We start from the raw sequence: 113,487 nt of genomic DNA, 5'->3' as shown, positions 1-113,487 counted from the left end.
GCCGCATCCGGCGCCGCACACTGAACAGCGTCAGACAGGCGAGGAGCGCGAGGAGCAGGGCGCCGACCCCGAAGTCCAGCCGGAGCGCCTTGGCGATCACCCGGTGCAGCGACTCGGTGGAGGTGGCGAGCAGGACGGTCGTGCCGTCGTCGAGGCGGGCCGCCGTGACCCGGTGCGGGGCGCCGGACACGTCGACGTCGTGGGGTTCGTCGTCGGCGACGAGAGCCGCCGGGTCGTCGACGGCGGCTGCGAGCGCCCGCTGGCCGGCCGTGGGCGCGAAACCGGCGACGGTCAGCGGCTCGCCCCGGGCGTCCAGGGCGGTGAAGACGGCGCCCTGGACGAGGGAGCCGGCGTCCTCGGCGGCGGGCTCGGCGGACGCCTTGCGGCTGATGGCCAACAGTGCGCTCAGCGCGTCCACCTGTTCCATGCTGACCTGCGCCCGGCCGATCGAGTCGCGGGTCGTCATCAGCTCCGTGTCGACGCTGTCCAGCAGGTACAGTCGCATGCCCAGCGCGCTGACCGTGGTCGCCGCGGTGATCGCCACGGCCAGCAGCACCACGTTGGCGAGGGTGAGCTTGGCGCGCAGGGAGTAGTGGCCGCGCCCCTGCCGACGCCTGCCGGGGAGCCGCCGGAGGAGTGTCATGCCAGCCCGTATCCGACGCCCCGCCGGGTGGTGATCAGCGGCGGGCCGAGGGCGTCGAGCTTGCGGCGCAGATAGCTGATGTAGGTCTCGACGACGGTCGACTCGGCCGGCGCGTGCTCGTACTGCCAGACATGGCGCAGGAGTTGCTCCTTCGGCACGATCCGTCCGCCGTTGCGCACCAGGAACCGCAGCAGCGCGTACTCGGTCGGCGTCAGCTCCACCGTGCGGCCCGCCCGCTGCACCGAGTACGTCGTCTCGTCCAGCTCCAGGTCGCCGTAGCGCAGGGGCGGGCGCTGGGGGAGGACGTCGGCACGCCGGGTGCGGCGCAGCACGGCCGTGACGCGGGCGACCACCTCGTCGATGTGGAACGGCTTGGTGATGTAGTCGTCGCCGAAGCCGAGCGCGCCCACGATCTCGGCGGGCGAGTCCCGCGCCGTGAGGAAGACCAGCGCCAGCTCGGGCCGCCGGGCGCGCAGTTCACGGCCGAGGCCCCGGCCGTCGCCGTCCGGCAGCATCACGTCCAGCAGGGCGGCGTCGGGCCGGGTGCGCTCGGCGAGCGCGAGCGCCTCCCGGACCGTGCCGGCCGTCATCACCTCGAAGCGGTGGTAGCGCAGGGCGATGGCGAGGACGTCCGCGATGCTCGGCTCGTCCTCGACGACGAGCACGGTGGCCGCCGTCCCGTCCGGCCCCGCCCCGGCGTGGCCCACGGCCTCGTCGACTCCCTCGTGTCGGGTCATGTCCTCAGTATCCGCACAGGAGTTCCGCCCGGGGACGGCTTCCCCTTTGGAGTTCCTTGAGAGTCATGGGCGGGCCATGTCGCCCTGGCCGCCCGGCGGTCGAAGGTGTTCCCAGGACCTGGGGGACCAATCGACCGCCGCAGAAGGAGAGTTGATCGTGGCGACACTGGCACGGTGGTGCTATCGGCACCGACTGGTGGTCCTGTTGCTGTGGGTGGGGACGGTCTTCGGCGTCGGCTTCGCCGGCTCGGCCGCGGGCACCGACTACGCGAACGTCTTCTCGCTCCCGGACACGGACTCCAAGCGCGCGTACGACCTGATGGACAGGGCCTTCCCGGAACGCGCGGGCGACGTGGACACGGTGGTGTGGAAGGTCGACGAAGGATCGGTGCGGGACGCGTCCGTACGGTCCCGGATCGAGCCCGCGCTCGAACGGATCGGGCGGATGGAGGGCGTCGGGGAGGTCACCGGCCCGTACGACGAGGGCGGCGGCGCGGGCGGAGGATCGGGCGTCAGCCGGGACGGGACGATCGCCTACGCCCAGGTGACCTTCACCGAGCAGGCGAACTCCGTGCCCAGGGCGCTGATCGACGACGTCATCGAGACGGCGCAGGACGCCGAACGGGACGGACTCCGGGTGGAACTGGGCGGTCAGGCGATCGCCCGGGCGCAGGAGGCCACCCAGGGCACGTCCGAGGCGGTCGGCATCCTCGCGGCGGCCGTCGTCCTCTTCCTGGCCTTCGGCTCGCTCTTCGCGATGCTGCTGCCGATCGTCGTGGCGATCGCGGGCGTCGGCACCGGCATGATGGCCACGGCCCTGCTCAGCCACACCACGAACATCCCGGACGTGGCCCCGCTGCTCGGCTCGCTCATCGGCCTCGGCGTCGGCATCGACTACGCCCTCTTCATCGTCACCCGGCACCGGCGCGGCATCCTGCGCGGCATGAAACCGGAGGAGGCGGCCGTGACCGCCCTCAACACCTCCGGCCGCGCGGTGCTGTTCGCGGGCGGCACCGTGTGCATCGCCCTCGCGGGCATGCTGGTGATGAACCTCCGCTTCCTCGACGGCGTCGTCATCGCGACCTCGCTGACCGTGGTGCTGAGCGTGCTCGCGGCGGTCACCCTGCTGCCGTCCCTCCTCGGGGTGCTGGGCCCGCGCGTCCTCAGCCGCCGCCAGCGGCGCCGGCTCGCGGTCGCGGGGCCCGAGCCGGAGGTGACGAGCGGTCTCGCCGCCCGCTGGTCGGCGTACGTCGAGCGGCGCCCGCGCTCGACCGCCGTGCTCGCCCTCGTGGTGATGCTGGTCCTAGCCGTGCCGGTCCTCTCGATCCGGCTCGGCACCTCCGACCAGGGCAACCACCGTGACACGACGACCACCCGGCAGGCCTACGACCTCCTGGCGGAGGGCTTCGGCCCCGGCTTCAACGGCCCCCTCCAGGTGGTCGTGGACGGGACGGACGCCCAGGGCCTCGTCTCGCGCATCGAGTCCACGCCGGGTGTGGCACAGGTGGCCGCCGTACCGCCCGCGAACGGGGTCACCGTGATCCAGGTGGTCCCTACGACCTCGCCCCAGGACGAGCGGACCGACCGCCTCATCGACCGGCTGCGGCAGGACGTGATCCCGGAGTCCGGGGCCGAGGCCCATGTCGGCGGGGTGACGGCGGTGTCGAAGGACTTCGCGTCGGTCACGGGCGACCGGCTTCCCTACTTCATCGCGACGATCATCGCCTTGGGCTTCCTGCTGCTGATGGTCGCGTTCCGCTCCCTGGTGGTGCCGCTGACGGCCGCGCTGATGAACCTCGTCGCGGCGGCCGCGTCCTTCGGGGTCCTGGTGGCCATCTTCCAGTGGGGGTGGGGCACGGAGCTGCTCGGCGTCGGCAAGGAGGGCCCGATCGCCGCGTTCCTGCCGGTCATCATGCTCTCCCTGCTCTTCGGGCTGTCGATGGACTACCAGGTGTTCCTGGTGAGCCGGATGCACGAGGAGTGGGTCCACACCCGGGACAACGCCCGCGCCGTGCGGGTCGGCCTCGCCGAGACCAGCCGGGTCATCAACTGCGCGGCCCTGATCATGATCTGCGTCTTCAGCGCGTTCGTGCTCAGCGGCGAACTGGAGGCCGCGATGGCCGGCATCGGTCTCGCCGCCGCCGTCGCCCTGGATGCGTTCGTCCTGCGTACGGCGCTCGTACCGGCCGCGATGCATCTGCTGGGGAAGGCGAACTGGTGGCTGCCGGCGGGGCTGGAGAAGCGGTTGCCGCATCTGGCGGTGGAGCCGAGGGAGGAGCCGGCGGCCGTCGAGCCGACGACCGGGTCGGAGGGCGGCGGCCCGGCCTCCGTGGTCCACGGCTTCATCCGCACGGCGGACGGCGAGCCGGTGGGCGACGCGGAGGTGACCCTGCTGACCCGGGGCGGACGCCGACTGGACCGGGTGACGTCGCTGGCGGACGGTTCGTACATCGTCGCGGTGCCGGGCCCGGGCACGTACCTCCTCGCGGCGACATCCCCGGCGCACACGTCCCGCGCACGACAGGTGGACGTCGGGGAGGGCCCGCTGGTGTACGACGTGGAGCTGGCGGGGGTGACGGAGGGGGAGGTGGACGCGGTCAGCTGACCTTCGTCTGCCCGGCCTTGAGGATCAGGTCGACGTCCAGGGTGACTTCGGCGCCGATCGACCTGGGCAGCGTGACGGTTTCGCCGGGGGCGTGGATACGGTGGGTCTGGTACTCGCCCCCGGTCGGCTCGGTGAGCACGTGCACGCGCTGGTGCTGGCGGTTGGTGATGACGTACACCGGGATCTTCGCTTGGGCGTAGGCGCCGACCTTGCCACGAAGGTCGTTCTCGTCGTTCTGGAGGTGACCTCCAGAACGAGACGGAATGCGATCGGGTCGTAGCAGTTGTTCTCGATGAGATGGTCGTCGATGTCGGCGTCGACGACCGCGAGATCCGGGATCGCATAGTCTTCGGCTCCGTTCGGCAGCCAGACACCCACACCCTCGAGTACCTCGGTTTCGCCGCCGGCGAGGCCCGCGGCGATGAAGGGGGTCCGCAACCTGGACAACGCACGGGCGTGGCCGACGTTGGGGGGGCGGCGTCACAACGATCGTGCCTCGGATGATCTCGACGCGGTACCCCGGGAGCCGGTCCACGATCCGGTTCGCCTCCGCGATCAGCGGACGGTTGCCGTGGGGCCGCTCGACGGATGCTGCGGACATCGCGTGCCTCCTGTGGGCTGGGGTCGAGGCCGTCATCGTAGGCAGGGGCGAGGCCAGAGGTCCCGTTCGACCCCGTTCATCCGAAAGTGATCACCCGAGTTTCCCGGTGGCCCCCGGATCCGGCAGCACCTTCGTCATCCCCGGAAGGAAGTCCGTGAACAGTTCGTGGACCTCGTGGACGAGGGGGCGCAGGACCCGGAAGCGGGCCAGGGACACCCCTCTGGTCGTCAGCCGGGCCCCTCGCTCCGCGAGACGGTAGCTGCGTTCGCGGCCCTCCGTGCGGTCGAAGACCCAGTAGAGGACGAGACCCATCTGGGAGAGCCACATCAACTCGGGCAGGACCTCCCGGAGTTCCTCGGGGACCTTCGCCTTCGAACCGGCGAGGACCTCGCGGTGGATGGCGATCGACTCCTCGCGCGCCCCCGCCGACTCCGGGGAGAAGGGGCTGAGGGGACTGTCCGGGTCGGCCGCGTTCTTGAAGAACTGCGCCGCGAACTCGTGGTACGGCTCCGCCACGTCCAGCCAGGTCGTCAGGACCCCGGCGATCCGGGCCTGGAGGTCCGTCTCCCGCTCCAGCACCGGCCGCACCGCCGCGAAGTGCTCCGCGCCGATCCGGTCGTAGAACCCCTGGATCAGGTGCTCCTTGCCGGCGAAGTAGTAGTACGCGTTGCCGACGGAGACCCCGGCCTCCTTGGCGATCGCCCGCATCGTCGTCTTGTCGTACCCGCGCTCCTGGAAGAGCCGCAGCGCGGTCTCCAGGATGAGCGCGCGGGTCTGCTCGGACTTGGCGGAGCCGCCCCTGGGGCCGCCGGGTGCCCCGTCGTCCCTGGCGGCGGCCGGCGGCTCCGCCGCCGGGGGCTCGGAGCCGGGCTCTGCACTGGGTTCGTCGTTCACTGCGGGCACGGGCAGAGCCTAACCAGTCGGGCACGTACCGCTGTCGCAGCCGCCGGGGGAGACCCCGGACGAGGTGCCGGGCCGCGGCTTCGGCGCGGTGTACGTCCACCCCTGCCGGGGGTCGTACGCCCAGCCGTCCGCGGTGGAGTAGATGCTTCCGCCCCACTGCTGCCCGCCGCCCGCCCCGCCCACCGGGCGCGTACCGCTCCCGTACTCGACGCCCCGCCACTTCGCGGCGGCGAGCACCGCGCCCCGGGCGAGCCGTGCCCCGGCGGGGGCGCTCAGCCGGTGGGCGAGCGGCCGGTGTTCGCGCAGTGCCCACAGGCACACGATCCAGGCGGCGGAGCCCCGGTACACCTGCCCGGCGTCCCCGACGACGGTGATTTCCGCCAGGGTCGCCCCGTGGTCGAGTGATGGGAAGCGCCGCCGGGCCTCGTCGGACCACGCCGGGACGAAGTCGAGCGGCACCAGCTGCCGCTGCCTGCCCAGCCATCCCCGTACGAAGACGCACAGGGTGCACCGGGCGTCGTAGAGCACGGTGAGCCCGCGGACCGGGACGCGCTCGGCGCCCCGGTCGGCGGTGGCCGCGATCGCCGCCATCGAGGTCACGCCCCGGCCGGCGGGACCGAGGGCGCCCCCGGCGTGGTCCAGCCCTGCGGAGCGACCGGCGGTACCAGCTCCCGCTCCATGGCGCCCCGCCGCCGGAACTTGTTCAGCACGAACACGTTGCCCAGGTGCAGCGCCCCCAGCACCAGCAGCACCACGCCGAGCTTCGCCGACACCGCCTCGAACACCTCGCGCGGGCTGTCGATGGCGCCGTCCGTGTTCAGGTACAGGGCCACGAAGCCCAGGTTCACCAGATAGAACCCGACCACCAGCAGGTGGTTCACCGCGTCCGCGAGCTTCTCGTTCCCCCGCAGCACATCCCCGAGGAAGATCCGCCCGTTCCGGCTCAGCGTCCTCGCCACCCAGACGGTCAGACCCACGCTGACCAGCAGATAGATGACGTACGCGACGACCGTGAGGTCCATGCCCCCACCCCTTCAGGCTCTCTTGAACACGTTCAAAACGTGCTGTCGATGAGACAGTAGCCCTGTTTTTGAACATGTTCAAGCAGAGTTCGGGGCGTGGGAGTGCGCCGGGGAGGAGTCAGGAGGTGCGGGCCAGCTCCGGCCGCTTGAGGTAGTCCGTGAGGCCGATGACGTTCCCCCAGGGGTCGGCGAACTCCACGGTCCAGCCGGTGGCGACGGAGAACGGCGGCGCGATCGGCTGGATGCCCGCAGCCGCGAGGACGCGGGCCGCGGCCCTGGCGTCCCGCACCTCCAGCCACACCCGGGTCGCCGCCCACCCCGGCGGCCGGTGCCGCGGCGCGGCCTCCAGCCGGAGCAGCAGCCCGGGGGTTTCCTTGCCCACCTTCAGCTGGGCGATCCCCACCTCCTCAAGGTGGAACGCCACATCGAAACCGGCTCGCCCGTAGAAGGCGACGGCTTCGCCGAGGTCGCCGACCGGGAGGAGGATGTTGTCGAAACCGAGCAGCTCGTACGACCCATTGTCTGACATGTCGTCAGATTAGAGCTTCGGCCGGCTTGCTGGCGGGAGCGACGGCACTCGCGTGGCAGGTGGTCGACTCCGGTCGCGGCGCCGGCGGCATCTCGATGTGGAGGTTGATTTGGCCAGAGAGGTACTGACCGCATGTTTGCAGCCACTGCCGGCATCCGAGGGGGTGCGTCAAGCACTTGCAGAGGTCATGGCTCCCTTTGATCGTAACGGCTTGGGCGAAGACCTCCCTTCCGGTGAATGGGACGCTTGGTCATCGGGTGCCGCGCACCGGGAGTTCTTTGTCAGGTCTGGATGTGAGAGGGATCAGCGACTGATTCGGGATTTCGATCCACCACGTCAGATCGACTACCAGCTCCCGATGGGTCGTTGTTCGGGAGGCCCGTTGGGCTTGTTGGACATCCAGATGCAGCGGTCCCGGTCGGCTGTATCGGCTCGTGCCCTGTGGAGGAAGTGGGAAGAGTTCTCCGCGGGCTTCCCTGCGGCGCGCAGCTTGGCGGATCTGATCGCCGAAGATCCGAGTGCAACGGTTCGTCATGCCGGATCCGCATGGCGCGAGTATGCGGCTCAACCGCTGGTGCGTGTGATTCTGGGTGAACCTGAACTTCGTTCCCGTTTCGGAGACCAGGCGGTAGGGGATTTCGGTGTGGGCGTCGCCCGCTTTGTGCGGGTGAAGGTCCATGAAGCCTTGGCGCGTGACGCTTTGCTGACTCTCGACGGAGAGTGGATCTCCAGGGAATCCATGCCGCACGAGCAATACATCGAATTCTTCAACTCGTACGTGGACGGCCTGTCCCCGGACACCGTGGTCGTCAACATCACCTACCACTCGTGATTGCGGGGAAGGCCGTCCTGCGGCCCGCGTTCGTAGAGACCGCCGACGTGCTGGGGCGTTGACCTCCTGCGCGTCCGGGCCCGAAGGCCGGTGACCCCCTTTCAGGGCCGCTACCTACGGGACAACCCGTGCATAACGGGGCACCCGTTCACCGGGACGGGCGGCCCACTCGGGAGCCGTGGCTTCGAGGCCGGGGACAGCGGAGTCGGGTCCGTGATCCCCTCCGTCAGGCCGCGCAGCCCCCCACCCGCCGCGTGCTCAGCGCGATGTCGTCCATCCGTACGTCGTACGAGGACGGGCTGGGGTCGGCCTGGTACAGCTGCCAGCCCAGCTTCAGCTTGTCGAACGTCGGGAAGACGAAGTCGTCCGTCGTGCCGCCGTGCTGCTTCGTGGAGACGGTCAGGTCGGGCTGCTCGACGCCGTCGAGGTAGACGGTGACGCGGTTGTCCGTGGCGTCGAGGTGGAACTCCGCGCAGGTCCACGCCCCGTCGGCGGCCGGCGCGGACGTGCGCCAGTTCGTCCAGTCGCCGGTGGGGCCGAGGTCGGAGCCGACGCCGTAGAAGTTGCCGTTGTCGGTGGGGGCGTACTGGCCGCCGAGCGGCCGGACCAGGGTGGGGGAGTCGGAACCGGACGCCTCCGCGAGGGTCCAGTGGGCCCAGTCGGGTGCCGTCGGGAACCGGTCCACGCGCAGCCGAACCCGGGCCCAGAAGCTGTTGCCGGGCGGAGCCAGGTCGGGGAAGACGACGAAGGCCCGGCCGTTGCCCTCGGTGCGGAGACGGAGTTCACGGCCGCGCCCGTCGGCGGCGCGCTCGACGGTCAGTGAGCCGTTCGCGGCGTCGGTGGTCCAGCCCCGTCCCCCGGTGACCGGGCCGAGGGGGAGCCGGTTGAAGTTCTCCTTCACGAAGGTCCCGCCGTACACGTCGTGCGGGGCGGGGGTCGCCGAGGCAGTGGGGGGTGTCGCGATCAGCATCGCGGCCACGGCCGACAACGCGGCGGCGGCTTTCCTCAGGGAGTTCATGGGGGCAGTCTCTGATCAACAGCCCCATCCGTCACACCAGTTGGACACAATCCAGCCAGGAGACCCCCCTCCACACGGCTGACCTCTACTCCGGGAACGTCGGCTCCAGGCTCAGCTCCGTCACGGTCTCGGTCGTGATCCCGGATGCGCTCGCCCGGAAGAACAGGCTCGTCCGGCGGTTCACACTCCCGGCGAGGAGGTCCTTGTCCCCGTCGCCGTCGAGGTCGCGCAGGCGGAGGGCGGAGCCGAACATCTCGTACCGTTCAGGGTTGCCCGGTACTCCCGCCGTGGCCCGGCTGAACCACTGGGAGCCCGCGCCGGTCAGGCCCTTCCTGCCGCCGCGCAGGATGTGGATGCCACCCGCGTCCTTCGTGGAGCCGACCTCCTCCCCGGAGACTCCGACCGCGAGGCCCGGGTGGCCGTCGCGGTTCGTGTCGCCGACGGAGAGGCCGTACCCGAAGCCGTCCCTCTTCGACGCGGCCGTGGCGATGCCGGAAGCGGCCTGGGTGAGGCGGTAGTTGGTGGCCGGTCCGGACTTGCCGCCGCGCACGACGACCACCGAGCCCGCACCCTTGTTGTACGAGGTGTCGCCGACCGCCAGATCCCCGTAGCCGTCCTTGTCGAAGTCCGCGATCACGCCGGTCGGGTCGTAGTCCGGCTCCTCGTTGTTGATCGAGACCAGCTTGCCGCTCCACCTGACCGTCTTGCCGCCGCGCAGCAACCAGGCGTCCTGAGTCATCTTGTCCTTGCGGTAGCCCTGGCCGAGGGCATACAGATCGGTGGCCCTGTCCTTGGTGACCTTCCCCGCGACCAGCCCGGTCGGTTCGAAGGTGCGGGTGTGGTCCGAGCGGGTGTGCTTCGTGACCTTGCCCGTTCTGCCGGACCGGGTGAAGCCACCCCGGTAGATGTGGATGGTGTCGAGGCCGTCGGCGACAGCCAGGTCCGCCTTGCCGTCACCGTCGAAGTCACCGGTCTCCAGCTCGTTGCCGAAGCTGCGGTGGGACTTGGCCTTGAGGGGGGAGCCTCGTCACCTTGGTGCCGAGACCGGACTTGCCGCCCCACATGATGGTGACCGCGCCCGCGCTGGCCTTCCCGCTCACCTTCTCGCTGCGGTCGGCGACCGCCAGATCCGCGTAGCCGTCACGATTGAGGTCGGCGGCGGCGAGATCCTCACCGAAGCCGTCGCCGTAGCCGCCCGCTTCACCGGACTTGCCCGGCACACCGGGGCTGTTCTGCGTGAACGTCCTGGTCTTGGTCCCGGGGCCGGTCGCAGCCCCATAGGTCACCGTGAACGAGCCATGGTCGGTGGTCGCGTAGTCCCGGTACCCGTCACCGTTGAAGTCGTCGGCGTACTTGGCGGGGGTGGCGCTCGCGCTGCCCGTCGAGAGGGCGAGCAGTCCGCCGGTCAGCGACACGGCCGCGGCCGTCGCGAGAACCAGGCGGGTGTTCCTGCGTGTGAACATGCGTCTCCTGCGGTGCGCGCGGGGGCTCGTCGGCCGGCCCGCGCTGGTCTGGGACGCCGAGAGGGCAGAGCCGGGGGTGGTGCCAACGACATTGACTCGCGGTACAGCTGAGTCATCGTCATGCGCAAGGCGCTGCCGAACAGGCGTACAGAAGAGACACACGTCGAGGTGCAAGGGTTGTGCGGGAACCGTGGGGAACATCGTGTGCCGGGCTACGCCACGACCACCCGGGTTCCGTTGAAGTTCGCGACGATCTCCAACTCCCCGCCCAAGGCCTCCACGTAAGCCGCGACTGTTCCCACCTCGGCGGACTCGGTCCTGCCGCGTTCGATGGCGGACACCCGTTCCTGTCGTACGTGCATACGGTCGGCCACCTCGCGCTGGGTGAGGCCGAGTTGTCTGCGCATCTCGGCCAGCCGGTGGGCACGTGCTTCGGCGACCATACGCCGGGCACCCGCCGTGATGTCGTCCAAGTCCTCGGTGTCGAAGACCTCTTCCTTGACCTCGTCCCATGAGTGAAAGCCGGTCATCGCTCTGTCTCCTCGTGACGTCGCCGGGCCAGGTGGTCCAGCCACTCGGTATAGCGTTCCTCGGCCAGGGGGATCGAGTGGCGGTACCACGCCGTCCATCGCCCCGCCTTGTCACCGGCCACCAGGAGCACCGCGCTGCGCCCGGGATCGAAGGCGAAGAGGATCCTGATCTCCGTGTCACCGGACGAACCGGGTCTGAGCTCTTTGAGGTGATGCAGGGCTGAGCCCTTGATCCGGTCCACCAGAGGGCGTCCGAGCTCCGGGCCCTCCTCCACGAGAGCCTGGATCGCCTGGCCCGCCAGGCGTGCCGTGGTGCGGTCGTCTTTGCGCAGTGCGTGCAGCCAATCGCGCACCTCTCCGGTCATTTCAAGATGTCAGGCCATCAACGATCACCATGTAGTACGTGTACATACTAGTACCCTGGTGTACTAGATACCATCCGAGGGTGACAGTCCGGCGTAGATCACTCGATGGAGTGACCGTTCTTCAGTAGGCCCCGCTCCCTCTCAAAAGCCGCGCGCCTCGAACCCGTTCGTCCGGGGGTCGGCCACGCGCTCGTGTCGCCCCACGACCAGTTCCTGTCGATCGCGCGGAAATCGGCCTCCCCGGCGCGGACGGGAACCGACCCCCGTCGAGCGACTGTCTCCCCTACGGGGCGGACCGCATGCTCGCCGTCATCCTCGGCAAGCCGATGCCGCTCGCCCAGAGCACGGAGATCACGGACCCGACGATCCTCAGCCAACTGTGACCGCGAGGTAACAACTTCTCTCCGGGGCCTCCTCTCCTGCAATATGACGGACAGCCCATATTCAGCCGCTCAAGCAATCGACGCAGGAGTCAGTACCGTGACCGAGCAGCCCCAGCAGCCCGCTCAGCCCCCGCAGCCGCCCCAGCCCGGCTACGGGTACCCGAACCAGGCTCCTGGCCAGGCACCGGGCGCCAACCCCTACGGCGCCCCGCAGGGCGGCCACCCGCAGGACGCGTACAAGCAGCCGGGCGCCGCTCCGGGCTACGGCTACCCCCAGCAGGGCGCCCAGCCGGGCTACGGCTACCAGGCGCCCCCGGTCGGCGGCGCGTACACGGGCGACCCCAACGCCCCGTACGGGTACGACCCGTACGGCCGCCCGTACTCCGACAAGTCGAAGATCGTCGCCGGCATCCTCTCGCTGTTCCTCGGCTCCTTCGGCGTCGGCCGCTTCTACATCGGCCACGTCGGCCTGGGCCTCGCCCAGCTGTTCACCTGCGGCGGCCTCGGCATCTGGGCGCTGGTCGACGGCATCATCCTGCTGACGAGCAGCAACACCACGGACTCCAACGGGCGGGTCCTGCGTGGCTGAGCGCGGCCCCGCCGTGCTGCGACACCCGGCGGCGGCCCCCCTCGCGGTGGCCGCCGCCGGGCTGGCGGGCGCCGCCTACCTGTACGGCACCAACCCGCACGAGCCCGGCCATCTGCTGCCCCAGTGCCCGTTCCGCTATGTCACGGGGCTGCTCTGCCCCGCCTGCGGGGGCACCCGCATGGTGTACGACCTGATGCACGGCCAGTTCGCCGCCGCCTGGCACGACAACCGCGTACTGCTGCTCGCCGCGCCCTTCGCGCTCGTCCTGCTCGGCCGCTGGTTCGTCGAGGGGCTGCGCGGACGCCGCTGGCGTCCCGGACTGCGGCCCCGCACCCAGGCGTTGATCCTGGGCATCGCGGTGACCTGGACGGTCGTCCGCAATATGCGCTGAACGGCGGGGGTGGCTGCGCCAAATCCCCCTGCCTTCCCGCCGTGAGTCGCCGTAAATCCCTTACGCCCGCTTTATGTCGCGCAGTTGTCGCAACTTGGCCGGAACCGGATCACGGAATCGGAACGATCGGCTGTTTCCCCTCCCGTCCGTCCCATGAGTCTCACTACGCTGCAACGGCGACAGGGGGGATGACGGGGGATTACGTCGTGCTCGATCGTCGGCCGGCGTTCGCCGTGCCCGATCGCTGCCGGTTTTTGCCGCGCCCTCCCTCCTGGACTCTCCCCGGAGCAATCCGCTTCGGCCTTTTCAGTCAGTACATCCAGGAGTTACTTCCATGACCGTCCCCACCCCTGACGCTCCCTACGGCTACGACCCGAAGGGCCGTGCGTACTCCGACAAGTCGAAGATCGTCGCCGGCGTTCTGCAGCTCTTCCTCGGCACGCTCGGCATCGGCCGCTTCTACGTCGGTTCCGTGGGCGTGGGTGTCGCCCAGCTGCTCACCTGCGGTGGTCTGGGCTTCTGGTCCCTGATCGACGGCATCCTGTTCCTCACCAGCAACGACCGCACCGACGCGCAGGGCCGCGTCCTGCGCGGCTGACACCGCGCCCGGGCCCCCCGGGCCCGGTGAGGTACGGCGACAACGCTGAGGGCCCCGCTCCGATCCCGGAGCGGGGCCCTCAGCGTTGTACGGCCGGGAGAGGCCGGGGAGTCCTAGAAGCGGCGCGTGATCAGCGCCCGCTTCACCTCCTGGATCGCCTTGGTGACCTCGATACCGCGCGGGCAGGCGTCCGTGCAGTTGAACGTCGTGCGGCAGCGCCACACGCCGTCCTTGTCGTTCAGGATCTCCAGCCGCTGCTCGCCGGCCTCGTCACGCGAGTCGAAGATGAAGCGGTGGGCGTTGACGATCGCGGCCGGACCGAAGTACTGGCCGTCGTTCCAGAACACCGGGCACGAGGACGTGCAGGCGGCGCACAGGATGCACTTCGTCGTGTCGTCGAACCGCTCGCGGTCCTCCGCCGACTGAAGCCGCTCACGCGTGGGCTCGTTGGTGTCCTTCGTGATCAGGAAGGGCATCACGTCCCGGTACGCCTGGAAGAACGGCTCCATGTCCACGACCAGGTCCTTGAGGACCGTGAGGCCCTTGATGGGCTCGACCGTGATCGGCTTCTCGGGGTTGATGTCCTTGATCAGCGTCTTGCAGGCAAGACGGTTCTTGCCGTTGATCCGCATGGCGTCGGAACCGCAGATGCCGTGCGCGCAGGAGCGGCGGAAGGTCAGCGTTCCGTCCAGGTCCCACTTGATCTTGTGCAGACCGTCGAGGACCCGCTCCTTGGGGTCGATCTCCAGCTGGAAGTCTTCCCACACCGCCTCGGCCGCGACCTCGGGGTTGAAGCGGCGGATGCGGAAGGTGACGGTGATGTACGGGGACGCGGCGGAGTCGGCCTCGACCTTGTCCAGAACAGGGGTAGCCATCAGTACTTACGCTCCATCGGCTGGTAGCGGGTCTGGACGACCGGCTTGTAGTCGAGGCGGACGGTCTCGGAGCCGTCGTCGCCGACCTCGCGGTACGCCATGGTGTGACGCATGAAGTTGACGTCGTCGCGGTTCGGGTAGTCCTCGCGGTAGTGACCGCCGCGGGACTCCTTGCGGGCGAGCGCGGAGACGGCCATGACCTCGGCCAGGTCGAGCAGGTTGCCCAGCTCGATGGCCTCCAGCAGGTCGGTGTTGAACCGCTTGCCCTTGTCCTGGATCGCCACGTTCTTGTAGCGCTCGCGCAGCTCGGCGATCTTCTCGACGGCCGTCTTGATCGTCTGCTCGGTGCGGAACACCATGACGTTCGCGTCCATGGTCTCCTGCAGCTCACGGCGCAGGTCCGCCACGCGCTCGTTGCCCGTGGAGGAGCGCAGCCGCTCGATCTGCTCGACGACCAGGGACTCCGGGCTCTCCGGCAGGTCGACGAAGTCGGCCTTCTGCGCGTACTCGGCGGCCGCGATGCCCGCCCGGCGCCCGAACACGTTGATGTCGAGCAGCGAGTTGGTGCCGAGGCGGTTGGCGCCGTGCACGGAGACACAGGCGACCTCACCGGCGGCGTACAGACCCGGTACGACCGTCGTGTTGTCCGCCAGGACCTCGCCCTCGACGTTGGTCGGGATGCCGCCCATGGCGTAGTGCGCGGTCGGCTGGATCGGGATCGGGTCCGTGTAGGGCTCGATGCCGAGGTACGTCCGGGCGAACTCGGTGATGTCCGGGAGCTTGGCGTCCAGCTGCTCCGGCGGGAGGTGCGTCAGGTCCAGGTAGACGTGGTCGCCCTCGGGACCGCAGCCGCGGCCCTCGCGGATCTCCGTGTAGATGGAGCGGGAGACGACGTCACGGGAGGCGAGGTCCTTCATGACCGGCGCGTACTTCTCCATGAAGCGCTCGCCGTCCTTGTTGCGGAGGATGCCGCCCTCACCGCGGGCGCCCTCCGTCAGCAGGATGCCCATGCGCCAGATGCCGGTCGGGTGGAACTGGAAGAACTCCATGTCCTCCAGCGGCAGCCCCCGGCGGTACACGGCCGCCTGGCCGTCACCGGTGAGGGTGTGCGCGTTGGACGTCACCTTGAAGAACTTGCCGCAGCCGCCGGACGCGTAGATCACGGACTTCGCCTGGAAGATGTGGATCTCGCCGGTCGCCAGCTCGTAGGCCACGACACCGGCGGACTTCTTGACGCCGTCGACCTCGGTGATCAGCTGGTCCAGGACGTAGAACTCGTTGAAGAACTCCACGCCGTGCTTGACGCAGTTCTGGTACAGCGTCTGGAGGATCATGTGGCCGGTGCGGTCGGCCGCGTAGCAGGACCGGCGGACCGGCGCCTCGCCGTGGTTGCGGCTGTGACCGCCGAACCGGCGCTGGTCGATGGTGCCGTTCGGGGTGCGGTTGAACGGCAGGCCCATCTTCTCCAGGTCGAGGACGGAGTCGATGGCCTCCTTCGCCAGGATCTCGGCGGCGTCCTGGTCGACCAGGTAGTCACCGCCCTTGACCGTGTCGAAGGTGTGCCACTCCCAGTTGTCCTCCTCCACGTTGGCGAGCGCGGCGGCCATGCCGCCCTGCGCGGCGCCCGTGTGGGAGCGGGTCGGGTACAGCTTGGTCAGCACGGCGGTGCGGCTGCGCTTCGTCGACTCGATCGCGGCGCGCATACCGGCGCCGCCGGCGCCGACGATGACGGTGTCGTACTTGTGGATCTTCATGATCGGTTGCCTCAGCCCCGTGCCTAGCGGATGTTCGGGTCGAAGGTGAAGATCACCAGCGTGCCCAGCAGGATGGTGAACACCGTGGCGGTGTACAGCAGGCCCTTCAGCCACAGCCGCGTGCTCGCACGCTCGGCGTAGTCGTTGATGACCGTGCGCAGGCCGTTGGCGCCGTGCAGCATCGCGAGCCACAGCATCAGCAGGTCCCAGACCTGCCAGAACGGGGACGCCCAGCGGCCCGCGACGAACGCGAAGCCGATCTTGGAGACGCCGCCGTCCAGGACGAGCTGGATGAGCAGGTGGCCGATGACCAGGACGACCAGGACGATGCCGGACAGCCGCATGAACAGCCACGCGGCCATCTCGAAGTTGCCGCGGGTCGACTTCGGGGTCTTCTTGGTGCGCTTGCGGGGCGGCTCGATGAGCGGCGCCGGGTTCTCCGGGCTGTAGCCCGACAGGGTGCCCGAGCCCTCGACGGGGCCGATACCGGAGGCGGTGGTCTCAGTGGTGGACATGGCTGTCAGCTCCCCCACAGTTCACGGACGGCGTGACCGAGGACGGGGTACAGGGCCCCGATCATCAGCACGGCCCAGATGCCGAGGACGATCCACAGCATCTTCTTCTGGTGACGCGGGCCGTTCGACCAGAAGTCGACGGCGATCACCCGAAGGCCGTTGAGCGCGTGGAAGAGGATGGCGGCGACGAGGCCGTACTCCAGCAGCGCGACGATCGGCGTCTTGTACGTGGCCACGACCTTGTCGTAGGCCTCGGGGGAGACACGGACGAGAGCGGTGTCCAGCACGTGTACGAACAGGAAGAAGAAGATGAGGACGCCGGTGACTCGATGAGCCACCCAGGACCACATTCCTTCCCGGCCGCGGTACAGCGTTCCAGCCGGCACGGAAGAACCCTCCGGGAGCGGGATTGGGGCCGGCCGGCTTGTCTGTCGGTCTGACCCGGCCGGGTACGGTCCACCGGCCCTGGCCATCGTAGCCACGTGTGCGTGCGGCGCTTAAGCCGGGTGTGGCGGTGTGATCAAACTGGCATCGAGAGCTGCACGTAAGGGTGAGTATCGGGCGGCATCCGGGGTGGGAGTGCCCGTCGGCCGCCGGGCCCGGGTTCGTTGTGGCAGGTCGCGCCCCGTGGCGCGGCCGCACGGGTCACGGTCCCGCGCCCCTGAGGAACCCGATCAGCCGTTGTCGGGCGAGGCGCCGGAGTTCCTCTGCCACCACCACCCGCTCCTCCTCCGGATCGTTCGCCAAACGTGACCGGATGCCCTCCAGGGCGCGGTCCAGGAGCTCCACCGGAGGGGTGCCGTCCAGGCAGAGGACGAAGACGTGGCCGAAGCGGGCCTCGTAGGCCGCGTGGGCGGCGCTCAGAGCCGTGTGGGCCACGTCGTACGTGTCCGAGGGCAGGACGGGGAGGGATTCGCCGGCGAGGGCCTCGGCCAGGTCGGTCGCCGTCAGGTCGTACGCGGCCTCGTCGGAGGCGGCGAGCAGGGCGTCCAGGTTCGGGTAGGGGCGGTGGTCGGTGAGCCGGTGGGCCCAGCGGGCGCTGCGCAGACAGGTGAGGAGGGACTGCCGCAGGGTGTCCTCGGGGGCGTGGTTGAACCGCTCCAGGGCCGAGAGGCCGGGGGTGCGCGCCTGCTCCGGAAGGGTGACCTGACCGGGGAGGTGAGGGAGACGGTGCGGAGGCAGCGGGGTTCCTCGGCGGTGCGTAGGGGCCGGCGGGGCGGTGTGTGCGAGATGTGCCACCACGTTATCGAGGCGGGTCATGGGCTGTCCGTTCGATGCCCGAAATTCACCCGGTCGGGCAAGTTTCGGAAACTGTGGTGGACTGGTGGGACGGTGGGACGTCGTAGGTTCGTGGGGGAGGTGCGGGGGAGCGGACGGCAGAGAGGTGTGGGAGATGTGGCGGATGCGGACCGGGGCCGGGAGCGCGTCGTGAGCCGTGGCCGACGCCGGGCTCCCCGCAGGAGGACGGCGATGACGTCGAAAGGGTTGCTCCTGGGTTCCGGGGTCGCCCTTGCGGGTGGCGCGGTCGCTGTCGCGGTGACCGTGTGGCCGGGCGGCGACACCCGGGCGGCCGGCGGCTCGCAGTCGCAGGAGCGGTCGTCCGTGAGCGCCCCGACGGAGTCGCCCTCGCCGTCCCCCTCGACCTCGTACGCCCTGTCGCAGAAGCCGCGCACCGTTCCGGCGGTACGGCAGCACGAGGCCGCCCGCGGGCCGGGCTGGCGCCCCTCCGGCGGCGGCCGGGTCGTCGTCCGCGACGGGGCGCTGGCCGACGAGGGCCGGCTGACCGCCGGGGAGCTGGGCCTGACGTACGCGGGGGAGGCGAAGCCCCGCGAGGGCGACGTGGAACTGGCGCTCAACGGTTCGGGGAAGTCCGCCTCGGAGGCGTACACGCTGACGGTGAAGGACCGGCGGGTGCGGATCGCCGCGCCGGCCGAGGCCGGTGTCTTCTACGGGACCCGCACCCTGAAGCAGACGGTGCGCGGCGGCGGCACGGCGCCGGAGGGCGTCGTCAAGGACGAGCCGGCCAAGCCGCAGCGCGGTTTCATGCTCGACATCGCGCGCAAGCACTTCACGGCCGGCTGGATCGAGGACCGCGTCCGGGAGCTGGGCGACCTCAAGTACAACCAGCTCGGCCTGCACTTCTCCGACGACCAGGGCTTCCGGATCGAGTCCTCGACCCATCCCGAGGTGGTGTCGGAACAGCACCTCACCAAGGCGCAGGTGCGCAAGATCGTGGCCCTCGCCGAGAGCCGGCACATCGAGGTCGTCCCCGAGATCGACTCGCCCGGCCATTTGGGGGCCGTGATCGCCGGGAACCCTGGGTTGCAGCTGGTCAACGCGCAGGGCGTGGCCGCGAGCGGAGCGGTCGACATCTCCAAGCCGGCCGCCGCGAAGATCGTCGACGAACTCCTGAACGAGTACGCCGGCCTGTTCCCCGGCGCGCAGTGGCACCTCGGCGCCGACGAGTACCGGGCGCTGATGGCGTCGGACCCGGAGGCGTCCTATCCGCAGCTGGCGGCGGCCGCGCGGGCGAAGTACGGCGCGGGCGCGACCGTCGCCGACCTGGCGACCGGCTGGCTCAACGACCGGGCCGCGGTGATGCGCGGCCACGACCGGACGGTCCGGGCGTGGAACGACGGGTTCTTCCGGGGCGGCCGCGTCCAGGCGGACAAGCGGATCCAGGTCGCCTACTGGACGGGCAAGGAGATCGGGGCGCGGCCGCCGGTCGAGTACCTCGGCGCCGGGCGGCAGGTCGTCAACTACAACGACGAGTACCTCTACTACGTGCTCGGTGAGCCGAACCAGTTCGTCTATCCGACGGGGCAGCGCATCTACGAGTCGTGGACCCCGCGGGTGCTGCGCGGCACGACCGCTGTGCCCGCGCAGTACGACAAGCAGATCCTCGGCGGTGTCTTCGCGGTCTGGTGCGACCTCGCGAACCGGCAGACCGAGGCGCAGGTGGCGGCCGGTGTGCGGATGCCGCTGCGGGCGCTGTCCCAGAAGCTGTGGGACCCGGCGAAGCCGGCGCTGTCGTGGACGGAGTTCCGGGCGCTGGCGGAAAAAGTGAGCTGAGCGCGCCGCGCCGCGCCGGGGCGGGAGTTGGAGCTCGGCGCCGGGGCGGGAAAGGAGTGGACGGACGGGGCCGGTGAACCGTATGTTCCGCGTGTTCTGATCGCCGAGCGCGAGGGTCTGGGGAGGACCGCGCCCGGTTCCTTCACCTGCTCGCGCTCACCCGGATGCAGGACGACAAGGCGCGGAGCGGGCCACGCGCACCGGAGCCCGTCTCGGTTTGAGGTCGTCTTCGGGCAACCGTGCGGATTGCCCGATTCCGGGGGCGAACCGCCCGGCGGCTGTGGTGTATTCCCGGCATGGGGTACTGGGGGTACTACGTCGTGGGCCGCAGCGAGCGGCCGCTCGCCGAGCTGGACGCGCTGGCCGGGGCGCAGGGGATGACACTGCGCACCGCGGCGGCCGACGGGTGGCAGGTCTGGGCCTACCCGAGAGGTGCCGGCGGCGACGGTGCGGCGGGCGGCGACGGTGTCGGTGACGTCGGGAACATGAACGCGCTGGCCCGGGAGACGGGCGCGCCCGCGCTGTTCGGCTTCGTCATGGACAGCGACTGCGTCGTGGTGGAGGCGGCCGGGCCGGAGAGCGGGGCGTGGACGACGTGTCTGGCGCGGACCGCCATGGCCGACTACCTCGGGGACGGCGGTCAAGGGCTCACCGTCGACGACTACTTCCTCGAACCCCGTGACGCCGCCGGGCGGGCCGTGGCCTGGGCGGCGGAGGCGGGACGGGTCGTGGACGAGGAGATCCTGGCCGAAGTGCTGGCCACGGAACCTGGACCGGTGGACCCTCTGGCTGAAAATATCCTGTTCAGGTTGCTCGACCGGCTTGGGATCGTACCGCTGTGACAATCCCGGGCCGTTGCACGCAGTAAGGGGAAGTGCGGGTTCCGTTAGTGGCGTTGGGGGAACGCCCGGAAGTTCTCGGATTACGGGGCCCTGTCGAGCGATGACGAGCAGGATCGAGGGAGGCGTGATGAGCCTGGTGGAGCTGATCGCCCAGGCCGACGAACGCGGTCTGGCGGCAAGCGGGTTGGCTTGTTTGGACCGTTGCGTACCGCTTCTCGGCGGCGACGACGAGGTCCTGCGCCCGCTGTGGGCCGGGCTGGTGGACGACGGGGACGGCTGGGGCGAACGGGTCGCGAAGATACGGGGTGAGCTGGACACCGGCGACGGGGGCGGTGACCAGGGGGAGGACGTCGTCGTGCTCGCCCGTCGGATGCTCGACGCGGTGCCCGACGAGCGGTCCGGGGAGGGGCTGCGTGAGTGGGCCGAGGTGTGCTCCGTCGCCGCGCTGCGCATCCACCAGCTGCTCGATCCGCTGGACCGTGGGGGCGCGGAGGCCGTGGACGCGTGCCGGGAGGGGCACACCGACGGCGCTTCGCATCTCGTCGCCGCCGAACTCCGGCGCCAGGTCGTCGTCCTCGAACTGATCGCGGGGCACGGCGCGGGGGCCGTCCGGCAGGTGCTCGACGTCTCCACGGAGGGACGACGGATACTGCAAGCGGTCGTGTCGCGGCGGGCGCGGGGAGTGCGGGGCTGAGGGCGCGGCACGGCCGAGGAGGCGGTGCGGCCGAGGAGGCCGTGGGGCCGAGGGCGGCCCGTACCTCGTAAACCGCGCTTTGCGAGCGGGTCCTGTGGGTGTCCTGGGGGCGGTTGTGGGGGTACTGCGCCGGTGCCGTCGAAGGGGACCGGACCGTGTGACGCGAGGGGCGGGGCGAGCGCTTGTACGGGTGTGAGCGCACAGCAGACATTCGGTTCGGTCGGTTCGGTCGGTCAGTTCGGTTGGGGTGACGGCCCCGCACAGCGGTCGGGGAGTGCGGCCAAGCCCGTGCGGTGGGCGGCCGACGCGGTGGCGGTGATGCGGGAAGGGGCGCGGGTGCGCCTCGACTACTCGGCGCAGAGCCTGTGGCGGGTGGACCGGATGATCGAGGAGATCCGGCAGGAGGAAGCGCCGTACGCCGCCGTGGAGGGTGTCCTTCGGGGGTTCGGCGCGTACGGCGGTGAGGTCGTCGTGCGGTGGGCCGGCGGTGAGTGGGTCGAGGCCGGGGGCGGGTACTGGGTCCGCACCTGGGACGGCCGTCACTGGGACCCCTTCGAGGAGGCCCGCCGCTGCTACACGGGTGAGGGTTCCCTGCGGCTGCTGTGCCGCGACGCGATGCGCTCCGCGTAGGAGGCCCGTGCGCTCAGCAGCTCGGGGGCGCGGGTTCTTCGGCGGGTGCGGGTGGGTTGTGGTTTCTCGCGCAGTTCCCCGCGCCCCTGAAGGGTCGGGCCTGCGGGCCCGCCCTTCATCCCGGAAAGCACGGGGCGCAGCCCCGGCCGCAACAGGCGCCCGAACTCACGGCGTCAGGCGTTGCCCCAGCCGCGCCCCCGTCGCCGTGCCCAGTTGCGTCACGCCGTAGTACGCCGACTTCGGCGTGGTCGGCGTGCCGCCCGGGGACGGCACGTGCAGGATCGTGCCGTTCCCCGCGTCCTCGCCCTCCGCGCCGACGACGAGATCGGCGTGACCGTCACCCGTGAAGTCCGTCAGGGAGACCGCGGAGCCCAGCTTGTCGTCCTTCTCCGTGGAGCCGGCGACGTCGGGCGAGTCCTGGGAGAGGGCGAGGGAGCCGCTGCCGGTCAGCCCCGAGGACGTGCCCCTCAGCAGCCACACCGAGCCCGCGTTCGCGCGGTTCGTCCCGGCACGGGTGATGTCCTCGTTGGGTGCGCCGGTCAGGACATCGGCGTAGCCGTCCGCGTTCACGTCCCCTGCCGACACCGAGGCGCCGAACCCGTCGGACGTCTCCGACGCGCCCTCCACGTCGGCCGTGCCCTGGTGGACGGTCCGCACGCCGGTCGTGGTGGGGCCGTTGGCCGAGCCGGGGACCACCGTCACCTGGCCGCCCGCGCTGCCGCCCGACTCACCGGTGTACGGCTGGCCGACGACGATGTCGTCGTAGCCGTTGCCGTCGACGTCGCCCGCGGCGACGGCACGGCCGCCCTTCACCGTCAGGGTCGCCGCCTTGGTGAGCCCCAGCGACCGCGAGCCCTTGAACCAGGTCACCCTGCCGGTTCCGGAGGCGTCCCGGTAGTTGAGGACCACATCCGCGTACCCGTCGCGGTTGAAGTCGCCGCTCGCGGCGTCCGCGTACGCCAACGAGCCCGTCGCCGTGGTGAGATCACCGGCGACCTCGTGGCCGTCGTTGAACCGGGCGGCCCAGTTGCCGCCCGTACCGGTGGCGGCCGTGAACACGTCCGCCCGGCCGTCGGCGTTGAAGTCGCCGACCGCGACGGTGGCGCCGAACCGCGCCCCCTTCGGCTCGTAGTCGTCGCCGAGGGCCATCGTGTCGGCGTCGGCGGTGAAGGACGGCCCGTAGAGGATCGTCACCGCGCCCCGGTCCGCGTGTCCGGTGGTGTCGTCCTCGCCGGGCGCGCCGACCGCGAGGTCCGCGTAGCCGTCGCCGTTGACGTCGCCCCACGCGGTGGCCGCGCCCCACTGGTCGCCGGACTCGGCGGCACCGGGGACGCCCGCGCTCGACTGGTCCAGGCGGAGCCTGGCGGCGGCGACCGGGCCACCGGTCCCGCCCGGCACGAGGGTGAGCACACCGCTGCCGGTCCCCGGCGTGGCGGCGACCAGGTCGCTGACGCCGTCGCCCGTGTAGTCGGCGGTCGGGACCGCCGAGTTGCGGGCGGGGGAGGCGGCGTAGCGGCGGATCTCGGGAAGCTCCGCGTAGAGGTTCGCGCCGGGGGAGGCGGTCGACGCCGCGTCCTTCCCTCCGGAGATCACGTCCAGTTCGGCCGGCTCGCCCTGCCCGTACACGCCGCCGTCCTCGGACGCGGTGAGCGTGACCTCGCCGGTCGGATCGCCCCCGTACTGGCCCAGCTTCCAGGCCGCGAGCCGGGCCACCGACTCCACTGCGGCCCGGGTCGGAAGGGAGCCGTCGTAGTCGCCGAGGACCGCCACGCCCGTCGAGGCGCCGTCGAAGCCGGGGGTGTGCGCGCCGCGCACCGGCAGGTCGGCGCCGCCCGCGCGGCCCTCGTGGATCCGGCCGCACTTGGCGACGACGAAGTTGTACCGGAGGTCGCCGAGGCCGGCCTCGACGTCGTACGCCATGAGCGCGCGGACCAGCGCCGGGGAGTCGGCGCAGCTGTAGGCGTCGGTGCCGCCCGTGTGGTGCACGAACACCGCGCCGACCTTGTCGTTGTACTGCGGCGAGCCTGCCACCGTCGACTCGTTCGCACCCCATCGGGCGCGGCCGACGATCGGGGGACGGGTGACGGTGGAGGGGACGGCCACGGGCGGATCGTCGGTGACGAACGCCGCGTTGCGCATGCCGTCCGCGCCCGCCGCACCCGCCGCCGCGGCCGTGTGCCCGGCCGTGCCGTCCGCCGTCCCCGGGTCCACGAGGTCGACCCTGAGCCCCTTCGGGGGCTGTGCCGCCGGCGATCCGCCGGCCGTGACGACACGGGCCTCGACGCCGTCGCTGGGGCCGACCCACAGCGGCTCGGAGGCGCCGCGGGCGCCTCGGGGGCCGGCGACGGACGGGCGCAGGCCGTGCCAGCCGCTCCACTCGCCGGTCACGGCGTCACGCGTGCGTACCTGGGCCGTGCCGTCCAGCCGGGTGGCGGCATCGGTCCAGGAGACACCGAGGAGGGAGAAGGGAGCGGTGCGGGTGGGGGCCAGGGCGGGGCCACCGCCATCGCCGGCGGTGAGCGCCAAGTCGTGCACCCCGACGGGACCTTGGGCCCGCGCGGCGGACGGCGCCGTGCCGTCCTGGGGCCCCACCACGGCGTACGACACCACGCTCGCGCCGCCCGCGACGGCCGCGCCGAGTGTCAGCCACGCCCTCCGCTTCGCACTCATCGGTCGGTACGCACGGCCCTTACGGCGAATCAAATGCCCCACCCCTACACGAAAAACGCAAAGACACCACCCGGCACGAGGGCGGCCTTCTATTCAGAGCACAAGCGGCCGAGAACATCACCATTGCGCGGCATGCGTGTGACTCAAGTCATGCAGACGGGAGTTGCTCCCCCTTAAGAGTGATCCACGACGGTTCCGTCCGGGGCTCTGTGACACTTCCGCGGGGCCGGACGCAGATGAGCGTGGGGCCCGCCGACGATCCCGAGGGGTCGGGAAGGGCCCCGGACCGCGATCTCGTACTGACTAGGACAGCTCTTGGGCCAGGGAGGCGAACCTCGCCGCGTGCAGGCGTTCGACGGGGAACTGGGCGTGGCCGTCGCGCGGGCACAGGAGGGCGACGAGGCCGCGTTCGCCGTGGCGTACCGGCTGGTGCAGCCGGGGCTGCTCGGCTATCTGCGCGGCATCGTGGGGGACGACGCGGAGGACGTCGCCTCGGACGCCTGGCTGGAGATCGCACGCGACCTCGGGCGGTTCAAGGGCGACGGGGTCGGGTTCCGCGGCTGGACCGCCACCATCGCCCGGCACCGGGCCCTCGACCATCTGCGGCGGCAGAAGGTCAGGCCCCGGGCGACCGCGCTCGAGAACGACCTGCTGGACCTGCCCGGCGTCCACGACACGCACGACCAGGCGCTGGAGTCGCTCTCCACCGAGAAGGCGCTCGCCCTCGTCGCCCGGCTGCCCCGCGACCAGGCCGAGGCCGTGCTGCTGCGGGTGGTGGTCGGCCTCGACGGCCCCGCCGCCGCCCGCGTCCTCGGCAAACGCCCCGGCGCCGTCCGCACCGCCACCCACCGGGGGCTGAAGCGGCTGGCCCAGCTGCTCCGCGCCGAGGGTGTGACGGAAGAGGGCGCCCGGACGCTGGGGGAGTCGGGATGAACGGCAGCGGCGGCAGCCGCCGCGGCCACGACAGCGATGGGCGGCACGGCGACAGCGAAGGGCGCGAGATGCCGTCGGGCAGGGCGGAGTCGGACATGGGCGAACGACGCGACGACAGGGCGGGCCGGGACGGCCACCACGCCCTGGACGGCGCCCCGGCTTCCGGCGCCCGCGGTCCCGCCGACCTCTCCGACACCGGCCTCACCGCCGCCGACGCCCTGCCCCTCGACCTCCTCGCCGTCGCGGTGCGTGGTCGCGCCGAGGCGGACAGCGCGGGAGAGGCGCGCGCACTGGAGGCGTTCCGGGCGGCGCGGGAGCAGGGGCCGCGTACGGGGCGCACGCGGCGGCGGGACGACTGGCGCCCGAACCCGCGGCGCCGGGTGCAGCTCTCCGTCCGCACCACCCTGGCCGTGCTGCTGTCCAGCCTCACCCTCGGCGGTGTCGCCTTCGCGGCGATAGGTTCCGCCACCCGCGACGGCGACGGCGGCGGGCCGGAGAGCGAGCCGCGGAACGGCCGTACGGGGGCCGCGCACAGCGCCCCCGCGGCGCCGGGCCCCTCCGTGACCCCGGGCGCCGATCCGTCGACGGTCGACCGGCCCGCCGGCGCCCAGGACACCGAGGCCCACTGTCGCGCGTACGAGGAGAAGGCCGACGGGCGGGGCCGGGCTCTGGACGCCACCGCCTGGCGGCGGCTGACCGACGCGGCCGGCGGCACGGCCGAGGTCGCCGCGTACTGCGCCGCCCAGCTCGCCGGGGCCGAGGGCGGCGGGGCCGCCGCGGACCGGGAAGAGCGGGCCGGTGACCCCGCCGGGAAGCCGGACGCGACAGGGCGGCCCGCCGGGTCCGAGGCCGGGCGGAAGCCCGGCGACGCGGGCGAACCGGCCGCGGCCGCCACCGGGAAGCCGGACCGGGCGGAAGAGCCGGCCACGCCGGGCACCTCGGACAGGGCGGACCGGCAGGACCAGGCGGACGAGCCGACGGACGGGAAGACCCCCGGCCCGGTGGACGGGGCGGACAAGGGCTCCGGAACGAAGTAAGGCCGGTGTGCTCGCGAGACCCCCGTACTCGCAAGGCACCCGGCCGACTCCGCCGATGGCAACGGCCGGGGCCGCCACCCCCCACAGGAGAGGCCCCGACCGTCGCGCGGCACGGGCCGCGCGGCGACCCGTACTACCTACAGCGCCGCACCCCGGATTTGTGTCACACCTCGCCGGATCACGAGTTAGTTGCATGTTCTACGGACATGGACGGGTAGCGGTTTCAGGCCGTAACGTGCCATTCGCGCCGGATCGCGGAGGACGACCACAGCTCTGACCACCGGTGAGGTTGAGACCGCAACCGATAATCGAGAACCACGACGGTGAGAACCCGGGCCGCGAGAGCGGCGCCGGCCTAGGCGCAAAAAGGGGCGCGGTGCTGGGGGACGACGCGGAGCTGACCGCCGCGGTGCTTGCGGCACAGGACGGGGACGAGACCGCGTTCCGGACTGTGTACCGCGCCGTGCATCCACGGCTGCTCGGATACGTACGGACGCTCGTCGGCGATCCGGACGCGGAGGACGTCACCTCCGAGGCGTGGCTCCAGATAGCCCGCGATCTGGAGCGGTTCACCGGTGACGCCGACCGGTTCCGCGGCTGGGCCGCACGGATCGCCCGCAACCGCGCGCTGGACCACATACGCATGCGTGGCCGCCGCCCCGCGATAGGGGGCGACGAGACCGAGCTGACCAGCCGGGCGGCCGAGTCCGACACGGCGGGCGAGGCGATGGAGGCACTCGCCACCGACCGCACGCTGTCCCTCATAGCCCGGCTGCCGCAGGACCAGGCGGAGGCCGTGGTGCTGCGGGTGGTGGTCGGCCTCGACGCCAAGACCGCCGCCGAGACACTGGGCAAGCGCGCGGGCGCCGTACGGACGGCCGCGCACCGGGGCCTGAAGCGCCTCGCGGAGCTGATCGGGGAGAATCCGGAGGCGGCCGCGGAGGCCGATCCGGAATCCGGCGACTCACTGGACGCCGTGCCCCCACCGAGAGAACCGCGTACCCGCGCGGCCACGTCCGCCGGTGTGACGCATACGCGTTCGCGGACGCAGAAGGACATGTGATGGCCGACGAGCAGTACAAGTGGCTGAACCGCGATATGGCGGAGCGGCTGCTGCGCGGCGAGCCGCTCGAAGCCGTCGACCCCGACACCCGCGCCCGGGCCGACCGGCTCGCCGAGACACTCGGCGCACTGGCCGCCGAAGTCACCCCGACGGCCACGCCGAGCGCCGAACTGCCGGGCGAGGAAGCCGCGTTGGCGGCCTTCCGCGCCGCCCGAACCGCTCGCACGGGGCAGCGGGACGAGGCCGCCGGGGCACGGGGCAGCCGTACCCACACACCGACGGCGGTCGCCGACGCCGGGCTCGTACGACTCGGGCGCCCCGCCCCGGACGGCCGGCGGGCCCGCTGGGGCCGGCCCGCGCGCTTCGGGCTGGTCGCGTCGCTGGCGGGCGGGATGCTCGGCGGCGCCGTGCTGGCGGCGGGCAGCGGTGTCCTGGTCGGCTCCCTCGTGGACGACGAACCGGAACCCACCGTCTCCGTGTCCTCGCCCGCCCAGTCGCCGGACCGGCCGCTGATGTCGCCGTCGCCGCGCGAGGCCGCGCCGGAGGGCGGCACGGGCGGCGGGGCGCAGGGCGAACCCACACCGCGGGGCGGCGGCTCGGGGGAGAACACCCCCGAGGGCGGGGATGCCGGCGGTACGGCCGAGGACGGCGCCGGGCGGAACCGGGGCGGCCTCACCCCCGAGTGGTGGAACAGCGTCCTCTCCGCGTGCCGCGACGTCCGCGACGGCAAGGACCTGGCCGACGACCGCCGGCGCAGCCTGGAGGACGCGTCCGGCGGCAAGGGCGAAGGCCGGCTGAGGAAGTACTGCGACGGCGTACTCACGGGCGGCGGGAACCCCGGCGACACGAACCGCAAGGGCCGGGGCACCGGTGGCACCTCGGGAACCGCCGGTTCCTCCGGCGCGGGGTCGAAGACCGGCTCCGGGCTCGACCCCGACGAGGACGACGACTCCGACCGCGGCCGGGGCAGCGGGCAGGGCAACGGCAACGGCAAGAGCCATGGCCGGGGCAAGGGCAACGGCAACGGCAAGAAGACCGGCGGCAAGGGCAACGGCCACCACAAGGGCGGCAAGGGCGGCAAGGCCAAGGGCGGCAACAGCCACCGGGGGCAGGGCGGGGCGGTCGAGATGATCGCCGTCGACCTGAGCACGAGCCCGGCCGGTGGGCCCTCCTACCCTGCCTGACCTGCGGTTTCCATCCCGCCCAGAAATTCCTTCCCGTAACGGGTAACACTTTCGGCCGCCCCGCCGCAGTAATGAGTGAGCCGACTGGTCATCGGCCGTCGCATAGAGCCGGGGTTCCCCCCGTACCTACGGCTCGTGCACCCAGGCGCGGGCGGGACACGTTCCCCCGGTCCCGCCCGCGCCCCAATCCCCCGTGTTCACCCCGTAGTCCCAGTGACGCCTCCGGCGCTCTCCCGCTATGCGCCCTGTGACGCACATCACTCGTCGCCACTGTCCCGGTCGTCCTTCTCCTCCCCGGCTCCGCGCCCGCCCCGCCGACGACGGCCCGTCACCAGTGGACGACCACCTTGTCGCCGTTCCTGACCTGTGCGAACAGCCGGGCGATCGCAGCCTCGTCCCGGACGTTCACACAGCCGTGGGAGGCGCCGCTGTAGCCGCGGGCCGCGAAGTCGGACGAGTAGTGCACGGCCTGGCCCCCGCTGAAGAACATCGCGTACGGCATCGCCGTGTCGTACAGGGTCGACCAGTGGTCGCGGGACTTGAAGTAGACGCTGAAGACGCCCTCGCGGGTGGGCGTGTACTGCGAGCCGAACCGCACCTCGACCGTCGTCAGCGTCCTGCCGTCCACCATCCAGCGCAGGGTGCGGCTCGTCTTGCTGATGCACAGCACCCGGCCCGTGAGGCACCGGGGGTCCGGCTCCGCCGCGGGCTGGCCCCCGAACGCGTACAGCTCCCACTTGCCCGGCTCCCGCGTCATCCGCACCAGCCGTGCCCAGGTGGCGGTGTCCGTCCGCCCCGTCCGCGGCAGCCCCCGCTTGCCCTGGAAGCCCTTCACGGCCTGGACGGTCAGCTCGTCGTACGTCCCCGTCGGTCCGACGTGCAGCCAGGCGACCTGCCGGAGACGGGCCTGGAGTTCGCGCACCTCGAACCCCTCGTCGCCACGGGACCACAGGACCTTGGGCGGAACCGCGGGGGCCGTTCCGCCGCCGCGTCCCTTGCCGCCCGCCTCCCCGCCCTTCTCGTCGCCGCCGCCCTTCTCGTCGCCGCCGCCCTTCTCGTCGCCGTCGTCCGCCGAGGGGCCGCCGCCCGGCGCGGCCGTCGAGTCGACGCGGACCGGCTGCCGTGGGCCGCCGTCGACCTCCACCACCTGGCCCGTGCAGCCGCCGGCCACCACGATCGCCGCGAGCACGGCCACAGATCTCCGTATGTCCTTCGTGCGCATCCGGCTCCCCGTCGTCTCATGGCCGCGGTCTCGTGGCAGCGCGGTCCCGGCCGTCCGCCGGCCAGGTCTGTCCGAAAGGCTGCCCGGGCGTGACCCGCCGCGAACAACGGGGCATGGTTGTGAGCAAGGTCCCAGCAGGTGCCCCTCCACCGGGCGCACGGCCGCCGCTACAGTCCGTCGCGAGGGTCGTCTGTACTAGCGAGTAACCAGCGAGTAACAAGCAACGCGGAGGCACACACCATGGCGCGCGAGTCGGAGTCCGGACTGCCCATCGAGCCGGTCTACGGACCGGAGGCCCTTGAGGGCTGGGATCCGGCGGACAAGCTGGGTGAGCCGGGCAAGTACCCCTTCACCCGTGGTGTGTACCCGTCCATGTACACGGGCCGGCCGTGGACGATGCGGCAGTACGCCGGTTTCGGCACGGCGGTGGAGTCCAACGCCCGCTACAAGCAGCTCATCGCCAACGGCACGATGGGCCTCTCGGTCGCGTTCGACCTGCCGACCCAGATGGGCCACGACTCCGACGCCCCGATCGCGCACGGCGAGGTCGGCAAGGTCGGCGTGGCGATCGACTCCATCGACGACATGCGGGTGCTGTTCGGCGGTATCCCGCTGGACAAGGTCTCCACGTCGATGACGATCAACGCCCCCGCCGCGCTGCTGCTCCTGCTGTACCAACTCGTCGCGGAGGAGCAGGGGGTCGGCGCCGACCAGCTGACCGGCACGATCCAGAACGACGTGCTGAAGGAGTACATCGCGCGCGGCACGTACATCTTCCCGCCCAAGCCCTCGCTGCGGCTGATCGCGGACATCTTCAAGTACTGCAAGGCCGAGATCCCCAAGTGGAACACCATCTCGATCTCCGGCTACCACATGGCCGAGGCGGGCGCCTCCCCCGCGCAGGAGATCGCGTTCACCCTCGCCGACGGCATCGAGTACGTGCGCACGGCCGTCGCGGCCGGCATGGACGTCGACGACTTCGCGCCCCGCCTCTCCTTCTTCTTCGTGGCCCGCACGACGATCCTGGAGGAGGTCGCCAAGTTCCGTGCCGCGCGCCGGATCTGGGCGCGGGTGATGCGCGAGGAGTTCGGCGCGAAGAACCCCAAGTCGCTGATGCTGCGCTTCCACACGCAGACCGCGGGCGTCCAGCTGACCGCCCAGCAGCCCGAGGTGAACCTCGTGCGGGTGGCCGTCCAGGGCCTCGCGGCGGTGCTGGGCGGTACGCAGTCGCTCCACACCAACTCCTTCGACGAGGCGATCGCCCTGCCCACCGACAAGTCGGCCCGCCTGGCCCTGCGCACCCAGCAGGTGCTGGCCTACGAGACCGACGTCACGGCGACGGTCGACCCCTTCGCCGGCTCCTACGTCATCGAGAAGATGACCGACGACGTCGAGGCCGCCGCCGTCGAGCTGATGCGGAAGGTCGAGGACCTCGGCGGCGCGGTCTCCGCGATCGAGCACGGCTTCCAGAAGAACGAGATCGAGCGCAGCGCCTACCGGATCGCCCAGGAGACCGACTCCGGCGAACGCGTCGTCGTCGGCGTCAACCGCTTCCAGCTCGACGAGGAAGAGCCCTACGAGCCCCTCCGCGTCGACCCGGCCATCGAGGCCCAGCAGGCGCAGCGCCTCGCGAAGCTGCGCGCCGAGCGGGACCAGGCGGCCGTCGACACCGCCCTCACCGACCTCAAGAAGGCCGCCGAGGGCACCGACAACGTCCTCTACCCGATGCGGGAGGCGCTGAAGGCCCGTGCCACGGTCGGCGAGGTCTGCAACGCGCTCCGCGAGGTGTGGGGGACGTACGTGCCGTCGGACGCCTTCTGACGGGGGCGGTGGCCCTCCGGACACCGGGGCGGGTTGTCGTACCTCCGTGCCACAATGCGGCCCATGTTCGGAGTCGTCGACCTTCCCACCTATCTGGCGGGCCTCGTCCTGATCGTCCTGCTGCCCGGCCCCAACTCCCTGTACGTGCTGTCCGTCGCCGCCCGGCGGGGGATACGGACGGGGTACCGGGCCGCGGCGGGCGTGTGGTGCGGGGACACCGTGCTGATGACCCTGTCGGCGGCGGGGGTGGCCTCGCTGCTGCAGGCCAACGCCGTGCTGTTCGGGATCGTGAAGTACGCGGGCGCCGGATATCTGACATGGCTCGCGGTCGGCATGCTGCGGGCCGCGTGGGGCATGTGGCGCAGCCGCCGGCAGACGGTGGCCGAGGCGGCGGGCGGGCAGGACGTGGAGGGGGAACGGCCTTTCCGGCGGGCACTGGTCATCAGCCTGCTCAACCCGAAGGCGATCCTCTTCTTCGTCGCCTTCTTCGTGCAGTTCGTGTCGGAGTCCAACCCGCTCATGGGGTTCTTGACCCTGGCCGTACTCGCCCAGTTGGCAAGCGTGTTGTACCTGTCTGCGCTCATCTTCGGTGGGTCTCGTCTAGCTGCTGCGTTCCGTCGTCGAAGGACACTCAGCGCGGGGGCCACCTCGGCGGCCGGGGCGCTCTTCCTGGGGTTCGCCGTCAAGCTGTCTCTGGCAAGCGTGTAGGGGGCTGCATGTCTCACCTTGACGATGCTGCGGCCATGCTCGCCCGCATGAGCCTCCAGGAGCAGCGCGAGGCGCTAGGAGCCCTCGGCCTGCCTGAACGGCTCCCGAAGGAGTCTCAGGAGCCCTCCAAGGTCACCCCGTTCTCTGCCCTTGTCAGCACCCCCGGCAGGCGGAAGCGGCAGCCGGTCACCGTGAGGGCCGTGCGTAGCCCCGAGGCGTCCTGACTCTCGGTTTACCCGTGCGTACCGCTACGGGGGCAGCCCTCGTACCCGCAGGAGTACTAGGCGGCTACCTGCCCGGTGTAAAGCCCATAGGCGTGCTCGGCCGAGGCGTAAGAAATCTCGCGCCACGGCCAGGACTCCGGTTCCTCTCCGCCGAGAAACCAAGCCTTCTGTTCGAGAGTGAGTTCAATCGGCTCTGTAGGGTCCGTGGGGGGCCGATCTCCAGCCGAGTGACCCGCCGGGGCCGTGTCCGCCGTAGCGGCCTTCGTGATGCCGCTCTCGGGCTTCCTGCGCTTGCGCGCTTCGGGTCCGGCCTTGACGGCTGCCAGCACCTCGGCCGGGGCAGTCAGGCAGTAGACGACGGTATCGGCGCCCGAGCGGGCACCAGTGTCGGCGAGATAGCCGTACTCGACTAGCTTGCGGCGGTGCGGGTGCACCTTCGTCGCGTTGGACAGGCCGACCATTTCTGCAATGGTCGCCATTTCGCCCGCCCAGCCGACGTAGCCGTCGGGGCGGACCAGGAAGACGCCGGTGCCGTACGCCTCGGAGGCCGGTATGCGGACCCGTCGCACGGCCCGCAGCTCCGGGAGGTCGGCGGCCTTGGTGCCGACCGTGAGCAGCGTCCAGTGCGGGCCGTGGAAGACGTCGAAGAGACGTACGCCGCCGCGCCGTCCGTCGGGCGCGCGGTCCCCGGCGCGGAGCGCGTCCGGGGGCAGGTTCTCGCGGGTGTCGACGCTGAGGGAGGAGCCCCGGTAGCCGAGGTCGAGCTGGCGGGTGGCGCGGCCCCGGCGCTCCTCGCCCCGGTGGACCCGCGTGGACAGGCCGAGCACGGCCGCGGCCACCGGGCGCCGCTCCTCCTCGTAGGTGTCCAGCAGCGTCACGTCCGACATGAGGCCCCCGGAAGAGCGGGAAACCCGCTTGCCTTGAGGGGGCGCAGCCCCCGAAAGGGGCGCGGGGAACCGCGCGACCAGCCACGCTCGGCCCCCAGTTCATCCACGCCCGAACCCTCCCCCACCTATGAACCCCGACCTCCAGGACCCCCTACCTCCCCGACCTCCCCGGCCTCCTCCTCGTCCGTGCCTTCCGGATGGCCCTCGTCACCACCGGCGGCAGCAGGTCCACGGCCAGCCGGCGGGCCCCGCCGGGGGCCGGGCGGGGCCGGGGCCCGGAGGCGATGGCGGCCGCCGGTTCGGTCGGCTCGGGGGCCGTCCAGTGGCGGGACCTGGGGAAGGCCGGGGCCTTCATGCCTTTGGATTTGAGGCGGATGATGCGGTGCCCGGCGGCCCGCTGGTTGCTGAGGTGGCAGTCGTCGCGCCCGGCGACCATCCCCAGCAGGGCCTCCTGGAGCGGCTCGGGGTCGTCCCAGGTGCCGTAGAGCTTCTGGGTGCTCAGGCAGACGGGGTTGAGGCCCCGGTTGAGCACGGCCTCCCACGCGGCGATCGACACACCGGGCGTGTGCTCGGAGCGGAAGTCGTCGAGGACGACGACGCCGCCGGGGAGCAGGATGTCGCGGGCGGCGGTGATGTCGCCCTGCACGTGCTCGTAGAGGTGCGACGCGTCGATGTGCACGAAACGGCACGAGCGTGGCTCGACCTCACCGGGGACGATCGAGCTGGGGCCTTGTAGGACGCGGGGCAACGCGTCGTGGAAGGCGAGGTAGTTCGCCTCGAAGGCCCGCCGGGTCAGTGTGCTGCGGTACGACTTGGTGGCTTCCGCCGCGTTGGCGTCGTCGGGGGCGTCGCTCTCGAAGAGGTCGCAGACCGTGTAGGACTCGCCCTCCTGGAGGTGTCGGCCGAGGAAGATGGCGCTCTTGCCCATGTAGACGCCGACCTCCAGGAGGTCGCCCCGCACACCGGCGGCCTCCTGCCGGTCGAGGAACCAGTTGAAGAGGAGCTGGTCGAGCACCGGGAACCAGCCGGGTACGTCGTCGAGTTCACGGGGCGGCCGGATCGTGCCTTGTTCAGAGGTCATGTGAGAGGTCATGAGGACGGAAGACTCTCTTGCGTCGACGAGGCGAACAGGCGAACGGGCCAGGAACCTATGAGAAGCCCCCGACCCGGTCAAGGATGCTGCGGAGCCTCTCCGCGGAGGCCGTTTCGAACCGCTGACCTGGGTGAACACTGGGACAATTTCGGGTTCAACGACGGCGTCCCTGAAGTGACGCGCGCAGCCGCGGCTGCAGCGGCCGTTCGACCGCGTGGTGCAGCAGCCACGCGAGCAGCAGCATCAGCGCCACGGTCAGCGCGAGTGTCAGGGAGGACGGCAGACCCAGGCCCCGGTGCAGCGCCTGCACCAGCGGCCAGCCCAGGTGCTCGTGGACCAGGTAGAAGGGGTAGGTCAGCGCCCCGGCGGTGGCCAGCCAGGGCCGGTTCACCCGGTCGAGGAAGCCCAGCGCCACCGCGCCGACGGCGACGAAGCCGAGGGTGACGGCGAGGACGATGGCCGGTTGCGGGCGGTACGAGAAGAACGCGTCGTTCGGCGCGTGCCACATGTCCCGGACCGTGTGGTACTGGCTCAGCAGCAGACTGAAGACCACGATCAGCCAGGCGACGGTGTCCCGCCGGTCCCGGTGCACCAGGTAGAGACCGATGCCGCCGATGAACAGTGACGCGTACTCCGGCATCAGCACCAGCTGCAGGAACGGTTCCCTTGATGCTTCGGCCAAGGTCGCCGCCAGGGTCCAGCCGCCGCAGAACCAGATGACCCGCCTCCGGGTCACCCCGGGCAGGACGACGCACAGCGCGAACAGGACGTAGAAGCGGACCTCCGCCCACAGCGTCCAGCACACCCCGAGGACGCGGTCCGCGCCGAGCGGCATCTGCAGCATGGTCAGGTTGACCAGGAACTCGCTGGCCGACACCCGCGCGAACGCCACGCCCGGCAGGGCGAGGACCGCCGCGACGAGGACGACCGCCGCCCAGTACGCCGGCAGCAGCCTGGCCGCGCGGGACGCGAGGAACGACTGGACCGAACGCCCCCAGCCGCTGGCGCAGATGACGAATCCGCTGATCACGAAGAAGGCCTGCACACCCGCCCAGCCGTACGCGAACCAGCCGTGCGCGGTCGGGAACTGCACGGCGGGCGAGGCCCCCCACGCCTTCCCGATCTCCCCGTCGCGGCCCCCGTAGTGGTAGGCCGCGACCGAGAGGGCGGCGAGAAGCCGCAGCCCGTCGAGGGCGTACAGCCGGGGCGCGGGGCGACTCGTGCCGCGCGCCCCCGAAGTCCCCGGCGCCGAGGCGGGGGTGGTGCGTGGGGTGGTGCCCGCCTCCGGTGAGAGCGTCGGAAGCGTCGTGCTCTTCGCGGTCACGCCGCGCTCACCCCAGGGTCGCCCGCTTCAGGGACCGGGCCCGGCGCGCGACTCTTCGTACGGTCGCGTTGCGCGGGATGAACGCGAGCTGGACCGGGATACCGCCGGGCAGTCCCAGCGAGGTGAGCCGGCGCCGCTTGAAGTAGCGCGGGGTGTGCGTGCTCAGATGCTTCGCCAGATACGACGCGGCCTCCGTGCGCAGCGACGGGTAGATCTTGGACTGCATGGCGTACCCCACCGCCCGGACCAGCCGGTTGAGGTCGGCCACGCTCATGCCCGGCTGCTGCGAGGCCACCGCCGCCCGGTCGCCCAGCTCCGGCAGCAGCGCGTCCACGACGGTGACCGGCACCCGGTTGCTGTTCTCGTACGGCGCGAGCCGCTCCAGCAGGGTCCCCGTGCCGACGCGGGCCACCGGCAGCTCGTACAGCGCGGAGGCGGTGAGCAGGGCAGTGGAGAAGCAGCCGACCACCAGCGCCGGACGCATCCGCTGGTAGAGCACCTCGGCGAGGACCGGCGTGTCGAGCACCGTGAGGTCGGCGCCGAGCCGCTCGGCCTCCTTCTCCAGCCCGTGCGACCAGCGCGCCGGGGCGCTGGGGTGCGGCTTGAACACCACCCGGGTGTGCCCGAGGGCCACCGCTCCCTTCAGCATCCGTACGTGGAGGTCCTCCTCCTCCTCGGCGGTGAGGATGCCGAGCGCGGAGAGGTACTGGCCGAGCAGCAGCGCCGGCTCCTCGACGGCGGGCAGCGCGTCACCGGTGTCGACCAGCTCGGCGAGGACCTTCACGAAGGCGTCCGTCGGCACGATCTCCGCCGGGACGCCGAACTCGGTGAGCAGCAGCGGCTCCAGGCCCGGCACCAGGTCCAGGTGGAGCAGCCGGTCGATACGGGTGCCGACCAGCGGGTCGAGCTTGTTGCGGGTGGGGCCGTAGCTCATCAGGCCGTCGGCGTACACGGTGACGGGCGCGCCGGTGAAGATCTGGGTGAACCCGAGTGCCGGGTGCACCTGGATGGACTCCACCGCCAGCTCGACGTCGTCGTCGCCGAGGCCCCACAGCAGCCGCAGATGCCGTTCCCACAGGGGCACGTCGTCCATGCGCGGGGACCAGCCGCCGGGGTGGAAGGGGGAGATGGTCTCGTTCCAGGAGATGACGTCGTCGAAGCGGGTCCGGAGCCGCTCGAAGCCGGGCATCCCGTCCAGGGCGGGGGCCGTCTCCGGCGTCGCCGCGTTGTTGGAGATGAGCAGGACGCGCCGGTCGGCCGGGCGGAAGCACTCGGTGTCCAGGGCGGCGGCCAGGGTGGCCGTGCCGTACAGCGTGGACGCCATGAAGATCTGCGTGGTCACGCGGCGACCCCCGCCGGGGCGGGACGGCGGCGCAGCCGGCGCAGTCGCGTGGCGCGCTGGATGTCCATGGAGTCGAGCGCCTCGTCCAGCACGTCCTGCGGCATTCGGCGCAACGCGACCGCGCTCATCGACTTGAGTTTCCGTGCCACCGCCGGCTCGAACCTTTCGATGGATCCCAAATGGTGGGAGATGATCGCGCAGTATGTGCGCACGGCTTTGGGGAGAAGTCTGTCCGCGTCCCGGTCTTCCGCTGTTTCCGCGATGACCTGGTCGAATGCGCGAATGAAATCGAGTTGGCGCACATCACCGATCTGGGTCAGCGAAGAGGCCACTCCACGCCGGTAGAAGACGCCCAGCAGGCCCACCGTCGCAAAGGATTCCGCCTCCCGGTGCAGCTTCCAGATCCAGGGCCGGTCCTCCGCCGTACGCAGCCCGTGGGTGAAGTGCAGCACCCCCCGCTCGACCAGCCTGCGGTGGTAGACGCCCGCCCAGGCGTACGCGTAGTCGACCGACGTGGAGCGGTCGGCCGGCAGGATCGCGTCGCGCGGGTTCATCACCACGCCCCGCCGCCCGATGGGCATCCGGTGGACCGAACGGGCCCGCGCGGTGCACTGGACATGGTCCGTGCGTACGAAGTCACAACCCAACTCCTCTATCGCGGAGACGAGTTGCGGGTAGTAGCCGGGGGCGAGCCAGTCGTCCCCGTCCAGGAACGTCAGGTACTCGCCACGGGCCTTGTCGATACCCGTGTTGCGCGCGGTCGCCAGTCCTCCGTTCTGCTCGTGTCGGACGTACACGGCGCCCGGCAGCTCACGCTCCGCGCGCGTGAGAATGTCCGGTGTCTCGTCGCGCGAACAGTCGTCGACGAGAATGAATTCGAAGTCCTCACGCGCGTTGGCTCTGAGGCTCTTCAGGGTGTCGGGCGCATATTGCTGCACGTTGTAGAACGGCACGATGACGGAGAGCTTGACCACCCCTGTGACGTTAGGCGGCCCTCCGGCATTCGTCTTGACCACGCGCTTGATGCCAGGTGAACGACGCGTGGCGGTACCGTGAACCAGGCGCATTTCCCGGTGTTCCGCGGCCCGATTCGCCATTCGTCGACGCGCTGTTAACCCTTTGTTGCATTTGGGTTGGGCCGATCAACGAAATCCCTTCCTAGCGTCTTCGACGTGCCAGCAAGTGCTACGAACAGCCTGCGAGTCGCCGTCCTCGCCGATTCCGACACCCGGTGGAAATGGGGCGCGCTCACCGCGAACCGCCTCGCCCCGGAGCGCGCGGACATCCGCCTGGACGGCTTCCTCCTGCGCGGCCGCGCCACCCCGACCGCCCGTCAGCTCGAGGAGGTCGGGGTCCGCCCCGACTCCCTGCGCGAGGTGACGGGCGTCGAGTTCCTGCGCGCCCTGGGCACGCCGGAGGCGGCCGAGTCCTACGACGTCATCGTGCTCGCCCTCGTGGGCGGCGGCGTCCAGGCGATGCTGCACGGTCTGAGGCACGCCTGGGGAGCCCGGAGCAGGCGGCCCGTGGTCGTCACCGGCTATGTCGGTGTCGTCTACGAGAAGCTCGCCGACGGTCTGCTGCTGCGGCACGGCGCGGACATCGTCCTCGCCAACTCCCGCCAGGACGCCGACCGTTTCCGGGCCGTGTACGAGGGGGTCGGCGCCGACGCCTCCTCGGTCACCGAAGTCGCCCTGCCCTTCCTCGGCGGCAAGCCGTACGAGGGCGCGGACGCCCCCTCCGCGGAGGAAGGGCGCAGGCCCTACACGGTCGTCTTCGCCGTCCAGCCGTCCGTCCCGGACAACCGCAGGGACCGTACGTACCTGCTGGACCGGCTCATCCGGCACGCCCGGCTGCACCCGGACCGCGAGGTCCTGCTGAAGCTGCGCTCAAAGCCGGGCGAGCACACCACGCACATCGAGGAGCTGCCCTACCAGAAGCTGGCGCAGAAGATCGATCTGCCGCCCAACTTCCGCCTGGTCTACGGGCACATGGGCGAGGTCCTCGACACCACCGACCTGCTCGTCACCATCAGCTCCACGGCCGCACTGGAGTCGCTGCACCGCCGTATCCCCACCGTGGTCCTCACCGACCTCGGGATCCGCGAGGCGCTCGGCAACCACCACTTCGTGGGCTCCGGATGCCTGGCCTCCTGGGACCAGCTGGACGCCGGGCACCAGCCGGCGCCCGACCCCGAGTGGGTGGCCCGGCAGGGCGTCGCCGCCGGGAGCACCCCCTCCGGGGGAGGCTCGTACGCCAGCGCCTTCGACGCCGCCCGCGACCGCATCGCCAAGCTGGTCGCCGCCGAACTCCCGCCCCTCACGCCGTACTACACCCCCGTCACCGCGCCCGGCTATCTGCCCGGCATCCTCGCCCGCCACCACCTCGGCCCCGACGGCAGCCCGCTGCCGGGGGCGCCCGCCGCCGACCGGCAGGCGGGGCCCGTACGGCAGATCGTGCGCCGGGCGGCGCGCGGCGCCTACCGGCACGGGGTGCAGCGCGTCGCACCCGTCATCCGGCGGATGGGGGAGCTGTGAGCCGCCACCCGTCGCCCTCGCAAGGAGCCCTGCCGATGCCCCACCCGGAAGCGGACCGAACGACCTCCGCACGCCGCGTCCTCGCCGTGATCCCCGCCCGCGGCGGCTCCAAGGGCGTCCCCGCGAAGAACCTCGCCCCCGTCGGCGGCGTGCCCCTGGTGGCCCGCGCGGTCCGCGAGTGCAGGGCCGCCATGCTGGTGACCGACGTCGTCGTCTCCACCGACGACCACGCCATCGCCGCCGCCGCCCGCGAGTCCGGCGCCGAGGTCGTCCTGCGCCCCGCCGCCATCGCCGGCGACACCGCCACCTCCGAGGCCGCCGTCCTGCACGCCCTCGACGCCCACGAGGCGCTGCACGGCGCCGCCGTCGACGTCGTCCTCCTCGTCCAGTGCACCAGCCCGTTCATCCTCCGCGAGGACATCGACGGCGTGGCCCGCGCCGTCGTCGAGCACGGCGCCGACACGGCGCTGACGGTCGCCCCGTTCCACGGCTTCATCTGGCGGGACACCGCGGACGAGTTCGCCGGAGGCGACACCAGCCGCGTCGGCGCGTCGGCGGCCGGCGGCTCGGTCGCGCACGGCGGGCCCGGGGAGGCCGACACCGCCCGCGCCGCCGACGGCCTCGGCGTCGCGCCGACGGGCGACGGCCACCCCGAGCCCGCGGACACCGACGGCGGCTACGGCGTCAACCACGACAAGTCGTTCCGGCCCCGCCGCCAGGACCGCCCCCAGGACCTCCTGGAGACCGGCGCCGCCTACGCCATGGACGCGGCCGGACTGCGCAAGCACCGGCACCGCTTCTTCGGCCGTACGGAGCTCGTCCGCACCGACCCGGCCCGGGTCCTGGAGATCGACGACCCGCACGACCTGGCCCGCGCCCAGGCCCTCGCGCCGCTCTTCGACGCCAACCGGCCCGGCGCCCTCCCCACCTACGACGACATCGACGCCGTAGTCCTCGACTTCGACGGCACCCAGACCGATGACCGGGTGCTGATCGACTCCGACGGACGGGAGTTCGTCTCCGTGCACCGCGGCGACGGACTCGGCATCGCGGCCCTCCGCAGGAGCGGCCTGAAGATGCTGATCCTGTCCACGGAACAGAACCCGGTCGTGGCCGCCCGGGCCCGGAAGCTCAAGCTCCCGGTCCTCCACGGCATCGACCGGAAGGACCTCGCCCTGAAGCAGTGGTGCGAGGACCAGGGCATCGCGCCCGAGCGCGTGCTCTACGTCGGCAACGACGTCAACGACCTCCCGTGCTTCGCCCTCGTGGGCTGGCCCGTGGCGGTCGGCAGCGCCCACGACGTCGTGCGCGGCGCCGCACGCGCGGTCACCACCGTCCCCGGTGGCGAAGGCGCGATCCGAGAGATCGCCGGCTGGATCCTCGGACCCTCTCTCGACTCTCTCGACCCCCTCGACAAGTAAGGAACGTGTCGCCATGTCTGCCATCAACTCCCGCCTCCGCACCTTCGGTACCGAGCGCATCGCCGGCCCCGGCCAGCCCGTCTACATCTGCGGCGAGATCGGTATCAACCACAACGGCGAGCTGGAGAACGCCTTCAAGCTGATCGACGTCGCCGCCGAGGCCGGCTGCGACGCCGTGAAGTTCCAGAAGCGCACCCCCGAGATCTGCACCCCCCGCGACCAGTGGGACATCGAGCGCGACACCCCCTGGGGCCGCATGACCTACATCGACTACCGCCACCGCGTGGAGTTCGGTGAGGACGAGTACCGCCGGATCGACGCGTACTGCAAGGAGAAGGGGATCGCCTGGTTCGCCTCCCCGTGGGACACCGAGGCCGTCGCCTTCCTGGAGAAGTTCGACGTCCCCGCCCACAAGGTGGCCTCCGCCTCCCTGACCGACGACGAGCTGCTCCGCGCGCTCCGCGCCACCGGCCGCACGATCATCCTCTCCACCGGCATGTCCACCCCCAAGCAGATCCGCCACGCGGTCGAGGTCCTCGGCTCGGACAACATCCTGCTCTGCCACGCCACGTCGACGTACCCGGCGAAGGCCGAGGAGCTGAACCTCCGCGTCATCAACACCCTCCAGGCCGAGTACCCGAACGTCCCGATCGGCTACTCCGGCCACGAGACGGGCCTGCAGACCACCCTCGCCGCGGTCGCCCTCGGCGCCACCTTCGTCGAGCGCCACATCACCCTCGACCGCGCGATGTGGGGCTCCGACCAGGCAGCCTCCGTCGAGCCGCAGGGCCTGACGCGCCTCGTCCGCGACATCCGCACCATCGAGGCCTCCCTCGGCGACGGCGTCAAGAAGGTCTACGACTCCGAGCTCGGCCCCATGAAGAAGCTGCGCCGCGTCACCGGCGTCGTCGCCGAGGCGGAGATCGCGGCGGCGGCGGGCGAGCCGGTCGGCGTCTGAGCCCGACCGACGTGGCTGCGGGCAGTCGTGCCGCCGGGGCGGCACGGGTGGGCGCAGCGGCACCCTGCACCCGCAGGCGAGCGAAACCCGCCCCTCCCCCCAGAAGATCCGTACTCACGGAAGCGACGGTCGTACGTCGATGAGCCCCCGTGCCGGAACCGCCGGCCCCCACACTCTCGCCTTCGTCGAGAGCCCGGTACAGCTCCTGAACGTGCTGGAGTGGGCCCACACCCACGCCCTCGGCACGCCACAGGCCCCCGGCACGGGGCCGTCCTCCGGCACGGGGCCGTCCTCCGGCACGGGGCCGTCCTCCGGCACGGGGCCGTCCTCCGGCACGGGGGCACCCGCCGGCCTCGCCGCCTCCTACGGCGTGGGCCCGTCGGCCGGGGCGGCCGGCACAGGGCTCGCCCTGGTCGTCCTCTCGCCCAACGACCCCATGACCCGGGGCCAGTTGCGCCGGATGGCTGAACTGGCCCGGGACGAGGGCCACGAGGTGCGCTGGGAGGAGGCGCGCGGCGGCACGGCGGCCCCGTTCCGCACCGTCGGCGGGCTCGCCCCGCTGCTGCGCGCCGCCCGCCGCGTCGTGCTGGGCGACCCCTTCTCCCGCTACGTACAGCTCCTCCTGACGATCACCAGGGCACCGGACGTCGTCGTGGTCGACGACGGCACCGCCACCATGGAGTTCGTCTCCCAACTCGCCCGCGGCGAACGCCTGGTCCGCTGGCACCGCAAGGGCGGCCGCCCCGGCCCGCGGGACCTGGTCTTCGCCCCGGTCTCCGCCCGGGCCCGCAGACGGCTGACCCCGACCGCCGGCCGGCGCGTCGAGGTCTTCTCCTCCATGCCGATCGACGAGGCCCCCGACGGGGTCACCGTCACCGCCAACGACTTCGCCTGGACCCGGTCCCGCTTCGGCCCGCCCGGCATCACCAAGGGCGCGGACCTCGTCGGCACCTCCCTGGTGGAGACCGGCGTCGTGGACGGCGACCGCTACCTCGAAGCCGTCCGATCCCTCGCCACGGCGCACGGCGCCACCCGCTACTTCGCCCACCGCCGCGAGAGCCCGGAGAAGCTCCACACCCTCGCGGCCCAGACGGGCCTGGAGATCGTCCGTCCCGACCTCCCCCTCGAACTGATCGCCCGCCGCGGCCCCATCGGCCGCACCATCCTCAGCTTCCCGTCGACCGTGGTCCACACCCTGCCGCTGGCCCTGGCGGGCACGGACGTACGCGTCGCCGTCTGCGACATCGACCCCAGCTGGCTGACCGAGACCGCCTCCCCCCGCGCCCAGGGCTTCCTGTCCGGCGTCACGGGCACGGCGAGGGACGTACACCGCCTGTCGTCGGTGGCGCCGATCTAGTGGGTGTCCCGCCGCGAGCAGCCGCCGCACCGCGCGGTCCCGGCGCATCCGGAGCGCTGGCTTCCCCGGTTATCGCCGCGTGGATGGGGTGCGCACGAAGTGCCGCCCCCATGGGGGGAGTTGGGAACCAATGACGACACACGGCGAACGCGCGCGGCTGACACCGACGGCGGACGGCCACAAGGTCACCCCCGCCGAACTCTTCTTCGACCTGGTCTTCGTCTACGCGATCACCCAGGTCACCGCCCTGGTGGCGGCACGACCCCACCGCCCTGCGCCTGCTGGGCGGCATGGTCGTCCTGGCCCTCCTGGCCCTCCTGTGGTGGTGCTGGTGCTGCTTCGCCTGGCTCGGCAACGTCGTACGGGCCGACTTCGGCGGCATGTTCGCGGTCCTGGTGTCGGTGATGGCCGTGGTTCTGATCGTCTCCTTGACGGTCCCGGACGTCTACGCCGACGCCCCGGGCGGCTTCCCGGCCCCGCTGCTCTTCGTGCACCAGCGCGCTTCTCCAGTGGCGGGCGTGGCTGGAGGAACTCGCCGCCCTGTTCGCCGAGTTCGCTCCGCCACCGGACGTCCCCGAGGAGGAACTGCGGCGGCTGCGCGAGCGAGCCGTCGCGCCGGTCGTGACACTCGTCGTCGAGAAGACCGGGGCCGGCGAGATATGGCGCGGCGCATGCTCGCAGGCGCTCACGTGGTATCTGGAATCGACCGGTCTTCCGGCGGACCAGGCCGAGGAACTGGCGGACGACGTCGTGGACTCGGCGTTCGAGAGCTGGATCGCCCCTGATGAGAACGCGTTGGGCCGTGCCCGGAAGGCTCTCGGAGAGCACGGTGCGTGACGATCTGCAGACCTGGCTCAGCGTGCGCGCGCAGGTCGCCTGGAACCAGGCGACCGAGGACCTGGCGGGTCCGATCCGGGGGCGGCGCGACGCGATCGACGCCGCCGTCGCGCGGGACGAGTCCGGTGACCCGACGCGCGGAGAACGGATGCGCACGGCGTGGCGGTCGGTCCAGGAAGACGCCGCGGCCGGGCGAGCGCTGAGCTTCGACCTCATGGCCGGGTGGCAGCGCACGGTCCTCGGGCGCGGGGACGTCGCCTTCCGCGACCTCCCCGCCTTCGCCAAGGGGGGACGTGAACGGTACGGCCTGCATGCCGGAACACCCGGGGACTTCGACCGCTGCCTGGCGCAGGCCACCGCCACCGACGTCCCGCTGCCGGCCCGAGCGGCCCGGGCCTACCTGGACGTGTGCTTCTTCCACCCGTTCGACGACGGCAACGGGCGGGCCGCCCTGCTCGCGATGGCGTTCGTACTGGCGCGTGAGCAGGTCTTTCTGGACGAGGTCGGCCCCGTCCAGGTCCGGAGATACGCCGACGATCCCGTGGGCGCACGGGCACTGGCCCGCCTCGTCCACCTTCTGGCCACGGCCGCACAGCGCCGCGGGCCCGTACGCCCGCACGCTTCGACACCGTTCGCGGAGACCCCCGATCACCCGTCCCGGCATCCGGATTCGTTCACCAGCGCACTCACCAGGCGGTAACCGTGGCCCAGACACTCCCCGTCCGTACGAGGACCTCGACGTACCCCGACCGTGAAACCGCCCAATGGGCCGCCCAGCAGGTCGTCACCGCCAACGAACAGCTCATCCACCGCTGGCTGGCCCAGTCCACGCGTCCCCGGCTGACCATCGAGGCGTCCTGGCCCTCCCGGGAGGAGCCGGTGGGCAGGGTGCTGCTGCAGGCGATGATGCTGGCCGGGCGGCAGCCGGTGGACGTCAGGGCGGCCCGGGTGATCCTGAAGCGGTACACCGGTCGGCCCCACGGCTTCCTGGTCCACGCCACATTCCCGATCTACCTGTAGGCACACCGGGGTACGTCGCGCGAACCCGCCCGGCACGCCCCTGCCAAGCGCGTCCCGCACGCCCGGTGCGAACCCGCCCCGCCCCGTCCGTCCCGTTCCCGAAGGCCGACCGTGCCCCTCAGCCCCCTCGAACACGACCGCCGCTACGGCGAGCTCGACCAGGTGATCCGCGCCTACGCCGGGCAGCCGGCCGATGACACGGCGGAGCAGCCCGGCCAGGCCCTGACCGCGTACCTGCGCCACACCTGGCACACCCGCCCGTGGGCACTCGCCATCGCCGAGCGACAACTGCGCGAGTACGCCGACAAGCCGCCGGGCCGGCTGCGCCTGCGACTCGGTGAGTTCTACGCCATCCCGGACGTCGGTCTGCCCGAGGCGGACATCCAGGAGTGGCTGTACTGCCTCGCCGACCACATCAGGCGCAGCGTCGAGGAGGGGCGGATTCCCCCGACGGCCGCCCCCGCCACCCACTGACCCACTGGGAGTGGCACGCCCGCTTCCCCGAGCTGGGCCAGTTCCTGGGCGGCTGGTTCACGCAGGACATGCCCGACGAGTTCGACGTCCACGACACCGCCGTGGACGACTACCGGACGACCACCGACCCCCATCTCGTCGCCCGTCTCGTCGCCGAGCTCCACGAACTCCTCGCCCTCGACCTCGACGAGTCCGATTACGCCCTGGCCGTCGCCGAACTCGGCATGGAGGTCGACCCGCCGGCCCCGTACACCCCGAGCGCCTGGCTGAGCCATGTGGCCGACCGCCTCACCGGCCCTCGTCCCGACTACGGCCCACCCCACCCGAACGACCGGCGGTGACGCCCGCCGTCCCCTCACGGCGCACGGATCACGGCCGGGCGGCCAGGGGGTGGCCCTCAAACCGCTCCCCTCTCACGTCACCACCCTTCTCGCCCTTCGTGACCCTGGTCACCATCGGCCCATGAATTCGCATCTCACGGTCCCCGCCCGTACCTGGTGAGTCTCGCGGGCTGTAATCAAGCAGTCACCCGGCGGCGACGCTTCCAGCACATCAGGGCGCCCGGAACGTGGTATCCGTGGAGCATGGGAATCGTTCGGGAACCCCCGGACGTTTAGACGATGGGATTCGCGGGCAACCCCCGGCGTCCCCGGAGGACCCCCGGTCATCCCGGTGGGTCGCGCCGTCGGCGCCGCGTCGATCGCGTCCCGTCCATGCGGTCTGCCCGCCCCGAAAGGCGGATGGGCATACCCATCCGTGCCAATACGTATGCGTTGTGCGGCCAGAAATCTTCCCCTGACGGGCTGATTTTTTGTTGATCGAGGGTTGGATGGCCGCCCGATCGCCCTACCCTTCAGAGGGTGAACCAACTGATGTCCCGAGAGTCCGAGGCCGATCTGCCCGGGGAAGCCGAAGCCGCCCTCCCCGGCACGCTGCCCGAAGCCCTGCGCGCAGAACTCGTCGCCTTCCGCCGTGACTTGCACATGCACCCGGAGCTCGGCAACCAGGAGTTCCGCACGACCGCCGCGATCAAGGCCCGCCTGGAGAAGGCAGGGCTCCGACCGCGTGTGCTCGACAGCGGAACCGGACTCATCTGCGACATCGGCGACTGGGACGGCGGCCGGCCCCGCCTGGCGATGCGCGCCGACATCGACGCGCTGCCCATCCCGGACACCAAGCTGGACTGCGAGTACCGCTCCACCGTCCCGGACCGCGCCCACGCCTGCGGCCACGACGTGCACACCACCGTCGTGCTCGGCGCCGGACTCGTCCTCGCCGACATGCACCGCAAGGGGCAGCTGCCGCGACCCGTACGGCTGATCTTCCAGCCCGCCGAGGAGGTCCTCCCCGGCGGCGCCGGAGACGTGATCAAGAGCGGCGCGCTGGACGGTGTCGGGCGCATCATCGCCGTCCACTGCGACCCGCGGGTCGACGCCGGGCGCATCGGTCTGCGCCACGGCCCCATCACCTCGGCCTGCGACCGGCTGGAGATCGCCCTCGACGGCCCCGGCGGCCACACCGCCCGCCCCCACCTCACCACCGACCTCGTCACGGCCGCCGCCCGCGTCGTCACCGACGTGCCGGCGCTGGTCGCCCGCCGGGTCGACGCCCGCAGCGGACTCTCCGTGACCTGGGGCCGCGTCGAGTCGGGCCACGCCCCGAACGTGATCCCGCAGCACGCCGAGCTCTCCGGCACCGTGCGCTGCCTCGACATCAACGCCTGGCGGCAGGCCCCCGACCTGGTGCACGAGGCGATCGCCGAGGTCGCGACCCTGCACCGCGCCAAATCCGAGATCAACTACGTCCGGGGTGTCCCGCCGGTCGTCAACGACCCCGTCGTCACCGAGCTGATCCACGACGCCATGGTCGCCCGCCGCGGTGCCGCGGCCGTCGAGGACACCGAGCAGAGCCTCGGTGGCGAGGACTTCTCCTGGTACCTGGAGCACGTCCCGGGTGCCATGGCCCGCCTGGGCGTCCGCCGGCCGGGCGACCTCACAGTCCGCGACCTCCATCAGGGCGACTTCGACGCGGACGAACACGCCATCACCGTGGGCGTCGAGCTCTTCACCGCCGCCGCCCTCCTGGACGCCCGCATGCAGGTCCTCGACAGGGCCGCCCCCTGAGGGTTGTCCCGTGACCCCCGGCGGGCGCGCGACGCCATGCACGCGCAGGGGTCCCAGAGCAGGGACCTGACGCCGCGGGGCCGCCCTCCGGGCGACGACGCGGAAGCCGGACACGAGCCACGGGTCGGTCGCTCGGACCTGCCCGGTCCGCCGGCAGACGGGACCGTGCGGACACGGCTCGGGCGCACGCCTTCACGGAGCCGGTACGTGATCCGCACCCGTTCCGGTTGCGGCGCACCCGCCCTCGCGGCAGCCTGGTGCGCGTGTCGTACGGCATGTGTGCGACACGCGCACCGTCACGCTGAAGTCACCCCGCAGACACGGAACGCGAGGGACCCGCGAAGGGCTCTGCCCCAAGCGTCCCTTTCGATCCCATGGTTCACGAGGACGTAACCGGCCATCGGCACGAATGGATAACGGCCAGTCGAAACCCCGTTCCCAGGAGTGTCTACGCGCGTTAATGTGCGCCGAACTGAGCACCCGGCTGCGGGGCTTTGGAGAAGATGGGGAACTTCAAGATGCGTCGGATTTCCAAACTGACCCGCGTCGCGGTGGGGGTCGCGTCGCTGGCGCTCGCCGCCACGGCCTGTGGTGGGACCAGCAGCGAGAGCGGCAACGGCGGCGACGGCGAGAGCAAGGGCACCAAGGGCCTCGCGATCGCGTACGACATCGGCGGCAAGGGCGACCAGTCCTTCAACGACGCGGCGTACGCGGGCCTGCAGAAGGCCGAGAAGGAGTTCGGCTACAAGACCGCCGACATCGAGCCCACCGAGGGCGAGACGGACGCCGACAAGCAGCAGCGCCTGGAGTCCCTCGCCAAGCAGGGCTACAACCCGGTCGTCGGCGTCGGCTTCGCCTACGGCCCGGCGATGGAGGCCGCCTCCAAGAAGTACCCGAAGACCACGTTCGGCATCGTCGACTCGGTCGTCGAGGGTGACAACGTGGCGTCCCTCGTCTTCGCCGAGGAGCAGGCCTCCTACCTCGCCGGTGTCGCGGCCGCCAAGGCCACCAAGTCGAACACCGTGGGCTTCGTGGGCGGTGTGGACATCCCGCTCATCCACAAGTTCGAGGCCGGCTACAAGCAGGGTGTTCAGGACACCAGCGGCGGCAAGGTCAAGGTCATCTCGCAGTACCTGACCCAGACGGCCGAGGAGGGTGGCTTCTCCAGCCCGGACAAGGGCAAGGCCGCCGCCGAGGGCCAGATCGAGAAGGGCGCCGACGTCCTCTACGCCGCGGCCGGCCTCTCCGGCCAGGGCGTCATCGAGGCGGCCGCCAAGGCGAAGGTCTGGGCGATCGGTGTCGACTCCGACCAGTACAAGCAGGAGGCCCTCGCCTCCTACAAGGGCTTCATCCTCACCTCGGCCCTCAAGGACGTCGGCGGTGCGGTCTACACCCTCGCCAAGTCCGTCGAGGACGGCAAGCCGCTCACGGGCGTCCAGACCTTCGACCTGAAGGTCGACGGTGTCGGCCTCGCCGAGTCGAACCCGGAGTTCGCCAAGATCGCCGGCCTCTCCGACGCCGTCGCCAAGGCGAAGGAAGAGATCATCAGCGGCAAGATCAAGGTCAAGACCGAGTAGTCACACCTCTGCGGCCCTCACGGGGCCTCCGAGTGGCCTGAAACGGGCGGGTGCCACAACGGCACCCGCCCGCTTCCTTTTTCCCGCACCGGTCCGCTGGGCGCGCTCGTCCGGGGCGTGGACTTGCGGTGTGGGTGCCGGTCCGCCCGACGCTTGTGCGGGGTGTGGGCTGCTCGCGGGTGCGGGTGCGGGTGCGGGTGCGGGTGCGGGGAGCGCGGGGGCGCTTGTCTGTGGCGTGGGCTGCGTCGCGGGTGCCGGTCCACCGGGCGCTGCTCTCGGGGGGCGCCGACCGCGTGCGGCTCCCGCCGGGCGCTCCTCTGCGGTACTCCTCCGCGGTACGGCCTGCCTTGTCGGCATCGGACCGCTGAGCGCCCGTCAGCGGCCCGCACCCCCCGTCCCGGGCCGCCTCGCGGAGCGGCCTGCCGGAAGCGGGGGGCACCTCCCCGCACCGGCCCGCCGACGCGCCCCCGGCACAGCCGGGAACCGCGCGACCAGCCACAACGAACCCGTACGCGCGACTCCGGCGAAACCACCCCGCACCGAACATCCCGGCACCCCCGCCTCCCTTGCGACACGGCCCCATAACAAGAGGGCAACCGGGGCTTTCCCGCCAGGGTCTACGCGCGTTACCCTCGGCGAAAGCCAGCGCCGACGCTGTGAAGCACCACTGAGCAGTACCCTCCGGCGCTTGTACGACTAGGAGCACCAGAAATGCGCCGGGTTTCCCGCATCGCGGTCGCAGGCGCAGCGACCGCCTCCCTCGCCCTCGCCCTCTCCGCCTGTGGCGGCACCTCGACGGAGGCCTCGTCCTCCTCCGACGCGAAGGGCGGCGACAAGGGCCTCGCGATCGCGTACGACGTCGGTGGCAAGGGCGACCAGTCCTTCAACGACGCGGCGTACGCCGGCCTGGAGCAGGCGAAGAAGGAGTTCGGGTACAAGACCGCCGACATCGAGCCCACCGAGGGTGAGACGGACGCGGACAAGGAGCAGCGCCTGGTCTCCCTGGCCAAGCAGGGCTACAACCCGGTCATCGGCGTCGGCTACGCGTACGCGACCGCCGTGAAGGAGGCCGCCGAGCAGTACCCGGACACCACCTTCGGCATCGTGGACGACTCCACCGTCCAGCTGAAGAACGTGGCGGACCTGGTCTTCTCCGAGGAGCAGGCCTCGTACCTCGCGGGCGTCGCGGCCGCCAAGAGCACCAAGACCAACGTGGTCGGCTTCGTGGGCGGCGTGGACATCCCGCTGATCCACAAGTTCCAGGCCGGCTTCGAGCAGGGCGTCAAGGACACCAACCCGAAGGCCGAGGTGCTCACCCAGTACCTGACCCAGACGGCTGAGGAGGGCGGCTTCTCCAGCCCCGACAAGGGCAAGTCGGCCGCCGAGGGCCAGATCGAGAAGAAGGCCGACGTCGTGTACGCGGCGGCCGGTCTGTCCGGCCAGGGCGTGATCGAGGCCGCCGCCGCCAACAAGGTGTGGGCGATCGGCGTCGACTCCGACCAGTACAAGCAGGAAGCCCTCGCGAAGTACAAGGACTCCATCCTGACCTCGGCGATGAAGGACGTCGCCAAGGCGGTGTACAACCTGGCGAAGTCGGTCGAGGACGGCAAGCCCGAGACCGGTATCGTCAGGGGCGATCTGAAGAGCGGTGAGGTCGGCCTCTCCGCGTCGAACCCCACGTTCAAGGACGACAGCGAGCTCCAGGAGGCCATCGAGACGGCCAAGGAGAAGATCATCAGCGGCGAGATCAAGGTCAAGACCAGCTGAGCAAGCAGGACCTCGAGCAGACACGCGACCCGCGGGACGTGCGGTCGGGCCGGAGCCGTACATCCGGCCCGCACCTCCCCGGAGTCGCCGGTAACCGCGGGGTTACGTCCGCTCAACGGGGTACGGGGATTCTGCCTCCCTGTACCCCGTTGTCCCGGGCGTCGCCCCTTTCGATGCCGTAGGGGCGCTACGCGCGTAGACGACCCCCTTTCCCCAGGAGAGTGCGCCATCAACGCGTCCAGCAGCCCTCCGGCCGACGCGGCGGTCAACGGTCAGGAGACCGCCGTCGAACTCGCCGGGATCACCAAGCGATTCCCCGGCGTCGTGGCCAACCACGACATCCACCTCACCGTCCGCAAGGGCACCGTCCACGCCCTCGTCGGTGAGAACGGGGCCGGCAAGTCGACCCTGATGAAGATCCTCTACGGCATGCAGAAGCCGGACGAGGGCACCATCGCGGTCGACGGCGAGCAGGTGACCTTCTCGTCCCCCGCCGACGCCATCGCGCGCGGCATCGGCATGGTGCACCAGCACTTCATGCTCGCCGACAACCTCACCGTTCTGGAGAACGTGGTCCTCGGCAGCGAGAAGCTCCACGGCATCGGCGCCAAGGCCCGCCGCAAGATCAAGGAGATCTCCGACCGGTACGGCTTCGGGGTCCGCCCCGACGTCCTCGTGGAGGAGCTCGGTGTCGCCGAGCGCCAGCGGGTGGAGATCCTCAAGGTCCTCTTCCGCGGCGCCCGCACCCTGATCCTGGACGAGCCCACCGCCGTGCTGGTGCCGCAGGAGGTCGAGGCGCTCTTCGCCAACCTGCGCGAACTCAAGGCGCAGGGTCTGTCGGTCATCTTCATCTCGCACAAGCTGGGCGAGGTGCTGTCCGTCGCCGACGAGATCACCGTCATCCGGCGCGGTACCACGGTCGGTACGGCCGTCCCCGCGGAGACCACCTCGCGGCAGCTCGCCGAGCTGATGGTCGGCAGCGAGCTGCCCACCCCGGAGACCGGCGAGTCCACGGTCACCGACCGTCCCGTCCTGACCGTCGACAAGCTCCGTCTCGCGGCCCCCGGCGGCAAGGCCCTCCTGGACGACATCAGCTTCACCATCCACGCGGGCGAGGTCCTCGGCCTCGCCGGGGTCGAGGGCAACGGCCAGACCGAACTGGTCGACGCGTTGATCGGCCTGAAGGCCGCCGACTCCGGCACCATCACCCTGGCCGACGACGAGATCACCGCGTGGCCCACCCGCAGGCGCCGCGAGCAGGGTGTCGGCTACATCCCCGAGGACCGCCACCGGCACGGTCTGCTCCTGGAGGCCCCCCTCTGGGAGAACCGTATCCTCGGCCATGTGACCGAGCGGCCGAACGCCAAGGGCGTCTGGCTGGACCCGAAGGCCGCCCAGGAGGACACGCGCCGGATCGTCGCCGAGTACGACGTCCGCACCCCCGGTATCGACGTCACGGCCGCCTCCCTCTCCGGCGGCAACCAGCAGAAGCTGATCGTCGGCCGGGAGATGAGCCACAAGCCGCGCTTCCTGATCGCCGCCCACCCCACCCGCGGTGTGGACGTCGGCGCGCAGGCCCAGATCTGGGACCAGATCCGGGAGGCCCGCCGCGAAGGCCTGGCCGTGCTGCTGATCTCCGCCGACCTCGACGAGCTGATCGGCCTGTCCGACACCCTCCGGGTGATCTACAACGGCAAGCTGGTCGCGGACGCCGACCCGGCCACCGTCACCCCCGAGGAGCTCGGCTCCGCCATGACCGGTGCCGTCACCGGTCACCTCGAACACGATGAGACCCCCGAGACTCCCGGCCTGCGCAAGGCATCCGGGTCTCCGGAAGGCGAGGCCAAGTGATGAAGAAGTTCGACAAGGAGCGGGTGCTCCTCGCGGTCGCCGGACCGGTCCTCGCCCTGGCCGTGGCCTTCATCCTGACGGCGATCGTGCTGCTCGCGTCCGGCAAGAACCCGGTCGAGCCGTTCGCGATCATGTTCGAGCAGGCCTCGTTCTCGGACATCCAGGTCCGGATCATCAACCAGGCGTCGCTGTACTACATCGCGGCCCTCGCGGTTGCCATCGGCTTCCGCATGAACCTGTTCAACATCGGTGTCGACGGCCAGTACCTGCTCGGCGCCATGATCACCGCGATCGTCGGCGCCCACGTGGACCTGCCGGCGTTCCTCCAGATCCCGCTGCTGATGCTCACCGCGATCTGCACCGGCGCGTTCTGGGCCTCCATCGTCGGTGTCCTCAAGGTCACCCGCGGCGTCAGCGAGGTCGTCTCCTCGATCATGCTGAACGCGATCGCGACCTCCGTCATCGGCTACCTCTGGCTGCCGAACGTCTTCGGCGTCAAGGTCGGCAACAACAACACCACCGGCGAGATGGCCGAGTCGGGCTGGGTGCCCGGCATCGACATGGGCGCCGCCGGCGAGATCTACGGCCTGGTCCTCCTCGCGGTCGCGCTCGGCGTCGGCTACTGGGTCGTCATCAACCGCACCCGCTTCGGCTTCGACCTGCGCGCCTCCGGCGCCTCGGAGACCGCCGCCGCGGCCAGCGGTGTCGACCCCAAGCGGATGATCCTCACCGCCATGCTGATCTCCGGCGGTGTCGCGGGCCTCGCGGGTCTGCCGATCCTGCTCGGCGACACCCACACCTACAGCCTGAACTTCCCCACGGGCATCGGCTTCCTCGGCATCGGCATCGCCCTGCTGGGCCGCAACAGCCCCGTAGGCATCGCCTTCGCGTCCCTGCTGTGGGCCTGGCTCGACAAGGCCTCGCCCGAGCTGGACTTCCACGGCTACGACAAGGAGATCGCGGTCATCATGCAGGGCCTGATCGTGCTCTCGGTCGTCGTCTCCTACGAGACGGTCCGTGAGTGGGGCCTGCGCCGCCAGCAGCGCCGCGTCGGCGCCGAGCTCGCCGCCGGGAACGTCCTCGGCGCGGACAACAACACCACGAAGGAGGTGGCTGGCCGATGACCACGAGCACCACCGCGACCGACCTCAACCAGCCCTCGCTGGAGCCGACCGCCCGGACCGGGCGCAAGATGTCGCTGCCCGTGCTGCTGCTGGTCATCTCCGGCGTCCTGGCACTCACCTCGATCGTCCGCATCATCACCGGCGCGGACGGCATCACCAACGTCAGCCAGATGTCCACCGCGCTGGAGCTGGCCGTCCCGATCGGCCTCGCCGGTCTCGGCGGTCTGTGGGCCGAGCGCTCGGGCGTGGTCAACATCGGCCTCGAGGGCATGATGATCCTCGGCACCTGGTTCGGTGCCTGGGCCGGCTTCCAGTACGGCCCGTGGACCGGTGTCCTGGTCGGCATCGCCGGCGGCGCGATCGGCGGTCTGCTGCACGCCTTCGTCACCGTCACCTTCAACGTCAACCACATCGTCTCCGGTGTGGCCATCAACATCCTCGCCCTCGGCGCCACCCGCTACCTCGCGCCCCTCGCCTTCGAGGGCCACCAGGGCGGCTCCGCCAAGCAGTCCCCGCCGGTCGAGTCCATCGGTGACTTCACCATCCCGGGACTGTCCACCGCGCTGACCGAACTCAACGCCAAGGGCTGGTTCTTCGTCTCCGACCTCGCCGGCCTGCTCGGCGGTCTGGTCACCAACGTCTCGTGGCTGACCCTCGTCGCCGTCGCCCTGATCCCCGCCACCTGGTGGATCCTGTGGCGCACCGCCTTCGGTCTGCGGCTGCGCTCCTGCGGTGAGAACCCGATCGCCGCCGAGTCCCTCGGCGTCAACGTCTACAAGTACAAGTACATCGCCGTGATCATCTCCGGCGGTCTGGCCGGCCTCGGCGGGGCGTTCCTCTCCATCGTCGCCAACCCCTTCTACCTGGAGGGCCAGACCAGCGGCCGCGGCTTCATCGGCCTCGCCGCGATGATCTTCGGCAACTGGATGCCGGGCGGCCTCGCCCTCGGCGCCGGCCTGTTCGGCTACACCGACAGCCTCAACCTGCGCGGCGGCTCGGAGAACGTCCACGCCCTGCTGCTGCTCGGCGCGCTGCTGCTGCTCATCGGCGCGATCTGGCTGGCGGTCCGCAAGAAGTTCGTCCAAGCCCTGATCACCGCCGTCATCGGCGCCCTGGTGTTCACCTGGTACGCCACCACCAACGAGGTCCCGAACCAGGTCGTCGCCGCCACCCCGTACGTCATCACCCTGATCGTCCTCGCGCTCTCCGCGCAGCGGCTGCGCATGCCGAAGGCGGACGGCCTGCCGTACCGGAAGGGACAGGGCAAGTGACCGCCGTCGACTGGGACAAGCTGCGTACGGTGGCGCGGGACGCCATGTCCCGGGCGTACGCCCCGTACTCCGGCTACCCGGTCGGCGTGGCGGCGCTCGTCGACGACGGCCGGATCGTCTCGGGCTGCAACGTCGAGAACGCCTCCTACGGGCTCGGACTGTGCGCGGAGTGCGGTCTGGTCTCGGAGCTGCAGAACAGCGGCGGCGGCCGCCTCACGCACTTCACCTGCGTGGACGGCAAGGGCGAGATCCTCGTCCCGTGCGGCCGCTGCCGACAGCTGCTGTACGAGTTCGGCGGACCGGATCTCCTGCTGGAAACCCCCGAGGGGATCCTCCCTCTCTCGGAGATGCTGCCCCAGGCCTTCGGCCCGGACCATCTCACCAAGTAACTCCCGTGCGGCCCCTCCTGACGACCGGTCGGAGGGGCCGCGCCCTTTCCGATCCTCACCGGGTCGCTTTCGAAAACCCTCGAAAGGAAAGCCATGACTGTGTTGTCGATGGACGCCATCTCCGTGATCCGCACCAAGCGGGACCGCGGTGAGCTGAGCGACGAGCAGATCGACTGGGTCATCGACGCGTACACCCGCGGGGAGGTCGCCGACTACCAGATGGCCGCCCTGAACATGGCGATCCTGCTCAACGGCATGAACCGCCGCGAGATCGCCCGCTGGACCGCCGCGATGATCGCCTCGGGCGAGCGCATGGACTTCTCCTCGCTGTCCCTGCCGACCGCCGACAAGCACTCCACCGGCGGTGTCGGCGACAAGATCACCCTCCCGCTGGCGCCCCTGGTGGCGGCCTGCGGCGCGGCCGTCCCCCAGCTCTCCGGCCGCGGCCTCGGCCACACCGGAGGCACTCTGGACAAGCTGGAGTCCATCCCCGGCTGGCGCGCGCTCCTCTCCAACGAGGAGATGCTGTCCGTGCTGGACGGCGTGGGCGCGGTGATCTGCGCGGCGGGCGACGGCCTGGCCCCCGCCGACAAGAAGCTGTACGCGCTCCGCGACGTCACCGGCACCGTCGAGGCCATCCCGCTGATCGCCTCCTCGATCATGTCGAAGAAGATCGCGGAGGGCACCGGCTCCCTGGTCCTCGACGTGAAGGTGGGCAGCGGCGCCTTCATGAAGACCATCGAGGACGCCCGTGAGCTGGCCTCCACGATGGTGGGCCTGGGCACGGACCACGGTGTGAAGACCGTGGCGCTCCTGACGGACATGTCCACCCCGCTGGGCCTGACCGCCGGCAACGCCCTGGAGGTCCGCGAGTCGGTCGAGGTCCTCGCGGGCGGCGGCCCGGCGGACGTCGTCGAGCTGACCATCGCCCTGGCCCGCGAGATGCTCGACGCGGCCGGTGTGAAGGACGCCGACCCGGCGAAGGCCCTGGCCGACGGCTCCGCCATGGACGCCTGGCGCCGCATGATCGCGGCCCAGGGCGGCGACCCTGACGCGGAGCTGCCCACATCCCGCGAGCAGCACGTCGTCAAGGCCCCCTCCTCCGGCGTCCTGACCCGCCTCGACGCCTACGACATCGGCATCGCCGCCTGGCGACTCGGCGCCGGCCGCGCCCGCAAGGAGGACCCGGTGCAGGCCGCCGCCGGCGTCGAGATGCACGCCAAGCCCGGCGACACCGTCACCGAGGGCCAGCCCCTCCTCACCCTGCACACGGACACCCCCGAGCGGTTCGGGTACGCCCTGGAGGCCATGGAGGGGTCGTACGACATCGCGGCCGCGGGGACGCCGTTCACCCCGAACCCGATCGTGCTGGACCGCATCGCCTGAGCGGGCCGCGTCGCTGTCGACTCCGCTGTCGTCGTGTCCGCGATGAGTTCCGGGGACCGGTCCGGTCTACCGATCGTGGATGCGACGACACCCGCCGTACTCGTGCTGCCGGGCCCCGTCACCCGGGACGAGGTGCCTGGGCTCTGTGACGAGGTGCGCGCGCGACTGGAGGCGAGCCGGGCCGGCGGCGTCGTGGTGTGCGACGTCGCCGGGATCGGGCCGCCCGGCCTGGGCGCCGTCGACGTACTGGCCCGGCTGCAGCTCGCGGCGAGACGGTCCGGGGGCCGCATACGGCTCAGGGACCCCGACCCGGCGCTGTGCGCGCTACTGCGCCTGGTCGGGCTTGGCCTCGATGTGGAGGGGCAGGTCGAAGAGGGGGAACCAGCGGGCGGTGTCGAGGAAGCAGTGGAACCCGGCGATCCGGCCCGCTGATATCTCCAGCACCTGCACGGCCCAGGCGGTGAAGCCGCCCTTCTCCTCGTCGGGCTTGTACTGCGCGAAGCCCGGCAGGCCGTTCACCGCGACGGGCACCAGGTGCGAGCCGGCGCAGGCGGCACCCAGCGTGGTCATGAACCCGGTGATGTCGCTCGTCCCGGTCAGCCACAGGTCGAACGGCGGCATCGTCATCACCGCGTCCTCGTGCAGCAGGGCGGTCAGCGCCGTCATGTCGTACCCCTCGAAGGCGGCGACATAGCGCTCCAGCAGCTTCTGCTGCTCCTCGTCCAGCGGGTCGGAGACCTCGCCCTCGGCCGTCCGGTCGCCGCCCTCGCCGAGGGTCGCGCGGGCCCGCTGGAGCGCGCTGTTCACCGAGGCGACCGAGGTGTCCAGCAGCTCGGCGACCTCGCTCGCCTTCCAGGCCAGCACCTCACGCAGGATGAGCACGGCACGCTGCTTGGCGGGCAGCTTCTGCAGCGCGGCGACGAAGGCCAGCCGCACGGACTCCTTGGCCACGGCGGCCTCCGCCGGATCGGCGGTGGTCGGCAGCACCCGGGCGTCCGGGACGGGCTCCAGCCAGGTGTTGTCGGGGCGCGGGGCGAGGGCGGCCCGGGCGAGGGGGGTGGACTCGGTGAGATCCATGGGGCGGGCCCGCTTGTTCCCCGCGGTCAGCATGTCCAGGCAGACGTTCGTCGCGATGCGGTACAGCCAGGAGCGCAGGGAGGAGCGGCCCTCGAACTTCTCGTAGCTCCGCCAGGCCCGGATCATCGTGTCCTGCACGGCGTCCTCCGCCTCGAAGGACGAGCCGAGCATCCGGTAGCAGTACCCGGTCAGCTCGACCCGGTACTTCTCCAGCCTGACGTCGAGATCCGCCGTCGCCGTCGCCGTACCGTCACCCATGGCCAACCCACCCCTGTGGCTCACTTCGTCACACGCGCCTTTGCGCGCCAACACTCCGGAAGCTACCGCAGCCCACTGACAATGGCCCCCGGAGCGGAAGAGGGCCAGGTCAGCGGGCTGTCGCCGGGAGGACCCGGAGGTGTGTCAGACGGTGGCGAGCCTCCGCTGCACCCGTGCGGCACGCGACCCCACCACGGTGATCGCCACGACACCCAGCACCGCCAGCAGCCCCATGGACACCGTCCCGAGCCAGCCGCCCGCGTGGAACGCCACGGCCCCGAGCGTGCTGCCCGCGCTGGACCCCACGTAGTACGCCGACTGGTACAGCGCGGACGCCTGCGCCCGCCCCTTCTTCGCCGTGTGGCTGACCGCCGACGACGCCACCGCGTGCCCCGCGAAGAACCCGGCGGTGATCAGCACCAGCCCCAGCAGCACCAGCGGCAGCGAACCGGAGAGCGACACCAGCAGTCCGGCCGTCGTCGTACCGCCCGCCAGGTACAGCGCGCCCCGCCGTCCCAGCCGCGCCACCAGCTTCCCCGCGGTCGAGGCGGACACCGTACCGACCAGGTACACCAGGAAGATCGACCCGACGACACCCTGCGGCAGCGAGAACGGGGCCTCGGTTAGCCGGTAGCCGATGACGGTGTAGACACCGCCGAAGACGGTCATGAAGAGCGCGCCGATGGCGTACAGCCGCCGCAGCAGCGGGTCGCCGAGATGCGAACGGACCGTACGGGCCAGCACCGCCGGCCGCAGCGAGCCCGCCGCGAAGTGCCTCGGCGCGGGCAGCAGCAGCCGGAAGGCCACCGCGCACCCCACCGCGATCAGCCCGAGCACACCGAGCGCGACCCGCCAGCCCCACTCCTGCGCCACCCAGCCGGTCACGACCCGCCCGCTCATGCCGCCGACGCTGTTGCCGGCGACGAAGAGACCGATCGCGGTGACGAGGGCCTTGGGCCGGACCTCCTCGGCGAGATAGGCCGTCGCCGAGGCCGGCACCCCGGCCAGCGCGGCACCCTGCACCGCACGCAGCGCCACCAGCGCGCCCAGCGAGGGTGCGAGAGGGACCAGCAGACCGACTCCGACCGCGACCACCAGCGACGCGGTCATCACCGCGCGCCGCCCGAACCGTTCCGACAGGGCGCTCATCGGCAGTACGAAGAGCGCCAGCGCACCGGTCGCCGCCGAGACCGTCCAGCTCGCGGAGCTCGCCGTTCCCCCGAAGTCGGCCGAGATCAGCGGCAGCAGGGCCTGCGTGGAGTAGAGGAGGGCGAAGGTGGCGACCCCCGCGAGGAACAGCGCCAGGCTCATCCTGCGGTAGCCGGGACCTCCCGGCGCCACGCGGGAATCGGCGGCGGTCTCACGGGGGGTGGGGACGGACGGCGTGCGGGGGACGGCCGGGACGGCGTCCACGGTGGTGGACGCCCCGGTACTGGCGGAAGGCATGCCTCGAAATTACGTACGGCCTCGCTCATCCGTCCAATGCATGGAACCCCCATAATCGTTCCCGTGATGCATGAGCAGAGGTCAGAGCGGCGGCTGTCACAGTCCAGTGACACAAAACAAATCCATGCCTATGCCAACGACCGTGACCGGAGCGCCGAGGGCTCGGGAGCGGTCGACATCGAGGACATCGTCCTGCGGCTCGCCCCCCGCCTCGCCTACTTCGCCGGTGTCGCCCGCACCGAGCACGTCACCCGGGCCGCGCAGGAGATGCAGGTCCCGCAGTCGACCCTGTCGCGGGCCATGGTCCGGCTCGAACAGGAACTCGGCGTCGACCTGTTCGCACGGCGCGGTCGCACGGTCTCCCTCACCCATGCCGGCCGCACCTTCCACGCCTCCGTCGAACGCGCCCTCGCCGAGATCGAGCGCGCCGCCGACGAGGTCCGCGCCGACGCCGACCCGGCCACCGGAAAGGTCGCCTTCGGCTTCCTGCACACGATGGGTGCCGAGACCGTCCCCGGCCTCCTCCAGGCGTTCCGCGCCGAGCACCCCCGCGTCCGCTTCAGCCTCGTCCAGAACTACGGCGAGGCCATGATCGAACGCCTGCGCGCGGGCGAACTCGACCTCTGCCTCACCTCACCCGTCCCGGACGCCCCCGACCTCGTCGCCCGCCGCCTGGACGAGCAGAAGCTCCGTCTCGTCGTCCCCGCCGACCACCGCCTCGCGGCCCGCAAACGCGTTCGCCTCGCCGAGGCCGCCGACGAAACGTTCGTCACCCTCGAACCCGGCTACGGCATGCGCCGCATCACCGACGACCTGTGCAAACAGGCGGGCTTCAAACCCCGTATCGCCTTCGAGGGCGAGGAGGCCGAGACGCTGCGCGGCCTCGTGGCCGCGGGCCTGGGTGTGGCGCTCCTGCCCCCGCCGGCCGTCCCGAGGCCGGGCGTCGTGGAGCTGACGGTCACCGCGCCCCGCGCGGCCCGGGAGATCGGCGTCGCCTGGCTGGCCGGACACCCGGACACACCCCCGGTGGCGGCCTTCAAGAAGTTCCTGCTGTCGAGAAAGGGCCGCCTCCTCCACGACAGCCCCTGAGGGTTGTCCCGGCTCAGCCACCCCACCGCGAGCGGACCGCCCCGAACCCGGAGGCCAGCGGCATCCGCAGCCCCAGCGGCGGCGGTGCGGCGAGCGCGTCCTCCACCGGGCGCGAGAACGCCCGCCCGAAGAGCACGCCCATCACGAAATCCACGGCGAGCGCGTGCACCTCGTCCCGGTACTGCGTCAGCCCGTGCCGGTCCGCGTGCACCTCGAACCGGCAGATGTCGGGGTTGGTCTTCTTCGCCCGCGCGGCGAACCGGAACGACAGCTCGGGATCGACCCGCTCGTCGTTCGTGCCGTGCACGATCAGCACCCGCCGCCCCGCGAGCTGTTTCACCGGTTCGGGCGGCGCGGCCGCGTCCTCCTCCGGCAGCCAGGGAGCGATCGCCAGCACGGAGTTGACGGCCTCGTGCCCGCCGGCGTGCAGCGCGGCGCGTGCTCCCATGTGGAGCCCCACCAGACACACCGGCACGTCGCCGTAACGCCGGACCACCTCGTCCGCCGCCCACTCGGCGTCCCGCGCGAGCCGTGCCTCGGTGCCGTTCCAGCCGCGGTGGCGGTAGTGCACGACATGGGTCGCCAGGCCCTCGTCGCGCCCCGCGCGGGCGAGTCGGCGCCCCAGGGCGCGCACCGAGGCGGTGGCGACCACGGGGGAGGGTCTGCGGGTGGAAGCCTCGTCGCCGGCCGGGAGAAGCAGGACCACTCCGCCGACCGTGCTCGGCTCCGGGCCGAACGCCCGCCCAAGTCGGGGCGTTCGTACCGGCATTGCTTGCTGCGCCATGACAGAACAGTGTCAGAAGAGATGGTGTACGCCACCCGTCCTGCGGGTCACCGTTGGGTATCGACGGAGCCGCCCGACAGGTGCTCTACGCGCGTAGGCGATATGGTGCGAAAATGACGAACCAGACTGACCGGACCGGAGCCACCCCGGACTCGGACCAGATCCGCCGGGCGCCCAAGGTTCTGCTGCACGACCACCTCGACGGCGGGCTCCGCCCCGGCACCGTCGTCGAACTCGCCCACGCCTCGGGCTACACCCCCCGGCTTCCGGAGACCGACCCCGACCGGCTCGGCGTCTGGTTCCGCGAGGCCGCCGACTCCGGTTCCCTGGAGCGGTACCTGGAGACCTTCTCCCACACCGTCGGCGTGATGCAGACCCGCGACGCGCTCTTCCGGGTCGCCGCCGAGTGCGCGGAGGACCTCGCCGAGGACGGTGTCGTCTACGCCGAGGTCCGCTACGCCCCCGAGCAGCACCTCGACGGCGGACTGGACCTCGCAGAGGTCGTCGAGGCCGTCAACGAGGGCTTCCGCGAGGGCGAGCGCCGGGCCAGGGAGGCCGGGCGCCGCATCCGGGTCGGCGCACTGCTCACCGCCATGCGGCACGCCGCCCGCGCCCTGGAGATCGCCGAACTCGCCAACCGCTACCGCGACCTGGGCGTCGTGGGCTTCGACATCGCAGGCGCCGAGGCCGGCTATCCGCCCACCCGGCACCTCGACGCCTTCGAGTACCTCAAGCGCGAGAACAACCACTTCACCATCCACGCCGGGGAGGCCTTCGGACTCCCCTCCATCTGGCAGGCGTTGCAGTGGTGCGGCGCCGACCGGCTCGGCCACGGCGTCCGGATCATCGACGACATCCAGGTCCACGAGGACGGCTCGGTGAAGCTCGGCCGTCTCGCCTCCTACGTCCGCGACAAGCGCATCCCGCTGGAGCTGTGCCCGAGCTCCAACCTTCAGACGGGCGCCGCCCGTTCGTATGCCGAGCATCCCATCGGGCTGCTGCGGCGGCTGCACTTCCGCGCCACGGTCAACACCGACAACCGGCTGATGTCCCACACCAGCATGAGCCGCGAATTCGGGCACCTGATCGAGGCTTTCGGTTACACGCTCGACGACATGCAGTGGTTCACGGTCAATGCCATGAAGTCGGCGTTCATTCCTTTCGATGAACGACTGGCCATGATCAATGACGTGATCAAACCCGGATATGCCGAGTTGAAATCCGAATGGCTGTTCCGTCAGGCACCGTCTACCAGTGGTTCCGTCAACGACTGAAGCCCCATCATCGCTTCGGGCTACGGCCGCATGGAGGGCGACGCGACCGGTTGTCGATGTTTGCCTCCGGCGGGACTTTGGTGTTTACGTTTCGACACCGCTCCACCGTCGAACGCATTCCAAGGACGCATTCACTATGAAGCAGTCTGCTGCCAAGACCCTCGGTGTCGCCGCCCTCGGTGCCGCCATCGCCGCTGTGGGCGCGGGCGCCGCGAACGCCGCCCCGAGCGTGCCGGCCGCTCCCGACGCCTCCCAGGCCGTGGGTACCGCCGCCCAGTCGCTGCCGATGGAGAAGGCGTCGAAGGTGCCGGGTGCCGGCGAGACCGTCACCCAGGGGCAGCGCGCGCTCGGTGCCGGGCTGGAGTCGGCGCAGCCCGCCGTCACCGACCCCGTCGCCGAGGGGCCGGCCGCCCCGGCCGGCGGACTGCTCGGCGGTCTCCCGGCCGGCGAGACCCTGCCCGCGAAGGGCGCCGGCGCGAGCGGCCTGCCCGTCGGTGCCTGAGCGGACCGATCGATTCCTACGCCCGTGGGGCGCACCGTTGCGAGGGTGCGCCCCACGGGCGTTGTCGGCGGACGCGCGTCACCACGCCGTGCGGGTCTTTCCCTCGGACGGGAAGAGGATCCACAGGGCTATGTAGAGCAGGAACTGCGGGCCCGGAAGCAGGCACGACACGAGGAAGAGCACACGCATCGTGGTCGCGGAGGTGCCGAAGCGCCGTGCCAGCGCTGCGCACACTCCGCCGATCATCCGGTCCTCCGCGGGGCGGGCAAGGCGGCTCATGAGGGGCTCCTTCGTCAGCGTAGGGCGCCGGCCGTGGCCGGTGGTGGGAGCGGGGCCTCTTCCGGGCCGCCGCTGTCTTCTCCACACCATCGACGCTACGCGGACGAAGCGGACGAAGCGTCCCTCTACGGAGCCATTCCGACCCTGGGAATCGTCGGGGTCCGACCCTGAGAAGGCTCTTCCCGGCGGTGGTCCGCCCCGACCCTGGTCTCCGCCCGGCGGCGCAGCGCGGCCCTGGCCGCCGGGACGACGGCGAGATGGGCGAGACCCACACCGACCGCGTTCAGCAGGATCGAGTCGATGTCCACGACCTGGCCGGGCACCCCGGTCTGCAACAGCTCGATGGCCAGCGACAGCAGGGCCCCGGCCGCGACCGACCGGGCGAGCGAGGCAACGGGCGACACCGACAGCCTGCCGTGCACCAGGGGCAGCAGCACACCGAGCGGTGCCAGCAGCGCGAGCCCCTCGCCGATCCGCAGGGCCGCCTCCGGCCAGCCCAGTGCCAGATCCGCTCTGATCCCCGCGAAGGGCCGCATGTTGATCGGACTCACCCAGGTGACGTCCAGCGGACGCAGCGTGATCCAGGCAACGACCGCGAGATGTGCGGCGAGGAGGACACCCCCCGCCGCACGAACACGGACCGCGGCACTCCCGCCGCTCGTACCTTGACGCTGCACGCCCCCCAAGACGCGCCCTCCGGCGCGATCGGTTCCGGCGGATTTTCCGGCGGTCCCGGGGCGTCGGCCGTTCTCAGGAGACCCCGACCTCCGTCGAGGGCGGTATACCCGCCCCCGGATCCGACCGGACGTCCGAGGTGCACTCGTAGCGGCGCAGCGAGTCGGCGCTGGTACTGCCCAGGACGACCGAGCCGTTGTCGCCGGTGGCCGCCGTGTCCGCGAAGGTGCACACGATCTGCGCGAGGGCGTACCTGGGCAGGGCGTCGGGGGTGGTGGACAGCCGCAGGGCGTCGTCCGGGTCGTCCGGGCGGGGGCCGGTCACCGTGATGCCGGACGGCACGGCCGTCCGGTAGCCGGCCTCGTCCTCCGCACCCGACGGCGTCTCACCCAGGGCGTCGAGGAGTCCCTGGGCGACCACCACGCGCCGTCTCGCCTCGTCCGTGCCGTCGGCCACCCGCACCGAGCGGTCGACCCGGACGAGTGCCCCGGAGCAGAGCAGGAACACCTCGACGGGCGTACCGGAGGGGTTGGCCTGCGTGGTGATGTCCTTCACGGACGACTCACAGGGCACCATCGAGGGCGCCGGGCCGAAGTCCGTCGGCACCTGGGTGGCCCGGATCCCACAGCCCGCCAGCAGCCCGGTGAGCACCCCGCCCGCGGCCAGGATCCGTATGCCCCTCACCCGCGCGGCCCGTCCTCGTCCCCCTCGGGTCCGTATCTCGCGGGCGCGTATCTCTCTCGCGGGCACCTCTCGTATCGTCACTGCCCGTCTCCCTCGGTGTCCTCCGTGCCGTCGCCCTGGTCCCCGTCGCGTTCCCGTGCGATCAGCGGGGCGGCGTCCCTGGGCAGGCGGAGGGTGAACACCGCGCCGCCCTCGGGGGAGTTGGCGGCGGTGATCCCGCCACCGTGGATGTGGGCGTTCTCCAGGGCGATGGACAGGCCGAGGCCGCTGCCCTCGGAGCGCGGACGAGAGGCACTGGCCTTGTAGAAGCGGTCGAACACATGGGGGAGGACGTCCTCGGGGATACCGGGACCGTGGTCCTGCACCTCGATCAGCAGATCCTCGCCCTCCTCGCGCACCGAGACCCGTACCGGCGAACCGCCGTGCTTGAGGGCGTTGCCGATGAGGTTGGCGAGGATCACGTCCAGGCGGCGCGGATCGAGGTTGGCCATGATGCCGCGCTCGGCGTCCAGCTCCACCGCGTCCAGCCAGGCGCGGGCGTCGATGCAGGCGGTGATCTGGTCGGCGATGTCCACGTCGTCCAGGACCAGCCGGGCCGTGCCCGCGTCGAAGCGGGTGACCTCCATAAGGTTCTCGACCAGGTCGTTCAGCCGCCGTGTCTCGCTCACCACGAGACGTACGGCGGGCTCGATCATCGGGTCGACGCTGCCGGTCTCCGCGTCCAGCTCCTCCTCCAGCACCTCCGTGACGGCGGTGATCGCCGTCAGCGGCGTACGGAGCTCGTGCGACATGTCGGCGACGAAGCGGCGGGACGCCTCCTCGCGGGCGCTCATGTCGTCGACCTTCTTCTCCAGGGACTCCGCCGCGAGGTTGAACGTCCGGGAGAGGTCGGCCAGTTCGTCCGTGCCGGAGACGCGCAGCCGGGTGTCGAGCTTGCCCTCGCCGAGCCGCCGGGCGGCGACGCCGAGGCGCTGCACCGGCTTCAGCACGGTCGTCGCGGCGGCCTGCGCGAGCAGCGCCGAGCCGATCAGCGACAGAGCCGTCGCGATCCCCAGCGACCAGGCCAGCGAGTTGAGGTCCTCCGCCTCCTTCTCCAGCGACTTGCGCATATAGGCGGTCGGGCCGCCGCCGATCATCTTCGCGCCGCCCACCAGATACGGGGTGTCCCCGTCGATGACGCGCTGCCAGTACACGTGGTACGGATGCTGGTTGCCCGAGGTGATCTTCTGCCGCTTGTTGACGGCCTTCTGCAGGGACGCGGGCACGTCCGCGAGGGAGAACCCGTTCAGCGCGTTGTCGGTCGAGGAGCCGGACACCGTCCTGCCGTCGGCGTCCTCGTCGACGAGCAGCACGCCGAAGCGCTCACCGCCGTCGGCCATCTTGCGCGCGGCGATCCGCAGTTGGTCCTGGGCCGGGTTCGGGCGCAGGGTGCTGACATGGCTCTGCAGCTCGCGCTCGAAGTCGTTGAGCGCCGCGTCCTGCGCACGGCTCTGCACGGCCTCGCGGTTGAGCCAGTACGCGATACCGGACGCCGACACGGCGGCCGTGAGCGCCACCAGCCCGAAGACCACCACCAGACGCAGCCGCAGGCTGGTGAAACGGATGCGGGACTGGACCTTCGTACGCGTCGCGGACCAGCCGCGGATCCCCCCTCGAGCCTTTGTCACTGAGGAACGTCCAGCCGGTAGCCCACACCGCGCACCGTACGGATCAGGGTCGGCGACGACGGCACGTCCTCGACCTTCGCGCGCAGCCGCTGGACGCACGCGTCGACCAGACGGGAGTCGCCCAGGTAGTCGTGCTCCCAGACCAGGCGCAGCAACTGCTGCCGGGACAGGGCCTGTCCGGGGCGCCGGCTCAGCTCCAGCAGCAGCCGCAGCTCGGTCGGCGTCAGCTGGAGGTCCTCGCCGTTCTTCGTCACGGTCATCGCCGCGCGGTCGATCACGAGGTTGCCGAAGGTGGCCGCGTCGTTGGCCTCGCGCTCACCGCGCCGCAGCACCGCGCGGATCCGGGCGTCCAGCACCCGCCCCTGCACGGGCTTGACCACATAGTCGTCCGCGCCGGACTCCAGTCCCACCACGACGTCGATGTCGTCGCTGCGGGCGGTCAGCAGGATGATCGGCAGCTGGTCGGTGCGCCGGATGCGACGGCACACCTCGAAGCCGTCGATGCCGGGCAGCATCACATCCAAAACGATCAGATCAGGCCGCTGTTCGCGCAGCAGCTTGAGACCATCCTCGCCGGTGGCGGCGGTGGCGACACGGTGCCCCTGGCGCGTCAGTGAGAGCTCCAGGGCCGTGCGGATGGCGTCGTCGTCCTCGATCAGCAACAGGGAAGGCACGGGCTCATTCTGGCCCATGGCATGGCCACGAATCGACCGTTGAAGCGCTCCCACGCGACACCCGCACACGATCGTCCCGCCCGCGTAGCCGTACGACTCTTCTCTGTGACCGCCCTGTGTCCTCGCTGGGACCCGCCCCTGTGACAGGTCTGTGACAGTCGGCGGACACGGCGATGAAAGTGGCCGGGCAATCTTTTCGGCACAGGCAGGAAGCACCGCGGCGGTCAAGCGCCGGAGCGGGGCGAGAGACCGGAACTCCACGACGGGGGGCGCGAGATGAACACGCTGCACAGCACCAGCACTAGCGCAGTTGTCACGCGTCTCCACGACGTCATCCGGAGCACGGAGAAGTCCGGTGCCGATGGGGGTCCCTCCCGTGCGAGCGTGTTCGAGCGTGGGGGAGGGCGGGGGTGCGCTCGCGGCACCGGGCGTCAGCACACCACGTATGCGCAGCAAGGGCTTCAGCCCTGCATGTCGGTGGTTGACGCGCAGCTGGGGGGAAGCGCCACGGGGGTGGCCCACGGGGGAACGGGGGCCGCGTACGGGGAGGGCACGGGGGAGCGCCGTTCTGTGTCGGAGGCGGAGTTCACCGCCTACGTCCAGGAGCGTCGTGCCTCCCTGTACGCAACCGCCTACCACTTGACCGGTGACCGCTTCGAGGCCGAGGACCTCCTCCAGAGCGCCCTCTTCTCGACGTACAGGGCGTGGGACCGGATCAGTGACAAGGCCGCGGTCGGGGGCTACCTCCGCCGCACCATGACCAACCTGCACATCAGCGCGTGGCGCCGCCGCAAGCTGAACGAGTACCCGACCGAGGAGCTGCCGGAGACCGCCGGCGACACGGACGCGATGCGCGGCACCGAACTGCGCGCCGTCCTGTGGCAGGCGCTCGCCCGCCTCCCCGAACTCCAGCGGACGATGCTGGTCCTGCGTTACTACGAGGGCCGCACCGACCCGGAGATCGCGGAGATCCTCGACATCAGTGTCGGCACGGTGAAGTCGAGCATCTGGCGGTCCCTGCGCCGCCTGCGCGAGGACGAGGTCCTCAGCTTCGGCCGTGACGAGGAGGAGTCCTTCGGGGAGCTTGTCGCCTGAGGGTCTGGGGGGAGCAGGGTAAGCGGGGGGAAGCACGGGGGATCACGGGGGATCCAGGGGAGATCGCGGTGGCGCGGGGGAGCGCCGCCGCGACAACCGGGGGAGAACCGACGGGACCACGGGGGACACGGGGTCACGACGGGGGACAACGGGGGAAGCGGGACCGGAGGGCCGGGGGGTCCGTCCGGTCCCGCTTCTGTGTGTCAACCCTCAGGCCGCCGCCTGCGTGCGGCGGCCCGCGGCGGCCGACGCCAGCCGTCCGAGCGCCTCGTCCTTGTCGCAGGGGTGGGCGCCCAGCTCCGCCTGCCGGGACACGATCGAGCGCTCCAGACGCATCAGCCGCCAGCCGCGCCGCAGCAGGAAGGGCACCGACTTGCGCCCCTCCTTCAGATCGCGCAGGAAGCGGCGGCGGAACGTCGTCACCGGACCCCGGGTCAGGCACAGCGCGTCCGCGAGGACGCCGAGTTCACGGCAGCGTCCCACGATCTCCGCGGCGAAGATCCCCTCGGCGATGAACAGCGGGGTCCGTTCGATGTGCAGGGTCTCCGCGCCGGTCCGCGCGCTGAGCGAGATGTCGTACGTCGGCACGGTCGTACGGCCTGTGCGGCACAGCTCCTCGATCGCCGCGACGGCGGTGTCCGCGTCCCAGGACAGCGGATGGTCCCAGTCGATGTCCGTGCTGCCCGCCACCAGGGGCAGCGTCGGGTCGTCGCCCTCCTTGTAGAAGTCGTCGAGCCGCAGCACGGGCAGACCGGAGCGGGCGGCGAGGAGGGATTTGCCTGAGCCGGACGGACCGGACAGCAGGACGACCCGGGTCGGTATCGGGGGATGTGAACTCACGAGAGTCCAGTGTGAGGCATGGCGCGGCTCCCGCCGAGCCGGCGGGTCGCCCTTGGAGCGCACATCACACCCCGACTACCAGACGTGCGGGAACCGTTGCCGTGAGTAGCCGGAAAGTGGTCGCCTGGCCCGCGCCGGGCCCGGCCACCGGTCGGCGGGTGCAGGGAGACCGCGCGACCGGCCGTGGACGACGGGGGTCGTCCGCGGCCGGTCCGCGAGTGCCGGCGCGTTCGTCAGTAGGAGGAGCCCGACGCCCCGAGCGACCCCGTCGGGTGCCAGACCGTCTTCGTCTCCAGGAACGCCGTCATGCGGTCGATGCCCGGAGAGGCCGACCAGTCGTCCACAGGCTGTGGACGCAGCACCCGCTTCAGGTTGTCGGCCGCGGCGATCTCCAGCTCCTTGGCGAGGACGTCGTCCGCGCCGGCCAGGTCGATCGCGTTGACGTCCTGGTGGGCGGCGAGCGGCGCCGCGATCTCCGCCGTACGGCCGGACAGGACGTTCACGACGCCGCCGGGCACGTCGGAGGTGGCGAGCACCTCGCCCAGCGACAGCGCCGGGAGCGGGGACTTCTCGCTCGCGATCACGACCGCGGTGTTACCCGTGGCGATCACCGGGGCGACCACCGAGACCAGCCCCAGGAAGGAGGACTCCTGGGGGGCCACCACGGCGACGACGCCCGTCGGCTCGGGGGTGGAGATGTTGAAGTACGGGCCCGCCACCGGGTTCCCGCCGCCGACCACCTGGGCGATCTTGTCGGTCCAGCCGGCGTACCAGACCCAGCGGTCGATGGTCGCCTCCACCTGGGCGGCGGCCTTCGACTTCGACAGGCCCTCGGCGTCGGCGACCTCGTGGACGAACTGGCCCTTGCGGCCCTCCAGCATCTCCGCGACCCGGTAGAGGATCTGGCCACGGTTGTACGCCGTCGCGCCGGACCAGCCGCCGAACGCCTTGCGCGCGGCGACGACCGCGTCACGGGCGTCCTTGCGGGAGGAGAGCGGTGCGTTGGCCAGCCACTTGCCCTTTGCGTCGGTCACCTCGTACACCCGGCCGCTCTCGGAACGCGGGAACTTCCCGCCGACGTACAGCTTGTAGGTCTTGAAGACGCTCAAACGGTCAGACATCGAGGTACGCCTCCAGGCCGTGGCGGCCGCCCTCGCGGCCGAAGCCCGACTCCTTGTAGCCGCCGAACGGCGAGGTCGGGTCGAACTTGTTGAACGTGTTGGACCAGACGACGCCCGCGCGGAGCTTGTTCGCCACGGCCAGGATCCGGGAGCCCTTCTCGGTCCAGATGCCCGCCGAGAGGCCGTACTGGGTGTTGTTGGCCTTGGCGACGGCCTCGTCCGGAGTGCGGAAGGTCAGCACCGACAGCACCGGGCCGAAGATCTCGTCGCGGGCGACGGTGTGCGCCTGGGTGACGTTCGTGAACAGCGTCGGGGCGAACCAGTAGCCCGCGGCGGGCAGTTCGCACGCCGGGGACCAGCGCTCGGCGCCCTCCGACTCGCCCTTCTCGACGAGCGAGGTGATCCGGGTCAGCTGCTCCTCGGAGTTGATCGCCCCGATGTCCGTGTTCTTGTCGAGCGGGTCGCCGAGGCGGAGCGTCGACAGGCGGCGCTTCAGGGAGTCCAGCAGCTCGTCCTGGATCGACTCCTGGACCAGGAGGCGGGAGCCCGCGCAGCAGACCTGGCCCTGGTTGAAGAAGATGCCGTTGACGATGCCCTCGACGGCCTGGTCGATCGGGGCGTCGTCGAAGACGATGTTCGCGCCCTTGCCGCCGAGCTCCAGGGTGAGCTTCTTGCGGGTGCCCGCGACCGTCTTCGCGATCTCCTTGCCGACGGCCGTGGAGCCGGTGAAGGCCACCTTGTCCACGTCGGGATGCGCGACCAGGGCGGCGCCCGTGTCGCCGTAACCGGGGAGGATGTTGACGACGCCCTTGGGCAGGCCCGCCTGGCGGCAGATGTCCGCGAAGAACAGCGCCGTCAGCGGGGTGGTCTCGGCCGGCTTGAGGACGACCGTGTTGCCGGTGGCCAGGGCCGGGGCGATCTTCCACGCCAGCATCAGCAGCGGGAAGTTCCACGGGATGACCTGACCCGCGACGCCCAGCGGCCGGGGGTTCGCGCCGAAGCCGGCGTGGTCGAGCTTGTCGGCCCAGCCCGCGTAGTAGAAGAAGTGCGCGGCGACCAGGGGCAGGTCGGCGTCGCGGGTCTCCTTGATCGGCTTGCCGTTGTCCAGCGTCTCCAGGACCGCCAGCTCACGGCTGCGCTCCTGGATGATGCGGGCGATGCGGAAGAGGTACTTCGCGCGCTCCGAGCCGGGCAGCGCCGACCACTTCTCGAACGCCTTGCGGGCCGCCTGCACGGCGCGGTCGACATCGGCCTCGCCGGCCCGGGCGATCTCGGAGAGGACCTCCTCGGAGGCGGGGCTGACGGTCTTGAAGACCTTGCCGTCCGCCGCCTCGGCGAACTCGCCGTCGATGAACAGGCCGTACGAGGGCGCGATGTCGACGATCGCGCGGGACTCGGGGGCCGGGGCGTACTCGAATACGGATGCCATGGTGATCAGTCCACCGTCACGTAGTCGGGGCCGGAGTAGCGGCCGGTGGCCAGCTTCTGGCGCTGCATCAGCAGGTCGTTGAGGAGCGAGGAGGCGCCGAAGCGGAACCAGTGGTTGTCCAGCCAGTCCTCGCCCGCCGTCTCGTTGACCAGGACCAGGAACTTGATCGCGTCCTTGGACGTGCGGATGCCGCCGGCCGGCTTCACGCCGACCTGGACGCCGGTCTGGGCGCGGAAGTCGCGGACCGCCTCCAGCATGAGGAGGGTGTTGGCGGGGGTGGCGTTGACCGCGACCTTGCCGGTCGAGGTCTTGATGAAGTCCGCGCCCGCGAGCATGCCGAGCCAGCTGGCGCGGCGGATGTTGTCGTACGTCGAGAGCTCGCCCGTCTCGAAGATGACCTTCAGGCGCGCGGCGCCGCAGGCCTCCTTCACGGCGACGATCTCGTCGTGGACCTTCAGATAGTGGCCCGCGAGGAACGCGCCCCGGTCGATGACCATGTCGATCTCGTCGGCGCCGGCGGCCACCGCCTCCCGGACGTCGGCCAGCTTGACCGACAGGGGGGCGCGGCCCGCCGGGAAGGCGGTGGCGACCGAGGCGACCTTCACGCTCGAACCCGCGACGGCCGCCTTGGCGGTGGCGACCATGTCGGGGTAGACGCAGACCGCCGCTGTGGACGGGGTCGTGCGGTCGGTGGGGTCGGGGTTGACCGCCTTGGCGCCGAGTGCCCGGACCTTGCCCGGGGTGTCCGCGCCTTCCAGCGTCGTCAGGTCGACCATGGAGATGGCCAGGTCGATGGCGTACGCCTTGGCGGTCGTCTTGATGGAACGGGTGCCGAGGGAGGCGGCGCGCGCCTCCAGGCCTACCGCGTCCACACCGGGCAGTCCGTGGAGGAAGCGGCGCAGTGTGCTGTCGGACGCGGTGGCGTCGGCTAGGACGTGGGGTGCGGCTGTGGACATGGTCACCAGACGAGCATATCTACGCGCGTAGCGGGTGTACACCCCCGAACTCTCGTCGAGCGGAATGCCGAGGGGTGGCGTCCGGCACCGGGCGGGGTCCGGGCCCCTGGTCAGGGAGGCGGCCGGGGGCCGTGCGCGGGGACGAACCCCTCGGGGCTGACTGCGCAGAAGCCGCACCGGCCCCGGGGGCAGGGGCCACTCCCGCTCGGCGTTCAGGAAACGGTGTCGTGCAGAATCGGGGCATGACCACCCCGGATCGACCGTCGTCCCAGAAGCAGCCGGAATCCCGGAAGCGCTCGGAGGCCTCGACGTCATCGGAGGGCACGCCGTCCTCGGAGACCCCGAAGGCCGAGCGGGCTCCCGAGGCCGCGAAAGCCCGGCCGCAGCGGAAGCCCCCGGCGGCCCCGCAGCAGACGCCGGCGGCGGCCCCGCAGCCCGCCAAACCCGTCTACAAGGACCGCGCCTACCGGTCGCCCGGTGGCCTCGTGGGCGGTGTGCTGCTTCTGGGCCTCTTCGGCTGGCTGGGCGCGGACGCGGTGATCACCGGGGACGGGCGTACACCCTGGCTGGCGCTGGCGGCGATGCTGCTGGCCGTGCCGCTGGTGGTGGCCTTCTCGGTACGGCCCGCCGTCTTCGCCAACGACGACCGGCTCCGGGTGCGCAACCCGTTCCGTGTGATCGAACTGCCCTGGGCCTCCGTCGTCTCCCTTCGCTCCGGTTACTCCAACGAGGTGATCGACGAGGCCGGGACCAAGTACCAGCTCTGGGCCGTCCCCGTGTCCCTGCGCGCCCGCAAGAAGGCCGCCCGGCAGCAGGCCCGGGAGGCCGGCAGGGCCGCCAAGGGCGACAGCAGCGGGCGTACGTCGCTGGAGCCGCGGACCGTCCGCGCCGAGACCGACCAGGTCATGGCCGAACTGCGCGAGCTGTGCGAGGCGCGCGCCGACGCGCCGGGGTCGCAGGGAGCGCCGAGCGTCCGCTGGGCCTGGGAGATCATGGGGCCCGCGGCGGCGGGAGCCGTGCTGCTGGCGATCCTGATCGCGCTGGGGTGAGCGCGGGAGGGCGCGCGACGCCGCCGGCCGCCCGGAAGCTCCGAGGCGGCCTTCGAACACCCCGGAACGGCTCGCAAGGGCTCTGCGATCGGCCCGACATCGCCTCGAACGGCGCGCAAAGGCGCAGGAAACGGTGCGCAAGCGCTCCGGAACCCGCCGTTCCCCGCTTCGAAGGGCACCCGTACTGAGGGCTCGTCAGGCGTGGGTCGTACGGTCATACGAATGACGAACACCGTTGCGGTCCGAGTGGCTAGGTAGCGATGAGCACCCATATCGAGTCCCCGGGGCGGCCGTCGCGACGGCTGCCCGAGTCCGCCGTGCCCGAGGGCTGCCCGGCCTGGAGCGGGGAGAAGGCGAGCCTGTGGGCGCGGGCGCAGCCCCCGGTGTGGGTGCCGGTGCGCATGCGGTCCCTGCACCTGCTCGCCCTGGCCATGGTCGGCCTGACCGCCGGGTTCTGGCTGGCCAACTCCCGCGACGTGCCGCCCGCACTCGCCGCGCTGGTCCCCCTGCACCTGGTGTGGACCCTGGCGCGCCCCGAGGTTCTGCGGGTCTCCGGTCCCGTGCTGACCCTCGTCCTCGCCTGGTACAGCGGCACGCACGACCTGCCGGTCCTCGTGGGCTTCCTCCTCGTGAACGCCGCCTGGGCCCTCGCCGAGTTCCGGATGAGCGCACGGCGGATGCAGCGGCAGTGGGCCGAGAGCGCCGCCGAGGGCGTCACCGCCGTCGTGCCGGAGGGGGTCGGGCCGCTGCGGCGGGGACGGTTCCTCATCGCGCTGGGGCTGGTGCTCGCGGCGCTCGGCGGGGGCTTCATCGTCGTCGCGTCCGGGTGGGAGGCGGCCACCGACCGGCGCGAGGCCATGCTGGCCGGGTGGTTCGTGGTCGGCTGGGGGCTCACCTCGCTGGCCTCCGGCCGCCTCGCCCGGCGCCGCGCCGCCGGGCTGCGGGGCGCCCCCGTCCCGGTCCTGAGGGTCCTGGTGCGCGACGGCGTGAACGGTGACGTCGAGGTCTTCACCGCCGACGACGTGGCGGCGCTGCGGCCGATGTTCACCGTCACGGCCGAGGAGTGGTACGACGACGATGACGAGGACGAGGACGAGGAGGACCGCCTGCTCGAGGAGAAGGAGCTGGAGGCGCTCCTCGACTCCCTCGACGGCGACGCGGACGAGGTGGCCCAGCCCGGACCGCTGCGCGAGGCCGTGCTCTACGGAGCGCCGTACGACGGCGGCGAACTCGTGATCGTCAGCGCACCCGAGGACGCGGGCGGCGGGGCGGACGAGGACGAGGACGGGGACAGGGACGGCGGCGGGGTCGAGAGCGGGCTCGCGGACGCGGCGGAGGGCTCGGAGCGGGACGCCGGACCGGAGGGGCCGGACGGAGCCGGGGCGGCGCGCGACGCGGGGGAGCCGGAAGCGGTCGGTTCCGGGGACGAGGAGGTCGTCGTGGAGTCCTCGATCGTGCCCGTGCGGGCCCTGTCCGACCGCGCCGTACGGCTGCGGCTCGGAGCGGAGAAGGCGCGGGCCCGGCGGGCCGCGGCTTACGCGGACCGGCGCGCGGCCGCCGCCGACGGGATCACCGAGAGGCTCGCCTCCGGGGCGGTACGGCGGTGGCGGGCCGGCTGGCCGGACCGGGCCGTCTGCCTGGTGATCGTGGTGTGGGCGTCGATCCTGGTGCTGAGCGAGGGCGGCGCCTGGCGGTATGTCCCGGGCGTCCTCCTCGGGCTCATCGGCGTGCTGCTGTTGCCGGGCATGGCCGCATGGCGCATCACGGCCGACCGGGACGGACTGTGGTTCAACGGCATGCGCGGCGTCCGGCACATCGAGTGGGACCACCTCATGACCGTGAGGTGCGAGCGCGGCGAGCTCAAGGTGGACAGCCGCCGGCCCCGGTTCGGCGCGGCCTGGCGGGTGCACGCGCCCCGTTGGGCCGGGCTGGAGCGGCGGTTCGGGCTGGTCCACCCCTACGAGCGGACGGCCGCCGAGATCACCGCCATGTGGCAGGACCCGGCGCTGCGGCCCACGGAGGAGAGCGGTGAGCGCGAACGGGGCCGGGCGCTGTGGCCGCTGGGCGCGGCGCTGGGGCTGGTGTGGGTGGCGGCGCTGGTGCTGGTGCCGTAGGGAGCCGGCCGCGGGAGGAACGGGCGAAGCCCCGGCCGGTGCGGCCGGGGCTTCCGTGCTGTTCGGGGAGGGCTGCCGGGCGCTCAGATGCCCGCTGCCGCCGAGAGGTCCTGCTTGATCTTGGCGAGCAGGTCCGTCGCCGTCGCGCGGGCCTCGGGGAGGTCGGCGTGGGTGGCGACCGGGACCACGACCTCCAGGTAGCACTTGAGCTTGGGCTCGGTGCCGCTTGGGCGGACGATCACCCGGGCGCCGTCGAGCGTGTAGCGCAGACCGTCCGTGGGCGGCAGCTTGTCCGTGCCCCGGGTGAGGTCCTCGGCCCTGGTGATGGCGAGGCCCGCGAGGGTGGTCGGCGGCTGCTCGCGGAGCTGTTCCATGGCGCGGGCGATGACCGAGAGGTCCTCGACGCGGACGGACAGCTGGTCGGTGGCGTGCAGACCGTGTTCCACGGCGATGTCGTCGAGCAGGTCCGGCAGGGTGCGGCCCTCCTCCTTCAGCTGCGAGGCCAGCTCCGTGATGAGCAGGGCGGCGGTGATGCCGTCCTTGTCGCGGACGCCCTCGGGGTCGACGCAGTAGCCGAGGGCCTCCTCGTAGCCGTAGCGCAGGCCGTCGACGCGGGCGATCCACTTGAAGCCGGTGAGGGTCTCCTCGTAGGGCAGGCCCGCCTTCTCGGCGATCCGGCCGAGGAGGGAGGAGGAGACGATCGACTCGGCGAAGGTGCCCTGCGCGCCGCGCCGGACCAGATGGGTGGCGAGGAGCGCGCCCACCTCGTCGCCGCGCAGCATCCGCCAGTCCGACCCGTCCTTGACGGCCACGGCACAGCGGTCGGCGTCCGGGTCGTTGGCGACGATCAGGTCGGGGTCCGTCTCGCGGGCCTTGGCGAAGGCCAGGTCCATGGCGCCGGGCTCCTCCGGGTTGGGGAAGGCCACGGTCGGGAAGTCGGGGTGGGGCTCGGCCTGCTCGGCCACCAGCGCCGGCTCGGGGAAACCGGCCCGGGCGAACGCGGCGAGCAGGGTGTCCTTGCCGACGCCGTGCATCGCCGTGTAGACGGTGCGCGCCGTCCGCGGGGAGCCCTCGGCGAGGACGGCGTCCGTGCGGGCCAGATAGGCGCCGAGGACACTGTCGTCGAGGGTGTCCCAGCCGCCGTCGGGCCGGGGGACGTCGGCGAGGGAGCGTACGGCGTCGATCTCGGCCGCGATCTCGGCGTCGGCCGGGGGCACGATCTGCGAACCGTCGCCGAGGTAGACCTTGTAGCCGTTGTCCCGGGGCGGATTGTGGCTGGCGGTGACCTCCACCCCGGCCACCGCGCCCAGGTGCCTTATGGCGAAGGCCAGGACCGGGGTCGGGAGCGGGCGGGGCAGGACGGCGGCGCGCAGACCGGCGCCGGTCATGACCGCGGCGGTGTCGCGGGCGAAGTCCGCCGACTTGTGGCGGGCGTCGTAGCCGATGACGACGAGGCCGCCGGCGGCGCCGTTCTTGTTCAGGTACGCGGCGAGACCGGCCGCCGCGCGGATGACCACCGAGCGGTTCATGCGCATGGGGCCGGCGCCGAGTTCCCCGCGGAGGCCGGCGGTACCGAACTGGAGGGTGCCGCTGAAGCGTGCGGCGAGCTCCGCGGTGTCCCCGGCGTCGATGAGCCCGGCGAGTTCCTCGCGGGTCTCCGCGTCGGGGTCCTCGGCGAGCCATGTCCTGGCCCGTGCGATGAGTTCGTCCTGCACGTCGGGGTCCAACCTCTCTTGTTCGTCAGCGTCGGGGTTCGGGGCCGGGCGCCTGGTGGCTCGGGGGTGCGGATCGGTTGGGTGGCTCGGGGGTGCGGATCGGTTGGGCGGGGCGCGGGGAACTGCGCGAACAACCACATACCACCCGCGGTCGCCGACGTACCCGAGCCCCCGAGCTCCGCCGCGCGGCTACAGGCGGTCCAGCACCTGCGTCAGCAGCTCGCCCATCCGGGTGGCCGAGTCGCGGCCCGCCTGGAGGACCTCCTCGTGGTTGAGGGGCTCGCCGGTCATGCCGGCGGCGAGGTTGGTGACCAGGGAGATGCCCAGGACCTCCGCGCCCGCCTCGCGCGCGGCGATGGCCTCCAGGACCGTCGACATGCCGACCAGGTCCGCGCCGATGACGCGGGCCATGCGGATCTCCGCCGGGGTCTCGTAGTGCGGGCCGGTGAACTGCGCGTAGACGCCCTCCTCCAGGGTGGGGTCGATCTCCTTGCACAGGGCGCGCAGCCGCGGCGAGTACAGGTCCGTCAGGTCGACGAAGTTCGCGCCGACGATCGGTGACGTCGCGGTCAGGTTCAGGTGGTCGCTGATCAGGACCGGCTGGCCGGGGCGCATGCCCTCGCGGAGGCCACCGCAGCCGTTGGTCAGCACGATCGTCTTGACGCCGGCGGCGACGGCCGTACGGACGCCGTGCGCGACGGCGGCGACACCGCGGCCCTCGTAGTAGTGGGTGCGGCCCAGGAAGACGAGCGCGCGCTTGTCACCGATCCGGTACGAGCGGATCTTGCCGCCGTGGCCCTCCACCGCCGGGGGCGGGAAGCCGGGCAGCTCGGTGACCTGGAACTCGGCCTCGGGGGCGCCGAGCGCGTCCACGGCCGGGGCCCAGCCGGAGCCCATCACGAGGGCGACGTCGTGGTTCTCGGCGCCCGTGAGTTCCCGCAGGCGCACGGCGGCGGCGTCGGCGGCGGCGTAGGGGTCGCCCTGGATGTCGTCCGGAAGAAGAGAAGCGTTCACGCGACGAGGGTATCCGGTCTGGGCCTACGCGCGTAGATGACAAGCCTCACGGGTTTGGGATCGTTGTCTTGTCGTTTCCCGCCAAAGGGTGCCGGGCCGGCCGCCCGGGGGCCCGGGAAGCGGGCCGAGGGCGCCGCGGACCCTCGGTGAGGCGGCCGGGGCCGCTTCTCAGCAGGGTCGCTTGCGGAGCTCCATCACATAGTCGTGCGGGGCTCCCGCGGACTCCGCGGCGTCGGCGATCTCGCCCAGGTAGCGGGCGGAGGGCAGGCCGCCCTCGTAGCCGTTCAGGACGTACACCCAGGCCGGTTCCTCACCCTCCAGGGTGTGCACGCGGACGCGCATCCGGCGGTATATGTCGAGGCCGACGCCCACCCAGCGGTCCATCGCCTCCTCGTCCATCGGGGCGATGTCGTACAGCGCGACGAAGACCTGGGCGCGGGGGGCCTCGACGACCGTCGCGAGCGCGCCCTCCCAGCCCATGTGCTCGCCGCCGAAGGTGAGGCGCCAGTCGTTCAGCCAGCCGGTCGCGCGCAGCGGGGAGTGGGGGGCGCGGCGGGACATCAGACGGGCGTCGAGGTTGCCGGCGTAGGCGGCGTAGAGCGACATGGGGGAGAGCGTAAGCGCTCCGCTGGGTGGGGCGGGGCGGGAGGGGGTGAAGGGGAGTGGGTGGGTCGGCGGGGTGCGGGTCCGTTGTGGCTGGTCGCGCAGTTCCCCGCGCCCCTGGATGGCCCTCGGGGCCGATCCCGCGCGTCTCGGCGTGGGCCGTCGGGCGGCGGTCGTGCGGGCGCCCGCCTGTTCTTCGCGGCCGGTTCCCCCGGGGCATGAGCGCCCTCGGGCCCGCTCCTCGGTGCCCGACCGCCCACGGCGCGGCTCCTCGGGTCCCAGCGCGTTCCGGTGGCTTCTCGGTGCCCGGGTGCTTTCGCGGCCGGGTCCTCGGTGCCGGGGGCTTTCGTGGCCGCTCCCCGGTTGCCCGAGCGCCACTCGAGAGCGGCTCCCCGCTGCCGTCCGAGCGTCTCCAGGGCGGGCTTCCCCGTGCCGTTGCCGGGGCCGGCGTACCCCGACTCCGTCGCATCGGGGTTCGTGCGGGAGAATGGAGTACGTGACTCGGATCGTGATCATCGGTGGCGGACCCGGCGGCTATGAGGCGGCGCTGGTGGCCGCGCAGCTCGGCGCGGAGGTGACCGTCGTGGACTGCGACGGTCTGGGCGGGGCGTCGGTGCTGACCGACTGCGTGCCGTCGAAGACGCTCATCGCGACCGCCGAGGTGATGACCACCTTCGACTCGTCGTACGAGGAGCTGGGCATCATCGTCGCCGACGACACCCCGCACATCGACACGCCCGCGCGTGTCGTCGGGGTCGACCTGGGCAAGGTCAACCGGCGTGTGAAGCGGCTCGCGCTGGCGCAGTCGCATGACATCACCGCCTCCGTGACGCGCGCCGGCGCGCGGGTCATGCGCGGGCGCGGGCGGCTGGAGGGGCAGCAGGACCTGGACGGGTCGCGCAAGGTCGTCGTCAGGGCGGCGGACGGGTCCGAGGAGACCCTGATCGCCGACGCCGTCCTCATCGCCACCGGCGGCCACCCCCGTGAGCTGCCCGACGCGCAGCCCGACGGGGAGCGGATCCTCAACTGGACGCAGGTGTACGACCTCGACGAGCTGCCCGAAGAGCTGATCGTGGTCGGTTCGGGTGTCACGGGTGCCGAGTTCGCCGGCGCCTACCAGGCCCTCGGCTCCCGGGTCACCCTCGTGTCCAGCCGTGACCGCGTGCTGCCGGGCGAGGACCCCGACGCCGCCGCCGTCCTGGAGGACGTCTTCCGGCGACGCGGCATGAACGTCATGGCGCGCTCCCGGGCCCAGTCCGCGAAGCGGGTCGGCGACCGGGTCGAGGTGACCCTCGCGGACGGGCGCGTCATCAGCGGTACGCACTGTCTGATGGCCGTCGGCGCCATCCCGAACAGCGCCGGCATGGGGCTGGAGGAGGCCGGGGTCAAGCTCAAGGACTCCGGGCACATCTGGACCGACAAGGTCTCGCGGACCTCGGCTCCGGGCGTGTACGCCGCCGGTGACGTCACCGGTGTGTTCGCCCTCGCCTCCGTGGCCGCCATGCAGGGCCGGATCGCCATGTACCACTTCCTCGGCGACGCGGTGGCCCCGCTGAACCTGAAGACGGTGTCGTCCAACGTCTTCACCGACCCCGAGATCGCCACCGTCGGCTACACCCAGGCCGACCTCGACGCCGGGGTCATCGACGCCGTCGGAGTGAAGCTGCCGCTGCTGCGCAACCCGCGCGCCAAGATGCAGGGCATCCGCGACGGCTTCGTCAAGATCTTCTGCCGGCCGGGCACCGGCATCGTCGTCGGCGGCGTGGTGGTCTCCCCGCGCGCCTCGGAACTGATTCACCCCATCTCGATCGCGGTCGACAACAACCTGACCGTCGAACAGATCGCGAACGCCTTCACCGTGTACCCGTCCCTGTCGGGCTCGATCGCCGAGGTCGCCCGCCAGCTCCACACCCGCAAGTCGGGTGGCGGCGTCTGACGAGGTCAACGGCAGTACGAGGACGGGTCCGGGCCGGTCGACGGCTCGGGCCCGTCGCGTTTACGCCCAGGATGGCCCCTATATCACTTCTCGCCCCACGGTGCGAACAACTTCTGTTATTCGGCGCAAACTGCTGAAAGCAGATGGTCGTTGGCGTTACTGTCAGTTTCGTGTTCGCTGCAGAACGTCGCCAATTGATCCTCGAAATGGTGCGGGCCAACGGAGCCGTGTCGCTCCGTGAGCTCGCCCGCGTCGTCCAGACCTCCGAAGTGACCGTACGGCGGGACGTGCGCGCTCTGGAGGCAGAAGGACTCCTCGACCGCCGGCACGGCGGTGCGGTATTGCCGGGCGGGTTCACGCGGGAGTCCGGCTTTCCGCAGAAGTCTCATCTCGCGACCGCCGAGAAGACGGCCATCGCCGACCTCGCCGCGAGCTTCGTCGATGAGGGCGAAGCCATCGTGGTCGGGGCGGGGACCACCACGCAGGAGCTGGCACGCCGGCTCGCGCGGGTCCCCGGGCTGACCGTCGTCACCAACTCCCTGTTGGTGGCCCAGGCGTTGGCCCACGCCAACCGTGTGGAAGTCGTGATGACCGGCGGCACCCTGCGCGGTTCCAACTACGCCCTGGTCGGCTCCGGTGCCGAGCAGTCCCTCCAGGGGCTGCGCGTCTCCAAGGCCTTCCTCTCCGGGAGCGGACTGACCGCCGAGCGCGGTCTGTCCACGTCCAACATGCTGTCGGCGTCCGTCGACCGGGCGCTGGTCCAGGCCGCCGCCGAAGTGGTCGTCCTCGCCGACCACACCAAACTGGGCACCGACACGATGTTCCAGACGGTGCCGACCGATGTCATCACCCGGCTGGTCACCGACGACCCGCCCGGCCACGACGACCGCGCGGTGACCGAGTTGCAGGCCCTGGCCGATCAGGGCGTGCAGATCTCCGTGGCCGGAGCGTCGGGCGGCACGGGCCAGGAGCCCGTCCCGGCACGCCAGTCCCGCCGGGACATGCCGCTCCCGGGCCCCCGCCGGAACCAGGTCCACGGCACCGCGCCGCAGTTGCGCAGCGCCACGGTGGTGGGAGAACCGCCGACCGGCGAGCGCGAGCGAGCGGCCCGCGTGGCGGACCTGCGACGCCGGTGAACCCGGCCGCTCCGCCACGGACGAGCCCCGGGCGCGCTGCCGCCATCGGACGCCGGGCGCGCACCCCGTCGAACGGGGGTACGCCGGGGTGTCGGGCCCATCGGTAGTGGCCGGCTGGGCCAGGGCGTCGAGCTCACGGGCAGTTCGTGGCGTAGGCCGGTGGCCGGAGGCGTACGGGTAGTGGTCGGGTGCGCCGGCGGGTGTTCGTCGCCGGCGGGCGTCGGGCGCCCGGTAGCCGTTGGCCGTGCCGGAGGCGCCGGGGGACTCGTGGTCGTCCCGTTCGCCAGGAGCCGGGTGGGTCGTCACCCCAGGCCCGGGCCGGGGCGTCCGCGGGCGGCGGGCTCGTCAGGGCTTCAGGCCCCGCAAGGTCAGGGTCAGCAGGCGGTCGGCCAGCTCCGGGTCGTCCGGGGTCTCCTCGGCCGCCAGCGCGATCGCGTGGGTGAGCTGGAGCAGATCGCCGATCGACACGTCGTCCCGTACGGCGTGGGCCTGCTGCGCCCGCCTGAGCAGGGCAGTGCCCGCCTCGCGGATCGGGGCACAGCACCGGGCCAGGTCCGAGGCGTCCTCGCCGGTGCGGGTGTCGGCGTACGACACCGTCATGAGCGCCTTCGCCAGGCCGCGATATTCACTCGCACGAGTGATGATGTCGCGCAGCCAGGTGACCAGTGCCGTGCATGGCCGGGGCGCGCCGAGCTGCTCCCGGGCCCGGGCGAGCAACTCCTGGACCGCGTCCTCGAAGACCGCGCCGAGGAGTGCCTGACGGTTCGGGAAGTGGCGGTAGAGCGTGCCGATCCCCACGTCCGCGCGGCGGGCGATGTCCTCCAGAGAGGCCGTCGTGCCGTTGGCGGCGAAGGCGACACGGGCCGCCGCGAGGAGGCGCTCGTGGTTGCGGCGGGCGTCGGCTCGCATGGGGCGGGTGCCCGCGGGCGGCCGGGCCCCGGCACGGGGCCGCGCTCCGGCCGGGGGCTCGGCCTGGGCGGTGCTCACCGTCGTGTCACCTGCTCTCTTCGCTGGGGTTTCCTCAGCCTAAGAGCTCCGAACAGAAGTGGAGTCCGATCGGCTCGCGGCGTCTGGTGCGTGCGATCGCAAGGCGCCGGAAGCTCCTGGTAGCGGGGCTACCAGGAGCTTCCGGCAACGCGGCGAGCGTGCGTGCCAGGCGTCGCGAGCCGGGCTCCACTTCTGTTCGGAGCTCTAAGAGTTCGTGGACCGCCGGGGGAGTTGCGCGGGTACGACGACACGGCACGACGTGACACGACACGACCCCCGCGGCCCTGACGGGCGCGGGGGTCGCGGAGTGTGCGGATTCTCAGTCCTTGATCTCGCAGATCGCCGCGCCGGACGTGATGGAGGCGCCGACCTCCGCGCTCAGGCCCTTGACGGTGCCGGAACGGTGGGCGTTGAGGGGCTGCTCCATCTTCATGGCCTCCAGGACCACGATCAGGTCGCCCTCCTTGACCTCCTGGCCCTCCTCGACCGCCACCTTGACGATCGTGCCCTGCATCGGGGAGGCGAGGGTGTCGCCGGACGCCGCCGGGCCGGACTTCTTCGCCGCGCGGCGCTTGGGCTTGGCGCCCGCCGCCAGACCGGTGCGGGCCAGGGTCATGCCCAGGGCGGCGGGGAGGGAGACCTCCAGGCGCTTGCCGCCGACCTCGACGACGATCGTCTCGCGGTCCGTCTCGTCCTCGGACTCGCTGGTGTCCGCGGGGGCGGCGAACGGCTTGATCTCGTTGACGAACTCCGTCTCGATCCAGCGCGTGTGAACCGTGAACGGGTCGGTCGAGCCGGTGAGTTCGGGGGCGAACGCCGGGTCCTTCACGACCGCGCGGTGGAACGGGATGGCCGTGGCCATGCCCTCGACCTGGAACTCCTCCAGGGCACGCGCGGCACGCTGGAGAGCCTGCTGCCGGGTGGCGCCGGTGACGATCAGCTTGGCGAGCAGGGAGTCCCAGGCCGGGCCGATGACACTGCCGGACTCCACGCCCGCGTCCAGCCGGACACCGGGACCGGACGGCGGGGTGAACGTGGTGACCGTGCCGGGGGCCGGGAGGAAGTTGCGGCCCGGGTCCTCGCCGTTGATGCGGAACTCGAACGAGTGGCCGCGCAGCGGCGGGTCGTCGTAGCCCAGCTCCTCGCCGTCCGCGATACGGAACATCTCGCGGACCAGGTCGATACCGGTGACCTCCTCGGTGACCGGGTGCTCCACCTGGAGACGGGTGTTGACCTCCAGGAAGGAGATCGTGCCGTCCACACCGACCAGGAACTCCACCGTGCCCGCGCCGACGTAACCGGCCTCCTTGAGGATGGCCTTCGACGCGCGGTACAGCTCGGCGTTCTGCTCCTCGGACAGGAACGGCGCCGGAGCCTCCTCCACCAGCTTCTGGTGGCGGCGCTGGAGCGAGCAGTCACGGGTCGAGACGACGACCACGTTGCCGTGCTTGTCGGCCAGGCACTGGGTCTCGACGTGACGCGGCTTGTCCAGGTAGCGCTCCACGAAGCACTCGCCACGGCCGAACGCCGCGACCGCCTCGCGCACCGCCGAGTCGTACAGCTCGGGGACCTCTTCGAGGGTGCGGGCCACCTTCAGGCCGCGGCCGCCGCCGCCGAACGCCGCCTTGATGGCGATGGGCAGGCCGTGCTCCTCGGCGAACGCCACGACCTCCTCGGCGCCCGACACCGGGTCGGGGGTGCCCGCGACCAGCGGCGCGCCCGCGCGCTGGGCGATGTGACGGGCCGCCACCTTGTCGCCGAGGTCGCGGATCGCCTGCGGGGGCGGGCCGATCCAGATCAGGCCCGCGTCCAGGACCGCCTGGGCGAACTCCGCGTTCTCCGAGAGGAAGCCGTAGCCCGGGTGGATCGCGTCCGCGCCGGAGTCCTTGGCGGCCTGGAGCACCTTGGCGATGTCCAGGTAGCTGGTGGCGGGGGTGTCACCGCCCAGGGCGAACGCCTCGTCCGCGGCACGCACATGCAGCGCGTCCCGGTCGGGGTCTGCGTACACGGCCACGCTCGCGATCCCGGCGTCCCGGCACGCCCGGGCGACGCGGACAGCGATTTCGCCTCGGTTGGCGATCAACACCTTGCGCACGATGGCTCCCTCTCCTTGAAACAAGCCGAGTTTAGGGACTGCCGACACGGCGTTTCGACCCGTCCTCAATGGTGACCTTGCCCACACGGAGCGTGAATCGAGGCTCGCTCGACCGGCGAAATCCCTTGTCGTACCGCATCACGCAGGACTCCACGCGAAAACCCTAGCCCTCCACTGTGGTCAAGGTCTCTGTGTGGCCATGCTGCGGCCGGTTGGGTTTCTTTGTGGAATCCCTACTAATGGCCCAACGATTCTTTGCTCTCGCGAGAACCCTTGTCCCCGGGTTTACCCGTTAGTAGCGTTCGCGATGTCTCGAACAGGTACTTGGGGTAACGGTGCCCCGGGGAGAACGGCGCGGCAGGGAAAGTGGGTGGGTGGCGGTGATCCGCAGACCGGTGGCGGTGGTCACGGCGATCGTGCTGTTCGCGGAGGGGCTGGGGATCGCCCTGCTCCAGTGGTTCCTCGGCACCGTCGTCGACCGGCAGAAGATGTCCCTCGCCGGGCTCGACCCCGAGGCGATGTCCCTCTCGTCGAAGGCCGGGGGCGTCGCCTTCGGGCTCTACTTCGCGTTCTGCGGGGTCGTCGCGCTGCTCGTGGCGATACGAGACCGGCCCGCCGCCGGGCTCGGGCGTGTCCTGCTCATCAGCGTGGCCGTGGTGCACGGGTTGCTCGGCGCCCTCACCGTGGGGCTGGTCGGGTGGGGGGCCTTCGTCTTCATGATGGCCGTGCTGGCGCTCGTGGTGCTCACGTTGATGACGTACGACCGGCAGGGGGGCGCCGGGGACGCGCTCGTGGGCGGTCAGGGTGTGCCGGGAGCGGATGACCCGGGTGCCCCGGGTGCGCCGAGGGCGGATGAGCGGGGCGCGCCGGCCGCGCCTGTCGCGCCGCCGGCCGCCGGTGCGCCCTGAGACGCCTCTACTGCTCTCGGGGAGTCCACAAGTCCGTGATGTTGACGCCCAGTTGGGCCAGGAGGCGGCGGACCAGGGGGAGGCTGATGCCGATCACGTTGCCGTGGTCGCCGTCGATGCCGTCGATGAACGGGGCCGAGCGGCCGTCGAGGGTGAACGCCCCGGCGACGTAGAGGGGTTCCCCCGAGGCCACGTACGCGGCGATCTCCTCGTCGGTGGGGTCGCCGAAGTGGACGACGGTGGAGGCGGTGGCGGAGGTGTAGCGGCCCGTCGTGGTGTCGTAGACGCAGTGGCCGGTCTGGAGGGTTCCGGCGCGGCCGCGCATCGACTTCCAGCGGGCCGTGGCCTCCTCGGCGTCGGCGGGCTTGCCGAGGGCTTCGCCGTCCAGGTCGAGTACCGAGTCGCAGCCGATGACGAGGGCGCCCTTGACGTCGGGCTTCGCCGCGACGACGGACGCCTTGGCCTCGGCGAGGGCGAGGGCCAGATCGGCGGGGGTGCGGGCGGTGACGGCGTCCTCGTCTACTCCGCTGACGATCACCTCGGGGTCCAGGCCGGCCTGGCGGAGCAGGTTGAGGCGGGCGGGCGACTGCGAGGCGAGCACTAGACGACGGCGCGGGTGCGGTTCGGTCATGCGGTCAGGGTAGCCGCGGGGGCCGGGCGCCCGGGGTCCGTCGGGAGCGCGGCCGTGCCGGCGCGGCCGGGATGCCGGCCGACGGTGGCCGCGCCGCCGTTCCCGGCGGCTCAGCGGATGCCCAGGACCAGCATCGCCAGGAGCATGGCCAGGGCCATGAGGATGCCGAGCCGGCGGAGCATGTCCTGGGTGTCTCGGAGTTCCTTCGGCGGCTCGTTCTCAGGGTCGGACCACAGCATGATCCGATGGTGCGGGGCGCTGTGGTCCGGACGCCTGAGTACGCGTACTCAAGTGGGGTCGGCGGTTCCGCTCAGCCGGGCCAGTAGGTGCGGCTCCACGAGGTGGGGCCCGGGGCCGGCAGGCGGTGCGCCGCGATGCGGGACGGGTCGGACCAGGAGTCCCGGGGGGCGGGCGCGCCGGACGGCTCCGTGGCGGCCGCCGCGGCGCGCGCTTGGACCACCGCCAGGGCGGCGGCCAGCTCCTCGGGGGTCGGATTGCCCCGTACGACCTTGATCACGATGGCTCCCGTCAGGTCTAGAGGGGGATGTTGCCGTGCTTCTTCGGGGGCAGGGACTCGCGCTTGGTGCGGAGCTGGCGCAGGCCCCGGACGATGTGGCGGCGGGTCTCCGACGGCATGATCACGGCGTCGACGTAGCCGCGTTCGGCCGCCGTGTAGGGGTTGAGGAGGGTGTCCTCGTACTCCTGGATCAGGCGGGCCCGGACCTCCTCGCGCTCCTCGTCGGAGGCGGCCGCGATGGTGCGGCGGTGCAGGATGTTGACCGCGCCCTGGGCGCCCATGACGGCGATCTGGGCGGTCGGCCAGGCCAGGTTGAGGTCGGCGCCCAGGTGCTTGGAGCCCATGACGTCGTAGGCGCCGCCGAACGCCTTGCGGGTGATGACCGTGATCAGGGGGACCGTGGCCTCGGCGTAGGCGTAGATGAGCTTGGCGCCGCGGCGGATGATGCCCTCGTGCTCCTGGCCGACGCCCGGGAGGAAGCCCGGCACGTCGACGAAGGTCAGGACCGGCACGTTGAAGGCGTCGCAGGTGCGGACGAAGCGGGCCGCCTTCTCGGACGCGTCGATGTCCAGGCAGCCGGCGAACTGCATGGGCTGGTTGGCGACGATACCGACGGGGTGGCCCTCGACACGGCCGAAGCCGGTGAGGATGTTGGGCGCGAACAGCGCCTGGGTCTCGAAGAACTCGCCGTCGTCCAGCACGTGTTCGACCACCGTGTGCATGTCGTACGGCTGGTTCGCGCTGTCGGGGACGAGCGTGTCGAGTTCCCGGTCCTCGTCGGTGACGGAGAGGTCGGCCTGTTCGGGGAAGGCCGGGGGCTCGCTGAGGTTGTTCGAGGGGAGGTAGGACAGGAGCTGCTTGACGTACTCGATCGCGTCCTTCTCGTCGCCCGCCATGTGGTGGGCCACGCCCGACGTCGCGTTGTGGGTGCGGGCACCGCCCAGCTCCTCGAAGCCGACGTCCTCGCCGGTGACCGTCTTGATGACGTCCGGGCCGGTGATGAACATGTGCGAGGTCTGGTCGACCATGACCGTGAAGTCGGTGATCGCCGGGGAGTAGACCGCGCCGCCCGCGCACGGGCCGACGACGAGGCTGATCTGCGGGATCACACCGCTCGCGTGGGTGTTTCGGCGGAAGATCTCGCCGTACATGCCGAGGGCCATGACGCCCTCCTGGATGCGGGCGCCGCCGGAGTCGTTGATGCCGATCACGGGGCAGCCGGTCTTGAGGGCGAAGTCCATCGCCTTCATGATCTTCTGGCCGAAGACCTCGCCGAGGGAACCGCCGAGGACGGTGAAGTCCTGCGAGAAGACGGCGACGGGACGGCCGTCGACCGTGCCGTAGCCGGTGACGACGCCGTCGCCGTAGGGGCGGTTCTTCTCCATGCCGAAGTCGGTGGAGCGGTGACGGGCGAACTCGTCGAACTCCACGAAGGAGTCCTCGTCGAGGAGCAGTTCGATCCGCTCACGGGCCGTCAGCTTGCCCTTGGCGTGCTGCTTCTCCACCGCGCGCTCGGAGCCGGCATGCGTCGCCTCGTGGATACGGCGCTCCAGATCCGCGAGCTTCCCCGCGGTCGTGTGGATGTCGATGGTTGCTGGCTCTTCCGGCTCGGACATCGGGATGCGGCTCCCTGCCTGCTCAGTGGGACGTGGGACGTGAGGACTTCGGGGTGCGTGCTTGCTCGGGGTGAGGGATCGTGCTGTCTCGGTACGTGCTCAGAAGTGGAGGCGGTTACTCATCCGTAGCGTAGTGCTGCCCCTACCGTTCGGCAGTGCGGCGTTTACCACACCTAGGGTGGGTTGCATGACGCCGCGAGATGCTTCAGACGACAACCGCTGGTCCGACCTCGACCGTCCGCCCCTCAACGGTGCCGCGTTGCGGCGGGGGCTGGTGCGGGACGGCGGACACGGGGGCCTCTACCGCGATGTGGAGGTCGTGCGGCGCACCGGTTCCACCAACCACGACCTGGTCGATCTCGCGGTCCGGGGGGACGCCGAGGAGGGCGCGGTCCTCGTCGCCGAGGAGCAGACGGCCGGCCGGGGCCGCCTCGACCGGCGGTGGACGGCACCGCCCCGCTCCGGTCTCTTCTTCTCCGTCCTCCTCAAGCCGACCGAGGTGCCCGTCCACCAGTGGGGCTGGCTGCCGCTGCTGACCGGTGTCGCCGTCGCCACCGGGCTGTCCCGGGCCGCCGGCGTCGACACCTCACTCAAATGGCCCAACGACCTGCTGGTGACCGTGGGCGGAGAGGAACGCAAGGCCGGCGGCATCCTCGCCGAGCGCGCCGGTGACGACGGGGTCGTCATCGGGATCGGCATCAACGTCAGCCTGCGGGAGGACGAGCTGCCGGTGCCCACCGCCGGCTCGCTGGCCCTCGCGGGCGCCGTGACCACCGACCGCGATCCCCTGCTGCGCGCCGTGCTGCGGGCGCTGGAGGAGTGGTACGGCCGGTGGCGGCGGGCGGGGGGCGACCCGGCGGCCAGCGGGCTTCAGGAGACGTACGCGGCGGGGTGCGCGACCCTGGGGCGCAAGGTGCGGGCCGAACTGCCGGGCGACCGGTCGATCGTCGGCGAGGCCGTGGCCGTCGACGGTGACGGGCGGCTGGTGCTGGCCACCGGGGACGGGGTGCAGGAGCCGGTGGGCGCCGGGGACATCGTGCACCTGCGCGCCGTGTGAGGAGAGGGGACGCCAGGGACTGGTGGTGTGTGTGGGGCGCCCGTTGTCCGGGAACCCGGTGACGGCGTCCGGCCCGCCCGCCGACCGATGCGGTGGGCCGTACGGTCAAGGGGGCCACCCCTGCCGATCGCACCTGAAGGAGTGAGCTGGCGCACACCTGCCGTAGAGTTGAGGCCGGTCGAGTACGTGACCGCGGGAGATCGGAAGGGCAGCTGGCGTGAGCGTCGAGGACACCGGCACGGACGCGCAGGGCCGCGTGGACCCGCCGGACCCCCAGGGCGCGGACGGCGGCGAGGAGGACCCGCTGGCGCTCCGGCTCGAAGGGCTGATCCTCGGTGCCGAGCGTCGTTACACCCCCTTCCAGGCGGCCCGTAGCGCGGGTGTGTCCATGGAACTGGCGTCCCGTTTCTGGCGGGCCATGGGCTTCGCGGACATCGGCCAGGCCAAGGCGCTCACCGAGGCGGACGTCCTCGCCCTGCGGCGTCTCGCCGGCCTCGTCGAGGCGGGCCTGCTCAGTGAGGCCATGGCCGTGCAGGTGGCACGTTCCACCGGCCAGACCACCGCGCGGCTCGCCGAGTGGCAGATCGACTCCTTCCTTGAGGGGCTGACGGAACCGCCGGAGCCGGGCATGACCCGTACCGAGGTGACGTACCCCCTGGTCGAGCTGCTCCTGCCGGAGCTGGAGGAGTTCCTCGTCTACGTCTGGCGGCGTCAGCTCGCCGCCGCCACCGGCCGGGTCGTGCAGGCCGCCGACGACGAGGAGATGGTCGACCGGCGGCTCGCGGTCTGCTTCGCCGACCTGGTCGGCTTCACCCGGCTCACCCGCCGGATGGAGGAGGAGGAGCTCGGCGAACTCGTCGAGGCGTTCGAGACCACGGCGGCGGATCTCGTCGCGGCGAACGGGGGCCGGCTGATCAAGACGCTGGGCGACGAGGTCCTCTACGCCACGGACGACTCGGGTGTGGCCGCCGAGATCGCCCTGCGGCTGATCGAGACCATGGCGAACGACGAGACCATGCCCGAACTGCGCGTCGGTATGGCCTTCGGGACCGTCACGACCCGGATGGGCGATGTGTTCGGTTCCACGGTGAACCTCGCGAGCCGGCTCACCTCGATAGCGCCCAAGGACGCCGTCCTCGTCGACGCCGCCTTCGCCGAGGAACTCATCCGCACCGGCGAGGCACCCGCGTCGGAGGCGGAGGCCGCCGAGGCCGCGGCCGCCGCCGAGAAGGAGGGCGAGGAACCGCCCACCTACCGCTTCGCCCTCCAGCCCATGTGGCAGCGCCCCGTACGAGGCCTGGGCGTGGTCCAGCCGTGGCTGCTCACCCGCCGGCCGGGTAAGGCGTAGGCCGCGCGGCGACTGCGCGGGCGCGGGGCCGTGGCCGGGTGAGCGGCGGGCTTCCGGCTGAGGAGTGCGAGCGGGCCGGCGGTACCCGCCGGGCCGGAAGCCGAGTGGGGCTTCCGGGTCACGGCCGAGGGACAGGATGCCGCGGCTGGACGCTCTCGGGGCCGGTGGCGGTGTCCTGCGGAAACAGGGAGCACATGCCCGCGCCGTAGGGCGGGCGCGGTGCGCGTCCGGCGCGTGGCGCGGGCCCTGGCCGCGGTGAGGTTCGGGCGCGGCGTGGGTTGCCGGGGCCGTGAGCTCCCGTCATGGCCCCGTCGGCCTGGATGTCCGCCCTCACCTGCCCCCCGGCGTCTCACCTGCCCCCGGCGTGTCGTCGACGCACAGGCCGACGATCGGCATGCACAGACCGGTCCGCTGCGGTCGGGCCGGCTGGGCCGTGTCGCCGAGGGTGGTCGGGGAACCGGGGGCGGCCGATCGCCCGGGCGCGGCCGGCCGTGGGGTGGGGCCGGCCGGAGCACGGCGGGGGCCCTCGGGGGCCGCCGGGGTCTCCGGAAGGGAGGCGCTGGCCGCGGGGGCGCGGCGCGTGCCGGGGCCGCCGGGGAACTCGATGCCGATCGAGGGTACGGCGGAGCCGGTCCGCAGGGGCGGCACGGCGGTGGCCGACCCCGGTGACGGCGGTGCCGTCGGCCTGCGGCCGGTGTCGCCCATCGCGGCCTCGGCGGTCGCTTCGGCCGACGGCATCCCGCCCACGGCCGCCCCGGTGCCGCTCGACCCGTCCGTGACGTCGTCCGCCGACCTGGACGCGCCACCGGCAGCGCCGCCTCCTCCGGCGACCGGGTCCGAGGCCGGCCTCAGCAGGCTCAGCACACCTGCCACCAGGGCCATCCCGCCGAGCGCCGACAGCATCTTCCGGGGGCGCGGGCGCCGGTGCCGGCCCCGGGGACGGGCGGCGAGGCGGACGGGGGCGTGCTGGTCCGGATGGGCGCCCGGCGCCGAGCGCGCGGAGGCCGTGGACGCTGTGGACGCCGTGGACGTCACCCGCGCGGCCGAGGGGGCCCATGGCACCGAGCCTCGCCGGGCTGCTTGCGACGGTGTCCGCGGCCTCGGCGGTCCGGGTGAGGTCCGCGCTGTGGGTGATCCGTCGGCAGTCTGCGCCGTGAGGGGTCGCCGGGTGGTCGCGGGCGCCGGGGGCCGGGTGGGCGGGTCCGGGCGGGGCGAGGCTTTCGGCTGCGCCATGGACGGCCGTCGAGAGGCGTCCGGGGCCGGCGGCCGGGTCGGCGTCCAGGGCTGGGGCGAGCCCTTCGCGGCCCGCGCGGGCGATGAACCGTGCGGGTGCGGGTGCGGGTGCGGGCGCGGCTGTGGCTGTGGCTCCGGCCGCGGCTGCGGCGCGGCCGGTGGTGTTCCGGGCACCGTCTCCGTGGTGGGCGTCGCCGGTCTGGTCACCGGGTTCGTCGTCATGGTCCGTCCTCCCGCCGCGCCCCTGTCACCCGGTGCGCCTGGCGGAGCGCAGGCTATGCAGCGCGGAGGACGATGCGGGTCGGGAAGGAGTGGATGTCACTCGAACGGGGAAACGGGCCGCCGGATCGCCGGGCGGGCGGCGTCGAAACGCGTCGTCATCGGAGGGGCGCGACGGGGTCCGGGGTGTTGCGGGGCGCGCCGGGCTGCGATGATCGGAACGACGGTAGTTAACCTGCGTTAACCGGGAGGGTGTCATGGGTGTCGGTGTCGAGGTGACGGAAGGGCCGGGCGGCGAGCGGCGGTACGGCGAGTTCGTGGTCGTACGGCGGCACGCCCATGTCGCCGAGCTCGCCCTCGACCGGCCGAAGGCCATGAACGCCGTGTCCACCGGCATGGCCCGTTCCATCGCCGCCGCCTGCGACGCGCTGGCCGGCGACCGGGACGTACGGGTGGTCGTGGTGACGTCGACACATGAGCGGGCGTTCTGTGTGGGTGCCGACCTGAAGGAGCGGAACTCGTTCAGCGACGCGGAGCTGGTGCGGCAGCGGCCCGTCGCGCGGGCGGCGTACACCGGCGTGCTGGAGCTGCCGATGCCGACCGTCGCCGCCGTGCACGGCTTCGCGCTGGGCGGCGGGTTCGAGCTGGCGCTGTCCTGCGATGTGATCGTGGCCGACCGCACGGCCGTGGTGGGGCTGCCGGAGGTGTCGGTGGGGGTGATTCCGGGCGGCGGCGGTACGCAGTTGCTGCCGCGCCGGGTGGGGGCCGCGCGAGCGGCCGAGCTGATCTTCACCGCGCGGCGGCTGGAGGCCGCGGAGGCGCGGGAGCTGGGGCTGGTGGACCAGCTGGTGGAGGAGGGGCAGGACCGTACGGAGGCGTTGGCGCTGGCCGCGCGGATGGCCGCCAACTCGCCCGTGGGGCTGCGGGCGGCGAAGCGGGCGCTGCGGCTCGGGCACGGGCTCGATCTGCGGGCGGGGCTGGACGTCGAGGACGCGGCATGGCGCTCGGTGGCCTTCTCGGGCGACCGGGCGGAGGGCGTGGCCGCGTTCAACGAGAAGCGCAAGCCGGAGTGGCCGGGGGAGTGAGCGGGGTGGGCCTCGGCGGCGGCCGCGTGGTTCGCCCACGGGCCGGGACGGGGTGTCGGCGCGGTTCCCCGCGCGCGGGAAGAGCGGGGGCCCGCGGGTTCCGAGTGACCGGGGGCGCGCATGACCGAGCCGTACCCCTGTTCGCCCCACCAACGTCTCAAATCAGACCAAAGCTCCCTAGCCTGGAGTGGTGGGCGAGGACAGACGGCTGAGGGCCGTGGTGGCGTTGGCGCGGGGCATGGCCGCCGCGCACACGCCGCGTGAGTCGTGGCGGGCCGCCGCGGACGGGGCGTGCCGGGCCCTGTCCGGCAGCTTCGCCGCCCTGTCCGTGTGGGAGCGGGAGCGCGGGCTGCTGCGGGTGCTCGTGAACGTGGGCAACCGGGCGGCGGACGAGGAGGAGTTCCCGGAGGACGAGACGTACCCCGTGCACGAGTTCCCGGAGATCGCGGAGTTCCTGCACGAGCGGTGGCTGGAGGGGGGTGAGCCCAACGCCTGGGTGGAGACGGCGGCCGGACCGGCCGCGGATCGGCGCCGGGGCGGCTACTGCCATCACCGGGTGGCGGCGCTGCGCCGGCGCGGCCGGGGCTGCTGTGTGGTGGCACCCGTCGTGCTGAACGGCAGGGCGTGGGGGGAGCTGTATGTGGCCCGGCCCGCCGGGCAGCCCGTCTTCCACGGAGGCGACGCCGCGTTCGCGACGGTGCTCGCCTCGGTCGTCGCGGCCGGGATCGCGCAGTCGGAACGGCTGGAGGAGGCTCGGCGGCTCGCCTTCACCGACTCCCTCACCGGCCTCGGCAACCGGCGCGCGGTCGATCTGCGGCTGGACGAGGCGATGGAGGCCCACCGGCGTGACGGCACGGTGATCAGCCTCGTGGTCTGTGACCTCAACGGGCTGAAGAAGGTCAACGACTCCTTTGGGCACGCCGTGGGCGACCAGGTGCTGGAGCGGTTCGGGTCGGTGCTCTCGCGCTGCGCGGCGGAGCTGCCCCATGTCCTGGCCGCGCGGCTCGGCGGAGACGAGTTCTGCCTGCTGGCGGTGGGCCCGTCGGCGGACGAGGTGGTGCGGGTCGCCGGTGACCTGTGCGCACGGGCGCGGGAGTTGGAGCCGGGTGACGGGGTCTCGTGCGGGGTCGCCTCCACGGGCGACCCGATCGGGCCGCTGCGCTCGGCCCGGCGGCTGTTCCGGCTCGCGGACGCGGCGCAGTACCGGGCCAAGGCCGCCGGTTCCCTCGAGCCGGTCGTCGCGGGCCGGGAGGGCGACGGCGAGGAGGACCCGGTGGTCCGTCTCGCCGACCGGCCGCCCGCTCCCGTCGACCCGGCACACCCCGGGGACCGGCGCCGCTTTCGGGGGCGCCGGTCCTAGGGCGGGCCGCGCGGTGGTTCGAGGTCGCGCGCGGCCCTCGGACGCCTACGGCCCGGGTTTCGTCGCCGGGGCCGTAGGGGCCCCACGGCCGACAGGGGGGAGTGGGGCCGTGGGGACCTGGGGTCATCCGAGACGTCGACTCGTCGTGTGCGCGCAGGGGAGGGCGTGCACGTGAGGCGTCAACGCATCAGGTGTCATGACCGTAACCCTCCTCCCCACCCGGAAAGTCTGTTACCTGCGAGTTTCTGATCGTTCTTTGATCGAACCCTAAAGAACTTCTGATCATTCTCTGATCTACGCGAATTGCTTCGTCCGCGAATGTCGCGGATCGTGTCATGGATCGGCGGCCGCGTAAGGAGTCCCTCCCGCGACCGGTCGTGACATTCGACGATTCAGTCCCTACGATCCTGAATATGGATATGCACTCTGTGGACACGGTGGTGCTCGGGACGTCCGGTGTCACCGCCGCCGACGTCGTCGCCGTGGCGCGCGCCGACGCCCGGGTCGAGCTCTCCGAGGAGGCGCTGGCGGCCCTCGCCGCGGCCCGCGAGATCGTGGAGGCGCTGGCGGCCAAACCGGACCCCGTCTACGGGGTCTCCACCGGCTTCGGCGCCCTCGCGACCCGGCACATCAGCCAGGAGCTGCGCACCCAGCTCCAGCGCAACATCGTCCGCTCCCATGCGGCCGGCATGGGGCCGAGGGTGGAGCGCGAGGTCGTCCGCGCGCTGATGTTCCTGCGGCTGAAGACGGTCTGCTCCGGTCGCACCGGCGTACGCCCCGAGGTCGCGCGGACGATGGCCGACATCCTCAACGCCGGGATCACCCCCGTCGTGCACGAGTACGGCTCCCTCGGCTGCTCCGGTGACCTCGCACCGCTGTCCCACTGCGCGCTCACCCTCATGGGCGAGGGCGACGCCGAGGGCCCCGACGGCGTCGTACGGCCGGCCGCCGAACTGCTCGCCGCGCACGGCATCGCCCCCGTCGAGCTGCGCGAGAAGGAGGGGCTCGCCCTCCTCAACGGCACCGACGGCATGCTCGGCATGCTCGTCATGGCGCTCGCCGACCTGGAGACGCTGTACAAGTCGGCCGACATCACGGCCGCGATCTCCCTGGAGGCGCTGCTCGGCACAGACCGGGTCCTCGCCCCCGAGCTGCACGCCATCCGACCCCACCCGGGGCAGGGCGCCTCCGCCGCCAACATGCTCGCCGTGCTGAGCGGTTCCGGGCTCACCGGGCACCACCAGGACGACGCGCCGCGGGTGCAGGACGCGTACTCCGTGCGCTGCGCCCCGCAGGTCGCCGGAGCGGGGCGGGACACCCTCGCCCACGCGCGGCTCGTCGCCGAACGGGAGTTGGCGTCGGCCGTCGACAACCCCGTGGTCCTGCCTGAGGGCACCTCCCGCTCGAGCGGAGCCGAGAGCGGGGGAGGGCGGGTGGAGTCCAACGGCAACTTCCACGGGGCCCCGGTCGCGTACGTGCTGGACTTCCTCGCCATCGCGGTCGCGGACCTGGCCTCGATCGCCGAGCGGCGCACCGACCGGCTGCTCGACAAGAACCGCTCGCACGGGCTGCCGCCGTTCCTCGCGGACGACGCCGGTGTCGATTCCGGGCTCATGATCGCGCAGTACACGCAGGCGGCGCTGGTCAGCGAACTGAAGCGGCTCGCCGTCCCGGCATCGGCGGACTCGATCCCGTCCTCCGCCATGCAGGAGGACCATGTCTCCATGGGGTGGTCGGCCGCCCGCAAGCTGCGCACCGCCGTCGACAACCTCAGCCGGGTGCTCGCCGTCGAGCTCTACGCCGGCACGCGCGCCGTGGAGCTGCGTGAGGGGCTCACGCCCGCGCCGGCCACCCGGGCGGTCGTCGAGGCCGTACGGAAGTTCGGCGTCGAGGGCCCGGGGCCGGATCGTTTCCTCGCTCCCGACCTGGCCCTCGCCGACACGTTCGTCCGGGAGGGGCGGCTGGTCGCGGCCGCCGAGTCGGTCACCGGCCCGCTGGCCTGACCGGACATCCCCGACCACGCGCAGTGGGGCACCGCCACTCCGGCAGTGCCCCACTGCGTACACGTGTCGGTGGTGGCCGGGTCAGTACGCCTCCAGGCGCCCCTGTCGCACGGAGTACGCGACGAAGCCCGCGCCCAGGCCCAGGAAGAGGGTGCCGCCGACGATGTACGGCGTGGTGTTGGGGCTTCCGGTGTCGGCGAGTTGGGTGGTACGGCCCGTCGACTCCCCGTCCTCGGCCGAGCCGGAGGCGGCCGTCCCGTCGGAGTCGGTCGTGGTCGCCGTCTCCTGCCGTATGTCCGGTGCTTCCTGGGTCGCGTTGGCCGACGGCACGAACCACAGGGCAGCCAGAAGGGTCCCCGCGGCGGTGGCGGTCAGCAGCGATCGGCGGGCGGTGGGCGACGCGCGACGTGCTACGGACACGGAATATCGATCCCCTTGTGACGCTGGCGGATTGGCCGTGGACAGTGATGCTAATGAAAGGCGCGGGTCGCGGGAAAGTCGCGGGTCCCCCGAGCCGTACGCTCCGAAGCATGACTACAGCTGAGACATCACAGTTTGTCCGCCTTCGTGTGGAGTTGGTGGTGGAGGTCGAGAACGTCGAGGCCGTCACCGGCGCCGCGTTGCGGCGGATCGCCGACGATTCCGATATGCCGGGCGACGAACGGGTACACGCCGAGAGCGCGGTGACGGAGGACACGGCGGAGGCGCTCGCGTATCTGATCGACCCGTTCGACCTGGTCGGTGAGGTGCCGGGTGTCGAACTCGCCCAGGCCTCCTGGAGCAGTGAGGGCATCGACTACGACCCCGATTCGCCGGAATGGGGCCTCGACGAGGATGATGACGGCGGGGACGACGAGGAACGCGGACGCGGCTGAGGCGCTTTGGGGGAATCATGACCCCGGGCGGCAACCGCCGCCCGGGGTTCTCTCGTCTCATGGGGCGCACTGCTCACTCGCGCACCACCGCCGCCGGTCGCCGACGACCCGGTCCAGGCGGAGTGGCGTAGCCCACACATCGGCGCCAAGCGGAACGGCTCGGTGCCGTGGTGGTGTTTTAGTGCTTACGGGGATTCTCGGCTCTTGGGGATTTCGGCAACGATGGAGAAGCGTGTGATGACGAACAGTAAGCGGCGCAAGGGCCTGGTGGTCGCGTCCGCACTGCTCGGCGGGGTGCTGGTGCTCTCTGCGTGCAGCGGAGACGGCGGCGACAACGCGTCCGGGAACGACGGCGGGGACTCGCAGTCCAAGGTCGACGAGGCGGCGGCCAAGAAGACCTCCGAGGCCGACATCAAGATCACCCCGAAGGACGGCTCGAACAACGCCTCCATCAACAACTCCGCCAAGGTCGTCGTGAGCAAGGGCACGCTCACCAAGGTGACGATGACCACCGCGGAGGGCACCGCCGTCCAGGGTGAGATATCCGCGGACAAGAAGAGCTGGGCGCCGAGCGTGCAGTTGGAGCGGTCCACCAGCTACAAGATCACCGCCACCGCCGAGGACTCCGAGGGCCGCGAGGCCCACGAGAACGCGGCGTTCACCACCGTCTCGCCCGCCAACAGCTTCATAGGCAACTTCACGCCGGAGGACGGTTCCACCGTCGGCGTCGGCATGCCGGTGTCCATCAACTTCGACAAGGCGATCACCGACAAGGCCGCCGTCCAGAAGGGGATCACCGTCTCCACCAGCTCCGGTCAGGAGGTCGTCGGGCACTGGTTCAACGCGAACCGCATCGACTTCCGGCCCGAGGACTACTGGCAGGAGGGCTCCACCGTCACGCTGAAGCTCGCGCTCGACGGTGTCGAGGGCGCCGAGGGCGTCTACGGCGTCCAGCAGAAGACGGTCTCCTTCAAGATCGGCCGCAACCAGGTCTCGATCGTCGACGCCAAGACCAAGCAGATGAAGGTCACGCAGGACGGCAAGGTCGTCAAGACCATCCCGATCTCCGCCGGCTCGCCCGAGAACAAGACGTACGAGGGCCAGATGGTGATCTCCGAGAAGTTCAAGGAGACCCGGATGAACGGCGCGACGGTCGGCTTCACCGACGACGACGGCAAGGGCGAGTACGACATCAAGGACGTACCCCACGCCATGCGCCTGACGACCTCCGGCACCTTCCTCCACGGCAACTACTGGGGCGCCGACTCCATCTTCGGCAACGTCAACACCAGCCACGGCTGCGTCGGTCTGAACGACACCAAGGGCGCCAACGACCCCAACACCGAGGCCGCCTGGTTCTACGACAACTCGATCGTCGGTGACGTGGTCGTCGTCCAGAACACCGGCGACAAGACGGTCGCCCCGGACAACGGCCTCAACGGCTGGAACATGAGCTGGGCCGACTGGAAGGCGGGCTCCGCCGCCTGAACCGCCGGCCGAGCGGCACCGCGTCGATCACCGGACGCGGCCGCCCTGATGTGACCGTGTGACGCCGATGCCGCCCCCAGGGGCGGCATCGGTGTTTCCGGGGCCGGCCACAGGGTTCTCATCCCGCTTCTCATCCGGCTCTTATCGGGGACTTATCCCCTCATCACCTGGCCTCCCTAGCTTTCGGCCATGTTTCTCACCTACCTGAGGCGCGAACTGCGCCGCCGCAGAAGGGCGGCGCTCGTCGTCGCCTCCGGGCTCGCGCTGGGCATCGCGCTGGTGATCGTGGTCAGCTCCGTGTCGTCCGGGATGGAGAAGGCCCAGACCAAGGTGCTCGAATCCCTCTACGGGCTGGGGACGGACATGACCGTCACCAAGGCCGCCGCCGCGCCCGGTGAGAACGGCGCCGACCGCCCCCGCTTCGAGTTCGACGCACAGGACGAGGACTCGGACGCGGAGCAGAGCAGCGACCTCGTCCGCGTCCAGGGCTTCCAGACCCTGGCGAGCTCGACGGTCGCCGAGGTCGGCGCGCAGCAGGGTGTCGCGGACGCCGTCGGCGGCCTCAGCCTTCAGGTCATCAAGGTCGACGGACAGTTCCGGCGCGGCCAGTTCCAGCAGGACGAGGGCACGGGCGGCCGGCAGCAGGGCGCTCCCGGGCAGAACGGCGGCGCACAGAACGGCGGAGGCGCCGGGCAGCCGCAGGGGCGCGTCGAGGGCGGCGGCGCCGAGTTCGACGTCGACAACTACTCGGTGTACGGCACGGACGTCACCGAGCCGGACCTCGGCCCGCTGACCTCCTCGAAGATCACCGGCGGACGTACCTTCAAGACCTCCGAGACCGAGGCGCGGGTCGTCGTCGCCGACCGGTCGTACGCCGAGGAGAAGGATCTGAAGGTGGGTGACAGCGTCACCATCGACTCCGGGAAGTACGAGGTCATCGGCATCGCCACACCCGACAGCGGGGACGCCGCGGCCGACCTCTACATGCCGCTGAAGCGGGCACAGACGCTCGGCGACGCCAAGAACAAGATCACCACGATCTACGTCAGGGCGAGCGACTCCCAGCGCATCGACTCCGTCAAGTCGGCCATCCGGAAGAACATCCCGGGCACCACGGTCACCACCTCCGCCGATCTCGCCGACACCGTGTCCGGCTCCCTGTCCACCGCCTCCGACCTCGCGTCGAACGTCGGCAAGTGGCTCTCCGCGGCCGTGCTCGTCGCCGCGTTCCTGGTGGCGGGGCTGCTCACCTCCTCGGCGGTCTCGCGCCGGGTACGGGAGTTCGGGACGCTCAAGGCGCTCGGCTGGAAGTCGGGGCGGGTGACCCGGCAGGTCGTGGGCGAGGCCATGGTCAACGGGCTCGTCGGCGGGGCACTCGGTATCGCCCTGGGACTCGCCGGGGCGTGGGCCGTCACGGCGATCAGCCCGACCTTGCAGGCGGAAGTCGGGGCGACCGGCGGCGGGTTCGGCGGCGCCCCCGGCGGAGGCGGCTTCCCGGGCGCGGGTGGTCCCGGCGGCGGGCGCCAGACGGCGTCGAACGCGCTCGACATCGCCCTCACCGCGCCCGTCAGCGTCTCCACGATCGCCCTCGCGGTGGGCCTCGCCGTCACCGGCGGACTGATCGCGGGCGCGTTCGGCGGCTGGCGCGCCTCCCGGCTGCGCCCCGCCGACGCCCTACGGCGGGTCGAGTAGCCGCCCGCCCGCGACCGGAACGGCCAGGTAGGCGGCGGCGCCCCGAACGGAGCCGCCTGGCCGGCCGGGGGCCCTCCCCGACCCGAGCCGGCACGTCGGCCACGACCTCACACCATCCAGGAGTTGCACCATGTACGTACTCACCGGCGTGACCAAGCGGTACACACGCGGCAAGGACACCGTCAACGCGCTCGACGGCGTCGACCTCACCATCGCGGACGGGGACCGGCTGGTCATCCAAGGGCCCACCGGAGGCGGGAAGTCCACCTTGCTCCAGATGCTCGGCGGGCTCGACAGGCCGTCGGCCGGGAGCGTCGAACTCGACGGCACCGACCTGGCCGGGCTGTCCGAGGCCAGGCTCACCCGGGTGCGCAGCGAGAGCATCGGGTTCGTGTTCCAGAGCTTCAACCTGATCCCGACGCTGAGCGCGCAGGAGAACGTGGAGACGGCGCTGGTACCGCTCGGCGTGAAGGCCAGGGAGCGGCGGCGGCGTGCGGCCGAGGCGCTGGGGTCGGTGGGGCTGGGGGAGCGGCTCGGGCATCTGCCGGCGGAGCTCTCGGGCGGTCAGCAGCAGCGGGTCGCGATCGCCCGCGCCCTGGTGAAGCGGCCCAAGGTACTGCTCGCGGACGAACCCACGGGCAACCTCGACGAGTCGACGCGCGACGAGATCATGGAGGTGCTGGAGGCCCTGTGGAAGGAGCACGGGCTCACCTTCGTCATGGTCACCCATGACTCGGCGCTGGCCAAGAAGGCCCCGCGGGTCGCGACGATCAGCAAGGGGCGGATCACGGTGCGGGAGAACGCCGCGGCGTGAGACCGCCCTTGGGCGGCCTCGCGTGGGGTGCGGGGCGCGTGGGAGTGGGGACCGGGCACGTACGGGTTGCGCGTGGGCCCGGGCCTCGCGGTACGGGTGCCGCGAGGGCCACGGCGACGACTCCGAGACACGGCCCACCGGAGGCGGTACCTGCGGCGAGCGCTTCGTCAGGGTGTCGCCGCAGGGAGTCGCTACGGTTTCGCCGACGGCGCGCGGGTCGCGTCCGTGCCCCAGCTGGCCAGCAGACGCAGGGCCTCGGCGGACGGGGAGCCCGGCTCCGCGTGATAGGTGATCAGGGTCTGCTCGTGGTCGTCCGGGAGCCGGAACGACTCGTAGGAGAGGCTCAGGTCACCCACCAGCGGGTGACGCATCTCCTTCACGCCGTGGCTCTTCTCCTTCACGTCGTGCGCGGCCCACAGCCGCCGGAACTCCTCGCTCTTCACCGACAACTCGCCCACCAGCGCCGACAGCCGCGGATCGTCGGGGTGACAGCCCGCGTCCATCCGCAGATAGCTGACGATGTCGGCGGCCTTCTGCTCCCAGTCGACGTACAGGTCCCGGTAGTCGGGCCGCAGGAACACCATGCGCGCCCAGTTCCGCTCCTGCGCCGGCAGCTCCGACCAGTCACCGAACACCGCCGCCGCCATCCGGTTCCACACGAGGATGTCCGAGCGCCGCCCGGTGATGTACGCGGGGACGCCGTCCAGGGAGTCGATCAGTTGCCGCAGGGCGCCCCTGACCTGCTGCGGACGGGCCGACGGCTTCTTCTTGTGGGCCTTCGGCTTGGCGAGGTGCGTCAGATGGTTGCGCTCGGCGTCGCTCAGCCGAAGGGCGCGCGCGATGGCGTCGAGCACCTCCGCCGACACGTTGCGCCCGTTGCCCTGTTCCAGCCGTGTGTAGTAGGCCACGGACACACCCGCCAGCTGTGCCAGCTCCTCCCGCCGCAGCCCGGGCACCCGGCGGTGCCGGCCGAAGTCCGGCAGTCCGACGTCCTCCGGCTTCAGCCGGGCCCGCCGCGTCCGCAGGAACTCGCTGAGTTCGGCACGCCGGTCGAGGGGGGTTCCGGCGGGGCCGCCGAGCGGCTGCCCGTCCCGCACGGCTTCGGGCTGTTCGTCCATACGTCAAGTATTCCTGGTCGTACGCCCAGGAGCCTGACCCCGCCAGTGGTAGGACCAGCGGACGTACGCAGAGCCGTGGCCTGGGTGGATGCCGCGATCTCGGGCAGGCTGACATCCGTGCCCGGCCGGAAGGCAGGCCGGGCACGGATACAACGGCTAGGAGAACCCTCGGCATGACCACCACAGTCGCCGCCTACGCGGCCCCCTCCGCCAAGGCTCCGCTGGAGCGCACGACCATCGAGCGCCGCGCGGTCGGTGAGTTCGACGTTCTGATCGACATCAAGTTCGCCGGTATCTGCCACTCGGACATCCACCAGGCCCGGGAGGGCTGGGGCGAGGCGATCTTCCCGATGGTGCCGGGCCACGAGATCGCCGGTGTCGTCGAGGCCGTCGGCTCCGGCGTCACCAAGTTCGCCGTCGGCGACCGCGTGGGCGTCGGCTGCCTGGTCGACTCCTGCCGGGAGTGCGAGAACTGCGAGGCCGGACTGGAGCAGTACTGCCTCAAGGGCGGCGTCGGCACGTACAACGCGCTCGACAAGAACGGTGAGCCGACCTACGGCGGCTACTCGGAGAAGATCGTCGTCGACGAGGCCTTCACCGTGCGCATCCCCGACGGCATATCCCTCGACGAGGCCGCGCCGCTGCTGTGCGCGGGCATCACCACGTACTCCCCGCTCCGGCACTGGAACGCCGGCCCGGGCAAGAAGGTCGCCATCGTCGGCCTGGGCGGCCTCGGCCACATGGGCGTCAAGCTCGCGCACGCGCTCGGCGCGGAGGTGACCGTCCTGTCCCAGTCGCTCCGCAAGCAGGAGGACGGGCTGAAGCTGGGCGCCGACCACTACCACGCGACCAGCGACCCGGCGACGTTCGAGAAGCTGCGGGGTTCGTTCGACCTGATCCTGTCGACGGTCTCGGCGCCGCTGAACCTGGACGCGTATCTGTCCCTGCTCAAGACCGACGGCGCGTTCGTGAACGTCGGCGCGCCGGAGGAGCCGGTCGCCCTCAACCTGTTCTCGGTGATCGCCGGCCGCAAGACCCTCGCCGGGTCCGGGATCGGGGGCATCCGTGAGACCCAGGAGATGCTCGACTTCTGCGCCGAGCACGGACTGGGCGCCGAGATCGAGCTCATCCGGGCCGACCAGATCAACGAGGCGTACGAGAGGGTGCTGGCGAGCGACGTCCGCTACCGCTTCGTGATCGACACGGCGACGATCTGATCGGGGCGGGCCCTGCGGGGCCGGGGGTGGTGCGGGCGCCCGCAGTACAGGGCCGCACCGGTGCACTCGCCGGGGCCGGGGAGACGCACATGCCGGAAAGCCGCCGAACGGCGTCCACACCACCCCGGGGGCAGGGAACCTCAGTCCCCGGGCAGGGACACGCCGGTGCCCCCGAGCCCGCAGTAGCCCGCCGGATTCCTGTGCAGGTACTGCTGGTGCAGCGCGCTCGCCGGATAGAACGGGTGCTCCTCGGCGGCCACGATCTCGGTCGTGATCACCCCGTACCCGGCGGCCGACAGCGCGGCCTGATACCGCTCGCGGGTCCTCTCGGCGGTCGCGGCCTGTTCCGGCGAGTGCGCGAAGACCACCGAGCGGACATGCGTACCGACGTCGTTGCCCTGGCGGAAGCCCTGCGTCGGGTCATGCCCCTCCCAGAACACGCGGAGCAGCCGCTCGTACGACACCTCGGCCGGGTCGAACACCACCCGTACCGTCTCCGCGTGTCCGGTCAGCCCCGTCCGCACCTCCTCGTCGACCGGGTACGGCGTGTAGCCGCCCTGGAACCCGACGAGGGTGGTGCGGACACCGCCCGGCAGCTGCCAGAACCGCCGTTCGGCACCCCAGAAGCAGCCCATCGCGAAAGCGGCGACCTCGGCCCCCTCGGGATACGGCCCCCGCAACGCCGTCCCCAGGACGGCATGTGTCTCGGGCACCTCGTACGCGAGCGCCGACCGCCCCGGCGGAGCCTCCCCGGCCGTGGGCATCCGTAATTCCCGAGCCCGTCCGAACAACATGGGCGACCCCCTCGTCCGAATCATCTGCACCGTCCATGGCGCCACCGGCCCCGTCGGCACCACCGGCTTCACCGCTTCACCGGCCCCGTGGGCCCGGCGGGCCGGGGCTCCCGTGCGCCGGCTCTCGCCATTCTGCCGCGAGCGCGGCCCCGGCAGCGGATGCGTCCCCGCCCCCACGGCCGGACGATGGAGACGGAAGCACGAGCGGAGGCATGCGGTCGCGGCGATCACCACCCGGGGGGTTTCCGAGGTGTGAGTGACATGCCCCTTCAAAAGGTCCGCCCGGGTACCGTGCACCGGCTGCGCCCGGACATCAGCGTTATCGCCGACAGCCTGGAGGTGCCGGGCATCGGGCACATCCCCGTGAACGCCTTCGTACTGCTCGGCGCGCAACCCGTGGTCGTGGACACCGGGTTGGGGCTGCCCGACCGGAACTTCGTCGATGTCCTCGGCACCGTGCTGGACCCGGCCGACGTCCGCTGGATCTGGCTCACCCACCCCGACCGCGACCACACGGGCGGGATCTTCGACCTGTTGGCGGCGGCCCCCGAGGCGCGCGTCGTGACGACGTTCCTGGGCGCCGGCATCCTGTCCTGCGAGCATCCGCTGCCCCTCGACCGGGCCCACCTCGTGAACCCCGGCGAGACGCTCGACATCGGGGACCGCACCCTCACCGGGTTCCGTCCGCCGCTGTTCGACAACCCCGCCACCGTCGGCTTCTTCGACGACCACTCCGGTGTCTGCTTCAGCTCCGACTGCTTCGGCGCCCCGCTGCCCACCGCCGAGCTCGCCCAGGCCGGTGACGTCCGCGATGTCGCGGTCGAGGAACTGCGCACCGCCCAGCTCCTGTGGGCCACGGTCGACAGCCCCTGGGTCCAGACGGTCGACGTCGAGAAGTACCTCAGGACCTTCGACTCCCTGAAGGACCGCAAGCCCGACCTGGTCCTCTCGACGCACCTCCCGCCGGCCGCCGGCATCACCGGCGCCATGCTCGACACCCTCGCCACCGCCCCGTCCGCACCGCCCTTCGTCGGCCCGGACCAGGTGGCCCTGGAACAGATGCTGGCGAGCTTCCAGCCGGACGGGGGCGGCCCCTGAGAGCCGCCTCAGCCGTCCGCCTTCGCCACACCGACCGGGCAGGACACCCCCGTCCCGCCCAGCCCGCAGTACCCGTTCGGGTTCTTGCTGCTTGAAAGGTACTGCTGGTGGTAGCCCTCGGCGGGGTAGAACGCGTGGTCCTCCGCCGGGAGGATCTCCGTGGTGATCGTGCCGTAGCCGGAGCCGGTGAGGACCTTCTGGTAGGCCTCGCGGGAGGCTTCGGCTGCCTTCGCCTGGGCCGGGGTGTGGGTGTAGACGGCGGAGCGGTACTGGGTGCCCACGTCGTTGCCCTGGCGGTAGCCCTGGGTCGGGTCGTGGGACTCCCAGAACACCTGGAGGAGACGCTCGTAGGAGATCAGGGAGGGGTCGTACACGACGCGGACGACCTCGGTGTGGCCGGTGAGGCCGGAGCACACCTCCTCGTACGTGGGGTTCTCGGTGAAGCCGCCCTGGTAGCCGACGAGCGTGGTCCACACGCCCGCCGGGAGCTGCCAGAACTTCCGCTCCGCGCCCCAGAAGCAGCCGAGGCCGAAGTCGGCGGTCTCCAGGTGCTCGGGGTAGGGGCCGAGGAGCGGGGTGCCGAGCACGGTGTGCCGGTCGGGCACGGTGAACGGCAGCTCGGCGCGGCCACGCAGAGCCTGCTCGGGGGTGGGCAGCTGGGGCGTGCGGCCGAAGAGCATCGGGACTCCTTGGGAGACGTGCGGAAACGAGCGGGCGGTACCTGGAGAACGCTCCGGGTACCGCCCGAATTCCGGTCACCGACGCGGTGCTGTCAGCCGGCGCTCTCCGCCGCCACCGCCTGCGCCGAGGCGTTGCGGATCCGGCAGTAGAACGCGGCCATCTCCTCCTCGCTGCTCCGGTAGCGCCAGGGCAGCGCGTTGACGTGACCGTCGACCAGCCTGAACTGTTCGAGCGCGGCGGCGTCGCGGTCCTGGAGGGCGAGGTAGTACGCCAGGAGATGGCGCAGCTCCGGCAGCCGCGGGTGGTCCTGGTCGGCCGCGGCGGCGTCCGCGAGGCCCGCGTCCACCCGGCCGATCATCCGGGGCGTACGGTCCACCTCGCTGTCGTCCGACTGGTCGTGCTCGAAGTGGGCGATCAGCGGCAGCACGGTGAGCAGGCTGCCCAGCGGCGCGTTCTCGGCCGCCCGCTCGGCGAAGTCGGTCGCCAGCTTCTCCGAGCCCCGCCACTTCGCGCACCAGTACTGGAGCGCCATGTAGTGCGCCTCGTAGTGGTGCGGTGCGCGGGCGGTGATCTCCGTCCAGAGCCGGTCCATCTCGGCGTGCGGGTAGCCCAGTCCGAGGGCGACGGTGATCTCCGTGACGTACGGCGTGGGGTCGTCGGGGTGGAGCGCGGCGGCGCGCGCGATCTCCTCGCGGGAACGTTCCAGCATCCGGTGGAAGCCCGCGAACTGCTCGCCCGTCGTGTGCTGGGCGCGTTGGGCGCCCCGCATCTTCCCGCCGAGGATGACCGTGCTGCGGGCGCGGACGAGTGCCGCGTCGGGGTCGTCGGGCCGGTCGGCCTCCCAGGCCAGCAGCCACTCGTCGTCATCGGCGGCGATCCCGCCCAGCAGGCCCGTCGCCCAGGAGCGGCGGTCCCAGTCCCGGCCGATGTCCTGCAGCAGCTTGGCGGCGGCCTTCCAGTCGCCGCCGCGCACGGCGGCGAGCGTCGCGTCGACGTCCGCCGGCAGCGGACCCGCGTACGTGGTGTTCTGCCGTTCGGCGGGGAGCAGGCCCAGCGCCTCCGCGGCGTCCGGGGCGGCGTCGCCGCCGGGGCGGAAGAACTCCTTGAGGAACACCCCGGCCAGCCACAGACCGATGAGGAGGACGGGCACGGCCAGAACGGCCAGTATCCACAGCAGTACGGTCATCGCGGGGCGTCCGTTTCTCGCGCGGCGGGGCCTTGGGGAGCGGAGGGCAGCAGCGCGCGCAGCGGCCCGGTGTCCGGGTGGTCGGCGATCGCCGCCCCGATCGCGGCGCCGAGGTCGGCCTCGGAGCCGTCGGCCGCGGGCGCCAGACGCACCACGGCGGCGTCCGCCCAGGAGAACTCCCAGCGCAGCCGGGAGTGGGCGCTCAGCTCGGCGAGCACCATGGTCTGCAGTCCGTCCGCCAGCGCGGGCCGGACGAACTCGCGGAAGGCCCGGCCCTTCGCCTCCGCCGCCTGGTCGGACACCGGCAGCCGTCGGGCCAGCTGCCACAGCTGACCGTCGTCGATCACCTTGAGCAGGCCCCGCAGGGACGGGTGCTCCTTGGTGTACATCGCGAGCGCCCGGTGCAGCGCGGTGTCCGCGGAGACGAAGTTCGCCGCCATCGAACCGTCCAGCAGCTCCTGCCAGCCGGCGGTGCGGTCGAACCGCAGCACGTCGTCGGTGAGGACCGCGTCCTCCAGCTCGGCCAGCGTCCGCTCCGGGTCCTTGAGCAGGGTCAGCGCCGCGCCCCTCGCCTCGTCGGTGCGGCCGTCGGCGGGCAGCGCCTCGATCCGCGCGACGCGGTCGGCGATCGGCGGGTGCGAGTCGTACGGCGACGACGGCTCGGTCGGCAGATCGGTGCGCAGCCCGACCAGTTCGAGCTGGCGGGCGGTCAGCATCCGGCCGAACCCGCCGAAGAACTCGCCGCGCGGCGGCAGCAGCCGGGCCTCGGAGCCGAGCGTGGCGTAGCTGTTCATGTAGAAGCCGAACGCGGCGGACAGCGCCGGGATCTCGCGCAGCGCCGACGCGGTGGCGTCGCGTCCGGCGATCCGGGCCGCGGCGGCGTCGGCCGCGTACTCCTCGCGGCGCGAACCGGCGAGCGTGGCCCGGAAGTACAGGTGGGCGTAGGCGACGTAGATCCGTGCCATCACCCGGTACGTGAAGCCCGAGTGGCGGGTGTCGATCTCCTTGGTCTTCTTGCCCTTGGCGGCGGCCTTGGCGTTCTTCTTCTCCTGCCGGGCCTGCTCACGTCCCGCGGTCTTGCCGGCCCGCTCCTCGAAGTTGTCGATGGTGCGCAGCACCTGGGCCCGGCCGCGTGCGGTGATCGCCGCGAGCCGGGTGTCGGAGTTCGAGTAGTGGCCCAGCTCATGGGCGAGGACCGCGCGCAGTTGAGCCTCGGTCAGGCCCTGCAGCAGCGGTACGCCGAGGTAGAGGCGGCGAGGTCCGGGCAGCAGGCCGAGCAGCCGGGCGTCCTCGCTGACGGCGGCGTTGACGTCGGGCGTCAGCAGGATGCGCGACGGGGCGCGGGTGCCGACCTGGTCGGCGAGCTCCCGCACGGTGCGCCACAGCGCGGGCTCGTCGGCCTCCGTCACCGCCAGGCCGGGCCGCTCCTCGCCCTTCGGGGTCCGCAGCATGAACAGTCCGCGGATCAGCGGCAGGGCCAGGAGTACGGAGACCACGTACAGCTTGAGCGCCACGCCGGACGGCGCGTGCAGGTACAGCAGGTAGTCGGCGCCGGCGAGCACCGCCAGCAGGATCACGCCGAGCAGATAGAAGCCGGCGAGCAACACGAGAGCGCGCACTGCGCGCAGGGTTGCGCCCATCGGGCAGTTTCCCCCCACGGAGTGATCGCGAACGATCACGAAATCAGCTGAATCGGTCGGTCTAGGACGTGTCCATGACCAAGAGGTGAGGGGGCGGAGTATTTCTCACGGGATGTGGGGGTGGCAAGGCCTTACTGGAGGGCCGCCAGGGGGTGTGCGGATTCCGTGCGCGGGAGCCGCCGGGCCCATCGGCCGGCCGGGGACGCCCCGGCGCCCCGGCGGAGCCTCGCCACCCGGTCCGCCCGGCGCGCCGGCCGCGACGAGTCCGCACGCCGCGAGACCGTCTCCCGCCGGTCCGCGGTGCGGACGTGGCCTGCCGCCCGTTCACGGTGTGGACGTGGCCTGCCGCCGGCCCGCGGTGTGGCGCCTACGCCGGCCCCCGCCAGGTCCGTGCATCCCGTCGCCTCCGCCGGAGGGCACCTGCTGGACTCGCCTCCGCGCGAGGGCCACCGGCGGCCGTGACCCACGCCGCCGGTACGACCGGGCCGGGCAGGCCGGTGTGCGGCGAGGCCGTCGGTGCCGGGTGCGCGGGTCCGGCCGGTGCGGGTGGGGGTGAGGCCTGGGGTGAGTGCCGGGTGCGGCCTGGGGGGTGTACGAATGCGGCCCGGCGCACCGGTCGTCAGTGCAGCAGTGTCGCCGGGCTGCCGCCGTTCGCCTCGTAGCCCGCGACCGCCAGGGCCCGGTATATCGCGTAGTCCGAGGCGGGGTCGGAGGCCAGCGTCCAGGGAAGGGCGCCCACATGGCCGTCGACGTGCACCAGCTGGTTCATGGCCTCGGCCCAGCGCTCGGCGCGGACCAGGAAGAAGATCAGCAGATGGCGGACATGGGCCAGCATCGGGTCGTCCGGCCGGGCCGAGTGCACCGCGTACAGGGCGCCGTGCATCGCCTTGGTGACGACCTCGCTCTCGTAGAAGCCCTGCACCACGATCACCTCGGGCAGGTGCTCGAACACGGCGAACAGCGGCATCGCCGCCAGCAGCGACCCCTGCGGCGCGCGCGCCGCGGCCGACTCCGCGAACGCGTACGCCAGCTCGCGCGAGCCGTGCCACTTCTCGCACCAGTAGTGCAGAGCCGCCAGATGCGCACCCATGTGCGCCGGCGCGCGGTCCAGGATCCTCAACCAGAGCTGCTCGAACTCCTCGCGGGGGTAGGCGAGACCGCGCGCGACCGACAGCTCGATGATGTACGGGATCGGGTCACCCGGGGCGAGCAGCGCCGCGTCGCCGCACGCCGCCCTCGCCTCCTCCATGATGATCCGGAACTCGTCCGTGCCCGGCGTCGCCGTACGCCACGCCTGCTGCACCAGGAACTCCGCGTGCACCGCGGCGCCGCCCGCGTCCTTGGGCGCCTCGGTGCGCCACCCCCGGAGCCACTGCCCGCCCGGCGCGTCGTCCACCCCGCCCGGCCGCTGCGCCAGCTCCAGCGACGCCGCGCCCGCGAACGCCTGCACCCGCTGCCAGCGCACCTCGCCGTCCGCCTCGGTCCCGGCCAGCAGCTGCTGCGCCGCCCGGTAGTCCTGGGTGCGCTGCACCACGTCCAGCACGTCCAGCAGATCCTGGTCGTCGCCGGGCATCCGGACATCCAGCAGCTCCTGCCGGACGAACCCGTAGGTCGCCGGATCGGCCGCGTCCGGGTGCCCCGCGTGCACCTGCTGAATACCGGCCCGCCTACGCGCCACGATCGGCCACACCACCATGCCGATCATGAGCACCGCCATCAGCCCCCAGAGAATCTCCATACGCCAAGGGTTCCAGACACCACCGGCAATTGCCCAACCCGAGCCCGGACCACCGCGGGCGGAGCCCCTGCGCCACGGCACGCACGCCCCGGCCACGAGGCACCCCCGGCCACGAGGCACCCCGAGCCCCGAGGCCCGAGCCCCGAGGCCCGAGGCCCGAGCCCCGAGCGCCGAGCCCCGAGGCCCGAGGAGCCACGGCGCGCCCCTCGCGCTCCGGAAGACATACCCTCGGGGTCATGAGCGACAGCTACACGCACTTCGAGACCCTCGCGATCCACGCCGGCAACACCGCGGATCCCCTCACCGGCGCGGTCGTCCCGCCGATCTACCAGGTCTCGACCTACAAGCAGGACGGCGTAGGCGGCCTGCGCGGCGGCTACGAGTACAGCCGCAGCGCCAACCCCACCCGCACCGCACTGGAGGAGAACCTCGCCGCCCTGGAGGGCGGCAGCCGCGGCCTCGCCTTCGCGTCCGGACTGGCCGCCGAGGACTGCCTGCTGCGTACGCTCCTCAGCCCCGGCGACCACGTGGTCATCCCCAACGACGCGTACGGCGGCACGTTCCGCCTCTTCGCGAAGGTCGTCTCCCGGTGGGGCGTGGACTGGTCTGTCGCCGACACCAGCGACCCCGCGGCCGTGCGGGCCGCCATCACCCCGAAGACCAAGGCGGTCTGGGTGGAGACCCCCTCCAACCCGCTGCTCGGCATCACCGACATCCCGGCCGTCGCGCAGATCGCCCGCGAGGCCGGCGCGAAGCTCGTCGTCGACAACACCTTCGCCACCCCCTACCTCCAGCAGCCGCTGGCGCTCGGCGCGGACGTCGTCGTGCACTCGCTCACCAAGTACATGGGCGGCCACTCCGACGTCGTCGGCGGCGCCCTGATCGTCAACGACCAGGCTCTCGGGGACGAGCTGGCGTACCACCAGAACGCGATGGGCGCGGTCGCCGGGCCCTTCGACTCCTGGCTCGTGCTGCGCGGCACCAAGACGCTCGCCGTCCGCATGGACCGGCACAGCGAGAACGCCACGAAGATCGCCGACATGCTCACCCGCCACCCGCGCGTCTCCCGTGTCCTCTACCCGGGCCTCCCCGAGCACCCGGGCCACGAGGTGGCCGCCAAGCAGATGAAGGCGTTCGGCGGCATGGTGTCGTTCCAGGTCGACGGCGGCGAGGAGGCGGCCGTCGAGGTCTGCAACCGCGCCAAGGTGTTCACCCTCGGTGAGTCCCTGGGCGGCGTCGAGTCCCTGATCGAGCACCCGGGACGCATGACACACGCCTCCGCGGCCGGTTCCGCCCTGGAGGTCCCCGCCGACCTCGTCCGCCTCTCCGTGGGCATCGAGAACATCGACGACCTCCTCGAGGACCTCCAGCAGGCCCTGGGCTAGTCCCAAGGCCGTGAAGTTTGCGGCTGGGGTGTGTTGTCAAGGGCTGGCGGCGGCGAGGATTTCGATGCTGGTGGTGGCTTTGTAGCTGGTCCGGTCG

The 113,487-nt window shown here is 71.7% G+C and carries 104 protein-coding genes and 5 pseudogenes (1 of these 109 only partly in view); 56 read left to right on the top strand and 53 right to left on the bottom strand.

Annotated elements, in window-relative coordinates:
- Both AC067N_RS21440 and AC067N_RS21435 read right to left on the bottom strand, forming a co-directional pair.
- Positions 1–643: the start of a sensor histidine kinase gene (locus AC067N_RS21440; protein ID WP_478680473.1), read on the bottom strand. 821 nt of this gene lie to the left of the window's left edge; only the first 643 of its 1,464 coding nucleotides appear in the window; the start codon lies at positions 641–643; its stop codon lies off the left edge, out of view.
- Complete coding sequence (locus AC067N_RS21435) at positions 640–1,308, bottom strand: response regulator transcription factor (RefSeq protein ID WP_478680629.1); 669 nt, start codon at positions 1,306–1,308, stop codon at positions 640–642. The genes AC067N_RS21440 and AC067N_RS21435 overlap by 4 nt, the downstream gene beginning before the upstream one ends.
- A gap of 238 nt (positions 1,309–1,546) precedes the next feature.
- Here AC067N_RS21435 and AC067N_RS21430 point away from each other — a divergent pair, with 238 nt between their 5' ends.
- Entirely contained in the window at positions 1,547–3,985 is a 2,439-nt protein-coding gene (locus AC067N_RS21430) for an MMPL family transporter (protein WP_478680628.1), read from the top strand.
- Here AC067N_RS21430 and AC067N_RS21425 read toward each other — a convergent pair.
- The 5 genes and pseudogenes from AC067N_RS21425 to AC067N_RS21405 form a co-directional block, all read right to left on the bottom strand.
- Positions 3,978–4,586 (bottom strand): annotated as a pseudogene (locus tag AC067N_RS21425) (Uma2 family endonuclease). The gene AC067N_RS21430 and the pseudogene AC067N_RS21425 sit on opposite strands and share 8 nt — an antisense overlap.
- Positions 4,587–4,676: 90 nt before the next feature.
- Positions 4,677–5,480 carry a TetR family transcriptional regulator gene (locus AC067N_RS21420; protein WP_478680627.1) on the bottom strand — a complete coding sequence of 268 codons (804 nt, stop codon included), beginning with the start codon at positions 5,478–5,480 and terminating at the stop codon, positions 4,677–4,679.
- Positions 5,481–5,498: 18 nt separating this feature from the next.
- A complete protein-coding gene (locus AC067N_RS21415; protein WP_478680472.1) occupies positions 5,499–6,080 on the bottom strand; it encodes a thiol-disulfide oxidoreductase DCC family protein in 582 nt (193 codons plus the stop codon).
- 5 nt (positions 6,081–6,085) lie between these two features.
- Complete coding sequence (locus tag AC067N_RS21410; RefSeq protein WP_478680471.1) at positions 6,086–6,511, bottom strand: hypothetical protein; 426 nt, start codon at positions 6,509–6,511, stop codon at positions 6,086–6,088.
- A gap of 118 nt (positions 6,512–6,629) precedes the next feature.
- Positions 6,630–7,040: a VOC family protein gene (locus AC067N_RS21405; RefSeq protein ID WP_478680470.1), complete on the bottom strand. Its 411-nt coding sequence runs from the start codon at positions 7,038–7,040 to the stop codon at positions 6,630–6,632.
- Between the two features lie 388 nt (positions 7,041–7,428).
- On the opposite strand from AC067N_RS21405, the gene AC067N_RS21400 reads away from it, so the two are divergent.
- Positions 7,429–7,872 (top strand): hypothetical protein, encoded by a 444-nt coding sequence (locus AC067N_RS21400; protein ID WP_478680469.1) that lies wholly within the window; start codon positions 7,429–7,431, stop codon positions 7,870–7,872.
- 226 nt (positions 7,873–8,098) lie between these two features.
- Here AC067N_RS21400 and AC067N_RS21395 read toward each other — a convergent pair whose 3' ends face one another.
- The 5 genes from AC067N_RS21395 to AC067N_RS21375 all read right to left on the bottom strand — a co-directional run bounded on the left by AC067N_RS21395 (position 8,099) and on the right by AC067N_RS21375 (position 11,248).
- A complete protein-coding gene (locus tag AC067N_RS21395) occupies positions 8,099–8,890 on the bottom strand; it encodes a hypothetical protein (RefSeq protein ID WP_478680468.1) in 792 nt (263 codons plus the stop codon).
- Positions 8,891–8,975: 85 nt separating this feature from the next.
- Positions 8,976–9,629, bottom strand: coding sequence for an FG-GAP repeat protein (locus AC067N_RS21390; protein WP_478680467.1), 654 nt, complete (start codon positions 9,627–9,629; stop codon positions 8,976–8,978).
- Between the two features lie 226 nt (positions 9,630–9,855).
- Positions 9,856–10,353, bottom strand: a complete 498-nt coding sequence (locus AC067N_RS21385) for an FG-GAP repeat domain-containing protein (RefSeq protein ID WP_478680466.1) — start codon at positions 10,351–10,353, stop codon at positions 9,856–9,858.
- A 212-nt stretch (positions 10,354–10,565) separates the two neighbouring features.
- Positions 10,566–10,883 carry a helix-turn-helix domain-containing protein gene (locus AC067N_RS21380; protein ID WP_478680465.1) on the bottom strand — a complete coding sequence of 106 codons (318 nt, stop codon included), beginning with the start codon at positions 10,881–10,883 and terminating at the stop codon, positions 10,566–10,568.
- A complete protein-coding gene (locus AC067N_RS21375; protein ID WP_478680464.1) occupies positions 10,880–11,248 on the bottom strand; it encodes a type II toxin-antitoxin system RelE/ParE family toxin in 369 nt (122 codons plus the stop codon). The genes AC067N_RS21380 and AC067N_RS21375 overlap by 4 nt, the downstream gene beginning before the upstream one ends.
- 480 nt (positions 11,249–11,728) lie before the next feature.
- Here AC067N_RS21375 and AC067N_RS21370 point away from each other — a divergent pair, with 480 nt between their 5' ends.
- The 3 genes from AC067N_RS21370 to AC067N_RS21360 all read left to right on the top strand — a co-directional run bounded on the left by AC067N_RS21370 (position 11,729) and on the right by AC067N_RS21360 (position 13,209).
- On the top strand, positions 11,729–12,220 hold the full coding sequence (locus AC067N_RS21370) for a TM2 domain-containing protein (protein ID WP_478680463.1): 492 nt from the start codon (positions 11,729–11,731) through the stop codon (positions 12,218–12,220).
- Entirely contained in the window at positions 12,213–12,611 is a 399-nt protein-coding gene (locus AC067N_RS21365) for a DUF2752 domain-containing protein (RefSeq protein WP_478680462.1), read from the top strand. Before AC067N_RS21370 ends, AC067N_RS21365 begins: the two co-directional genes overlap by 8 nt.
- A 334-nt stretch (positions 12,612–12,945) precedes the next feature.
- Positions 12,946–13,209 (top strand): TM2 domain-containing protein, encoded by a 264-nt coding sequence (locus AC067N_RS21360; protein ID WP_478680461.1) that lies wholly within the window; start codon positions 12,946–12,948, stop codon positions 13,207–13,209.
- A 113-nt stretch (positions 13,210–13,322) separates the two neighbouring features.
- Here the strand turns inward: AC067N_RS21360 and AC067N_RS21355 are convergent, their stop codons facing one another.
- The 5 genes from AC067N_RS21355 to AC067N_RS21335 all read right to left on the bottom strand — a co-directional run bounded on the left by AC067N_RS21355 (position 13,323) and on the right by AC067N_RS21335 (position 17,613).
- The gene (locus AC067N_RS21355; RefSeq protein WP_478680460.1) at positions 13,323–14,084 is read right to left on the bottom strand and encodes a succinate dehydrogenase iron-sulfur subunit; all 762 of its coding nucleotides are present in this window, start codon (positions 14,082–14,084) and stop codon (positions 13,323–13,325) included.
- Entirely contained in the window at positions 14,084–15,838 is a 1,755-nt protein-coding gene (gene sdhA / locus AC067N_RS21350; RefSeq protein ID WP_478680459.1) for a succinate dehydrogenase flavoprotein subunit, read from the bottom strand. The genes AC067N_RS21355 and sdhA overlap by 1 nt, the downstream gene beginning before the upstream one ends.
- Before the next feature lie 23 nt (positions 15,839–15,861).
- Entirely contained in the window at positions 15,862–16,353 is a 492-nt protein-coding gene (locus AC067N_RS21345) for a succinate dehydrogenase hydrophobic membrane anchor subunit (protein WP_478680458.1), read from the bottom strand.
- Positions 16,354–16,358: 5 nt separating this feature from the next.
- Complete coding sequence (gene sdhC, locus AC067N_RS21340; RefSeq protein WP_478680457.1) at positions 16,359–16,739, bottom strand: succinate dehydrogenase, cytochrome b556 subunit; 381 nt, start codon at positions 16,737–16,739, stop codon at positions 16,359–16,361.
- 259 nt (positions 16,740–16,998) lie between these two features.
- Entirely contained in the window at positions 16,999–17,613 is a 615-nt protein-coding gene (locus AC067N_RS21335) for a 2-oxo-4-hydroxy-4-carboxy-5-ureidoimidazoline decarboxylase (protein ID WP_478680456.1), read from the bottom strand.
- Positions 17,614–17,823: 210 nt separating this feature from the next.
- Between AC067N_RS21335 and AC067N_RS21330 the strand changes: the two genes are divergently transcribed.
- The 4 genes from AC067N_RS21330 to AC067N_RS21315 all read left to right on the top strand — a co-directional run bounded on the left by AC067N_RS21330 (position 17,824) and on the right by AC067N_RS21315 (position 21,591).
- Complete coding sequence (locus tag AC067N_RS21330) at positions 17,824–19,425, top strand: beta-N-acetylhexosaminidase (RefSeq protein ID WP_478680455.1); 1,602 nt, start codon at positions 17,824–17,826, stop codon at positions 19,423–19,425.
- Positions 19,426–19,721: 296 nt separating this feature from the next.
- Positions 19,722–20,267, top strand: coding sequence for a hypothetical protein (locus AC067N_RS21325; protein ID WP_478680454.1), 546 nt, complete (start codon positions 19,722–19,724; stop codon positions 20,265–20,267).
- 127 nt (positions 20,268–20,394) lie between these two features.
- Positions 20,395–20,961 (top strand): hypothetical protein, encoded by a 567-nt coding sequence (locus AC067N_RS21320; protein WP_478680626.1) that lies wholly within the window; start codon positions 20,395–20,397, stop codon positions 20,959–20,961.
- A gap of 192 nt (positions 20,962–21,153) precedes the next feature.
- The gene (locus AC067N_RS21315; protein WP_478680453.1) at positions 21,154–21,591 is read left to right on the top strand and encodes a hypothetical protein; all 438 of its coding nucleotides are present in this window, start codon (positions 21,154–21,156) and stop codon (positions 21,589–21,591) included.
- 165 nt (positions 21,592–21,756) lie between these two features.
- Here AC067N_RS21315 and AC067N_RS21310 read toward each other — a convergent pair whose 3' ends face one another.
- Positions 21,757–24,261: an FG-GAP-like repeat-containing protein gene (locus AC067N_RS21310; protein ID WP_478680452.1), complete on the bottom strand. Its 2,505-nt coding sequence runs from the start codon at positions 24,259–24,261 to the stop codon at positions 21,757–21,759.
- A 315-nt stretch (positions 24,262–24,576) separates the two neighbouring features.
- Here AC067N_RS21310 and AC067N_RS21305 point away from each other — a divergent pair, with 315 nt between their 5' ends.
- From AC067N_RS21305 to AC067N_RS21290, 4 genes are all read left to right on the top strand, one after another.
- Positions 24,577–25,194, top strand: a complete 618-nt coding sequence (locus tag AC067N_RS21305; RefSeq protein ID WP_478680451.1) for an RNA polymerase sigma factor — start codon at positions 24,577–24,579, stop codon at positions 25,192–25,194.
- Positions 25,191–26,231 (top strand): hypothetical protein, encoded by a 1,041-nt coding sequence (locus AC067N_RS21300; RefSeq protein WP_478680450.1) that lies wholly within the window; start codon positions 25,191–25,193, stop codon positions 26,229–26,231. Before AC067N_RS21305 ends, AC067N_RS21300 begins: the two co-directional genes overlap by 4 nt.
- Positions 26,232–26,607: 376 nt before the next feature.
- Complete coding sequence (locus AC067N_RS21295) at positions 26,608–27,294, top strand: RNA polymerase sigma factor (RefSeq protein ID WP_478680449.1); 687 nt, start codon at positions 26,608–26,610, stop codon at positions 27,292–27,294.
- Positions 27,294–28,478: a hypothetical protein gene (locus AC067N_RS21290; RefSeq protein ID WP_478680448.1), complete on the top strand. Its 1,185-nt coding sequence runs from the start codon at positions 27,294–27,296 to the stop codon at positions 28,476–28,478. The genes AC067N_RS21295 and AC067N_RS21290 overlap by 1 nt, the downstream gene beginning before the upstream one ends.
- 328 nt (positions 28,479–28,806) lie before the next feature.
- On the opposite strand, the gene AC067N_RS21285 is transcribed toward AC067N_RS21290, so the two are convergent.
- A complete protein-coding gene (locus AC067N_RS21285) occupies positions 28,807–29,700 on the bottom strand; it encodes a L,D-transpeptidase family protein (protein WP_478680447.1) in 894 nt (297 codons plus the stop codon).
- Between the two features lie 240 nt (positions 29,701–29,940).
- Between AC067N_RS21285 and AC067N_RS21280 the strand changes: the two genes are divergently transcribed.
- The 3 genes from AC067N_RS21280 to AC067N_RS21270 all read left to right on the top strand — a co-directional run bounded on the left by AC067N_RS21280 (position 29,941) and on the right by AC067N_RS21270 (position 32,453).
- Positions 29,941–31,521, top strand: a complete 1,581-nt coding sequence (locus tag AC067N_RS21280) for an acyl-CoA mutase large subunit family protein (protein ID WP_478680446.1) — start codon at positions 29,941–29,943, stop codon at positions 31,519–31,521.
- Positions 31,522–31,584: 63 nt separating this feature from the next.
- Positions 31,585–32,229, top strand: coding sequence for a leucine efflux protein LeuE (gene leuE / locus AC067N_RS21275; protein ID WP_478680445.1), 645 nt, complete (start codon positions 31,585–31,587; stop codon positions 32,227–32,229).
- 8 nt (positions 32,230–32,237) lie between these two features.
- A complete protein-coding gene (locus AC067N_RS21270) occupies positions 32,238–32,453 on the top strand; it encodes a hypothetical protein (protein ID WP_478680444.1) in 216 nt (71 codons plus the stop codon).
- A 470-nt stretch (positions 32,454–32,923) separates the two neighbouring features.
- Here AC067N_RS21270 and AC067N_RS21265 read toward each other — a convergent pair.
- From AC067N_RS21265 to AC067N_RS21245, 5 genes and pseudogenes are all read right to left on the bottom strand, one after another.
- Positions 32,924–33,337, bottom strand: a pseudogene (locus tag AC067N_RS21265) (aromatic-ring hydroxylase C-terminal domain-containing protein); the annotation flags it as partial.
- Positions 33,338–33,491: 154 nt separating this feature from the next.
- The gene (locus AC067N_RS21260) at positions 33,492–34,421 is read right to left on the bottom strand and encodes a class I SAM-dependent methyltransferase (RefSeq protein WP_478680443.1); all 930 of its coding nucleotides are present in this window, start codon (positions 34,419–34,421) and stop codon (positions 33,492–33,494) included.
- 166 nt (positions 34,422–34,587) lie between these two features.
- Entirely contained in the window at positions 34,588–35,757 is a 1,170-nt protein-coding gene (locus AC067N_RS21255; protein ID WP_478680442.1) for an acyltransferase family protein, read from the bottom strand.
- Between the two features lie 7 nt (positions 35,758–35,764).
- The gene (locus AC067N_RS21250; RefSeq protein WP_478680441.1) at positions 35,765–37,099 is read right to left on the bottom strand and encodes an alpha-2,8-polysialyltransferase family protein; all 1,335 of its coding nucleotides are present in this window, start codon (positions 37,097–37,099) and stop codon (positions 35,765–35,767) included.
- Entirely contained in the window at positions 37,096–38,073 is a 978-nt protein-coding gene (locus tag AC067N_RS21245; protein ID WP_478680440.1) for a glycosyltransferase family 2 protein, read from the bottom strand. Before AC067N_RS21245 ends, AC067N_RS21250 begins: the two co-directional genes overlap by 4 nt.
- 198 nt (positions 38,074–38,271) lie before the next feature.
- On the opposite strand from AC067N_RS21245, the gene AC067N_RS21240 reads away from it, so the two are divergent.
- The 19 genes and pseudogenes from AC067N_RS21240 to AC067N_RS21150 all read left to right on the top strand — a co-directional run bounded on the left by AC067N_RS21240 (position 38,272) and on the right by AC067N_RS21150 (position 57,620).
- Positions 38,272–39,633, top strand: coding sequence for a DUF6716 putative glycosyltransferase (locus AC067N_RS21240; RefSeq protein WP_478680439.1), 1,362 nt, complete (start codon positions 38,272–38,274; stop codon positions 39,631–39,633).
- A gap of 35 nt (positions 39,634–39,668) precedes the next feature.
- Complete coding sequence (locus AC067N_RS21235; RefSeq protein WP_478680438.1) at positions 39,669–41,054, top strand: cytidylyltransferase domain-containing protein; 1,386 nt, start codon at positions 39,669–39,671, stop codon at positions 41,052–41,054.
- 13 nt (positions 41,055–41,067) lie between these two features.
- A complete protein-coding gene (locus tag AC067N_RS21230) occupies positions 41,068–42,012 on the top strand; it encodes an N-acetylneuraminate synthase family protein (RefSeq protein ID WP_478680437.1) in 945 nt (314 codons plus the stop codon).
- A 139-nt stretch (positions 42,013–42,151) separates the two neighbouring features.
- Positions 42,152–43,369, top strand: coding sequence for a hypothetical protein (locus AC067N_RS21225; RefSeq protein WP_478680436.1), 1,218 nt, complete (start codon positions 42,152–42,154; stop codon positions 43,367–43,369).
- Positions 43,370–43,499: 130 nt separating this feature from the next.
- Positions 43,500–43,598, top strand: a pseudogene (locus AC067N_RS21220) (hypothetical protein); the annotation flags it as partial.
- 61 nt (positions 43,599–43,659) lie between these two features.
- Positions 43,660–43,797 (top strand): annotated as a pseudogene (locus AC067N_RS21215) (low temperature requirement protein A); the annotation flags it as partial.
- Between the two features lie 193 nt (positions 43,798–43,990).
- Positions 43,991–44,206 (top strand): hypothetical protein, encoded by a 216-nt coding sequence (locus tag AC067N_RS21210; protein ID WP_478680635.1) that lies wholly within the window; start codon positions 43,991–43,993, stop codon positions 44,204–44,206.
- The gene (locus tag AC067N_RS21205) at positions 44,199–44,906 is read left to right on the top strand and encodes a Fic family protein (RefSeq protein ID WP_478680435.1); all 708 of its coding nucleotides are present in this window, start codon (positions 44,199–44,201) and stop codon (positions 44,904–44,906) included. Before AC067N_RS21210 ends, AC067N_RS21205 begins: the two co-directional genes overlap by 8 nt.
- Positions 44,907–44,908: 2 nt before the next feature.
- Entirely contained in the window at positions 44,909–45,226 is a 318-nt protein-coding gene (locus AC067N_RS21200) for an RNase A-like domain-containing protein (RefSeq protein WP_478680434.1), read from the top strand.
- Positions 45,227–45,337: 111 nt separating this feature from the next.
- Positions 45,338–46,041, top strand: a pseudogene (locus tag AC067N_RS21195) (contact-dependent growth inhibition system immunity protein).
- 531 nt (positions 46,042–46,572) lie between these two features.
- Positions 46,573–47,823 (top strand): amidohydrolase, encoded by a 1,251-nt coding sequence (locus tag AC067N_RS21190; protein ID WP_478680433.1) that lies wholly within the window; start codon positions 46,573–46,575, stop codon positions 47,821–47,823.
- 518 nt (positions 47,824–48,341) lie between these two features.
- The gene (locus tag AC067N_RS21185) at positions 48,342–49,400 is read left to right on the top strand and encodes a BMP family lipoprotein (RefSeq protein ID WP_478680432.1); all 1,059 of its coding nucleotides are present in this window, start codon (positions 48,342–48,344) and stop codon (positions 49,398–49,400) included.
- 711 nt (positions 49,401–50,111) lie between these two features.
- The gene (locus AC067N_RS21180) at positions 50,112–51,167 is read left to right on the top strand and encodes a BMP family lipoprotein (protein ID WP_478680431.1); all 1,056 of its coding nucleotides are present in this window, start codon (positions 50,112–50,114) and stop codon (positions 51,165–51,167) included.
- A 228-nt stretch (positions 51,168–51,395) separates the two neighbouring features.
- Entirely contained in the window at positions 51,396–53,018 is a 1,623-nt protein-coding gene (locus tag AC067N_RS21175) for an ABC transporter ATP-binding protein (RefSeq protein WP_478680625.1), read from the top strand.
- Positions 53,018–54,142 (top strand): ABC transporter permease, encoded by a 1,125-nt coding sequence (locus tag AC067N_RS21170; RefSeq protein ID WP_478680430.1) that lies wholly within the window; start codon positions 53,018–53,020, stop codon positions 54,140–54,142. Before AC067N_RS21175 ends, AC067N_RS21170 begins: the two co-directional genes overlap by 1 nt.
- Positions 54,139–55,413, top strand: a complete 1,275-nt coding sequence (locus tag AC067N_RS21165) for an ABC transporter permease (protein ID WP_478680429.1) — start codon at positions 54,139–54,141, stop codon at positions 55,411–55,413. The genes AC067N_RS21170 and AC067N_RS21165 overlap by 4 nt, the downstream gene beginning before the upstream one ends.
- Positions 55,410–55,802 (top strand): cytidine deaminase, encoded by a 393-nt coding sequence (locus AC067N_RS21160; protein ID WP_478680428.1) that lies wholly within the window; start codon positions 55,410–55,412, stop codon positions 55,800–55,802. Before AC067N_RS21165 ends, AC067N_RS21160 begins: the two co-directional genes overlap by 4 nt.
- A gap of 102 nt (positions 55,803–55,904) precedes the next feature.
- Positions 55,905–57,188 carry a thymidine phosphorylase gene (locus AC067N_RS21155; RefSeq protein WP_478680624.1) on the top strand — a complete coding sequence of 428 codons (1,284 nt, stop codon included), beginning with the start codon at positions 55,905–55,907 and terminating at the stop codon, positions 57,186–57,188.
- A gap of 42 nt (positions 57,189–57,230) precedes the next feature.
- Positions 57,231–57,620 (top strand): STAS domain-containing protein, encoded by a 390-nt coding sequence (locus AC067N_RS21150; RefSeq protein WP_478680623.1) that lies wholly within the window; start codon positions 57,231–57,233, stop codon positions 57,618–57,620.
- Here the strand turns inward: AC067N_RS21150 and AC067N_RS21145 are convergent.
- Positions 57,513–58,523 carry a sigma-70 family RNA polymerase sigma factor gene (locus AC067N_RS21145; RefSeq protein ID WP_478680427.1) on the bottom strand — a complete coding sequence of 337 codons (1,011 nt, stop codon included), beginning with the start codon at positions 58,521–58,523 and terminating at the stop codon, positions 57,513–57,515. The genes AC067N_RS21150 and AC067N_RS21145 overlap by 108 nt on opposite strands.
- A gap of 144 nt (positions 58,524–58,667) precedes the next feature.
- Positions 58,668–59,969 carry an MFS transporter gene (locus tag AC067N_RS21140; RefSeq protein WP_478680426.1) on the bottom strand — a complete coding sequence of 434 codons (1,302 nt, stop codon included), beginning with the start codon at positions 59,967–59,969 and terminating at the stop codon, positions 58,668–58,670.
- 66 nt (positions 59,970–60,035) lie between these two features.
- On the opposite strand from AC067N_RS21140, the gene AC067N_RS21135 reads away from it, so the two are divergent.
- Complete coding sequence (locus AC067N_RS21135) at positions 60,036–61,058, top strand: LysR family transcriptional regulator (protein WP_478680622.1); 1,023 nt, start codon at positions 60,036–60,038, stop codon at positions 61,056–61,058.
- Positions 61,059–61,071: 13 nt separating this feature from the next.
- On the opposite strand, the gene AC067N_RS21130 is transcribed toward AC067N_RS21135, so the two are convergent.
- Entirely contained in the window at positions 61,072–61,842 is a 771-nt protein-coding gene (locus AC067N_RS21130; protein WP_478680425.1) for a prolyl oligopeptidase family serine peptidase, read from the bottom strand.
- Positions 61,843–61,955: 113 nt separating this feature from the next.
- On the opposite strand from AC067N_RS21130, the gene AC067N_RS21125 reads away from it, so the two are divergent.
- On the top strand, positions 61,956–63,116 hold the full coding sequence (locus AC067N_RS21125) for an adenosine deaminase (RefSeq protein ID WP_478680424.1): 1,161 nt from the start codon (positions 61,956–61,958) through the stop codon (positions 63,114–63,116).
- Positions 63,117–63,252: 136 nt separating this feature from the next.
- The gene (locus AC067N_RS21120; RefSeq protein ID WP_478680423.1) at positions 63,253–63,618 is read left to right on the top strand and encodes an ATP-binding protein; all 366 of its coding nucleotides are present in this window, start codon (positions 63,253–63,255) and stop codon (positions 63,616–63,618) included.
- 78 nt (positions 63,619–63,696) lie between these two features.
- On the opposite strand, the gene AC067N_RS21115 is transcribed toward AC067N_RS21120, so the two are convergent.
- The 5 genes from AC067N_RS21115 to afsQ1 form a co-directional block, all read right to left on the bottom strand.
- Positions 63,697–63,897: a PspC domain-containing protein gene (locus AC067N_RS21115; RefSeq protein WP_478680422.1), complete on the bottom strand. Its 201-nt coding sequence runs from the start codon at positions 63,895–63,897 to the stop codon at positions 63,697–63,699.
- Positions 63,898–64,022: 125 nt separating this feature from the next.
- A complete protein-coding gene (locus AC067N_RS21110; RefSeq protein ID WP_478680421.1) occupies positions 64,023–64,574 on the bottom strand; it encodes a VanZ family protein in 552 nt (183 codons plus the stop codon).
- A 73-nt stretch (positions 64,575–64,647) separates the two neighbouring features.
- Positions 64,648–65,247: a hypothetical protein gene (locus AC067N_RS21105; RefSeq protein ID WP_478680621.1), complete on the bottom strand. Its 600-nt coding sequence runs from the start codon at positions 65,245–65,247 to the stop codon at positions 64,648–64,650.
- A gap of 86 nt (positions 65,248–65,333) precedes the next feature.
- Entirely contained in the window at positions 65,334–67,022 is a 1,689-nt protein-coding gene (locus tag AC067N_RS21100; protein ID WP_478680420.1) for a sensor histidine kinase, read from the bottom strand.
- Complete coding sequence (gene afsQ1 / locus AC067N_RS21095) at positions 66,920–67,597, bottom strand: two-component system response regulator AfsQ1 (protein WP_201452638.1); 678 nt, start codon at positions 67,595–67,597, stop codon at positions 66,920–66,922. The genes AC067N_RS21100 and afsQ1 overlap by 103 nt, the downstream gene beginning before the upstream one ends.
- A gap of 276 nt (positions 67,598–67,873) precedes the next feature.
- On the opposite strand from afsQ1, the gene AC067N_RS21090 reads away from it, so the two are divergent.
- Positions 67,874–68,692 (top strand): SigE family RNA polymerase sigma factor, encoded by an 819-nt coding sequence (locus AC067N_RS21090; protein ID WP_478680419.1) that lies wholly within the window; start codon positions 67,874–67,876, stop codon positions 68,690–68,692.
- 210 nt (positions 68,693–68,902) lie between these two features.
- Here the strand turns inward: AC067N_RS21090 and AC067N_RS21085 are convergent, their stop codons facing one another.
- The 4 genes from AC067N_RS21085 to deoC all read right to left on the bottom strand — a co-directional run bounded on the left by AC067N_RS21085 (position 68,903) and on the right by deoC (position 73,038).
- Positions 68,903–69,532 (bottom strand): uridine kinase family protein, encoded by a 630-nt coding sequence (locus tag AC067N_RS21085; RefSeq protein ID WP_478680418.1) that lies wholly within the window; start codon positions 69,530–69,532, stop codon positions 68,903–68,905.
- A 233-nt stretch (positions 69,533–69,765) separates the two neighbouring features.
- Complete coding sequence (locus tag AC067N_RS21080) at positions 69,766–70,653, bottom strand: aldehyde dehydrogenase family protein (RefSeq protein ID WP_478680417.1); 888 nt, start codon at positions 70,651–70,653, stop codon at positions 69,766–69,768.
- Complete coding sequence (locus AC067N_RS21075) at positions 70,646–72,082, bottom strand: aldehyde dehydrogenase family protein (protein WP_478680416.1); 1,437 nt, start codon at positions 72,080–72,082, stop codon at positions 70,646–70,648. Before AC067N_RS21075 ends, AC067N_RS21080 begins: the two co-directional genes overlap by 8 nt.
- A gap of 5 nt (positions 72,083–72,087) precedes the next feature.
- A complete protein-coding gene (deoC, locus tag AC067N_RS21070) occupies positions 72,088–73,038 on the bottom strand; it encodes a deoxyribose-phosphate aldolase (RefSeq protein ID WP_478680620.1) in 951 nt (316 codons plus the stop codon).
- Positions 73,039–73,523: 485 nt separating this feature from the next.
- Between deoC and AC067N_RS21065 the strand changes: the two genes are divergently transcribed.
- Both AC067N_RS21065 and AC067N_RS21060 read left to right on the top strand, forming a co-directional pair.
- Positions 73,524–74,087 carry a PH domain-containing protein gene (locus tag AC067N_RS21065; RefSeq protein ID WP_478680619.1) on the top strand — a complete coding sequence of 188 codons (564 nt, stop codon included), beginning with the start codon at positions 73,524–73,526 and terminating at the stop codon, positions 74,085–74,087.
- Positions 74,088–74,347: 260 nt separating this feature from the next.
- A complete protein-coding gene (locus AC067N_RS21060) occupies positions 74,348–76,201 on the top strand; it encodes a hypothetical protein (RefSeq protein WP_478680415.1) in 1,854 nt (617 codons plus the stop codon).
- An 83-nt stretch (positions 76,202–76,284) separates the two neighbouring features.
- On the opposite strand, the gene AC067N_RS21055 is transcribed toward AC067N_RS21060, so the two are convergent.
- The 3 genes from AC067N_RS21055 to AC067N_RS21045 form a co-directional block, all read right to left on the bottom strand.
- On the bottom strand, positions 76,285–77,916 hold the full coding sequence (locus AC067N_RS21055; protein WP_478680414.1) for a phospho-sugar mutase: 1,632 nt from the start codon (positions 77,914–77,916) through the stop codon (positions 76,285–76,287).
- A gap of 189 nt (positions 77,917–78,105) precedes the next feature.
- Positions 78,106–78,930, bottom strand: coding sequence for a purine-nucleoside phosphorylase (locus AC067N_RS21050; protein ID WP_478680413.1), 825 nt, complete (start codon positions 78,928–78,930; stop codon positions 78,106–78,108).
- Between the two features lie 168 nt (positions 78,931–79,098).
- Positions 79,099–79,536, bottom strand: a complete 438-nt coding sequence (locus AC067N_RS21045; RefSeq protein ID WP_478680412.1) for a gamma-glutamylcyclotransferase family protein — start codon at positions 79,534–79,536, stop codon at positions 79,099–79,101.
- Between the two features lie 484 nt (positions 79,537–80,020).
- Between AC067N_RS21045 and AC067N_RS21040 the strand changes: the two genes are divergently transcribed.
- Both AC067N_RS21040 and AC067N_RS21035 read left to right on the top strand, forming a co-directional pair.
- The gene (locus tag AC067N_RS21040; protein WP_478680411.1) at positions 80,021–81,469 is read left to right on the top strand and encodes an NAD(P)H-quinone dehydrogenase; all 1,449 of its coding nucleotides are present in this window, start codon (positions 80,021–80,023) and stop codon (positions 81,467–81,469) included.
- Between the two features lie 143 nt (positions 81,470–81,612).
- On the top strand, positions 81,613–82,605 hold the full coding sequence (locus AC067N_RS21035; protein ID WP_478680410.1) for a DeoR/GlpR family DNA-binding transcription regulator: 993 nt from the start codon (positions 81,613–81,615) through the stop codon (positions 82,603–82,605).
- Positions 82,606–82,950: 345 nt separating this feature from the next.
- Here the strand turns inward: AC067N_RS21035 and AC067N_RS21030 are convergent, their stop codons facing one another.
- Together AC067N_RS21030 and AC067N_RS21025 are read right to left on the bottom strand one after the other, a co-directional pair.
- Complete coding sequence (locus tag AC067N_RS21030) at positions 82,951–83,514, bottom strand: TetR/AcrR family transcriptional regulator (RefSeq protein WP_478680618.1); 564 nt, start codon at positions 83,512–83,514, stop codon at positions 82,951–82,953.
- A 397-nt stretch (positions 83,515–83,911) separates the two neighbouring features.
- Positions 83,912–85,687 carry an acetyl/propionyl/methylcrotonyl-CoA carboxylase subunit alpha gene (locus AC067N_RS21025; RefSeq protein ID WP_478680409.1) on the bottom strand — a complete coding sequence of 592 codons (1,776 nt, stop codon included), beginning with the start codon at positions 85,685–85,687 and terminating at the stop codon, positions 83,912–83,914.
- A 380-nt stretch (positions 85,688–86,067) separates the two neighbouring features.
- On the opposite strand from AC067N_RS21025, the gene AC067N_RS21020 reads away from it, so the two are divergent.
- Positions 86,068–86,595: a hypothetical protein gene (locus AC067N_RS21020; RefSeq protein ID WP_478680408.1), complete on the top strand. Its 528-nt coding sequence runs from the start codon at positions 86,068–86,070 to the stop codon at positions 86,593–86,595.
- Between the two features lie 7 nt (positions 86,596–86,602).
- Here the strand turns inward: AC067N_RS21020 and AC067N_RS21015 are convergent, their stop codons facing one another.
- The 4 genes from AC067N_RS21015 to AC067N_RS21000 all read right to left on the bottom strand — a co-directional run bounded on the left by AC067N_RS21015 (position 86,603) and on the right by AC067N_RS21000 (position 89,359).
- Positions 86,603–87,226 (bottom strand): Maf family protein, encoded by a 624-nt coding sequence (locus AC067N_RS21015; RefSeq protein ID WP_478680407.1) that lies wholly within the window; start codon positions 87,224–87,226, stop codon positions 86,603–86,605.
- 110 nt (positions 87,227–87,336) lie between these two features.
- A complete protein-coding gene (gene mmpB, locus AC067N_RS21010; protein ID WP_478680406.1) occupies positions 87,337–87,465 on the bottom strand; it encodes a morphogenic membrane protein MmpB in 129 nt (42 codons plus the stop codon).
- 71 nt (positions 87,466–87,536) lie between these two features.
- Entirely contained in the window at positions 87,537–87,746 is a 210-nt protein-coding gene (locus tag AC067N_RS21005) for an acyl-CoA carboxylase epsilon subunit (protein WP_478680617.1), read from the bottom strand.
- A gap of 14 nt (positions 87,747–87,760) precedes the next feature.
- On the bottom strand, positions 87,761–89,359 hold the full coding sequence (locus AC067N_RS21000) for an acyl-CoA carboxylase subunit beta (protein ID WP_478680405.1): 1,599 nt from the start codon (positions 89,357–89,359) through the stop codon (positions 87,761–87,763).
- A gap of 187 nt (positions 89,360–89,546) precedes the next feature.
- Here AC067N_RS21000 and AC067N_RS20995 point away from each other — a divergent pair, with 187 nt between their 5' ends.
- Together AC067N_RS20995 and AC067N_RS20990 are read left to right on the top strand one after the other, a co-directional pair.
- On the top strand, positions 89,547–90,416 hold the full coding sequence (locus tag AC067N_RS20995) for a biotin--[acetyl-CoA-carboxylase] ligase (RefSeq protein WP_478680404.1): 870 nt from the start codon (positions 89,547–89,549) through the stop codon (positions 90,414–90,416).
- Between the two features lie 217 nt (positions 90,417–90,633).
- Positions 90,634–91,764: an adenylate/guanylate cyclase domain-containing protein gene (locus AC067N_RS20990; RefSeq protein ID WP_478680403.1), complete on the top strand. Its 1,131-nt coding sequence runs from the start codon at positions 90,634–90,636 to the stop codon at positions 91,762–91,764.
- 330 nt (positions 91,765–92,094) lie between these two features.
- On the opposite strand, the gene AC067N_RS20985 is transcribed toward AC067N_RS20990, so the two are convergent.
- Complete coding sequence (locus AC067N_RS20985; protein WP_478680402.1) at positions 92,095–92,799, bottom strand: hypothetical protein; 705 nt, start codon at positions 92,797–92,799, stop codon at positions 92,095–92,097.
- A 674-nt stretch (positions 92,800–93,473) separates the two neighbouring features.
- Between AC067N_RS20985 and AC067N_RS20980 the strand changes: the two genes are divergently transcribed.
- The 3 genes from AC067N_RS20980 to hutH all read left to right on the top strand — a co-directional run bounded on the left by AC067N_RS20980 (position 93,474) and on the right by hutH (position 97,664).
- Positions 93,474–94,301 (top strand): enoyl-CoA hydratase/isomerase family protein, encoded by an 828-nt coding sequence (locus tag AC067N_RS20980; RefSeq protein ID WP_478680401.1) that lies wholly within the window; start codon positions 93,474–93,476, stop codon positions 94,299–94,301.
- Between the two features lie 190 nt (positions 94,302–94,491).
- The gene (locus AC067N_RS20975; protein ID WP_478680400.1) at positions 94,492–95,661 is read left to right on the top strand and encodes a GGDEF domain-containing protein; all 1,170 of its coding nucleotides are present in this window, start codon (positions 94,492–94,494) and stop codon (positions 95,659–95,661) included.
- Positions 95,662–96,089: 428 nt separating this feature from the next.
- Complete coding sequence (gene hutH / locus AC067N_RS20970) at positions 96,090–97,664, top strand: histidine ammonia-lyase (protein ID WP_478680616.1); 1,575 nt, start codon at positions 96,090–96,092, stop codon at positions 97,662–97,664.
- Between the two features lie 81 nt (positions 97,665–97,745).
- Here hutH and AC067N_RS20965 read toward each other — a convergent pair whose 3' ends face one another.
- Positions 97,746–98,084, bottom strand: a complete 339-nt coding sequence (locus tag AC067N_RS20965; RefSeq protein WP_478680399.1) for a hypothetical protein — start codon at positions 98,082–98,084, stop codon at positions 97,746–97,748.
- Between the two features lie 110 nt (positions 98,085–98,194).
- Here AC067N_RS20965 and AC067N_RS20960 point away from each other — a divergent pair, with 110 nt between their 5' ends.
- The 4 genes from AC067N_RS20960 to AC067N_RS20945 all read left to right on the top strand — a co-directional run bounded on the left by AC067N_RS20960 (position 98,195) and on the right by AC067N_RS20945 (position 102,533).
- Entirely contained in the window at positions 98,195–98,539 is a 345-nt protein-coding gene (locus tag AC067N_RS20960) for a hypothetical protein (RefSeq protein ID WP_478680398.1), read from the top strand.
- 237 nt (positions 98,540–98,776) lie between these two features.
- Positions 98,777–100,027 (top strand): L,D-transpeptidase, encoded by a 1,251-nt coding sequence (locus tag AC067N_RS20955; RefSeq protein ID WP_478680397.1) that lies wholly within the window; start codon positions 98,777–98,779, stop codon positions 100,025–100,027.
- Between the two features lie 189 nt (positions 100,028–100,216).
- Positions 100,217–101,719: an ABC transporter permease gene (locus tag AC067N_RS20950; protein ID WP_478680396.1), complete on the top strand. Its 1,503-nt coding sequence runs from the start codon at positions 100,217–100,219 to the stop codon at positions 101,717–101,719.
- Positions 101,720–101,849: 130 nt separating this feature from the next.
- Positions 101,850–102,533, top strand: coding sequence for an ABC transporter ATP-binding protein (locus AC067N_RS20945; RefSeq protein WP_478680395.1), 684 nt, complete (start codon positions 101,850–101,852; stop codon positions 102,531–102,533).
- Positions 102,534–102,724: 191 nt separating this feature from the next.
- Here the strand turns inward: AC067N_RS20945 and AC067N_RS20940 are convergent, their stop codons facing one another.
- Positions 102,725–103,651 carry a helix-turn-helix domain-containing protein gene (locus tag AC067N_RS20940; protein WP_478680394.1) on the bottom strand — a complete coding sequence of 309 codons (927 nt, stop codon included), beginning with the start codon at positions 103,649–103,651 and terminating at the stop codon, positions 102,725–102,727.
- A 173-nt stretch (positions 103,652–103,824) separates the two neighbouring features.
- On the opposite strand from AC067N_RS20940, the gene AC067N_RS20935 reads away from it, so the two are divergent.
- Positions 103,825–104,868: an NAD(P)-dependent alcohol dehydrogenase gene (locus AC067N_RS20935; protein WP_478680393.1), complete on the top strand. Its 1,044-nt coding sequence runs from the start codon at positions 103,825–103,827 to the stop codon at positions 104,866–104,868.
- A gap of 140 nt (positions 104,869–105,008) precedes the next feature.
- Here AC067N_RS20935 and msrA (AC067N_RS20930) read toward each other — a convergent pair whose 3' ends face one another.
- The gene (msrA, locus tag AC067N_RS20930; RefSeq protein ID WP_478680392.1) at positions 105,009–105,662 is read right to left on the bottom strand and encodes a peptide-methionine (S)-S-oxide reductase MsrA; all 654 of its coding nucleotides are present in this window, start codon (positions 105,660–105,662) and stop codon (positions 105,009–105,011) included.
- Positions 105,663–105,923: 261 nt separating this feature from the next.
- Here msrA (AC067N_RS20930) and AC067N_RS20925 point away from each other — a divergent pair, with 261 nt between their 5' ends.
- The gene (locus tag AC067N_RS20925; RefSeq protein WP_478680391.1) at positions 105,924–106,760 is read left to right on the top strand and encodes an MBL fold metallo-hydrolase; all 837 of its coding nucleotides are present in this window, start codon (positions 105,924–105,926) and stop codon (positions 106,758–106,760) included.
- 8 nt (positions 106,761–106,768) lie between these two features.
- Here the strand turns inward: AC067N_RS20925 and msrA (AC067N_RS20920) are convergent, their stop codons facing one another.
- The 4 genes from msrA (AC067N_RS20920) to AC067N_RS20905 form a co-directional block, all read right to left on the bottom strand.
- The gene (msrA, locus tag AC067N_RS20920; RefSeq protein WP_478680390.1) at positions 106,769–107,440 is read right to left on the bottom strand and encodes a peptide-methionine (S)-S-oxide reductase MsrA; all 672 of its coding nucleotides are present in this window, start codon (positions 107,438–107,440) and stop codon (positions 106,769–106,771) included.
- 92 nt (positions 107,441–107,532) lie between these two features.
- Positions 107,533–108,627 (bottom strand): hypothetical protein, encoded by a 1,095-nt coding sequence (locus AC067N_RS20915; protein ID WP_478680389.1) that lies wholly within the window; start codon positions 108,625–108,627, stop codon positions 107,533–107,535.
- Entirely contained in the window at positions 108,624–110,267 is a 1,644-nt protein-coding gene (locus AC067N_RS20910; RefSeq protein WP_478680388.1) for a M48 family metallopeptidase, read from the bottom strand. Before AC067N_RS20910 ends, AC067N_RS20915 begins: the two co-directional genes overlap by 4 nt.
- A 619-nt stretch (positions 110,268–110,886) precedes the next feature.
- Complete coding sequence (locus AC067N_RS20905; protein ID WP_478680387.1) at positions 110,887–112,005, bottom strand: hypothetical protein; 1,119 nt, start codon at positions 112,003–112,005, stop codon at positions 110,887–110,889.
- Between the two features lie 236 nt (positions 112,006–112,241).
- Between AC067N_RS20905 and AC067N_RS20900 the strand changes: the two genes are divergently transcribed.
- Positions 112,242–113,390 carry a cystathionine gamma-synthase gene (locus tag AC067N_RS20900; RefSeq protein ID WP_478680386.1) on the top strand — a complete coding sequence of 383 codons (1,149 nt, stop codon included), beginning with the start codon at positions 112,242–112,244 and terminating at the stop codon, positions 113,388–113,390.
- Positions 113,391–113,487: the final 97 nt, after the last annotated feature.

This window comes from Streptomyces sp. NPDC042364 (genome assembly GCF_056437585.1).
The sequence above is the reverse complement of the archived record's forward strand: the minus strand, read 5'-3'. Positions and strand labels throughout refer to the sequence as shown.

Coding starts and splice junctions, on each gene's coding strand:
- AC067N_RS21415 (WP_478680472.1), bottom strand. CDS start 6,080: ATGGCGGCGATCGCGGCCACCGCCGACCGGGGCGCCGAGCGCGTCCCG.
- AC067N_RS21410 (WP_478680471.1), bottom strand. CDS start 6,511: ATGGACCTCACGGTCGTCGCGTACGTCATCTATCTGCTGGTCAGCGTG.
- AC067N_RS21405 (WP_478680470.1), bottom strand. CDS start 7,040: ATGTCAGACAATGGGTCGTACGAGCTGCTCGGTTTCGACAACATCCTC.
- AC067N_RS21395 (WP_478680468.1), bottom strand. CDS start 8,890: ATGAACTCCCTGAGGAAAGCCGCCGCCGCGTTGTCGGCCGTGGCCGCG.
- AC067N_RS21390 (WP_478680467.1), bottom strand. CDS start 9,629: ATGACTCAGGACGCCTGGTTGCTGCGCGGCGGCAAGACGGTCAGGTGG.
- AC067N_RS21385 (WP_478680466.1), bottom strand. CDS start 10,353: ATGTTCACACGCAGGAACACCCGCCTGGTTCTCGCGACGGCCGCGGCC.
- AC067N_RS21380 (WP_478680465.1), bottom strand. CDS start 10,883: ATGACCGGCTTTCACTCATGGGACGAGGTCAAGGAAGAGGTCTTCGAC.
- AC067N_RS21375 (WP_478680464.1), bottom strand. CDS start 11,248: ATGACCGGAGAGGTGCGCGATTGGCTGCACGCACTGCGCAAAGACGAC.
- AC067N_RS21360 (WP_478680461.1), top strand. CDS start 12,946: ATGACCGTCCCCACCCCTGACGCTCCCTACGGCTACGACCCGAAGGGC.
- AC067N_RS21355 (WP_478680460.1), bottom strand. CDS start 14,084: ATGGCTACCCCTGTTCTGGACAAGGTCGAGGCCGACTCCGCCGCGTCC.
- sdhA (WP_478680459.1), bottom strand. CDS start 15,838: ATGAAGATCCACAAGTACGACACCGTCATCGTCGGCGCCGGCGGCGCC.
- AC067N_RS21345 (WP_478680458.1), bottom strand. CDS start 16,353: ATGTCCACCACTGAGACCACCGCCTCCGGTATCGGCCCCGTCGAGGGC.
- AC067N_RS21335 (WP_478680456.1), bottom strand. CDS start 17,613: ATGACCCGCCTCGATAACGTGGTGGCACATCTCGCACACACCGCCCCG.
- AC067N_RS21330 (WP_478680455.1), top strand. CDS start 17,824: ATGACGTCGAAAGGGTTGCTCCTGGGTTCCGGGGTCGCCCTTGCGGGT.
- AC067N_RS21325 (WP_478680454.1), top strand. CDS start 19,722: ATGGGGTACTGGGGGTACTACGTCGTGGGCCGCAGCGAGCGGCCGCTC.
- AC067N_RS21320 (WP_478680626.1), top strand. CDS start 20,395: ATGAGCCTGGTGGAGCTGATCGCCCAGGCCGACGAACGCGGTCTGGCG.
- AC067N_RS21310 (WP_478680452.1), bottom strand. CDS start 24,261: ATGAGTGCGAAGCGGAGGGCGTGGCTGACACTCGGCGCGGCCGTCGCG.
- AC067N_RS21300 (WP_478680450.1), top strand. CDS start 25,191: ATGAACGGCAGCGGCGGCAGCCGCCGCGGCCACGACAGCGATGGGCGG.
- AC067N_RS21290 (WP_478680448.1), top strand. CDS start 27,294: ATGGCCGACGAGCAGTACAAGTGGCTGAACCGCGATATGGCGGAGCGG.
- AC067N_RS21285 (WP_478680447.1), bottom strand. CDS start 29,700: ATGCGCACGAAGGACATACGGAGATCTGTGGCCGTGCTCGCGGCGATC.
- AC067N_RS21280 (WP_478680446.1), top strand. CDS start 29,941: ATGGCGCGCGAGTCGGAGTCCGGACTGCCCATCGAGCCGGTCTACGGA.
- leuE (WP_478680445.1), top strand. CDS start 31,585: ATGTTCGGAGTCGTCGACCTTCCCACCTATCTGGCGGGCCTCGTCCTG.
- AC067N_RS21270 (WP_478680444.1), top strand. CDS start 32,238: ATGTCTCACCTTGACGATGCTGCGGCCATGCTCGCCCGCATGAGCCTC.
- AC067N_RS21260 (WP_478680443.1), bottom strand. CDS start 34,421: ATGACCTCTGAACAAGGCACGATCCGGCCGCCCCGTGAACTCGACGAC.
- AC067N_RS21235 (WP_478680438.1), top strand. CDS start 39,669: ATGCCCCACCCGGAAGCGGACCGAACGACCTCCGCACGCCGCGTCCTC.
- AC067N_RS21230 (WP_478680437.1), top strand. CDS start 41,068: ATGTCTGCCATCAACTCCCGCCTCCGCACCTTCGGTACCGAGCGCATC.
- AC067N_RS21225 (WP_478680436.1), top strand. CDS start 42,152: ATGAGCCCCCGTGCCGGAACCGCCGGCCCCCACACTCTCGCCTTCGTC.
- AC067N_RS21190 (WP_478680433.1), top strand. CDS start 46,573: ATGTCCCGAGAGTCCGAGGCCGATCTGCCCGGGGAAGCCGAAGCCGCC.
- AC067N_RS21185 (WP_478680432.1), top strand. CDS start 48,342: ATGCGTCGGATTTCCAAACTGACCCGCGTCGCGGTGGGGGTCGCGTCG.
- AC067N_RS21180 (WP_478680431.1), top strand. CDS start 50,112: ATGCGCCGGGTTTCCCGCATCGCGGTCGCAGGCGCAGCGACCGCCTCC.
- AC067N_RS21170 (WP_478680430.1), top strand. CDS start 53,018: ATGAAGAAGTTCGACAAGGAGCGGGTGCTCCTCGCGGTCGCCGGACCG.
- AC067N_RS21165 (WP_478680429.1), top strand. CDS start 54,139: ATGACCACGAGCACCACCGCGACCGACCTCAACCAGCCCTCGCTGGAG.
- AC067N_RS21150 (WP_478680623.1), top strand. CDS start 57,231: ATGAGTTCCGGGGACCGGTCCGGTCTACCGATCGTGGATGCGACGACA.
- AC067N_RS21145 (WP_478680427.1), bottom strand. CDS start 58,523: ATGGGTGACGGTACGGCGACGGCGACGGCGGATCTCGACGTCAGGCTG.
- AC067N_RS21140 (WP_478680426.1), bottom strand. CDS start 59,969: ATGCCTTCCGCCAGTACCGGGGCGTCCACCACCGTGGACGCCGTCCCG.
- AC067N_RS21135 (WP_478680622.1), top strand. CDS start 60,036: ATGCATGAGCAGAGGTCAGAGCGGCGGCTGTCACAGTCCAGTGACACA.
- AC067N_RS21130 (WP_478680425.1), bottom strand. CDS start 61,842: ATGGCGCAGCAAGCAATGCCGGTACGAACGCCCCGACTTGGGCGGGCG.
- AC067N_RS21125 (WP_478680424.1), top strand. CDS start 61,956: ATGACGAACCAGACTGACCGGACCGGAGCCACCCCGGACTCGGACCAG.
- AC067N_RS21120 (WP_478680423.1), top strand. CDS start 63,253: ATGAAGCAGTCTGCTGCCAAGACCCTCGGTGTCGCCGCCCTCGGTGCC.
- AC067N_RS21115 (WP_478680422.1), bottom strand. CDS start 63,897: ATGAGCCGCCTTGCCCGCCCCGCGGAGGACCGGATGATCGGCGGAGTG.
- AC067N_RS21090 (WP_478680419.1), top strand. CDS start 67,874: ATGAACACGCTGCACAGCACCAGCACTAGCGCAGTTGTCACGCGTCTC.
- AC067N_RS21080 (WP_478680417.1), bottom strand. CDS start 70,653: ATGTCTGACCGTTTGAGCGTCTTCAAGACCTACAAGCTGTACGTCGGC.
- AC067N_RS21075 (WP_478680416.1), bottom strand. CDS start 72,082: ATGGCATCCGTATTCGAGTACGCCCCGGCCCCCGAGTCCCGCGCGATC.
- deoC (WP_478680620.1), bottom strand. CDS start 73,038: ATGTCCACAGCCGCACCCCACGTCCTAGCCGACGCCACCGCGTCCGAC.
- AC067N_RS21060 (WP_478680415.1), top strand. CDS start 74,348: ATGAGCACCCATATCGAGTCCCCGGGGCGGCCGTCGCGACGGCTGCCC.
- AC067N_RS21045 (WP_478680412.1), bottom strand. CDS start 79,536: ATGTCGCTCTACGCCGCCTACGCCGGCAACCTCGACGCCCGTCTGATG.
- AC067N_RS21040 (WP_478680411.1), top strand. CDS start 80,021: ATGGAGTACGTGACTCGGATCGTGATCATCGGTGGCGGACCCGGCGGC.
- AC067N_RS21035 (WP_478680410.1), top strand. CDS start 81,613: ATGGTCGTTGGCGTTACTGTCAGTTTCGTGTTCGCTGCAGAACGTCGC.
- AC067N_RS21030 (WP_478680618.1), bottom strand. CDS start 83,514: ATGCGAGCCGACGCCCGCCGCAACCACGAGCGCCTCCTCGCGGCGGCC.
- AC067N_RS21015 (WP_478680407.1), bottom strand. CDS start 87,226: ATGACCGAACCGCACCCGCGCCGTCGTCTAGTGCTCGCCTCGCAGTCG.
- mmpB (WP_478680406.1), bottom strand. CDS start 87,465: ATGCTGTGGTCCGACCCTGAGAACGAGCCGCCGAAGGAACTCCGAGAC.
- AC067N_RS21000 (WP_478680405.1), bottom strand. CDS start 89,359: ATGTCCGAGCCGGAAGAGCCAGCAACCATCGACATCCACACGACCGCG.
- AC067N_RS20995 (WP_478680404.1), top strand. CDS start 89,547: ATGACGCCGCGAGATGCTTCAGACGACAACCGCTGGTCCGACCTCGAC.
- AC067N_RS20980 (WP_478680401.1), top strand. CDS start 93,474: ATGGGTGTCGGTGTCGAGGTGACGGAAGGGCCGGGCGGCGAGCGGCGG.
- AC067N_RS20960 (WP_478680398.1), top strand. CDS start 98,195: ATGACTACAGCTGAGACATCACAGTTTGTCCGCCTTCGTGTGGAGTTG.
- AC067N_RS20955 (WP_478680397.1), top strand. CDS start 98,777: ATGACGAACAGTAAGCGGCGCAAGGGCCTGGTGGTCGCGTCCGCACTG.
- AC067N_RS20950 (WP_478680396.1), top strand. CDS start 100,217: ATGTTTCTCACCTACCTGAGGCGCGAACTGCGCCGCCGCAGAAGGGCG.
- AC067N_RS20945 (WP_478680395.1), top strand. CDS start 101,850: ATGTACGTACTCACCGGCGTGACCAAGCGGTACACACGCGGCAAGGAC.
- AC067N_RS20940 (WP_478680394.1), bottom strand. CDS start 103,651: ATGGACGAACAGCCCGAAGCCGTGCGGGACGGGCAGCCGCTCGGCGGC.
- AC067N_RS20935 (WP_478680393.1), top strand. CDS start 103,825: ATGACCACCACAGTCGCCGCCTACGCGGCCCCCTCCGCCAAGGCTCCG.
- msrA (WP_478680392.1), bottom strand. CDS start 105,662: ATGTTGTTCGGACGGGCTCGGGAATTACGGATGCCCACGGCCGGGGAG.
- AC067N_RS20925 (WP_478680391.1), top strand. CDS start 105,924: ATGCCCCTTCAAAAGGTCCGCCCGGGTACCGTGCACCGGCTGCGCCCG.
- msrA (WP_478680390.1), bottom strand. CDS start 107,440: ATGCTCTTCGGCCGCACGCCCCAGCTGCCCACCCCCGAGCAGGCTCTG.
- AC067N_RS20915 (WP_478680389.1), bottom strand. CDS start 108,627: ATGACCGTACTGCTGTGGATACTGGCCGTTCTGGCCGTGCCCGTCCTC.
- AC067N_RS20910 (WP_478680388.1), bottom strand. CDS start 110,267: ATGGGCGCAACCCTGCGCGCAGTGCGCGCTCTCGTGTTGCTCGCCGGC.
- AC067N_RS20905 (WP_478680387.1), bottom strand. CDS start 112,005: ATGGAGATTCTCTGGGGGCTGATGGCGGTGCTCATGATCGGCATGGTG.
- AC067N_RS20900 (WP_478680386.1), top strand. CDS start 112,242: ATGAGCGACAGCTACACGCACTTCGAGACCCTCGCGATCCACGCCGGC.